108 protein-coding genes, 1 pseudogene and 1 riboswitch (2 of these 110 cut by a window edge) are annotated in these 113,609 nt (G+C 63.0%); of the genes and pseudogenes, 69 read left to right on the top strand and 40 right to left on the bottom strand.

Going from position 1 to position 113,609, the window contains the following annotated elements; all coding sequences use genetic code 11:
• A protein-coding gene (locus ACB033_RS17545) for a YhgN family NAAT transporter (protein ID WP_010635400.1) crosses the window boundary here: on the top strand, positions 1-411 show its 3' portion. 189 nt of this gene lie to the left of the window's left edge; the window shows 411 of its 600 coding nt (coding positions 190-600); its start codon lies beyond the left edge, outside the window; its stop codon occupies positions 409-411.
• 139 nt (positions 412-550) lie between these two features.
• On the opposite strand, the gene ACB033_RS17540 is transcribed toward ACB033_RS17545, so the two are convergent.
• Entirely contained in the window at positions 551-1,519 is a 969-nt protein-coding gene (locus tag ACB033_RS17540; RefSeq protein WP_017764704.1) for a LysR substrate-binding domain-containing protein, read from the bottom strand.
• A 273-nt stretch (positions 1,520-1,792) separates the two neighbouring features.
• Between ACB033_RS17540 and tatA the strand changes: the two genes are divergently transcribed.
• From tatA to ACB033_RS17525, 3 genes are all read left to right on the top strand, one after another.
• Positions 1,793-1,954: a twin-arginine translocase TatA/TatE family subunit gene (gene tatA, locus ACB033_RS17535; RefSeq protein WP_005308036.1), complete on the top strand. Its 162-nt coding sequence runs from the start codon at positions 1,793-1,795 to the stop codon at positions 1,952-1,954.
• 14 nt (positions 1,955-1,968) lie between these two features.
• Positions 1,969-2,271 carry a YfcZ/YiiS family protein gene (locus ACB033_RS17530; protein WP_026141206.1) on the top strand — a complete coding sequence of 101 codons (303 nt, stop codon included), beginning with the start codon at positions 1,969-1,971 and terminating at the stop codon, positions 2,269-2,271.
• Positions 2,272-2,484: 213 nt separating this feature from the next.
• On the top strand, positions 2,485-3,909 hold the full coding sequence (locus tag ACB033_RS17525; protein ID WP_054543904.1) for a lytic transglycosylase F: 1,425 nt from the start codon (positions 2,485-2,487) through the stop codon (positions 3,907-3,909).
• A 7-nt stretch (positions 3,910-3,916) separates the two neighbouring features.
• Here ACB033_RS17525 and ACB033_RS17520 read toward each other — a convergent pair whose 3' ends face one another.
• The gene (locus ACB033_RS17520) at positions 3,917-4,063 is read right to left on the bottom strand and encodes a hypothetical protein (protein ID WP_005308040.1); all 147 of its coding nucleotides are present in this window, start codon (positions 4,061-4,063) and stop codon (positions 3,917-3,919) included.
• 77 nt (positions 4,064-4,140) lie between these two features.
• Between ACB033_RS17520 and ACB033_RS17515 the strand changes: the two genes are divergently transcribed.
• Positions 4,141-5,394 (top strand): phospholipase D family protein, encoded by a 1,254-nt coding sequence (locus ACB033_RS17515; RefSeq protein WP_139726155.1) that lies wholly within the window; start codon positions 4,141-4,143, stop codon positions 5,392-5,394.
• A 477-nt stretch (positions 5,395-5,871) separates the two neighbouring features.
• Here ACB033_RS17515 and ACB033_RS17510 read toward each other — a convergent pair whose 3' ends face one another.
• Positions 5,872-6,990, bottom strand: coding sequence for a fatty acid desaturase (locus tag ACB033_RS17510; RefSeq protein WP_095591846.1), 1,119 nt, complete (start codon positions 6,988-6,990; stop codon positions 5,872-5,874).
• 149 nt (positions 6,991-7,139) lie between these two features.
• Between ACB033_RS17510 and fabR the strand changes: the two genes are divergently transcribed.
• A complete protein-coding gene (gene fabR, locus ACB033_RS17505) occupies positions 7,140-7,760 on the top strand; it encodes an HTH-type transcriptional repressor FabR (protein ID WP_005308043.1) in 621 nt (206 codons plus the stop codon).
• A gap of 20 nt (positions 7,761-7,780) precedes the next feature.
• Positions 7,781-8,146, top strand: coding sequence for a YijD family membrane protein (locus tag ACB033_RS17500; RefSeq protein WP_005308044.1), 366 nt, complete (start codon positions 7,781-7,783; stop codon positions 8,144-8,146).
• A 38-nt stretch (positions 8,147-8,184) separates the two neighbouring features.
• Here ACB033_RS17500 and ACB033_RS17495 read toward each other — a convergent pair whose 3' ends face one another.
• A complete protein-coding gene (locus ACB033_RS17495; protein ID WP_005308045.1) occupies positions 8,185-8,496 on the bottom strand; it encodes a DUF1145 domain-containing protein in 312 nt (103 codons plus the stop codon).
• 120 nt (positions 8,497-8,616) lie between these two features.
• A complete protein-coding gene (gene rsmD / locus ACB033_RS17490; protein WP_371140666.1) occupies positions 8,617-9,246 on the bottom strand; it encodes a 16S rRNA (guanine(966)-N(2))-methyltransferase RsmD in 630 nt (209 codons plus the stop codon).
• A 110-nt stretch (positions 9,247-9,356) separates the two neighbouring features.
• Between rsmD and ftsY the strand changes: the two genes are divergently transcribed.
• The 10 genes from ftsY (at position 9,357) to hutH (ending at position 21,502) form a co-directional block, all read left to right on the top strand.
• The gene (gene ftsY, locus ACB033_RS17485) at positions 9,357-11,294 is read left to right on the top strand and encodes a signal recognition particle-docking protein FtsY (protein WP_139726153.1); all 1,938 of its coding nucleotides are present in this window, start codon (positions 9,357-9,359) and stop codon (positions 11,292-11,294) included.
• A 90-nt stretch (positions 11,295-11,384) separates the two neighbouring features.
• The gene (gene ftsE / locus ACB033_RS17480; protein WP_005308049.1) at positions 11,385-12,053 is read left to right on the top strand and encodes a cell division ATP-binding protein FtsE; all 669 of its coding nucleotides are present in this window, start codon (positions 11,385-11,387) and stop codon (positions 12,051-12,053) included.
• Positions 12,053-13,009 carry a permease-like cell division protein FtsX gene (gene ftsX, locus ACB033_RS17475; protein WP_005308051.1) on the top strand — a complete coding sequence of 319 codons (957 nt, stop codon included), beginning with the start codon at positions 12,053-12,055 and terminating at the stop codon, positions 13,007-13,009. The genes ftsE and ftsX overlap by 1 nt, the downstream gene beginning before the upstream one ends.
• Positions 13,010-13,460: 451 nt before the next feature.
• Positions 13,461-14,315: an RNA polymerase sigma factor RpoH gene (gene rpoH, locus ACB033_RS17470; RefSeq protein ID WP_005308053.1), complete on the top strand. Its 855-nt coding sequence runs from the start codon at positions 13,461-13,463 to the stop codon at positions 14,313-14,315.
• A 197-nt stretch (positions 14,316-14,512) separates the two neighbouring features.
• A complete protein-coding gene (gene can, locus ACB033_RS17465; protein ID WP_005308055.1) occupies positions 14,513-15,172 on the top strand; it encodes a carbonate dehydratase in 660 nt (219 codons plus the stop codon).
• Between the two features lie 11 nt (positions 15,173-15,183).
• Positions 15,184-15,888 carry a histidine utilization repressor gene (gene hutC, locus ACB033_RS17460; protein ID WP_005308057.1) on the top strand — a complete coding sequence of 235 codons (705 nt, stop codon included), beginning with the start codon at positions 15,184-15,186 and terminating at the stop codon, positions 15,886-15,888.
• Positions 15,889-16,043: 155 nt separating this feature from the next.
• The gene (gene hutI / locus ACB033_RS17455; RefSeq protein WP_162519955.1) at positions 16,044-17,279 is read left to right on the top strand and encodes an imidazolonepropionase; all 1,236 of its coding nucleotides are present in this window, start codon (positions 16,044-16,046) and stop codon (positions 17,277-17,279) included.
• Positions 17,272-18,210, top strand: a complete 939-nt coding sequence (hutG, locus tag ACB033_RS17450; RefSeq protein WP_042049227.1) for a formimidoylglutamase — start codon at positions 17,272-17,274, stop codon at positions 18,208-18,210. The genes hutI and hutG overlap by 8 nt, the downstream gene beginning before the upstream one ends.
• Positions 18,211-18,255: 45 nt before the next feature.
• On the top strand, positions 18,256-19,965 hold the full coding sequence (gene hutU / locus ACB033_RS17445) for a urocanate hydratase (RefSeq protein WP_139726151.1): 1,710 nt from the start codon (positions 18,256-18,258) through the stop codon (positions 19,963-19,965).
• 4 nt (positions 19,966-19,969) lie between these two features.
• Complete coding sequence (gene hutH, locus ACB033_RS17440) at positions 19,970-21,502, top strand: histidine ammonia-lyase (protein ID WP_139726150.1); 1,533 nt, start codon at positions 19,970-19,972, stop codon at positions 21,500-21,502.
• A gap of 73 nt (positions 21,503-21,575) precedes the next feature.
• On the opposite strand, the gene ACB033_RS17435 is transcribed toward hutH, so the two are convergent.
• Both ACB033_RS17435 and ACB033_RS17430 read right to left on the bottom strand, forming a co-directional pair.
• Complete coding sequence (locus ACB033_RS17435; RefSeq protein WP_005308064.1) at positions 21,576-22,673, bottom strand: calcium:proton antiporter; 1,098 nt, start codon at positions 22,671-22,673, stop codon at positions 21,576-21,578.
• A 208-nt stretch (positions 22,674-22,881) separates the two neighbouring features.
• Positions 22,882-24,417, bottom strand: a complete 1,536-nt coding sequence (locus ACB033_RS17430) for an EAL domain-containing protein (RefSeq protein WP_162519954.1) — start codon at positions 24,415-24,417, stop codon at positions 22,882-22,884.
• Positions 24,418-24,964: 547 nt separating this feature from the next.
• Between ACB033_RS17430 and ACB033_RS17425 the strand changes: the two genes are divergently transcribed.
• A complete protein-coding gene (locus tag ACB033_RS17425; protein WP_005308066.1) occupies positions 24,965-26,893 on the top strand; it encodes an RNase E specificity factor CsrD in 1,929 nt (642 codons plus the stop codon).
• Between the two features lie 89 nt (positions 26,894-26,982).
• On the opposite strand, the gene ACB033_RS17420 is transcribed toward ACB033_RS17425, so the two are convergent.
• On the bottom strand, positions 26,983-27,930 hold the full coding sequence (locus tag ACB033_RS17420; RefSeq protein WP_026141112.1) for a 1-aminocyclopropane-1-carboxylate deaminase/D-cysteine desulfhydrase: 948 nt from the start codon (positions 27,928-27,930) through the stop codon (positions 26,983-26,985).
• Between the two features lie 69 nt (positions 27,931-27,999).
• Between ACB033_RS17420 and mshI the strand changes: the two genes are divergently transcribed.
• The 26 genes from mshI (at position 28,000) to tldD (ending at position 56,964) form a co-directional block, all read left to right on the top strand.
• Entirely contained in the window at positions 28,000-28,863 is an 864-nt protein-coding gene (mshI, locus tag ACB033_RS17415; protein ID WP_010635383.1) for an MSHA fimbrial biogenesis protein MshI, read from the top strand.
• A gap of 97 nt (positions 28,864-28,960) precedes the next feature.
• Entirely contained in the window at positions 28,961-29,554 is a 594-nt protein-coding gene (locus ACB033_RS17410) for a PilN domain-containing protein (RefSeq protein WP_017785708.1), read from the top strand.
• Positions 29,554-30,201: an MSHA biogenesis protein MshJ gene (locus ACB033_RS17405; RefSeq protein WP_371140665.1), complete on the top strand. Its 648-nt coding sequence runs from the start codon at positions 29,554-29,556 to the stop codon at positions 30,199-30,201. The genes ACB033_RS17410 and ACB033_RS17405 overlap by 1 nt, the downstream gene beginning before the upstream one ends.
• Positions 30,194-30,520: an MSHA biogenesis protein MshK gene (locus ACB033_RS17400; protein ID WP_005308073.1), complete on the top strand. Its 327-nt coding sequence runs from the start codon at positions 30,194-30,196 to the stop codon at positions 30,518-30,520. The genes ACB033_RS17405 and ACB033_RS17400 overlap by 8 nt, the downstream gene beginning before the upstream one ends.
• Before the next feature lie 70 nt (positions 30,521-30,590).
• Positions 30,591-32,321, top strand: coding sequence for a pilus (MSHA type) biogenesis protein MshL (mshL, locus tag ACB033_RS17395; protein WP_017785706.1), 1,731 nt, complete (start codon positions 30,591-30,593; stop codon positions 32,319-32,321).
• Positions 32,322-32,413: 92 nt separating this feature from the next.
• Positions 32,414-33,304 carry an MSHA fimbrial biogenesis protein MshM gene (gene mshM, locus ACB033_RS17390; RefSeq protein ID WP_371140664.1) on the top strand — a complete coding sequence of 297 codons (891 nt, stop codon included), beginning with the start codon at positions 32,414-32,416 and terminating at the stop codon, positions 33,302-33,304.
• A complete protein-coding gene (locus ACB033_RS17385) occupies positions 33,301-34,410 on the top strand; it encodes a tetratricopeptide repeat protein (protein ID WP_371140663.1) in 1,110 nt (369 codons plus the stop codon). The genes mshM and ACB033_RS17385 overlap by 4 nt, the downstream gene beginning before the upstream one ends.
• A 32-nt stretch (positions 34,411-34,442) precedes the next feature.
• The gene (gene mshE / locus ACB033_RS17380) at positions 34,443-36,152 is read left to right on the top strand and encodes an MSHA fimbrial ATPase MshE (protein WP_371140662.1); all 1,710 of its coding nucleotides are present in this window, start codon (positions 34,443-34,445) and stop codon (positions 36,150-36,152) included.
• Positions 36,153-36,205: 53 nt separating this feature from the next.
• Positions 36,206-37,426 carry an MSHA fimbrial biogenesis protein MshG gene (gene mshG, locus ACB033_RS17375; RefSeq protein ID WP_010635376.1) on the top strand — a complete coding sequence of 407 codons (1,221 nt, stop codon included), beginning with the start codon at positions 36,206-36,208 and terminating at the stop codon, positions 37,424-37,426.
• A gap of 119 nt (positions 37,427-37,545) precedes the next feature.
• The gene (locus tag ACB033_RS17370) at positions 37,546-38,034 is read left to right on the top strand and encodes a hypothetical protein (protein WP_371140661.1); all 489 of its coding nucleotides are present in this window, start codon (positions 37,546-37,548) and stop codon (positions 38,032-38,034) included.
• Between the two features lie 50 nt (positions 38,035-38,084).
• On the top strand, positions 38,085-38,756 hold the full coding sequence (gene mshB / locus ACB033_RS17365) for an MSHA fimbrial major subunit MshB (protein ID WP_005308090.1): 672 nt from the start codon (positions 38,085-38,087) through the stop codon (positions 38,754-38,756).
• Between the two features lie 14 nt (positions 38,757-38,770).
• Positions 38,771-39,238, top strand: coding sequence for a prepilin-type N-terminal cleavage/methylation domain-containing protein (locus tag ACB033_RS17360; RefSeq protein WP_005308091.1), 468 nt, complete (start codon positions 38,771-38,773; stop codon positions 39,236-39,238).
• Between the two features lie 76 nt (positions 39,239-39,314).
• Entirely contained in the window at positions 39,315-39,809 is a 495-nt protein-coding gene (locus ACB033_RS17355; RefSeq protein WP_139726146.1) for a type II secretion system protein, read from the top strand.
• Positions 39,796-40,359, top strand: coding sequence for a prepilin-type N-terminal cleavage/methylation domain-containing protein (locus ACB033_RS17350; RefSeq protein WP_139726145.1), 564 nt, complete (start codon positions 39,796-39,798; stop codon positions 40,357-40,359). The genes ACB033_RS17355 and ACB033_RS17350 overlap by 14 nt, the downstream gene beginning before the upstream one ends.
• Positions 40,359-41,189, top strand: a complete 831-nt coding sequence (locus tag ACB033_RS17345; RefSeq protein ID WP_139726144.1) for a PilW family protein — start codon at positions 40,359-40,361, stop codon at positions 41,187-41,189. The genes ACB033_RS17350 and ACB033_RS17345 overlap by 1 nt, the downstream gene beginning before the upstream one ends.
• On the top strand, positions 41,179-41,649 hold the full coding sequence (locus ACB033_RS17340; RefSeq protein WP_010635369.1) for a hypothetical protein: 471 nt from the start codon (positions 41,179-41,181) through the stop codon (positions 41,647-41,649). The genes ACB033_RS17345 and ACB033_RS17340 overlap by 11 nt, the downstream gene beginning before the upstream one ends.
• Positions 41,649-45,290, top strand: a complete 3,642-nt coding sequence (locus ACB033_RS17335; RefSeq protein WP_139726143.1) for a DUF6701 domain-containing protein — start codon at positions 41,649-41,651, stop codon at positions 45,288-45,290. The genes ACB033_RS17340 and ACB033_RS17335 overlap by 1 nt, the downstream gene beginning before the upstream one ends.
• A gap of 204 nt (positions 45,291-45,494) precedes the next feature.
• Positions 45,495-46,535: a rod shape-determining protein gene (locus ACB033_RS17330; protein ID WP_005308111.1), complete on the top strand. Its 1,041-nt coding sequence runs from the start codon at positions 45,495-45,497 to the stop codon at positions 46,533-46,535.
• Positions 46,536-46,577: 42 nt separating this feature from the next.
• On the top strand, positions 46,578-47,471 hold the full coding sequence (gene mreC / locus ACB033_RS17325) for a rod shape-determining protein MreC (RefSeq protein ID WP_024942712.1): 894 nt from the start codon (positions 46,578-46,580) through the stop codon (positions 47,469-47,471).
• Complete coding sequence (gene mreD, locus ACB033_RS17320) at positions 47,471-47,956, top strand: rod shape-determining protein MreD (RefSeq protein WP_005308115.1); 486 nt, start codon at positions 47,471-47,473, stop codon at positions 47,954-47,956. The genes mreC and mreD overlap by 1 nt, the downstream gene beginning before the upstream one ends.
• A gap of 51 nt (positions 47,957-48,007) precedes the next feature.
• Positions 48,008-48,595, top strand: a complete 588-nt coding sequence (locus tag ACB033_RS17315; protein WP_005308118.1) for a nucleoside triphosphate pyrophosphatase — start codon at positions 48,008-48,010, stop codon at positions 48,593-48,595.
• Between the two features lie 193 nt (positions 48,596-48,788).
• Positions 48,789-50,258 carry a ribonuclease G gene (gene rng / locus ACB033_RS17310; protein WP_005308119.1) on the top strand — a complete coding sequence of 490 codons (1,470 nt, stop codon included), beginning with the start codon at positions 48,789-48,791 and terminating at the stop codon, positions 50,256-50,258.
• Positions 50,259-54,161 (top strand): YhdP family protein, encoded by a 3,903-nt coding sequence (locus ACB033_RS17305; RefSeq protein WP_371140660.1) that lies wholly within the window; start codon positions 50,259-50,261, stop codon positions 54,159-54,161.
• A 34-nt stretch (positions 54,162-54,195) separates the two neighbouring features.
• A complete protein-coding gene (locus ACB033_RS17300; RefSeq protein WP_371140659.1) occupies positions 54,196-54,516 on the top strand; it encodes a Dabb family protein in 321 nt (106 codons plus the stop codon).
• Positions 54,517-54,544: 28 nt separating this feature from the next.
• Positions 54,545-55,366 carry a carbon-nitrogen hydrolase family protein gene (locus ACB033_RS17295; protein ID WP_371140658.1) on the top strand — a complete coding sequence of 274 codons (822 nt, stop codon included), beginning with the start codon at positions 54,545-54,547 and terminating at the stop codon, positions 55,364-55,366.
• Between the two features lie 149 nt (positions 55,367-55,515).
• Positions 55,516-56,964, top strand: coding sequence for a metalloprotease TldD (gene tldD / locus ACB033_RS17290; RefSeq protein WP_371140657.1), 1,449 nt, complete (start codon positions 55,516-55,518; stop codon positions 56,962-56,964).
• 121 nt (positions 56,965-57,085) lie between these two features.
• Here tldD and ACB033_RS17285 read toward each other — a convergent pair whose 3' ends face one another.
• From ACB033_RS17285 to ACB033_RS17275, 3 genes are all read right to left on the bottom strand, one after another.
• The gene (locus tag ACB033_RS17285) at positions 57,086-57,289 is read right to left on the bottom strand and encodes a hypothetical protein (protein ID WP_005308127.1); all 204 of its coding nucleotides are present in this window, start codon (positions 57,287-57,289) and stop codon (positions 57,086-57,088) included.
• Between the two features lie 160 nt (positions 57,290-57,449).
• A complete protein-coding gene (locus ACB033_RS17280; protein WP_043170668.1) occupies positions 57,450-58,166 on the bottom strand; it encodes a MarC family NAAT transporter in 717 nt (238 codons plus the stop codon).
• A 135-nt stretch (positions 58,167-58,301) separates the two neighbouring features.
• Complete coding sequence (locus tag ACB033_RS17275) at positions 58,302-59,618, bottom strand: MFS transporter (protein ID WP_010635359.1); 1,317 nt, start codon at positions 59,616-59,618, stop codon at positions 58,302-58,304.
• A gap of 232 nt (positions 59,619-59,850) precedes the next feature.
• Here ACB033_RS17275 and ACB033_RS17270 point away from each other — a divergent pair, with 232 nt between their 5' ends.
• Positions 59,851-60,525: an adenine nucleotide alpha hydrolase gene (locus tag ACB033_RS17270; RefSeq protein ID WP_279484977.1), complete on the top strand. Its 675-nt coding sequence runs from the start codon at positions 59,851-59,853 to the stop codon at positions 60,523-60,525.
• Here the strand turns inward: ACB033_RS17270 and ACB033_RS17265 are convergent.
• From ACB033_RS17265 to ACB033_RS17245, 5 genes are read right to left on the bottom strand one after another with little or no spacing between them, the layout of a single operon-like run.
• Positions 60,522-61,724, bottom strand: coding sequence for an HD-GYP domain-containing protein (locus tag ACB033_RS17265; protein WP_017764660.1), 1,203 nt, complete (start codon positions 61,722-61,724; stop codon positions 60,522-60,524). The two genes, ACB033_RS17270 and ACB033_RS17265, sit on opposite strands and share 4 nt — an antisense overlap.
• Positions 61,663-64,323 carry a response regulator gene (locus tag ACB033_RS17260; protein ID WP_371140656.1) on the bottom strand — a complete coding sequence of 887 codons (2,661 nt, stop codon included), beginning with the start codon at positions 64,321-64,323 and terminating at the stop codon, positions 61,663-61,665. The genes ACB033_RS17265 and ACB033_RS17260 overlap by 62 nt, the downstream gene beginning before the upstream one ends.
• Positions 64,324-65,394, bottom strand: coding sequence for a SpoIIE family protein phosphatase (locus tag ACB033_RS17255; protein ID WP_371140655.1), 1,071 nt, complete (start codon positions 65,392-65,394; stop codon positions 64,324-64,326). It abuts the gene before it with no gap.
• Between the two features lie 5 nt (positions 65,395-65,399).
• The gene (locus ACB033_RS17250; RefSeq protein WP_371140654.1) at positions 65,400-65,771 is read right to left on the bottom strand and encodes an anti-anti-sigma factor; all 372 of its coding nucleotides are present in this window, start codon (positions 65,769-65,771) and stop codon (positions 65,400-65,402) included.
• 11 nt (positions 65,772-65,782) lie between these two features.
• Positions 65,783-67,003 (bottom strand): PAS domain-containing protein, encoded by a 1,221-nt coding sequence (locus ACB033_RS17245; protein WP_010635353.1) that lies wholly within the window; start codon positions 67,001-67,003, stop codon positions 65,783-65,785.
• A gap of 139 nt (positions 67,004-67,142) precedes the next feature.
• Here ACB033_RS17245 and ACB033_RS17240 point away from each other — a divergent pair, with 139 nt between their 5' ends.
• A complete protein-coding gene (locus tag ACB033_RS17240) occupies positions 67,143-67,835 on the top strand; it encodes a helix-turn-helix domain-containing protein (protein ID WP_371140653.1) in 693 nt (230 codons plus the stop codon).
• Here the strand turns inward: ACB033_RS17240 and ACB033_RS17235 are convergent.
• Positions 67,801-68,220 carry a nuclear transport factor 2 family protein gene (locus ACB033_RS17235; RefSeq protein WP_371140652.1) on the bottom strand — a complete coding sequence of 140 codons (420 nt, stop codon included), beginning with the start codon at positions 68,218-68,220 and terminating at the stop codon, positions 67,801-67,803. The genes ACB033_RS17240 and ACB033_RS17235 overlap by 35 nt on opposite strands.
• A 215-nt stretch (positions 68,221-68,435) precedes the next feature.
• On the opposite strand from ACB033_RS17235, the gene aphA reads away from it, so the two are divergent.
• On the top strand, positions 68,436-69,146 hold the full coding sequence (gene aphA / locus ACB033_RS17230; RefSeq protein WP_371140651.1) for an acid phosphatase AphA: 711 nt from the start codon (positions 68,436-68,438) through the stop codon (positions 69,144-69,146).
• A 63-nt stretch (positions 69,147-69,209) separates the two neighbouring features.
• Here aphA and ACB033_RS17225 read toward each other — a convergent pair whose 3' ends face one another.
• Positions 69,210-70,055: a neutral zinc metallopeptidase gene (locus ACB033_RS17225; RefSeq protein ID WP_371140650.1), complete on the bottom strand. Its 846-nt coding sequence runs from the start codon at positions 70,053-70,055 to the stop codon at positions 69,210-69,212.
• Between the two features lie 107 nt (positions 70,056-70,162).
• Positions 70,163-70,426, bottom strand: a complete 264-nt coding sequence (locus ACB033_RS17220) for a hypothetical protein (protein ID WP_371140649.1) — start codon at positions 70,424-70,426, stop codon at positions 70,163-70,165.
• Positions 70,427-70,599: 173 nt separating this feature from the next.
• Between ACB033_RS17220 and ACB033_RS17215 the strand changes: the two genes are divergently transcribed.
• Entirely contained in the window at positions 70,600-71,421 is an 822-nt protein-coding gene (locus ACB033_RS17215; protein ID WP_371140648.1) for an HDOD domain-containing protein, read from the top strand.
• A gap of 117 nt (positions 71,422-71,538) precedes the next feature.
• Entirely contained in the window at positions 71,539-72,060 is a 522-nt protein-coding gene (locus ACB033_RS17210) for a GNAT family N-acetyltransferase (protein WP_371140647.1), read from the top strand.
• 110 nt (positions 72,061-72,170) lie between these two features.
• Here the strand turns inward: ACB033_RS17210 and ACB033_RS17205 are convergent, their stop codons facing one another.
• The gene (locus tag ACB033_RS17205; protein WP_005308161.1) at positions 72,171-72,347 is read right to left on the bottom strand and encodes a hypothetical protein; all 177 of its coding nucleotides are present in this window, start codon (positions 72,345-72,347) and stop codon (positions 72,171-72,173) included.
• Positions 72,348-72,818: 471 nt separating this feature from the next.
• Positions 72,819-74,096 (bottom strand): sodium:proton antiporter, encoded by a 1,278-nt coding sequence (locus ACB033_RS17200; protein WP_005308162.1) that lies wholly within the window; start codon positions 74,094-74,096, stop codon positions 72,819-72,821.
• Between the two features lie 203 nt (positions 74,097-74,299).
• Between ACB033_RS17200 and metH the strand changes: the two genes are divergently transcribed.
• Both metH and rimK read left to right on the top strand, forming a co-directional pair.
• On the top strand, positions 74,300-77,983 hold the full coding sequence (gene metH, locus ACB033_RS17195; RefSeq protein ID WP_139726131.1) for a methionine synthase: 3,684 nt from the start codon (positions 74,300-74,302) through the stop codon (positions 77,981-77,983).
• Between the two features lie 225 nt (positions 77,984-78,208).
• Positions 78,209-79,105 (top strand): 30S ribosomal protein S6--L-glutamate ligase, encoded by an 897-nt coding sequence (gene rimK / locus ACB033_RS17190; RefSeq protein WP_005308166.1) that lies wholly within the window; start codon positions 78,209-78,211, stop codon positions 79,103-79,105.
• Between the two features lie 141 nt (positions 79,106-79,246).
• On the opposite strand, the gene ACB033_RS17185 is transcribed toward rimK, so the two are convergent.
• Complete coding sequence (locus ACB033_RS17185) at positions 79,247-80,476, bottom strand: HAMP domain-containing sensor histidine kinase (RefSeq protein ID WP_139726130.1); 1,230 nt, start codon at positions 80,474-80,476, stop codon at positions 79,247-79,249.
• Positions 80,477-80,519: 43 nt separating this feature from the next.
• A complete protein-coding gene (locus ACB033_RS17180) occupies positions 80,520-81,188 on the bottom strand; it encodes a response regulator transcription factor (RefSeq protein WP_010635346.1) in 669 nt (222 codons plus the stop codon).
• A gap of 90 nt (positions 81,189-81,278) precedes the next feature.
• On the opposite strand from ACB033_RS17180, the gene ACB033_RS17175 reads away from it, so the two are divergent.
• The 9 genes from ACB033_RS17175 (at position 81,279) to thiH (ending at position 91,188) form a co-directional block, all read left to right on the top strand.
• Positions 81,279-81,695 (top strand): hypothetical protein, encoded by a 417-nt coding sequence (locus ACB033_RS17175; RefSeq protein ID WP_010635345.1) that lies wholly within the window; start codon positions 81,279-81,281, stop codon positions 81,693-81,695.
• An 85-nt stretch (positions 81,696-81,780) separates the two neighbouring features.
• Positions 81,781-82,260: a hypothetical protein gene (locus ACB033_RS17170; RefSeq protein ID WP_139726129.1), complete on the top strand. Its 480-nt coding sequence runs from the start codon at positions 81,781-81,783 to the stop codon at positions 82,258-82,260.
• 297 nt (positions 82,261-82,557) lie between these two features.
• Complete coding sequence (gene aerA, locus ACB033_RS17165; RefSeq protein ID WP_139433122.1) at positions 82,558-84,039, top strand: beta-barrel pore-forming toxin aerolysin; 1,482 nt, start codon at positions 82,558-82,560, stop codon at positions 84,037-84,039.
• Between the two features lie 105 nt (positions 84,040-84,144).
• Positions 84,145-84,258: riboswitch (TPP riboswitch) on the top strand.
• Positions 84,259-84,535: 277 nt separating this feature from the next.
• Entirely contained in the window at positions 84,536-86,527 is a 1,992-nt protein-coding gene (thiC, locus tag ACB033_RS17160; protein ID WP_139726128.1) for a phosphomethylpyrimidine synthase ThiC, read from the top strand.
• Positions 86,524-88,131: a thiamine phosphate synthase gene (thiE, locus tag ACB033_RS17155; protein WP_139726127.1), complete on the top strand. Its 1,608-nt coding sequence runs from the start codon at positions 86,524-86,526 to the stop codon at positions 88,129-88,131. The genes thiC and thiE overlap by 4 nt, the downstream gene beginning before the upstream one ends.
• Complete coding sequence (locus tag ACB033_RS17150) at positions 88,121-88,915, top strand: HesA/MoeB/ThiF family protein (protein WP_139726126.1); 795 nt, start codon at positions 88,121-88,123, stop codon at positions 88,913-88,915. Before thiE ends, ACB033_RS17150 begins: the two co-directional genes overlap by 11 nt.
• Positions 88,912-89,118, top strand: coding sequence for a sulfur carrier protein ThiS (gene thiS, locus ACB033_RS17145; protein WP_042009043.1), 207 nt, complete (start codon positions 88,912-88,914; stop codon positions 89,116-89,118). The genes ACB033_RS17150 and thiS overlap by 4 nt, the downstream gene beginning before the upstream one ends.
• 1 nt (position 89,119) lies before the next feature.
• Positions 89,120-89,887, top strand: coding sequence for a thiazole synthase (locus ACB033_RS17140; RefSeq protein WP_054543944.1), 768 nt, complete (start codon positions 89,120-89,122; stop codon positions 89,885-89,887).
• Positions 89,888-89,916: 29 nt separating this feature from the next.
• The gene (gene thiH / locus ACB033_RS17135) at positions 89,917-91,188 is read left to right on the top strand and encodes a 2-iminoacetate synthase ThiH (RefSeq protein WP_371140646.1); all 1,272 of its coding nucleotides are present in this window, start codon (positions 89,917-89,919) and stop codon (positions 91,186-91,188) included.
• A 1,153-nt stretch (positions 91,189-92,341) separates the two neighbouring features.
• Here the strand turns inward: thiH and ACB033_RS17130 are convergent.
• Positions 92,342-92,596, bottom strand: a complete 255-nt coding sequence (locus ACB033_RS17130; protein ID WP_371140645.1) for a hypothetical protein — start codon at positions 92,594-92,596, stop codon at positions 92,342-92,344.
• A 214-nt stretch (positions 92,597-92,810) separates the two neighbouring features.
• Here ACB033_RS17130 and ACB033_RS17125 point away from each other — a divergent pair, with 214 nt between their 5' ends.
• Positions 92,811-94,283, top strand: coding sequence for a hypothetical protein (locus tag ACB033_RS17125; RefSeq protein ID WP_139726124.1), 1,473 nt, complete (start codon positions 92,811-92,813; stop codon positions 94,281-94,283).
• A 150-nt stretch (positions 94,284-94,433) separates the two neighbouring features.
• Here ACB033_RS17125 and ACB033_RS17120 read toward each other — a convergent pair.
• The 3 genes and pseudogenes from ACB033_RS17120 to ACB033_RS17110 all read right to left on the bottom strand — a co-directional run.
• Positions 94,434-94,823, bottom strand: a pseudogene (locus tag ACB033_RS17120) (GNAT family N-acetyltransferase); the annotation flags it as partial.
• Positions 94,824-94,855: 32 nt separating this feature from the next.
• Positions 94,856-95,293, bottom strand: coding sequence for a GNAT family N-acetyltransferase (locus tag ACB033_RS17115; RefSeq protein ID WP_005308193.1), 438 nt, complete (start codon positions 95,291-95,293; stop codon positions 94,856-94,858).
• Between the two features lie 125 nt (positions 95,294-95,418).
• Entirely contained in the window at positions 95,419-96,051 is a 633-nt protein-coding gene (locus tag ACB033_RS17110) for a Vat family streptogramin A O-acetyltransferase (RefSeq protein ID WP_139726123.1), read from the bottom strand.
• Positions 96,052-96,273: 222 nt separating this feature from the next.
• Between ACB033_RS17110 and ACB033_RS17105 the strand changes: the two genes are divergently transcribed.
• Positions 96,274-96,855 carry a penicillin-binding protein activator LpoB gene (locus tag ACB033_RS17105; RefSeq protein ID WP_139726122.1) on the top strand — a complete coding sequence of 194 codons (582 nt, stop codon included), beginning with the start codon at positions 96,274-96,276 and terminating at the stop codon, positions 96,853-96,855.
• A 33-nt stretch (positions 96,856-96,888) separates the two neighbouring features.
• Here ACB033_RS17105 and ACB033_RS17100 read toward each other — a convergent pair whose 3' ends face one another.
• The 3 genes from ACB033_RS17100 to ACB033_RS17090 form a co-directional block, all read right to left on the bottom strand.
• A complete protein-coding gene (locus tag ACB033_RS17100; protein ID WP_371140644.1) occupies positions 96,889-97,398 on the bottom strand; it encodes a hypothetical protein in 510 nt (169 codons plus the stop codon).
• The gene (locus ACB033_RS17095) at positions 97,395-97,808 is read right to left on the bottom strand and encodes an N-acetyltransferase (protein ID WP_042051551.1); all 414 of its coding nucleotides are present in this window, start codon (positions 97,806-97,808) and stop codon (positions 97,395-97,397) included. The genes ACB033_RS17100 and ACB033_RS17095 overlap by 4 nt, the downstream gene beginning before the upstream one ends.
• Positions 97,809-97,904: 96 nt before the next feature.
• Positions 97,905-98,222 carry a hypothetical protein gene (locus tag ACB033_RS17090; protein ID WP_005308203.1) on the bottom strand — a complete coding sequence of 106 codons (318 nt, stop codon included), beginning with the start codon at positions 98,220-98,222 and terminating at the stop codon, positions 97,905-97,907.
• Positions 98,223-98,553: 331 nt separating this feature from the next.
• On the opposite strand from ACB033_RS17090, the gene ACB033_RS17085 reads away from it, so the two are divergent.
• Together ACB033_RS17085 and ACB033_RS17080 are read left to right on the top strand one after the other, a co-directional pair.
• Positions 98,554-99,483: a sensor domain-containing diguanylate cyclase gene (locus tag ACB033_RS17085; RefSeq protein WP_124250496.1), complete on the top strand. Its 930-nt coding sequence runs from the start codon at positions 98,554-98,556 to the stop codon at positions 99,481-99,483.
• Positions 99,484-99,919: 436 nt separating this feature from the next.
• On the top strand, positions 99,920-101,194 hold the full coding sequence (locus ACB033_RS17080; RefSeq protein WP_371140643.1) for an amino acid permease: 1,275 nt from the start codon (positions 99,920-99,922) through the stop codon (positions 101,192-101,194).
• Between the two features lie 63 nt (positions 101,195-101,257).
• Here ACB033_RS17080 and ACB033_RS17075 read toward each other — a convergent pair whose 3' ends face one another.
• Entirely contained in the window at positions 101,258-101,896 is a 639-nt protein-coding gene (locus tag ACB033_RS17075; protein ID WP_019841017.1) for an exopolysaccharide biosynthesis protein, read from the bottom strand.
• A gap of 213 nt (positions 101,897-102,109) precedes the next feature.
• Between ACB033_RS17075 and ACB033_RS17070 the strand changes: the two genes are divergently transcribed.
• Positions 102,110-102,730 (top strand): outer membrane beta-barrel protein, encoded by a 621-nt coding sequence (locus ACB033_RS17070; RefSeq protein WP_017779795.1) that lies wholly within the window; start codon positions 102,110-102,112, stop codon positions 102,728-102,730.
• 5 nt (positions 102,731-102,735) lie between these two features.
• Positions 102,736-103,281, top strand: coding sequence for a GNAT family N-acetyltransferase (locus ACB033_RS17065; RefSeq protein ID WP_017779794.1), 546 nt, complete (start codon positions 102,736-102,738; stop codon positions 103,279-103,281).
• Here ACB033_RS17065 and ACB033_RS17060 read toward each other — a convergent pair.
• The gene (locus ACB033_RS17060) at positions 103,262-103,567 is read right to left on the bottom strand and encodes a monooxygenase (RefSeq protein ID WP_017764631.1); all 306 of its coding nucleotides are present in this window, start codon (positions 103,565-103,567) and stop codon (positions 103,262-103,264) included. The genes ACB033_RS17065 and ACB033_RS17060 overlap by 20 nt on opposite strands.
• A gap of 121 nt (positions 103,568-103,688) precedes the next feature.
• On the opposite strand from ACB033_RS17060, the gene ACB033_RS17055 reads away from it, so the two are divergent.
• Complete coding sequence (locus ACB033_RS17055; RefSeq protein WP_371140642.1) at positions 103,689-104,054, top strand: winged helix-turn-helix transcriptional regulator; 366 nt, start codon at positions 103,689-103,691, stop codon at positions 104,052-104,054.
• Here the strand turns inward: ACB033_RS17055 and ACB033_RS17050 are convergent.
• The 7 genes from ACB033_RS17050 to ACB033_RS17020 all read right to left on the bottom strand — a co-directional run bounded on the left by ACB033_RS17050 (position 104,051) and on the right by ACB033_RS17020 (position 111,591).
• Positions 104,051-104,485, bottom strand: a complete 435-nt coding sequence (locus ACB033_RS17050) for an N-acetyltransferase (RefSeq protein ID WP_017783676.1) — start codon at positions 104,483-104,485, stop codon at positions 104,051-104,053. The two genes, ACB033_RS17055 and ACB033_RS17050, sit on opposite strands and share 4 nt — an antisense overlap.
• 125 nt (positions 104,486-104,610) lie before the next feature.
• The gene (locus tag ACB033_RS17045; protein WP_201899817.1) at positions 104,611-105,183 is read right to left on the bottom strand and encodes a hypothetical protein; all 573 of its coding nucleotides are present in this window, start codon (positions 105,181-105,183) and stop codon (positions 104,611-104,613) included.
• 128 nt (positions 105,184-105,311) lie between these two features.
• Positions 105,312-106,349, bottom strand: coding sequence for an acyltransferase (locus tag ACB033_RS17040; RefSeq protein ID WP_371140641.1), 1,038 nt, complete (start codon positions 106,347-106,349; stop codon positions 105,312-105,314).
• A 176-nt stretch (positions 106,350-106,525) separates the two neighbouring features.
• The gene (locus ACB033_RS17035) at positions 106,526-107,146 is read right to left on the bottom strand and encodes a PepSY-associated TM helix domain-containing protein (protein ID WP_162726138.1); all 621 of its coding nucleotides are present in this window, start codon (positions 107,144-107,146) and stop codon (positions 106,526-106,528) included.
• 65 nt (positions 107,147-107,211) lie between these two features.
• Positions 107,212-109,254 (bottom strand): TonB-dependent siderophore receptor, encoded by a 2,043-nt coding sequence (locus tag ACB033_RS17030; RefSeq protein ID WP_244365763.1) that lies wholly within the window; start codon positions 109,252-109,254, stop codon positions 107,212-107,214.
• A 243-nt stretch (positions 109,255-109,497) separates the two neighbouring features.
• A complete protein-coding gene (locus tag ACB033_RS17025) occupies positions 109,498-110,409 on the bottom strand; it encodes an ABC transporter substrate-binding protein (RefSeq protein WP_371140640.1) in 912 nt (303 codons plus the stop codon).
• Positions 110,410-110,526: 117 nt separating this feature from the next.
• The gene (locus ACB033_RS17020; RefSeq protein WP_010635316.1) at positions 110,527-111,591 is read right to left on the bottom strand and encodes a porin; all 1,065 of its coding nucleotides are present in this window, start codon (positions 111,589-111,591) and stop codon (positions 110,527-110,529) included.
• Between the two features lie 220 nt (positions 111,592-111,811).
• Between ACB033_RS17020 and glpX the strand changes: the two genes are divergently transcribed.
• On the top strand, positions 111,812-112,822 hold the full coding sequence (gene glpX / locus ACB033_RS17015; RefSeq protein WP_005308234.1) for a class II fructose-bisphosphatase: 1,011 nt from the start codon (positions 111,812-111,814) through the stop codon (positions 112,820-112,822).
• A gap of 273 nt (positions 112,823-113,095) precedes the next feature.
• Complete coding sequence (locus tag ACB033_RS17010) at positions 113,096-113,347, top strand: YkgJ family cysteine cluster protein (RefSeq protein ID WP_005308237.1); 252 nt, start codon at positions 113,096-113,098, stop codon at positions 113,345-113,347.
• A gap of 176 nt (positions 113,348-113,523) precedes the next feature.
• Here the strand turns inward: ACB033_RS17010 and ACB033_RS17005 are convergent, their stop codons facing one another.
• A protein-coding gene (locus ACB033_RS17005; protein WP_139726484.1) for a heme biosynthesis HemY N-terminal domain-containing protein crosses the window boundary here: on the bottom strand, positions 113,524-113,609 show its end. Its footprint extends 1,078 nt past the window's final position; only the last 86 of its 1,164 coding nucleotides appear in the window; its start codon lies off the right edge, out of view; it ends in the stop codon at positions 113,524-113,526.

Raw genomic sequence — 113,609 nt, 5'->3', positions numbered from 1 at the left:
CTCAACCTGCGGCAGGAGGCGGTCAGCATCGCCGGCGGCATAATCCTGTTCCTCATCGCCATCAAGATGATCTTCCCGAGTGAAGGGGGGGTGACCGGGCTGGCCGCGGGGGAGGAGCCTTTCCTGGTGCCCATGGCGATCCCCATGATTGCTGGCCCCTCGATCCTGGCCTCCTTGCTGCTGCTGGCCAACCAGGAGCCGACCCGGATGGCGGACTGGTCGCTGGCCCTGTTGATGGCCTGGGGCGCCAGCGCGGTGATCCTGATGTTCTACGAGGTATTCAACAAGCTGCTGGGTGAGCGAGGACTCACCGCGGTGGAGCGGCTGATGGGCATGCTGCTGGTGATGATCTCGGTGCAGATGCTGCTCGACGGGGTGCATCACTACCTGGCGGTGACCGGTCAGAACTGACTGGCTAACAAGAAAGACGCGGGGCTCGACGAGCCCCGTTTTTTTGTTTGTGATCCGGCGTTTTGGCTATCAGGTGCCTGCGGCTGCCGAAGGGGCCAGCTTGCTCATTCTGTCGGGTGCTCGCGGCCCAGCACCTGTATCAGGCCGGTTCGGCCGCTGTTGGTTCCAGCTTGCCCATGATCAGGGCCAGCAGGGTTTCCCGCAGCCAGCGGTGGCCAGGATCCTCCTCGTGGCGCTGATGCCAGATCAGCAGGTGGGAGATGCTGTCGAGGGCGATGGGCAGCGGCAGCGGTACCAGCGGGTAGACCTGAGTGGCATGGCGGGCGTAGAGCCGGGAGAGGGTCACTATCATGTCCGAGTGCATGCCCATCCGCAGCGCCGCCTCGAAGGAGGGGACGGTCGCCTCGATGCGGCGGTAGAGATCCTGCTCCGCCAGCTTGTGATCCAGCATCCAGCGGTCGCGCCCCTCGCAATAGGTCTGCACGTGGGGATAGGCCAGGTAGCGGGTGAGATCCCATTCGGGTTCGTGCAGGGCAGGGTGGTCGTGCTGCACCAGGCAGGTCAGATCGTCGATGGCGAGCAGCCGCTGGCAGATGGCGTTGGGCAGGGTGTCGAGCCGAAAGTCCGAGTTGATGCAGTTCTCCCGCACCGTGAAGGCGATGTCCACTTGGCCCTGGCTCATCTCGGTCAGGCTGTTCTCGGTCCACTCCTCGTAGCGCAGCCGGATGCCGGGTGCCTGCCGTTTCAGCTCGCTCAGGTAGAGCGGCGCGAACAGGGTAAAGGCGCTGTCCATGCTGGCGATGACGAACTCCCGCTCGGTGGTGGTCGGGTCAAAATCCGGCGGCTGGATCAGGTTGTCCAGCGACAGCAGGATCGGCTGCAGTTGCTGCTGCAGGCTGAGGGCGCGTGCTGTGGGTTCCAGCCCGTAGGCCGAGCGCACGAACAGGGGATCGTCGAAGGTTTCCCGCAGTCGGCCGAGGGCCTTGCTGACGGCAGACTGGCTCAGATGCAGGCGACGGGCCGCCCGGCTGCCGTTTCGTTCCTCCAGCAAAACTTGCAGGATTATCAATAGATTGAGGTCGATACGCCCCAGCTGTTCCAGCAACATGATATGAATCCTCTTCAATTCTTAGATGAATTTATACCATTTGTTTTCATATCTAGGCGAACTTATGCTCGAAACGTCTCTCGCCTTCAATGGCGGCTGGTACAGGATGTAGTGGTTGAGGGGACAAGTAGCATCAAGCAATACGGCGGCCTTTGGGTCGCCGTATTTTTTGGTGATTTATTTGCAAACTTGCGCCTGTCTTGATTTTGCCCAACAATCTTTGCGCCTTCTTTTGATACAAACGATCGGTATCTATCAGTCAGGAGTATCCCTATGGGACTCGGTGGAATTCATATCTGGCATTTGTTGATCCTGCTCGTCGTCGTGGTCGTGGTGTTTGGCAGCAAACGCCTGGCCGGCGCCGGGGAAGATCTGGGCACCGCCATCAGGGATTTTCGTAAAGCCTTGCGTGACGATGAATCACAGCCGAAATAAGTGGGAGTTGAATGATGTCCGTAGAAGAGAAAGTGGAATTGAACGAGACCTGTGACAGCTGCGGCTGCTTCGCCGAAATTGGCACCATCATCGGCGAGGGTGACGATGTGATGGAGCTGGTGATCGAGGCCGCCGAAGAGGCCGACGCCCGCGCCAAGCTGGCCACCTACGAGGCGCTGGCCAAGCAGGTCACCGCCGAAGCCAAGAGCAGCAGCGAACTGAGCCAGGGCGCCAACGGCGTGATCCTGAAAGCCCGCCTGCAATTCACCTGCACCGCCGAAAAACTCATTTTCGAGATGCGTGCCCGCTCTATCTGAGCCCCCTGAAAACACGGCAGGTTCGCCTGCCGTGCTGACCCTTCTGCTGTGGGTCTGCGTTCTATAGTTAGTTATCCCACAGACGGTTTTGCCCGACGCGAGTCGGCCAACAGAAGGCGATCTCATCATGGTTCAGCGCAGGCTCTTCGCCACCCCTCTCCACGTCGCTCATTACCTCTTTGACCTGCCCGGACAGCCACTGGCGGTGACGCCATGAGGCGGCGCTGGCTCTGGAGCCTGCTCATTCTGTGGGCGCTGCCGCTGCTGGCGGCGGATCTCAAACCGCAGCGGCTGCCCCAGCCAGGGGATCTCGCCAGCATATTGCAAAAGAAAGAGCTGAGGGCCCTGGTGGTCTATGAGCGGGGCTTTTTCTTCCTCGACAAGGGGACCCAGCACGGCATCCTGGTCAACCAGCTGCAGGGGTTCGAGCGCTGGCTGAACCAGACCTATCTGGCCAAGGAGAAGATCAAGCTCAAGATCATCTATATCCCGGTGCGCCAGGACAAGCTGCTGGATTACCTCGCCGAGGGGCGGGGCGATCTGGTGGCCGCCAACATGACGGTGACGCAGACCCGGCGCGAACAGGTGACCTTCTCCAACCCGGTGATCGCCCCCATCGAAGAGTGGGTGGTGAGCCAGCACAGCCTGCCGACCTTCAACCGCATTACCCAGCTCTCAGGCCGGCGGGTCTGGGTGCGGGCCAGCTCCAGCTATTACGAGAGCCTGCGCCAGCTCAACTGGCTGTTTCGCGAGCTGGGGCTGCCCCCCGTCTATATCGAAACCGTGCCTGAATACCTGCAGGACGGGGATCTGCTGGAGATGGTGGCGGCCGGCATCATACCGCTCACCGTGACCGACAGCTTCAAGGGGCGGATCTGGCTCGGCATGATCAGCGGGCTGCGAGCCCACAAATTGATCCCGCTGCGGGACAACGGGCGTAGCGCCTGGGCCCTGCGCAACAACAGCCCAGAGCTGCTCAAGGCGGTCAACGACTATCTGGCCGATGCCGGCAAGCGCACTCTTTACAGCGACATGGCCCTGCGCCGCCTGCTTGCTCGCAACGACCAGATGAGCAACATACTGGCGCCGGATCCGCTGGGCCGGTTGTCGACCATCCGCAAGGTGCTGGAGCAGCAGGCCGACAAGTACCGGCTGGACTGGCTGATGCTGGCGGCGCTGGCCTACAAGGAGTCTGGCCTCAATGCCAATATCCGTTCCGAACGGGGGGCGGTGGGGATCATGCAGCTGTTGCCGAGTACCGGCAGCGAAGTGGGCATTCGCGGCGCTCGCCTCGCCAGCCTGGAGGGTAACGTGGAGGCGGCCTGCCGCTACATGCGGTTGATCCTCGACACCTATTTCAACGATCCCAAGCTGGACGTGCTCAACCGCCACCTGTTTGCACTGGCGGCCTACAATGCCGGCCCGAACCGGGTGCAGGCGCTCAGGGCCAAGGCCGAGGCCGCCGGGCTGGATCCCGACGTCTGGTTCGGCAACGTAGAGCAGCTGGTGGCCAACGAGGTGGGGCAGGGTCCCATCAACTATGTCAGCACCATCTACAAGTACTATGTGGCCTACCGCTTCAGTCTACCCCAGCTGGAGGGCAAGGCGGCCGCCATCGAGGCGGTGGCCCAGCCCTGACGTCCTGCTAGTGCGATGGGGCGGGCGAGGTGAAAGGCTGCCAGGCCTGATCCCTGTGTTGCAGATACCAGGGGGTCAGCTGGCCGCTCGGCGAGGGATCCGGCTCACTGGCCTGCGGTCTGTGACTGATGGCGGGGCGATCCGTGAGTTCCATGGTAAATTCCTTCATCCTGTTGCTACGAGGCCCTTAGCCAGCGTTATGCCATTTCCTCATGACAGGCGGATGACGCCATGATCCCCGCTGAATTCGCCCTGATAGACCAGCCCGAGCTGGCGCTCAAGCTGCGCTGTCAGCTGATCCGCGGCGCCAGAAGCCGGATCCAGGCTCAGTACTACAGCTGGGAGGAGGACAGCAGCGGCAAGCTGCTGCTGGCGGAGCTGCTGCATGCCGCCAAACGCGGGGTGCGGGTGCAACTGCTCATCGATGACCTCTATGCCGGCGACAACCGCTTCTTGGAGATGGTGGCCCACCAGCCGGGCATCGAGGTGCGTCTGTTCAATCCCTTCTGGTTGCGCGGCTGGCGGCCACTGACCCTGCTGCTGGAAGGGCTGCTCAGCTTTCGCCGCATCAATCACCGCATGCACAACAAGCTGCTGCTGGTGGACGGCAGCCAGGCGGTGATCGGGGGTCGCAATATCGGGGATCGTTACTTCGGACTCGCCGGTGCCCCCCAGTTCGTCGATCTGGATCTCGCCTGCCGCGGCCCGCTCTGCCAGCGGGTCGAGCAGGGGTTTGATCAATTCTGGCGCAGCCGCTGGAGCCACCCGATCCGCCGTCTGTTGCGCCGCCCGCTGCAACGGGCCGAGGTGCAGGTGGTGAACGACTTCCTGCTGACCCTGAACGAGCCGCAGATCGCGGCCGTCTATGACCTGCCGGCCAGCCTGTTCGATCCCGAGCCCATCCCCCTGCGCTGGCATGCCGGGCGGGCCGAGGTGTGGTTTGACCGCCCCGGCAAGGGGCTGGTATCCCGGCCCACCACGGCGCGCCTGCTCTGGCGCAAACTGGCCGACAATCAGGGCACATTGCGCCTGGTCACCCCCTATCTCATCCTGACCCGGGGGCTGCGCCGCCGGCTCAGGCAGCAGCGTCAAGCGGGGGTGACCATCGACATCCTGACCAACTCCCTGGCCAGCACGGATGTGCCGCTGGTGTACGGCGCCTACCGCCGTCACCGCCCCTGGCTGATACGCCAGGGCATAGCGCTGTCGGAGCTGGAGGGGGCATCTCTCAGCCTGCACGCCAAGCTGATCCTGGTGGGGGAGGAGGAGGCGCTACTCGGCAGCTTCAATCTGGATCCGCGCTCCCTGCTGCTCAACACCGAGCTGGTACTGCATCTGGCCTGCCCCGCGCTGTGCGCGGAGTTGCAGCAGTGGCTGACGACCTGGCAGCAGCGTTCATCCCACTCGGTGGCTGCCCCGCCCTCGACCCTGCGCCGCCTGCTGGCCAGGGTCAGTGACTGGTTGCCGTTGCAGCGCTGGTTGTGAGTGGATCACGGCTTGTGCGAGATCTCGCAAAGCCTTGTGCGCCTTCGAGGATAACGTTTGCCATCCAATGGCGATGGGGTGATTTATCGTATTGTTTTTAATCAGATTGTTTTCTGGTTGAAGTTGGATGAGCGGCAGATGCTTGCATAGATGGCCAAATATATCGGTTTTTTATTTTATTTATCTGCGTAATATTTCAACTGCAAGGACAACACGGCGGCTTGCCGTCGTGCGGAAGAGGGTCGTGAAGGGAATCGGCCGACTGGATCGCTCCAGCCGGAGCCTGCTTCAGATGGGTAGCGGAAACTCAGGAAACAGGAGAGGAACCCGACGGGACCGGATTCCAATATGGAACATGCTATTTGCGAGGGGGTGACATGCGAGTGTCACCCCATTTTTTTATGGCCTGCTGGCTGGGCTGAACAAAAAGACCGCCGATTGGCGGTCTTTTTGTTTGTGTCGTCTGACGGTCTATGGTCAGGCGATGCCTGCCAACAGGCGGCTCCAGTTGCGTTTGGCCACGGTGAAGGCATCGTGCAGGCTGCGATACTCCAGCTGCAGTTTCAGCTGATCGTAACGGGCCAGCGCCTTGCGCTTGCGCTGCTCCAGCAGGCGTTTGCGGCTGGCGTAGTAGTGCTGCAGCTGCTGGCTCAGCTTGTCGTACTCCTCTTGCAGCAATGCCTGCCACAGCTCCCTGTCGTCCTGTCTGTGCAGCCTGGCCTGGGCCCGTTTCAGCTGCATCTCCAGCCTGGCCTGCTCGATCCGCTCTTCCGGGCAGGCGCGCAGATCCCGTGCCAGCCCGCACCAGGCGGCACTGCGGATCAGCCACTTGGTAGGATCGAACTGCCACCAGCGGATGCCGTTGCGATAGTCGTTCTCGAACAGGTGGTGGAAGTTGTGGTAGCCCTCGCCGAAGGTGAAGAAGGCCAGGATGCCGTTGTCCCGCGCGCTGTTGCGGTCGGTGAAGGGCTGACTGCCCCAGATGTGGGCCAGCGAGTTGATGAAGAAGGTGGTGTGATGGGTCATCACCATGCGCAGCACCCCGGCCAGCAGCAGCATGCCGAGCAGATCGCCGTGGACGAGCCCCAGCAGCAGCGGGATGCCGATGTTGGTGGCCAGGGTCAGCGCCAGATAGTGCTTGTGCTGGAAGGCGACCACGGGGTTGTTCTGCAGATCTCGCACGTTGCTGTAGTCGTGGTAGATGTCGCGCTGATATTCCCGCAGCATCCAGCCGATGTGGGAGAACCAGAAACCGCGGCCCGCACTGTAAGGATCCTTCTGGTTGTCATCCACGTGGCGGTGGTGGCGACGATGATCGGAAGACCAGTGCAGCGCCGAGTTTTGCAGGGCGAGGGCCCCGCCGATGGCGAAGATCCACTGCAGGAGCGGGTGCGCCTTGTAGGCCTTGTGCGACCAGAGCCGGTGGTAGCCGGCGGTGATGGAGATGCCGCAATAACAGAACAGCAGCAGGAAGCTGCCCCACTGCCAGAGGTCATAGCCATGGGTCATGCCGTACCAGGGCACGGCGATCAGGGCGGTCAGCCCGGAGAGGGCGAACAGCAGGGTGTTGGTCATGATGATCGGGGGGCGTTCCATCTCACTCGGTTCCTTTCAGCGAACAGCTGTGCGCTATTTTCCATGCAGCCGGAATTGGGGTCAATGGTAAAAAAGTAGGAGACAAACCTGATCCTGGCGCAGCCTTCGGGTTATCATTTGGCCTCGATAACCTGAAGGTGACTGTTTTCGTGGGTATTCGCGCGCAACAAAAAGAAAAAACCCGGCGTACTCTGATCGAGGCGGCGTTCAGCCAACTGTGCGCCAATCGCAGCTTTTCCAACCTCAGTCTGCGGGAAGTGGCGCGGGAGGCCGGCATTGCGCCCACCTCCTTCTATCGTCATTTTCGCGACATGGAGGAGCTGGGGCTGACCCTGGTGGATGAAGGCGGCCTGACCCTGCGCCAGTTGATGCGCCAGGCGCGTCAGCGCATCGCGGGTGGCGGCAGCGTCATCAGCACCTCGGTACAGACGTTCATGGAGTTCGTCGAGAACAACCCGAACATCTTCCGGCTGCTGCTGCGCGAGCGCTCCGGCACCTCTGCTGCATTTCGCCAGGCGGTGGCGCGGGAGATCCAGCACTTTATCGCCGAGCTGACCGACTACCTCGAAGCCACCACGGGGGCGCCGCGGGAAGAGGCCTACATCCAGGCCGAGGCCATGGTGACCATCGTCTTCAGTGCCGGTGCCGATGCCCTCGACATGACCAGCGAGGAGTGCCGGGCCCTGTCCGATCGCACCATCCGTCAGCTGCGCATGATCGCCATGGGCGCCGAGGTCCAGAACCAGAAGCGCCGTGAACCTCTCTCTTAAGTCAAAGGATGGACAGCTCCATGCATGACCAGAACACGATTCCGAAGAAACCCCTGCTGCTGGCCCTGCTCATCGGCATCTGTGGTGATGCGTCCCTGACGGTCTTGTCAGAGTCTGCGGTGCCCTTCTCCTTCTTCCCGATGATCGCCTTCGTGCTGGCCGCCTATCAGCTCTACCAGCACTACCGTCATGTCTCGCTGGAGGGCAACACCCCGGTCTGCATGCTGCTCAGCTTCTTCATCGGCGTGTTCGGTCATTCGGCGCTGGTCAAGGTGCAGTACCCAGAACTTGGCAGCAACTTCTTCTCGCTGATCATGATGTTGCTGCTGCTGGCCGTGCTCTCCATCAAGCTCGGTATCAGCGTGGGGAAAAAAGAGAAGGAGTGACCAGCACTCCTTCCATCAACACCATGACAGAGCCGGGATTACCCGGCTTTGTTGTCTTCGCCGCGCCGCTTGGCATCGACGATGGCCTGCAGCCTGGCGCGGATCTCAACCATGCCGAATACCCCGAACACCAGCACCTGGGTAAACTCGAGCCGGCTCACCGCGAAGTAGGGCTTGCAGGCAGCCTTGACCATGCTGGCCTGCACCCAGTGCATCAGGATCACGATCACGCCGCACACCGGCAGGAAGCCGTTGAGCTTGCCCGGCAGCGGGGCGATCAGGCTGACCAGCACGCCGAACCAGAAGAACAGGATCAGACCCATCGCCAACAGATTAAACACCCGCTTCATCGTTTACCTCCCGCACATAGCATTGATAGCAGACCTGATTTGATCGGTCTGTTTGTCCTTGAGTCGTTGTCCAGATTGACGGGGAGGGGCTCGTGCCTATCTTCCCCAGCCACCCGGCTGTTAAACCTCGGCGTCATTGTTGATGTCCCGCAGATAAAGCTGGTAGCAGACCTGACCCGCTTGCTTGTCCTTGAGCAGTTGCCAGCTGGCCGGCAGCGGCAGATCGGCCATCTCCTTCTCCCGCTCCAGATAGATGAGGGCATCCGGTGCCAGCCAGCCGCGATGCTCCAGCAGCTCGCACACCTGAGGCAGCAGTTCGCGGCGAAAGGGGGGATCGAGAAACACCAGATCGAACGGCGTGGCCGGCCCCTGCAGCCAGCTGACGGCATCGGACTGGATCACCTGGCCCTGGCTGCTGCCGAGGGTGGTCAGGTTCTTCTTGATCTGGTCGGCGGCGCCCTTGTCCATTTCGATCAGGGTGACCTGCTCGGCATAGCGCGACAGCGCCTCCAGCCCCAGGCCGCCACTGCCGGCGAACAGATCCAGACAGCGGGTGCCACGGACATGCGGAGCCAGCCAGTTGAAGATGGTCTCTTTGACGCGATCCGTGGTGGGTCTGAGTCCCTCCACATCCCTGACCGGCAGTTTGCGGCCTCGCCACTGACCGCTGATGATTCTTACAAAGCCCGATTTCCCTTGCGGGGCTGGGCTCTTGCTCGGGCCGTTACGGCTGGATTTCATTCTGGGCATCGCGTTTCGTCGTCAGAAAATAAAGTGATAGTATAAGGCGGTTCATTTTTATGCCGACCCGCCGAGGGACGGCTATCTTAGCAGTCAGCCTTTGATGTGAGTATTTTTAGATGGCAAAAGGTTTGTTTTCCTGGCTGGGTTTCGGCCGCAAGAAAGAAGAGGCTGAGGCTGTCCAACCACAGACACCGCAAGCCACCCCGATTACCGCTGAGCCCGAGGTCGCTGCTGCCCCAGCTCCCGTTTCCGATCCTACGCCAGCCGTGGCGGCTGAAGTGCCCGCCAGCGCACAGAATTCCGTTTTGCACGATGATTGCTGCCCACCTGCCGAGCTGGACGACCATGGTCCGCTGGTGGTGGAGGAGTGTGCCTCCGATCTGGAGCCGGTGATCGTCAATGAAGCCCTGATCGCGGAAGAGGAGCGCGCAGCTGCCGAGGCGCAAGCTGCCGAAGCTGCCCGGGTTGCGGCCGATCTCAAGGCAGCGGAAGAGGCCCGTCTTGCCGCCGAAGCCCGCGCCGCGGAAGAGGCCCTTATTGCCGCCGAAGCCCGCGCAGCAGAAGAGGCTCGTATTGCTGCCGAAGCCCGCGCGGCGGAAGAGGCTCGTATTGCTGCCGAAGCCCGTGCCGCAGAAGAGGCTCGCCTTGCTGCCGAAGCCTGCGCCGCGGAAGAGGCTCGTATTGCCGCCGAGGCCCGCGCCGCAGAAGAGGCCCGTATTGCTGCCGAGGCCCGTGCCGCAGAAGAGGCCCGTATTGCTGCCGAAGCCCGAGCCGCAGAAGAAGCCCGCATTGCTGCCGAAGCCCGTGCGGCAGAAGAGGCCCGCATTGCCGCCGAAGCTCGCGCAGCGGAAGAGGCCCGTATTGCCGCCGAGGCCCGTGCCGCAGAAGAAGCTCGCCTTGCCGCCGAAGCCCGGGCCGCAGAAGAGGCTCGTATTGCCGCTGAAGCTCGCGCCGCAGAAGAGGCCCGTATCGCTGCCGAAGCTCAAGCAGCCGAGGAAGCCCGGATCGCCAAAGAGGCCCAGCGGGCGGAAGATCTGCGCCTAGTGGCCGAGATGGAGGCTGAGGCCGCCGCGCTGGCCTCATTGCCACTGGCAGCCAAGGTGGACGACGACACCCAGGACAAGCCGCAGCGGGAGGGTTTCTTCGCCCGTCTCAAGCGCAGCCTGGTGCGCACCAAGGAGAATATCGGTTCCGGCTTCTTCGGCCTGTTCCGTGGCAAGAAAATCGACGATGAGCTGTTTGAGGAGCTGGAGACCCAGCTGCTGACTGCGGATCTCGGCGTCGACACCACCACCCGTATCATCGAGGGGCTGGTGCAGCACGCGGATCGCAAGCAGCTCAAGGATGCCGAGGCGCTCTACGGCCTGCTCAAGCAGGACATGGGCGAGATGCTGGCCAAGGTCGAGCAGCCGCTGGTGATCGACACCGGCAAGAAGCCTTACGTGATCCTGATGGTGGGCGTGAACGGGGTCGGCAAGACCACTACCATCGGCAAGCTGGCCAAGCAGTTCCAGGCCGAGGGCAAGAGCGTGATGCTGGCCGCTGGCGATACCTTCCGTGCCGCCGCCGTCGAGCAGTTGCAGGTGTGGGGCCAGCGCAACAACATTCCGGTGATTGCCCAGCACACCGGCGCCGACTCCGCCTCCGTCATCTATGATGCCATCGAGGCTGCCCGCTCGCGCGGGGCCGATGTGCTGATCGCCGATACCGCCGGTCGCCTGCAGAACAAGAGCAACCTGATGGAAGAGCTCAAGAAGGTGGTGCGGGTGATGAAGAAGCTGGACGATGCGGCACCCCACGAGATCATGCTGACCCTGGACGCGGGTACCGGCCAGAACGCCCTGAGCCAGGCCAAGCTGTTCAGCGAGGCGGTTGGCCTGACCGGTATCACCCTCACCAAGCTGGATGGCACCGCCAAGGGTGGCGTCATCTTCGCGGTAGCCGACAAGTTCCAGATCCCGATCCGCTACATCGGGGTGGGCGAGGGGATCGACGATCTGCGTCCGTTCGTGGCCAACGACTTCATCGAGGCGCTTTTCAGTCGCGAGGAGTGAGTGTCTTCGCGATGAGCAAGCTCGGGTGCCGTGAGTTGAGCGCCCCCTGCCCCGACCCAGGTCGGGGCTTGTCACTGTCAGGGAACCGTTATGATCCGTTTTGACAAGGTCAGCAAGGTTTACAGCGGCGGCCATCAGGCGCTGCAGAAGGTCAGTTTTCATCTGCGCAAGGGGGAGATGGCCTTTCTGACCGGGCACTCGGGCGCAGGCAAGAGTACCCTCCTCAAGCTCATCAGCGTAATGGAACGGCCGACCGACGGCCGCGTCTTCTTTCATGGCGATGACGTCAGCCATATCAAGCGGGGGGAGATCCCCTACGTGCGCCGCCAGATCGGCATGATCTTCCAGGATCACCGCCTGCTGATGGACAGAACCGTGTTCGACAACGTGGCGCTGCCGCTGGTGATCGACGGCTACAGCCATGGGGACATCAACAAGCGGGTGGCCGCGGCGCTCGACAAGGTGGGGCTGCTCGGCAAGGAGCGCTACCAGCCGCGTATGCTCTCCGGCGGTGAACAGCAGCGGGTAGGCATCGCCCGCGCCATCGTCAACAAGCCACCGCTGCTGCTGGCGGATGAGCCGACCGGCAACCTGGATCCCCAGCTCTCCATGGACATCATGCGGCTGTTCGAGGAGTTCAACCGCTTCGGCGTCTCCGTGCTGATTGCCACCCACGATCTGGGGCTGATCGCCCGTATGCGCTATCGCACCCTGACCCTTAAGGCGGGTCGCATGTATTCGTCCGGGGAGGAGCTCTGATGGCCATTCGTGCGCGTCACAAACAGCCGCCGCTGCGGCGTTTCATGATGTACTGGGTCGACCACGCCCGCCAGGCCTTTGCCAGTCTGGGGGAGCTGTGGCGCAATCCGCTCGCCTCGCTGATGACGCTGGCGGTGCTGGGGGTGAGCCTGGCGCTGCCCTCCTGCTTCCACGTGCTGCTGAAAAATGCCGAGGTGGTGGAGGGGAGCTGGCAGACCAGTTCCCAGATCTCCCTCTACCTGCGCAAGGATCTGCCCGAGCAGAACATCCTCGACATGAAGCAGCGGATCCTGCTCTACCCGGAGGTGGAGTCGGTCACCTATATGAGCCGGGATGAGGCGCTCAAGGAGTTTCGCGAGATCTCCGGCTTTGGCGATGCGCTCGACTACCTCGACAGCAACCCGCTGCCGCCGGTGCTGAGCGTGATCCCGGATCCGCGCTGGCAGAACCCGGAAGGGGCGGCCGAGCTGCTCAACAAATTGAGCAATGAAGACGGGGTCGAGCAGGGCAAGCTGGATCTGCAGTGGCTGACCCGGCTGCAGGGGATCATGAACCTGCTGCGCCACACCATCACCGGCATCGCCGTGTTGCTGCTCTCCGCGGTATTGCTGATCGTCGGCAACACCCTGCGCCTGAATATCCTCAACCAGCGCTCCGAGATCGAAGTGCTCAAGCTGGTGGGGGCGACCGATGCGTTTATCCATCGTCCCTTCCTTTATACCGGCATCTGGTTCGGGGTCATTGGCGGCATGCTGGCCTGGTGGCTGACCGAGGTGATGGTGATCTGGAGCGAAGGGGTGGTGAAGGAGCTGGCGGGTCTCTACAACAGCAACTTCCGGCTGGTGGGCATGGGAGCGGTGGACGGGATCAACCTGATCCTGCTGGGGGCCCTGCTGGGTCTGATCGCCTCCTGGTTTTCGGTCCATCGCCACATTCGCGACATCGAACCGTCCTGATTAATTTATCAGCGTTTCAAAGCGCTGGATTTTGCGACCTGGATCAAGTAAAAGAGTGGCCGTTTCTGGCACGGCCACCGTTCTGGGAGTAATCTGGATAGCACCAGTCTTCAGGATCTTCTCTGGATCCTGTGAACCTTCTGATTTATAAGCAGTCTACAATTGCGAAGAATTTATACGGGTGTGGCCCCTATGCCTTGCTCGTCTGACTTGGCAAGCATGTGAAGGTTGCGAGCTCCGCAACAATGGACTTAGCATGCTACTTTTCGGGGGTCCTTCATTGTGACCCCCTTTTTTTGACTGTTCATTCATGATTCATCCTGCCGGCCTAAGATAATTCCGGTTCAGACATGCCCGCCATGTTTGATGCAGGCCGCAGAATGGCGTCCGGTCAGTAGACAGGCCCTCTCAGGGTGTTAGACTGATTCGATTGAAAAGTAAGAGGTAGAACATGGGAACTTCATTGCAGCGCACTATGGCTCTGATTCCGCAAGGTAGTCTGGAAGGCTATATCCAGGCAGTAAACTCGATTCCGGTGCTGAGCGCAGAGGAAGAGCGTGAGCTGGCTGAGCGTTTGCAGCAGGAAGGCGATCTCGAGGCTGCCCGTCAGCTGGTTATGTCGCACCTGCGTTTTGTCGTTCACGTCGCCAAGAGTTATGCCGGTTACGGTCTGCCCCAGGCCGATCTGGTGCAGGAAGGCAACATAGGCCTGATGAAGGCGGTCAAGCGCTTTGACCCGAGCGTCGGCGTGCGCTTGGTCTCCTTCGCGGTGCACTGGATCAAGGCCGAAATCCACGAATACGTGCTGCGCAACTGGCGCATGGTCAAGGTGGCGACCACCAAGGCCCAGCGCAAGCTCTTCTTCAACCTGCGCAAATCCAAGAAACGTCTCGGCTGGCTGAACCACGAAGAGGTGCAGGCCGTGGCTGCCGACCTCGGCGTCTCCGCCGCCGACGTCACCGAGATGGAAGCGCGCATGAGCAACTACGATCAGGCGTTCGATCTGGTCGGTGATGAGGACGAAGAGGGCGGTTTCGCGCCGGTCCACTATCTGGAGGACAAATCCTCCGATCTGGCCGCCACCATCGAGAATGACAACTGGGACGATCATGCGACCCGTCGTCTGAGCTCGGCCCTGGCCACCCTGGATGAGCGCAGCCAGCACATCATCCGTGCCCGCTGGCTCGACGACGACAGCAAGACCACCCTGCAGGAGCTGGCCGATACCTACGGCGTCTCCGCCGAGCGGGTACGTCAGCTTGAGAAGAATGCCCTCAAGAAGCTGAAGGATGCGATGGAAGCATAATCCTGTGCGCCGGGCGGGTTCGTCAGCTTGAGCAGCACGCACCCAAGCAGCTGAAAGATACGAGGGAGGCCTGAGCCTCCTGATGAAAACAGGGCCTGATGGCCCTGTTTTTGCTTGCCGGGGATCTGGTCGGCCTTGCCTTGGTTACCCTTGTGTATGGTATGTTGCCGCCACTGCCACAGTAGGGAGAGCAGATAGTGAAACTCTTGAACGACTTGTTTACCAACAACCGCGAGTGGGCGGAACGGATCAAGGCCGAGGATCCCGAATTCTTTGCTACCCTCTCCGCCCAGCAAGCCCCCGAATACCTCTGGATCGGCTGCTCCGACAGCCGGGTACCCGCCAACCAGCTGATGGGGCTGCTGCCGGGGGACGTGTTCGTCCACCGCAACGTCGCCAACCTGGTGGTACACACCGACTTCAACTGCCTCTCGGTGCTGCAATACGCGGTCGAGGTGCTCAAGGTGAAGCACATCATCGTCTGCGGCCATTACGGCTGCGGCGGCGTCAAGGCGGCGATGCAGAACCAGGAGCTGGGGCTCATCGACAACTGGCTGCGCAACATCAAGGATGTCTACTTCAAGTATCGCGAGCAGCTGGATGCCATCGAGGATGAGCACGAGCGCTTCGACTACCTGTGCGAGCTGAACGTGGCCGAGCAGGTGGCCAACGTCTGCCACACCACCATCATCCAGAACGCCTGGCGCAAGGGGCAGGAGCTGGCGGTGCACGGCTGGATCTACGGCATCAAGGACGGTCTGCTGCACGATCTCGATCTCTGCATCAGCGGGCCCGAGCAGATCCCGGACGTCTATCGCGCCTGGCCGGACATGCGTCCGCCCCACCGCCGTCGCTGAGGAGCATTCCGTTGGCACCGGCCCTCTATCTGCAGATCAAGCAGCACATCCTGGACGGGATCCGCGAACGCCACTATCAGGCGGGCGACCGGATCCCGACCGAGGCCGCCCTGTGCGAGCAGTTCACCGTGAGCCGGATGACGGTCAACAAGGCGCTGCGCGAACTGGTGGCCGAGGGCTGGCTGGTGCGCACCGCCGGCTCCGGCAGCTTCGTGGCGGACCGGCGCACCGAGTCGCCGCTGCTGGCCATTCGCAACATCGCCGACGAGATCGCCGAGCGGGGCAGCGAGTACAGCGGCCGGGTGATCCGGCTGCAGCGCCAGGCCGCCGACGAGAAGGTGGCGGTGCAGCTGGGGCTGCGGGTCGGGGCGCCCATCTTTCACAGCCTCATCGTCCATCAGGCCGACGGTGAGCCGCTGCAGCTGGAGGAGCGCTTCGTCGATGCGGAGCGGCTGCCGGAGTATGGCGAGCAGGATTTTGCCAGCCAGACCCCCAACCGTTATCTGATGGAGGTCTGCCCTCTCTCCGAGATGGAGCACGTGGTGGAGGCGGTGCTGCCGAGCGCCGGCGAGGCCGGCTTGCTGCAGGTACGGGTCGACACCCCCTGCCTGCTGCTGCATCGGCGTACCTGGTCCGACGGTTATCTGGTCTCCTATGCCCGCCTGCTCTCGCCAGGCTCCCGCTACAAGTTGAGCTCCAAGACCAGCCTCAGCTAATTGTATATACATATCATTTTTGACAAAGCCCGCCTCTGGCGGGCTTTTTTGTGTTTAAGCTCTAATGAACACGCTGTTATCAAGATGTGAACTTGATCCTTTCTTTCCCGTCAGAGATCGGATATAAGTTAATGTATATACATTTAGAGGTCGGTATGAACAAGGAACTGTTGAACTGCGAGCGGGTCTGGCTCAACGTGACACCCGCCACCCTGCGCTCCGATCTGGCCGACTACGGTCTGCTGGAGCCCCATGCTCTCGGCGTTCATGAGGGGAGGATCCACGCCCTGGTGCCCATGCAGGATCTCAAGGGCCCCTATCCCGCCCATTGGCAGGACATGAAGGGCAAGCTGGTTACCCCCGGCCTCATCGATTGCCACACCCACCTCATCTTCGCCGGCAGCCGTGCCGAAGAGTTCGAGCTGCGCCAGAAGGGTGTGCCCTATGCCGAGATCGCCCGCAAAGGCGGCGGCATCATCAGCACGGTGCGTGCCACCCGTGCCGCCAGCGAGGATCAGCTGTTTGATCTGGCGCTGCCGAGGGTGAAATCCCTGATCCGCGAAGGGGTCACCACGGTGGAGATCAAGTCCGGCTACGGCCTCACCCTGACGGACGAGCTCAAGATGCTGCGGGTCGCCCGCCGACTGGGGGAGGCGCTGCCGATCCGGGTCAAGACCACCCTGCTGGCAGCCCATGCGGTGCCACCGGAGTATCGCGACGATCCCGACTCCTGGGTCGAGACCATCTGTCAGGAGATCATCCCGGCCGCCGCCGAGGCGGGCCTGGCCGATGCGGTGGACGTCTTCTGCGAACACATCGGCTTCTCGCTGGCCCAGACCGAGCAGGTCTATCTGGCGGCGGATCAATATGGCCTGGCGGTGAAGGGGCACATGGATCAGCTCTCCAACCTGGGCGGCAGCACGCTGGCTGCCAACTTCGGGGCCCTCTCGGTGGATCATCTGGAGTATCTGGATCCGGAAGGGGTCCAGGCGCTGGCTCACCGCGGCGTGGTCGCGACTCTGCTGCCCACCGCCTTCTATTTCCTCAAGGAGACCAAGCTGCCGCCGGTCGCCGCACTGCGCAAGGCGGGAGTGCCGATGGCGGTCTCCTCCGACATCAACCCGGGCACGGCCCCCATCGTCTCCCTGCGGATGGCCATGAACATGGCCTGCACCCTGTTCGGCCTGACCCCGGTGGAGGCCATGGCCGGGGTGACCCGCCACGCCGCCCGGGCGCTTGGCGAGCAGGAGCAGCTGGGGCAGCTCAGGGTCGGCATGCTGGCGGATTTCCTGGTCTGGAACTGCGGCCATCCGGCCGAACTCTGCTACCTCATCGGCGTCGATCAGCTGGTGAGCCGGGTGGTCAACGGGGAGGAGACTCTGCATGGATAAGTTCAACGGGATCGACATGTCGGTCTGGCAGGGACGTCAGGATCCGGAAGACGGTGAACTGGCCCTGCGCTGGCATGACAGGGTGCTGCCCTGGCTGGGACGCGGTGAACCCGGCGTGGTACTGCTCGGCTTCGCCTGTGACGAAGGGGTGCGCCGCAACAAGGGGCGCGTCGGCGCCGCCGGTGCGCCGCTGGCGGTGCGCAAGCTGCTCGCCAACACGGCCTGGCATCTGGGCCAGCCCGTCTACGACGGCGGCGATGTGCACTGCGAGGATGGCGATCTCGACGCCGCCCACGAGCGGCTGGCCGAGCGGGTCGCCACAGCCCTGGAGCAGGGCCAGTTTCCGCTGGTGCTGGGGGGCGGTCACGAGGTGGCGTTTGGCAGCTGGAGCGGCCTCAACCGTCATCTGGGCGGCCGTGGCAGGGTAGGCATCATCAACTTCGACGCTCACTTCGACCTGCGCATGAAGCTGGAGCAGGCGAGTTCCGGCACCCCCTTCTTCCAGATTGCCGAGCAGTGCGTCGCCCAGGGCTCGCCCTTTACCTACGCCTGCCTCGGGGTGGCCGAGACCGCCAACACGGCGGCCCTGTTTGCCCGCGCCGAGGCGCTGGGGGTGTGGCACGAGCTGGACGAGGCGATGACGCCGACCGAGTTGCCAGCCTTGCTCAACGGGCTGGATGCCTTTATCGCCCGCTGTGACCACCTCTATCTGACCATCGATCTCGACGTGCTGCCTGCCGCCGTGATGCCGGGGGTAAGTGCCCCTGCCGCCCGCGGCGTGGAGCTGGCGGTCATTGAACCGCTGATCGCCCATATCCGGGCCAGCGGCAAGCTCAGGCTTGCCGATCTGGCCGAGTACAACCCGAACCTGGATCAGGACAACCGCAGCGCCCGCGTGGCCGCGCGCCTGGTTCACCAGTTGACCAAGTAGCGGCGCACCGCGCCGCCTGACCGTATCGCTAAACAAGGAGTGTCTATGTCTGTACAACACCAGGATCCCCGCCACGATCCGAGCCGGATCATCCGTGCTCCCCACGGTACCCAGCTGACTGCCAAGAGCTGGCTCACCGAGGCCCCACTGCGGATGCTGATGAACAACCTGGATCCGGAAGTGGCCGAGCATCCCCAGTCCCTGGTGGTGTACGGCGGCATCGGTCGCGCTGCCCGCAACTGGGCCTGCTACGACAAGATCGTCGAGGTGCTGACCCGCCTCGAGGAGAACGAGACCCTGCTGGTGCAATCCGGCAAGCCGGTCGGCGTGTTCCAGACCCACAAGGACGCACCGCGGGTGCTGATCGCCAACTCCAACCTGGTGCCGCACTGGGCCAACTGGGAGCACTTCAACGAGCTCGACAAGAAGGGCTTGATGATGTACGGCCAGATGACCGCCGGCTCCTGGATCTACATCGGCACTCAGGGCATCGTGCAGGGCACCTACGAGACCTTCTTCGCGGTGGCCAACCAGCACTTCAACGGCGAACCCAAGGGGCGCTGGATCCTGACCGGGGGCCTGGGTGGCATGGGCGGTGCCCAGCCCCTGGCCGCCACCATGGCCGGCTTCTCCATGATCGCCGTGGAGTGCGACGAGACCCGCATCGATTTTCGCCTCAAGACCCGCTACGTCGACAAGAAGGCCCATAGCCTGGATGAGGCGCTGGCCATGGTCGAGGCAGCCAAACAGAGCGGCACTGCCGTCTCCGTCGGCCTGCTCGGCAATGCCGCCGACGTCTTTGCCGAGTTGGTGGCCCGCGGCATCACGCCGGACGTGGTGACCGACCAGACCTCAGCCCACGACCCGATCCACGGCTACCTGCCCCAGGGCTGGAGCGTGGCCCAGTGGCGCGACCTGCAGAAGAGCGCGCCGCAAGAGGTCAATGTGGCCGCCCGCCGCTCCATGGCTCGCCAGGTGGAGGCCATGCTGACCCTGCAGGCCCGCGGCGCCGCCACGCTCGATTATGGGAATAACATCCGCCAGATGGCGCTGGAAGAGGGGGTCAAGAATGCCTTCGACTTCCCGGGCTTCGTGCCGGCCTACATCCGCCCGCTGTTCTGCGAGGGCATTGGCCCGTTCCGCTGGGTGGCCCTCTCCGGCGATCCGGAAGACATCTACAAGACCGATCAGAAGGTGAAGGAGCTGATCCCGGACGATCCCCACCTGCACAACTGGCTCGACATGGCCCGCGAGCGCATCGCCTTCCAGGGCCTGCCGGCGCGGATCTGCTGGGTCGGGGTCAAGGATCGGGTGCGCCTGGGCCTGGCCTTCAACGAGATGGTGAAGAACGGCGAGCTGAAAGCCCCCGTCGTCATCGGCCGCGACCACCTGGACTCCGGCTCGGTGGCGAGCCCTAACCGCGAGACCGAATCCATGATGGACGGCTCCGATGCCGTCTCCGACTGGCCGCTGCTCAACGCCCTGCTCAACACAGCCGGCGGGGCGACCTGGGTCTCCCTGCACCACGGTGGTGGGGTCGGCATGGGCTTCTCCCAGCACTCCGGCGTGGTGATCGTCTGTGACGGCACCGACGACGCCGCCAAGCGGGTCGGCCGCGTGCTGCGCAACGACCCGGCCACCGGGGTAATGCGTCACGCCGACGCAGGCTACGAAATTGCCATCAACTGTGCCGTTGATGAGAAACTGGATCTGCCGATGATTGACGGCGCCAACGGTGTCAAAGGAAAGGTGTAACACCATGTTTGAATTGACTATTACCCCGGGCGAGCTGGATCTCGCCACCCTGCGCCGCGTCAGCCGCGAGCCGGTACACGTTTCGCTGGATCCGGCCGCCCTGGCGGGGATCCACGCCTCCGCCGCCGTGGTCACCAAGGTGATCGAGCAAAACCGGGTGGTGTATGGCATCAACACCGGCTTCGGCCTGCTGGCCAACACCCGCATTCCGGTGGAACAGCTGGACGAGCTGCAGCGCTCCATCGTGCTCTCCCATGCCGCCGGTATCGGCGAGTACATGGATGACGCCACCGTGCGGCTGATGATGGTGCTCAAACTCAACTCCCTGGCCCGTGGTTTCTCCGGCATCCGGCTGGTGGTGCTGGAGGCCCTGATGCGCCTCATCAACGCCGAGGTGTATCCGGTGGTGCCGAAGAAGGGCTCCGTCGGCGCCTCCGGCGACCTGGCGCCGCTGGCCCACATGAGCTGCCTGCTGATCGGTGAAGGCAAGGCGCGCCACAAGGGCGAGCTGATCGACGCCTCCACGGCCCTCAAGATTGCAGGCCTGGAGTCCATCGCGCTGGCACCGAAAGAGGGACTGGCCCTGCTCAACGGCACCCAGGCGAGCACCGCCTTTGCGCTGGAAGGGCTGTTCCACGCCGAGGATCTCTACGCCGGCGCCATCACCATAGGGGCCATGAGCGTGGAGGCAGCCCTCGGCAGCCGCCGTCCGTTCGATGCCCGCATCCACGCGGTGCGCGGCCAGCGCGGCCAGATCGACGCGGCTGCCTGCTACCGCCACCTGCTGGTGGATGGCAGCGAGATCGGCATGTCCCACCACAACTGCGAGAAGGTGCAGGATCCTTACTCATTGCGCTGCCAGCCCCAGGTGATGGGTGCCTGCCTGACCCAGATCCGTCAGGCCGCCGAGGTGCTGGTGTGCGAGGCCAACGCGGTTTCCGACAACCCGCTGGTGTTTGCCGAGGATGAGGACATTCTCTCTGGCGGCAACTTCCACGCAGAACCCGTGGCCTTCGCCGCCGACAACCTGGCGCTGGCCATCGCCGAGATAGGCTCGCTCTCAGAGCGTCGCATGGCGCTGCTGATCGACTCGCGGATGTCAGGTCTGCCGGCCTTCCTGGTCAACAACGGCGGCGTGAACTCGGGCTTCATGATCGCCCAGGTCACCTCGGCGGCGCTCGCCTCCGAAAACAAGACCCTGGCCCACCCGGCCTCGGTGGACAGCCTGCCCACCTCCGCCAACCAGGAGGATCATGTCTCCATGGCCACCTTCGCCGGTCGCCGGCTGGCGGACATGGCCGAGAACACCCGCGGCATCCTGGCGGTGGAACTGCTGGCGGCAGCGCAAGGGTTGGATTTCCGCGCACCGCTGCGTTCCACCGAGCTGGTGGAGCTGGCCAAGGGCCGCCTGCGCGAAGAAGTCAGCTTCTACGACAAGGACAGGTACTTCGCGCCGGACATCGAGGCAGCCGCCGCCCTGCTGGGCCGTGCCAGCTATAACGACCTGATCCCGGCCGGCGTGCTGCCGAGCCTCTAAGCGGCCACCCAGCCCATGACAAAAGACCGCCCATCGGGCGGTCTTTTCGTTGCTGGGGTTGCTGATCCAGCGGTTATTCGTGCTCGAACATCAGGAACAGGTAGACCACGAACAACACCAGGTGGGTAGCCCCGTGCAGCGCATTGGTGCGGCCGCTGCTGAAGGTCACCTTGCACACCATGAGGGTGGTGATAAGCAGCACCATGTCGGCGGCGGAGAGGCCCAGACGCACCTCCTGCCCCAGCATGGCGCCGATGAACAGCACGGCGGGCACTGTGAGGGCGATGGTGGCCAGCACAGAGCCGAAGTAGAGGTTCATGGCCCGCTGCAGCTGGTTGTTGAAGGCCGCCTTGATGGCGCCGACCGCCTCGGGGGCCAGCACGATACAGGCGACGATGAAGCCCCCCAGCGCCGGCGGCGCCGCCAGCACCTTGACCCCGTGGTTGATGGGAATGGCGAGGGTCTTGGCCAGCAGGATCACCACCACCAGATAGGCGAGCAGCAACAGGGTGTGGTAGACGTTGCTCTGCAGCGGGCCGTGGTGCTCTTCGTAATCCTCGTGATCGCTGTCGATGAAGAAGTGGCTGTGACTGCGGGTCTGGATCAGCAGGAAGACGCCGTAGAGCAGCACAGAGATGATGATCAGCATCCAAGACATGGCGCTCGACATGCTGCCGATGTTGCCCCCCTCGGTGAAATTGGGCAGTACCAGGCAGAGCAGCGCCAGCGGAATGATGGCCACCAGATAGGATTTGACCCCGTCCAGATTGAAGCTCTGGGTGTGGTAGCGCCAGCCGCCAAACAGCAGGGTGAAGCCCACCAGGCCGTTGGTCACCAGCATCACCACCGCAAACATGGTGTCGCGGGCCATCACCGGATTGGGTTCGCCGGTCAGCATGACCGAGGAGATCATCACCACCTCCAGCGAGATGACCGACAGGGTCAGGATCAGGGTGCCGAAGGGTTCGCCCAGCTTGATGGCGAGGGCATCGGAGTGGCGCACCACCGAGAAGATTGCCCAGGTGACGATGGCAAGCAGCACAGCCGACACCGGAAGATAGATCCCGAGCGGAGTTGTCTCTGTCAGCAGGTCGCTACCTAGCGTCTTGAAGAAGAGCAGGGTGAGCAGGCCGACGGGCAGGGCAATCTCTTGCCGGATAAATGACTTCATAGGCAGTGGTTCTCATCTCGGGGCGGCGTGAGCCGACGGGTATGGAGCAGGATGGCACGTCACCGCAGTGACGGCCCTGCCAATGATAAAGGCTGTTGTCCGCGCAAGGAAAAAACATTTTGTTGCAAGATATGAGGGGGGCCGCATCCTCACCCGCTGCCAGCACAGAGTGGTGCTCGCCTGTGCGGTCGAGAGGGCAGAGGCTGGCTCAGCGCTCGCCCCCGTGGTTCTGGTACCAGGACAGCAGCCAGATCTTCAGCTTGGTCAGGGCCATGGGCGGGGCATAGACGTAACCCTGGATCAGGTGCACGCCGTGCTGGTCCAGATATTCCACCTGATCCTGGCGTTCGACCCCCTCGGCGATCATTTCCATGCCCGACTCGCGGCCAAAGGCGATGGTGGCATCCAGCACGCTGCGTTTGAGATCGTCTGTGCCTATGGTGTCGACGAACATCTTGTCGATCTTGATCTGGCGGATGCCGAGTCGCTGCAGGTAGGCGAAGCCGCCGTAACCGGTGCCGAAGTCATCCAGCTTGAAGTGGTAGCCCCGCTGCTGCAGGGCGCCGATCTCGGCGCTCGCCGTTTCGATGTCGGTGATGGGCTTGCGCTCGGTCAGCTCGAAGGTGAGCTGGGCGGGAGAGGGCCAGCCGTGCTGCAGCAGCAGGTTGCGCAGGTGCGGTTGCTCCAGATGGGAGGCCACTATGTTGACGCTGACCCACTGGCCGGGGATGAGCTTGGGCAGGTCGGCGATGACCTTTTCCAACAGCTGGCTGGTCATGGGCAGGATCAGCTCCTGCTCTTCTGCATAGTCGATGAAGGCCCCTGGCGGGATCAGGCCGCCGCCTCGCTGCCAGCGCAGCAGCGCCTCGAACCCCACCACCTGCTGGCTGCGGCTGTCTACCACGGGTTGGTAGAAGGGGACGAACTCCCGCCGCGCCAGCCCGGCCTGCAACAATCCCTTGAGAGAGCGCCGGTAGTTGCGCAGCCCCCAGTAGGCAGCGACCAGCAGGGCCCCGATGGCGGCGCCGCACCAGAGCCCGTAGTAGCGGGCCTGCTGCAAGGCGTACTGCTCGAGCGCCCGGCCCGCCCACAGGGTCTGCCGGATCTGCTCGTGGGGATCGAGAAAACTGAGGCTGAGGCTTTGACTGCCCGCCTCCTCCTTGATGGCGCTGTCGCCGCGGGGGAAGGTCGGGCTGGAGCCCCCCGGTTGCAGCTGGCTGAATTCGAGGTAGAAGCAGTTGGCGCAGGGATATTGCAGCAGGGCGTGGCTCCAGCTGTTGCTCAGCACCCAGTAGACTATGTTGCCGCCGCTGCGGTAGTAGGCGACTATCTCCTGTTCGGTGTTGAAGCGGGCCTGGGTGGCCGCGATCCCGAAAGCATCCTGATTGGGGTAGGGGGGCAGCTCGGCCAGGGTGAAGGGCAGATCCATCCCCAGGCTGGAACAGCCGCCACCGGAGGCGAGCAGCAGCCCCTGAATGCGGATGTGTTCGTTGTAAAAACGGGGGGCCCGCAGCAATGCCATGTCCTGCTCGCCGCAGTCAAAATGGAACTGCACCAGCTGGTTGCGGATGCTCTCGTCCAGTACCTGATGGCGCTCCACCAGGGCGGCATTGATCTCCTCTTTCTTCTTCTGCAGCAGCTGGTGGGCCAGGGTGCCGCCGAGCAGCTGGCTGAGGGGCAGACTGGCCAGCAGCGGCAGGCAGAACAGCAACAGAGTGAGCCAGAGTGGGGAGATGGTTCGCAAGGGGCACCTGCCTGATGGGCGAATAGGATGCATATGAGTGGCATCATCATAGTGCATTAGCTGCATCGATTTGAGCGGAGGCGATCACACTTGTGTCGTAGATTTATAATCTGCTGATAAATAATGGTTTTATAAAATCGGCTGCTGAAGATTCAATCGCTGACCTGTCATAAATGACAATTGTCCAGCTTATCTGAAGTGGCTAGAGTAGCCGTGCGGTTTGACTCACCGTGTGTTCAATACTCCTGTATCTGTTTTTTTGTCAGTAGCACAGAGTGTTAGTTTTGATATGAGTGTTTCTTTTGGTCCCCTCTGCGGGACCATTTTTCTGCCTGTCATTCGGCCATGGCCCTGAGCCCAGCCTCCCTTTCTCTTCCTTGATCCTCCTTTTTTGGCCGCCACCCTGTCCGGGGCTTGGTGTTCTCGCACCTGTTTGGGTATGCTCGCCCGCTTAATTCCAGAAGCGGGATCTTCGTCCATAGGCGCGCTTCAAGGTTGGCTGATACGATGAAGCCACATGGAAGTTGTCGGGCATACGGAAAGGTACATGAAACTGACCACCCAGCTTGTCTCGTTTATTACCCTGTGCGTCATCGCGGCCATGGCCATGGTGCTGCTTGGCGGGGTGTTCAGCTTTCGCGAGCTGGGCATGGAGCTGCAGCAGAAGAAGGTCAACTCCCTGGTGGAGATCATCGACAAGCAGCTGGAGATCGCCGACGATCATCAGGATCTCACCCGCTGGCTGCCGACCCTGCTGCGCTCGGCCCACGTGGTTGAGCTGGAGATCCGCCAGAACAAGCAGCGGATCTACTGGTTTCGCGACGTGCAGCAGCCGACCGACGAGAGCCTGCTGATCCCCTATCACCAGGCCATTCCCCATCAACCCGACATGCAGGCCGACTTCAAGCTGGAGCGGCCGTTCAAGGAGTTCGAGTACTCCATCAAGGCCATGTCCGGCATCTCCCTCGGCATCTTCATCGTGGTGTTCGGTCTCTGGTACTCCATCCGCTGGCTGCGTTTGCAACTGCGCGGGGCCGAGCTGCTGGCGGAGCGGGCCCAGCTGATCCTGGACGGCAAACTGACCAAGCTGGCCCACGATCCGGCCGACGAGTGGCCGCAGTCAGCCAGCCAGGCCCTCGACTATCTGCTGGCCGAGCTGGCGGATGCCCGCAAGGAGCGCAGCCGCTTCGACAACTTCATCCGCAGCAACGCCTTCGTCGACAAGCTGACCGGCATTGGCAACCGGCTGTTCTTCGACAACCGGCTGGAGAGCGCCATCATGGAGGCGAGCGTGATGAGTGGCGGCGTGCTGCTGATCGAGCTGGCCGGGCTGGAGGAGCTGGATCCCGAGCTGAACGGCCGCCAGAGTCAGGATCTGCTGATGGAGGCGAGCGCCTCCATTGCCGCCTTCGTGCGCAAGCACAGCGGTGCCCTGCAGGCGCGCTATGCCGGCCAGGTGTTTGCGGTGCTGCTGCCCAACATGTCGGAGAGCGAGATGGTGGATGCCGCCGGCCAGCTGCACAAGAGTCTGCAGCGGCTGCACTGGCCCGAGGCGGTCAATGCCGACACCGCCGTCTATCTGGGGGCGGTCTGCTATCAGGCCGAGGACTCCCTGCTCAAGGTGCAGGAGGAGGCGGAGCTGGCGCTCAAGAGCGCGCAGCTGCAGGGCCACACCGGCTGGTTCCTCTACGAGAAGCAGCTGGACGAGGAGCAGAGCAGCAAGGGTACGGTGCGCTGGCGCACCCTGATCGGCCGGCGCATCGAGGAGCACGGCATCGACTTCTACGTGCAGCCGGTGCAGCAGGAGCGGGATCAGGTGGTGCTGCAGCAGGATCTGCTGATCCGGATCCACGACGAGCAGGGGCGGGAGCTGCAGGCCGGCGTCTTCATGCCGATGGCGGAGAAGGCGGGGCTGCTGCTGCCGCTGGATCGGCTGGTGGCACAGCAGACTCTCACCCTGTTGCGTCAGCGCTCCGAGCAGAGCTGTCCCATCAGCCTGACTCTCTGTGCCCAGAGCCTGCTGCACCGGGAGTTCCAGCGCTGGCTGTTCTTCGATCTGTTCCAGCTGCCGCGCAGCACCAATGAGCGGTTGATCCTGCAACTCTCCGAGGCCCAGGTGACCCGCCACTACGAGGCGCTCAAGCGGCCGCTGCGGGCGCTGCGCATGCTGGGCTGCCAGCTGGCCATCGATCATGCCGGCCAGGACGTGGTGAGCACCCAGTACATCAAGGAGTTCGAGATCAACTTCCTCAAGCTGCACCCCAGCCTGGTGCGCGAGATCCACACCCGCCAGGTCAACCAGATGGCGGTGCGCAGCCTGGTGGGGGGCTGTGCCAATACCCGCACCCGGGTCATCGCCGTGGGGGTGGAGAGCGGCGACGAGTGGAAGATGCTGCGCCACCTCGGGGTGCACGCCGGGCAGGGCCCCTGGTTCGCCGAGCCACAGCGGCTGGTGCTGGAACCGGCCGGCGCCTGATGGAGACAAGAGAGGGTCGCCCGGGCGACCCTCTCTTTTTTTGTGGTCAAGAGCGGTGGTTCAACGCCTGCACCGCGCCCGGCAGCCCGTCACAGGCGCCCCTGCTCTCTCAGTCCCGCCAGCCCCTGCATGCCGCCGGTGTGGATGAAGACGATCTTGCTGCCGCGCGGGATGCGACCGGCCGCCAGTTCGCGAAACAGCCCCCACATCGCCTTGCCGCTGTAGATGGGCTCAAGTGGCAGACCGGTCTCGGCGCTGAAGGCCTGCACCCACTGCCAGAGCGCCGGAGTGAATTTGGCATAGCCGCCGTCGTGGTGATCCAGCGCGATCCGCCAGCCGGGCGTGTCGGCGGCGGCCGGGTGGAGGCGGCGCACCTCGTCGGCGATGAAGCTCCCCCCCTTGAGCACGGCGATGGCGAGGATCTGTTCCGGATCCCGCTTGCCGGCGATGAGCCCGGCCAGGGTGCCGCCGCTGGCACAAGGCAATACCCAGAGATCCGGCGAGAAGGGCACCTCGTCGACCAGCTCGGCCACTCCGGGGATGGCCAGCGGGCTGCTGCCCCCCTCCGGCACTATCAGGGTCTCTTCATCCTGGAATTGGTCCAGCCAGGCGGGATCCTGCCGTCGCCGGTAGCTCTGGCGGTCGACAAAAATGAGATCCATGCCCCAGCCTTTCGCCGCGCTCAGGGTGGCGTTGCTGACGGCCTCCGGTTCCCCGCGTATGATGCCGGTAGTACGCAGGCCAGATTGGCACCCGGCCGCCGCCAGGGCATGGATATGATTGGAGTAGGCGCCGCCAAACGAGAGCAGATGGCGCTTGCCTTGCTCCTCGGCATACCGCAGGTGGTACTTGAGCTTGCGCCACTTGTTGCCCGAGATGGCGGGGTGGATCAGATCGTCCCGTTTGCACCAGAGCTGGACATCATGGGCGTTCAACAGCGGGTGCGAGACAGCGTGCAGCGGCGAGGGCAGCAGGGCCGGTTGCAACGGCAACGACAAGCCAGATTGGGGCTGGGGTGGCAATGAGTAATCCGTCATTTATCTGGAGGCTAATGCTCTGTTTATGCTAAGGTTTAATCCATTTTGGGCGGCCAGGTGCGGGTTTCAATGAAACAACTTTTCAGACGTTCGGCCCCGGGCGGACAGGTGGGACTCCTGCTGGCCGGCGATCGGATCATGCTGGCTTCGCTCGGCAACCCACCCATCTTCGCCACCCGCGCCATCAACGGCCCGCAAGAGTGGTCCCAGGCCATGGGCGAGCTGTTCAGCCGCCACGGCCTCGCCAAGTCTAAGGTGCGAGTCGCCCTCGCGGCCAGCCTTTATCAACAGGTCCAGATCGACAAGCCGGCGGTGCCCGATGCCGAAATGGCCGGTGCCCTGCCTTGGGCGGTCAAGGATTACGTCAACGAGCCCGTGCTGCAGCTCGCCATGGATTATGTGGACCTGCCCACCCCGCCCGCCGGCCGGCCGCGCATCAACGTGATCTGCGTGCCCAAGGCCCGGGTGCAGCAGCTGGCGGATGCGGTCAATCAGGTGGCGACCCTGGAGGCCATCGTCAGCGATGAACTGGCGATGACCGCCCTCTACGAGCCGGATCAGACGGTACGCATGCTGCTGTGGCAGCCGAAGGGGCAGGACCTGCAGTTGTTGGTGTTCCATCAGGGGGGGCTCTGCTTCTCCCGTCAGCTGCGTGGTTTCACGGCCCTCGCCGGCGAGCACGAGCCGGACGCCATGCTGCTCGACTCGCTGGCGCTGGAGATCCAGCGCTCCCTCGATTACCTGGCGGGCCAGCTCAAGCTGCCGGAACTCGGCCAGATGCAGCTCGCCATCGCCTCGCCCTTCATCGGCACCCTGGTGCGCCACATGGAGCAGACCTTCGGCTTTGCCGTCTCCGCCATGGCCAACAAGGCGATCCTGTCTGGAGTCGAATATCTCTCGGCCTATGCTGCCGCCCTGGGAGGTGAGCAATGAGCGCGCTTGCCATGTCGGCTGCCATGGCCAACAAGGTGATCCTTGCCGGCGTGGAATATCTCTCGGCCTATGCAGCGGCTCTGGGGGAGGATGCCTGATGAAGCGTCAGATCAACCTCTATGGCGCCGAGTTTCGGCCCAGACGGCAGTGGGCCAGCCTCAACCAGATGGCGCTGGTGTGGGGCGCTTGCGTGCTGGTGCTGCTGTGCGCCGCCGCCGTCATCGGCTGGCAGCAGCACGGGGTCGAGCGCGAGCTGGCCCAGCTGCGGGCTGAACTGGAGGTCAAACGCGGCGAGGCGCAGCGGCTGGATGCCGAGCTGGCCCGCCACCAGGCCGATGGCCTGCTGCAGCAACAGCTTGTCACCAGGCAGGAGGAGCTGACCGCCAAGCAGGGCCTGATCAGGCAACTGGGCAGCCTGGCGCTGCAAAAATCCAGGGGCTATGCCGGGCTGATGGCCGATCTCTCCCGCATCCGGGATCCGCAGCTCTCCTTGCAGCGGATCGAGATCGCCGACGGGCGTGTCAACCTGTCCGGTTTCGCCGGCCGCAGCCAGGACGTGCCGGCCTGGGTCAACCGTTTCAAGCAGACCCCCAGTCTGGCGGGCAAGCAGTTTGGTGAATTGACCTTGAGCCGTGACAAGGAGGGTCGGCTGGCCTTCCAGCTCAGCGGCATCGAACGGGAGAAGCCCTGATGAGCCTGAAAGCGCAGTGGCAGGCCTGGGCGGACAAGCTGGGCGCCCTCAGCCAGCGTGAGCGGGTGCTGATCATGCTGACCGGTGTGGTGCTGGTCGGTGCCATCGCTACCTATGGCTGGCTGGATGCCGCCGTCGTGCGGCTGGAGCAGGATCGGCTGGCGCTGAGCTCTGCCCAGCGGGATCTGGAGATCATGGATCTCGAGAACCAGGGCAAGCAGGCCAGGCTGGCGCGGGATCCGGATCAAAACGTGCGCACCCAGCTGGCTGGCGTGGATGAGGAGATCGGCAAGCTGGATGCGGCGCTCAAGGCCCAGACGGTGGATCTGATCCAGGCCCACGAGATGCCGGAGGTGCTGGAGGCGCTGCTGTCGCGCTCCGCCAATCTGCACATGGTGGCGCTCACTTCGCTGGCGCCCGAGCCGCTGATGGCGGGCGAGCAGCGCATCAACCTGTTCAAGCACGGCATCCGCCTCAAGCTGGAGGGTGGCTATTTCGACGTCTACCAGTACCTCAAGGCGCTGGAGGCGCTGCCGCGCCACTTCTACTGGAAGCAGTTTGACTATCAGGTGCAGGAGCACCCCAGGGCCGTGGTGGAGATGGAGATCTACACCCTCAGCACCAGCAAGGAGTTCATTCGTGGCTAGATGGTTTCCCCTGTGGGCGTGTCTGTTCACCCTGCTGGCCCAGGCACAGACCGAGGTGTTGCAGGATCCCACCGCTCCCTTGAGCGGCGTCACCAGTGGCGCCAGTGCGACCGGTTCCCGCGAGGCCGGTCTACCCAGGCTGCAGAGCATCATGCTGGGCAACGGCCCGGCGCTGGCGGTGCTCAACGGCAGCAGCTATCGGGTCGGCCAGCAGGTCGAGGGCTATCGCGTGGTGGCCATCAGTGCAGATGCCGTGGTGCTGGAGAAGGGGGGCAAGCGCCAGTCGCTGACCCTGTTTGCCAGCAAGATCCGCATCTGAACGCGCTCCGTCCGGGATGGGCGGGGCCAGGTTTGTCGAGTTTAATTGCAAGTCAGGGCGCACTAATTACATGAAAAAACATCATCTCTGCCTGATTTCCGTGGCCGTGCTGACGGCAGGCTGTACCAGCTACCGCCACCCAGAACCCGTGCAGGCCAAGGACGCGCTTCGGCATGCCATGACCGAGCAGAGCAAGGCCGGCGCATTGACCAGTGTACCCAAGTCGGTACAGAGCGAACTGCTGCAACTGAACCGCCCGCCCCAGGCCATCAGCATGCCGGAGCCCAGGCTGCGCATCGCCGCGCACGACGTGGATGCGGTGGAATTTTTCGGCTCTCTGTTCAAGGGCTCCCGCTACAGCGTGGCGGTGCACCCCGGGGTGGCCGGCCAGATCTCGGTCGAGCTCAAGGACGTGACCCTGACCGAGGTGCTGGCGGTGGTGGGTGACATGTACGGCTTCGATGTGCAGCGCAAGGGCAACGTGTTTCACGTCTACCCGGCCGGGTTGCGTACCGAGACCATTCCGGTCAACTACCTGATGATGTCCCGGCGCGGCCTCTCCCGCACCTCGGTCAGCACCGGCGGGGTGGCCTCTAACGACAGCAACAGCAGCAATAACAACAACTTCGATAACGCCAACGGCAGTACCAACAACAACACCAGCAACCGCTCCTCCAATGGCGGCTCGGGCAGTGACGGCAACGGCACCCGCATCGAGACCGACACCAACAGCGACTACTGGACCGATCTGCGCGATACCCTGCAGACCCTGGTCGGCAGCGGTGACGGTCGCGCCGTCATTACCAGCCCGCAGGCGGGTCTGGTCACCGTCCGGGCCTATCCGAAGGAGCTCAAGGCGGTGCGCGAGTTCCTCAACCAGTCCGAGAGCCACCTCAAGCGCCAGGTGGTGCTTGAGGCGCGGATCCTGGAGGTGGCCCTCAGCGAAGGCTACGAGCAGGGGGTGGACTGGAGCGGATTGACGGCCAGCTGGGATGGCAACAAGGGTATTCCGACGGTGGCTCAGCCCATCCTGACTGCTCCGGGCAGCGACCCTGCGTACAAGCTGTTGAACGGTGCCGGTTCGCTGGGAACCAGCCTGGTGGGCGCAACAAACCCGATTTTCAAGGCAATTGGTGGCGGTGCCGGTTTTACCATCACGGATGGCAACTTCAACGTGGCGGTCAACCTGCTCAAGACCCAGGGGGATGTGAATACCCTCTCCAGCCCGCGGGTGACGGCGACCAACAACCAGAAGGCGGTGATCAAGGTGGGGACCGACGAGTATTTCGTCACCAACGCCTCCACCACGACCACCACCTCAGGGACATCGGCACCGATAGTCACGCCCAATGTAGAGCTGACCCCCTTCTTCTCCGGCATCGCGCTGGATGTGACGCCGCAGATCGACGAAGAGGGCAAGGTGCTGCTGCATATCCACCCCTCCGTCATCGACACCGAAGAGCAGAAGAAAACCATCGATGTCGGCACGGCGGATCCCTTGGTCCTGCCGCTGGCCAGGAGCTCGATCCGCGAGTCCGATACCGTGGTGCAGGCCAACAACGGCGACATCATCGTCATCGGTGGCCTGATGAAGACCGACAAGCAGGAGATCGTCAGCAAGGTGCCGCTGCTGGGGGACATTCCCTGGGTCGGCGAGGCCTTCACCAATCGGCGCGAAAGCACCAAGAAGGTGGAGCTGGTGATCCTGCTCAAACCGACCGTGGTGGAGAAGGACACCTGGCAGAACGAACTGCAGCGCTCCTCCGAACTGCTCGACAAATGGTATCCCCCCAAGGGGTGATGGCATGAACGCGTATCAGGCTCTGTCCCCTGGTCTGGTGCTGACGGGTGGTCTGTTGCAGACCGCCCGGCCCTGGCGTGGGAGCTGACGACATGTACCTGAACCACTTCGGGCTGCAGGAGGCCCCCTTCGGCCTCACCCCCAACACCGGTTTCTATTACGGGCTGCCCCCGCACGAGGAGGCGATGCAGGTGCTCAACTGGGCGCTGGCACAGGGGGAGGGCTTCATCAAGGTGACCGGCGAGGTCGGCACCGGCAAGACCCTGCTCTGCCGCAAGCTGCTGAGCGAACTGGGCTCGGAGGAGCGGCCGGTGCGTCTGGCCTGGCTGCCCAATCCCCATCTCAGCCCGGCCGAGTTGCGCATCGCCCTGGCGCTGGAGCTGGGGTTGCCGGTGCGGGATCAGAGCGAGCTGGATCTGACCGATCGCATCCATCGCCACCTCATCAGTCTGCATCGGCAGGGGAGCCGGGTGGTGGTGCTGATCGACGAGGCGCAGGCGCTGCCGGACGAGACGCTGGAGGCGATCCGGCTGTTCGGCAACCTGGAGACCGAATCGAGCAAGCTGCTGCAGATAGTGCTGTTTGGCCAGCCCGAGCTGGACGCCAGGCTGGCCAAGCCCCATCTGCGCCAGCTGCGCCAGCGGATCGGCTTCTCCTACTGCCTGCGGCCGCTGCGTTTCGATGAAACCCGGGCTTATCTGGAGCACAGATTGCACATCTCCGGTTATCGCGGGGCCCCGCTGTTTGGCGGGGCGGCCCTGCGCCAGCTGTGGCGCGCCTCGCGCGGCATCCCGCGGCTCATCAACATACTGGCGCAGAAGTGCCTGATGCTGGCCTACGGTCAGGGGGCGCGCCAGATCGACGGCCGGCTGGTGCGACTGGCCGTGCGCGATACCGATGACGCTCGCCGCTTCGTGTCGCGGCGCTGGTGGCCGCTGCTGTTGCTGCTGGGCTGCGCCCTCGCCTATGGAGTCTGGCAATGAGCGTGATCAATCAGATGCTCAAGGATCTGGAACAGCGTCAGCAGGGGGGCGAGGGGGCCGTCTATGTGCCTCCCGTCCGCCAGCAGGGCTGGTGGATGTTGCTGCTGACCCTGATCTGCGGGCTGGCCCTCGGCATTCTGGGCTGGCGTACCTGGATCTACTGGCAGCAGAGCCAGCGGGTCGCTGAAGTTCGTCAGTTGCAGGCGGCTGGCGAGCCCACACCGGACGCCGTTGCCCACGCCGTGCCCGCCCTTGTGCCGGCCAGTGCAGAACAGGAGCCGGTGGATCAGGTGGTGGCGCTGCCGACCCCGCGCCAGCTTGCCCCATCGCCGGCCGCCGAACCGAGACAGGCGCCGGCTGCGCAGGAAGAGGCTGTCGCCGACGAGGCAGACGTAGCGGCCGTCGATGAGGAGGGGCCGAGCGACGAGGAGCTGCAACCCGACCTCTATGCCGAACTGGCGGCGGAGCAGGAGGCCCCTGCGGCCGCGCCGCGCAAGCCCGGCATCCTCAAGATAGAGACGGTCAACCTCTCCGAGGCCGAGCTGGCCACCCTGGCCGAGCGCAAGGCCACCACCGCCATGGCCAAGGGGCAGCTGCGCGATGCCCAGGACAACTACTATCAGGTGCTGGCCCACGACCCGCACAATCAGGGGGCGCGCGAACAGCTGGCGGGTCTGCTCTACGGCGAGGGGCGGCTGAGCGAGGCGAGCCAGTTGCTGGAGGAGGGGCTCAGGCTCGATCCGGGGCAGGCGGATTTTCGGCTGCTGCTGGCGCGGCTCGCCATCAGTGGCGGTGATCAGCGCAAGGCGCTGGATTGGCTGACCGGCTACCGGCCCGATCTCGCCAGCAATCTGGACTATTACGCCACCTGGGCCGGGCTCAGCCAGGAGCTGGGCCAGCACACCGAGGCGGCGGATCTCTACGTGAAATTGTTGCGCCAGCAGCCGGATCAGGGCCGCTGGTGGCTCGGGCTCGGCGTGGCCGAAGATGGCCAGGGCCACAGCCAGCGGGCGCTGGACGCCTATCGCAATGCCCAGTTGCACGGCAACCTGGGCGAGGCCTCGACCAGCTGGCTTGAACAGCGTATTGCCCAGCTCGCCCCCTGACGGGCGGCCGGGATCACTTTTTTGGAGTTTGCATGGCACAACCCAGACTGAAAATGCGCCTCGGCGACCTGCTGGTACAAGAGCAGATCATCTCGGATGATCAGCTGCAGCTTGCCCTGCAGCAGCAGCGTCAGACCGGCCGCAAGCTGGGCACCACCCTGATCGATCTCGGCTTCATCAGTGAGGTGCAGCTGCTGCAGTTCCTCGCTCGCCAGCTGGACGTGCCCTTCTTCGATCTCAACAACCTCACCATAGATGCGTCGGCAGTGCCGCTGCTGCCGGAAGTGCAGGCGCGCCGCTACCGGGCGCTGGCGGTCAACCTCACCGACAACAGGGTGACGGTGGCCATGTCGGATCCGGCGGACCTGAGCGCCCTTGACGCCATCGCCGCCCTGCTCAGTCCCCGCGAGATGGTGCTGGCGGTGGCCCGGGAAGGGCAGCTGCTGGAGTATTTCGACCGCCTCTATCGCCGCACCCGCGAAATAGAGAGCTTCGCCGAGCAGCTGCACGAGGAGTATCAGGACGCCGGCTTCGAGCTCGGCTCCAGCAACCTGGGGGCCGGTGACGAGGGGGAGGCGACGGTGGCCAAGCTGCTGCGCTCCCTGTTCGAGGATGCGGTGCAGGTGGGGGCCTCCGACATTCACATCGAGCCGGACGAGAAGGTGCTGCGCATTCGCCAGCGTATCGACGGCGTGCTGCACGAGAACATATTGAGCGAGGTGCGCATCGCCCAGGCGCTGGTGCTGCGCCTCAAGCTGGTGGCCGGCCTCGACATATCCGAGAAGCGGTTGCCGCAGGATGGCCGCTTCAACATGAAGGTACGCGGCCGCGACGTGGATGTGCGGATGTCGACCATGCCGGTGCAGTACGGCGAGTCCGTGGTGATGCGGCTGCTGGACCAATCCTCCGGCATCCTGTCGCTGACCGAGACCGGCATGCCGCCGGAGATTCTGACCCGCTTCCGGCGCCAGCTCAAGCGGCCCCACGGCATGATCCTGGTGACGGGCCCCACCGGCAGCGGCAAGACCACCACCCTCTACGGCGCCCTCTCCGAGCTCAACCAGGCCAGCCAGAAGATCATCACGGTGGAAGATCCGGTGGAATACCGGCTGCCGAGGGTCAATCAGGTGCAGGTCAATCCCAAGATCGGGCTCACCTTCTCCCACGTGCTGCGCTCCACCCTGCGCCAGGATCCGGACATATTGCTGGTGGGCGAGATGCGGGACAACGAAACCGTGGAGATCGGCCTACGCGGCGCCATCACCGGCCACCTGGTGCTGACCACGTTGCACACCAACGACGCCGTCACCAGCGCCCTGCGCCTCATCGACATGGGGGCGCCCGGCTATCTGGTGGCGAGCGCGCTACGGGCGGTGGTGGCTCAGCGGCTGGTGCGGCGGGTGTGCGAGCACTGCGTGGAGGAGAAGGCGCCGGACGAGGGCCAGGCCACCTGGCTGACCGTGCTCTCCGGCGAAACGCCGGGCCAGCACGTCTACCACAAGGGGCGCGGCTGCCAGAGCTGCAACTTCACCGGCTATGCCGGCCGGATCGGGGTGTATGAGTTGCTGGAGTTGGATCAGCCCATGATGGATGCCCTGCGCCGCAACGACGCCGAAGGGTTTGCCAGGGCGGCGCGGGAGCACGAGCACTACCGACCCCTGGCCCTGACGGCGCTCGATTATGCCCGCCAAGGGATCACCTCGGTGGACGAGGTGCTGAGACTGGCCGAGGATCTGGGGTAAGTGATGACCAACTTCATCGGCAGTGAACGGGGCCGGCTGGCGCGAGGCACACCATGAGCAGCTTTGCCTACAAGGGGCGCGACAGCCAGGGCAATGCCGTCAGCGGCGTGGTGGACGCGGCCAACGAGATGGCCGCGGCCGAGCAACTGATGCGTCGCGGCGTGATGCCGACCGAGTTGAAACCCGGCAAGGCGAAGGCGGCCGCCCTCGACTGGTCCCTGTTGCTGGAGCGGGGCGTGCGGCTGGACGAGCTGGTGGTGTTCAGCCGCCAGATGTATGCCCTGACCCGGGCCGGCATCCCCATCCTGCGCGCCATCGCCGGGCTGGAGGAGAGCGCCCACAGCAAGCCGCTCAAGCGGGCGCTGCACGCGCTGGGGGAGGATCTGGGCAACGGCCGGCCGCTGTCGAGTTCGATGCAGGCACACCCCAGGGTGTTCAGCAGCCTGTTCGTGGCCATCATCCACGTGGGGGAGAACACGGGTCAGCTGGAAGAGGCGTTCTTGCAACTGGCCAACTATTTCGAGCTGGAGCTGGAAACCCGCAAGCGGATCAAGACCGCCATGCGCTACCCCAGCTTCGTGCTGATTGCCATCGGCATCGCCATGGTGATCCTCAACATCATGGTGATCCCGGTCTTTGCCGGCATGTTCGCCAAATTTGGCGTCGAGCTGCCGCTGGCGACCCGGATCCTGCTCGCCACCTCCCACTTCTTCGTGCACTACTGGTGGGTGATGCTCGGCGTGCTGCTGGCCATGGTGTTTGGCTGGCGACACTGGGTCAGCACGGTCAAGGGCAAGCTGACCTGGCACAGATGGCAGCTCAAGTTGCCGATCGTCGGCACCATCATAGAGCGCTCCCTGCTGGCCCGCTTCGCCCGCAGCTTCTCCATGATGCTCAAGGCCGGGGTGCCGCTCAACACGGCACTGAGCCTGGTGGCCGACGCGGTGGACAACGCGCACATGGCGGGGCGGATCCGCGACATGCGGGCCGGCATCGAGCGGGGCGAGAGCCTGCTGCGTACCGCCGGGGCCAGCGGCCTGTTTACCCCGCTGGTGATGCAGATGATCGCGGTGGGGGAAGAGACCGGCCAGGTCGATGATCTGCTGCACGAGGCGGCCGAGTATTACGAACGGGAGGTGGATTATGACCTCAAGAGCCTCACCGCCCGGATCGAGCCGATCCTGATCGGGATCGTGGCGGTCATGGTATTGATCCTGGCGCTGGGTATCTTTACGCCGATGTGGGACATGATGCGGGCCGTACGCGGCAAATAGCCGGTATCTTTACCGTCACTGCGGGGCATGGTGTGCGCCGTACGTGGCAAATAACCGGTCAACGAGGCGGGATATGATGCGGGCGGTGTGGATAAGCGGCAGAGCGTGGAGCGAGACGGGTGAGTCGACAGTCACAACAGAATGAGCACTGGCTGGGAGGCTATCGGCGACTGGCTGCGGTGATCCTGTTGCTGATCATAGTGGCGACCCTGGCCCGGAGCTATCTTGTCCATCGGGAGGAGGCGCTGGCCGTCAGCCTGACCCTGCTGGGGGAGCAGTTTGCCGAGCGAGCCCAACGCCTGCACGGGCTCTGGCTCGAGCAGCGACGTCCGGCCCTGTTGCACGTCGACGGGGTGGCCTGGCAGTTTGATGCGCGGGGCTGGCCGCTGGGTAGCGGTGACCCGCTGACGCCCTCCGAGCATTGCCGCTGGCTGTGGGATCGGCTCATCGGCGCTACGGCCTCAACTCAGCCGCCGGTGCAGGCCCTAGCGAGCCAGGATGGCACCGGATGTGAGTTCGGCTTGGAACCTAATTGGCTGATTTATCACTTTTCTGACGGCAGAGTGCTGGGAAAGCCCCGAATGAGGCTTTTTTTGCGACCCAGCTAAATGATTTTTTTGTATCTACATGAAATAATGTGGGTTATTACGGAGGGTTCATGACAACAACGCGACTGGTTCCAAAATATGCCGGTGTGGCGAGCCCCCATCGGGCAGCGGGTTTCTCGTTGATCGAACTGGTGATCGTCATCGTCATCCTGGGGATCCTGGCGGTGACGGCCTTGCCCCGTTTTCTCGATGTGACCGACGAAGCCAAGAAAGCCAGCGTGGAGGGGGTCTCCGGCGGGTTTGCTACTGGCGTATCGCTGGTACGGGCTCAATGGGAGGCCGAAGGGCGCGCCAAGCAGGACAGCCTCAATACCGTACTCTATGACGGCTCCCGCTTCTACCTGACCACCCCGACCGATACCCAGGTCAGCAATGGCGAGCTGTCGCCCGGCTACCCCATGGATACCTCGGCGGGCGGTGGCATCGACGTGGATCCGGCCAACCTGACGGCCCCGCGCTGTCTCAAGATTTGGGAGGGTCTGCTGCAGAATCCGCCCAAGGCTACCACCAGCTTCAGCGAGGTGCGTGGTAGTGGCAATGACCTGAAATACTATGTCAGTGTGACCAATAACGGCCTGGACTCGGTCTGCCGCTACTATCTGGTCAATAGTTTGAGTAAGGGTAGTGATGGCAAGTATCAGGATCCGCAAGGCAGTACTGATGCATTCATGAGTTTCAGTTACCGTCCGGCTTCCGGTCAGGTGACCACCAATATTAATTGACAGAGGAAAACAAGATGAAAAAACAGGCGGGTTTTACCCTGATCGAACTGGTCATCGTGATCATCATTCTGGGTATCCTGGCAGTGACCGCTGCACCCAAGTTCCTGAATCTGCAGGATGATGCCAGAACGTCCACCTTGAAAGGTGTTGCTGGTTCCTTGAACTCTGCTGGTGCCATGGTTTACAGCAAGTCAGTTCTCAAAGGAAAAGACAAAGAAAGCACTGCTTACGACCTGGATCTGGGCAATGGAAAAACAGTTTCTACGCTGTTTGGCTACCCGGTTGCGACCTCTGCTGCGCTGTCAACTGTTGTTGAGTTGAATAGTACTGAATGGGCGTTTTCCGCACCGACTGGTTCCAGTCCTGCCGCCATCAAAATTTTCCCGAATGGCGTATCTACCACTTCTACCACTTGCTTCGTGACTTACACCGAGGCAACGTCGACTTCAGTACCGACAGCGGTGACCACTGACTGCAATTAATACAATGTTCGGATGAGCAGAGAGAGGTTCTCTCTGCTCATTTTTGATGGGTAAAAATGGTATGCGATCTATTTCAATGAGCAGACTTGGCTTTACCCTGATTGAACTGGTGATTGTGATCCTGTTGCTCGGGATTCTGGCCGCCTTTGCCGTGCCCAAATGGCTGGGCAAAGGCGGCGTTGAAACCCAAACCCTGCGTGATGAGCTGCTGACCCGGCTGCGGTTGGTGCAGACCATCAACATGCATGAACCTGCCGACCGCTGTACCCAGCTGGTGGTAGAGGCTTCCCGTTTTGCCCATATCACGCTGGCGGCGACCGGTGCTGGCTGTCCAGTCCCCGGCCCCATGGTCGGCTGGAGCGACAATCAGCGCACCCGTGGCCGCCTGGTCACCCCTTCCACCGGTATGAGCATCTCCCTCAATAACGCCAGCAGTTTCGTGATCCGTTTTGATCAGATGGGCAGGCCACTCGGCAGCTGTGTCACGGGTTGTACCCTGCTGGTGAGCTATGGCCAGGAGACGGGTGGCATCAAGATAGAGTCGGAGGGCTTCATTCATGAGAGCCCCTGATCGCGGTTTTACCCTGATTGAGCTCATCGTCGGCATAGTGCTGCTGGCGGTGGCCTTGACCGGCATCCTGGGTCTGCTCGTCAACCAGGCCCCCAGCGCGGTGGATCCGGTGCAGCAGGTGCGGGCGGCTCAGCTGGCCCAGCGGCTGGCCGGCGAGATCCAGCAAAAGTCGTTCGACGAGCAATCGGATCACAACGGCGGTCGTTATCGCTGTGGTGAAGTGGTGACTGGTGTCACCATCCCGGCCTGCTCGACCCGCTACGGTCCGGACGGCGAACCCACCCCCTATGCGTTCAACGACGTGGACGATTTCGATACCGCCGGCAACTGGCAGGATGCCAGCTTCTACACTCAGAGCGGCGGCATCATCGCCAGCGACGAGTATCGCAACTATCAGGTCAGGATTGCGGTGAGTCCGGTCGACTTCAGCGATGGCACCTTCAACAACACCTGTCTGGCCCCTTGTTCGGTGGGCAAGCGCATCGATCTGCAGATCAAGCTGCCGGATGAGAGCGTGCTCGACTTCTCCTTCTATCGGGGCAACTACTGATGCGGACGGCGGGCGGTTTTACCCTGATCGAACTGGTGATGGTGATCCTGCTGCTGGGGATCATGGCCACCTTCGCCAGCCAGTTCATCGGCATTGGCAGCCAGATCTACGGGGATGCCAGCAGCCGCGAGCAGCTGATGAGCGATGCCCGCTTTGCCATGGAGCGGCTCAACCGCGAGGTACGCAATGCGTTGCCGGGTTCGGAGCGCATCGAGACGCTGGACGGCAGCTGGAGCGACAGCGGCCCCTGCCTGCGCTTCTGGCCCATCAGCACCTCCAGCCGTTACATCGCCCTGAACCGGAATGTGTCCGGCAGCACAACCACCCTCGAATTGGTGATGGCCACCCCTGCCTCGGCCGTCGATCCCTTAAGCACGGATGCCAGTGCAGTCGCGGTGGGGGATCTGCTGGCCATTTTCCCGCTGCCCGATGCCAACCAGCCTTCGCTCAGCAATGGTTGCGAGTACGGGCGCTGCGTCGCCAGGGTCACCGAAGTGCTGGCTCCGGTTTCGGGGGCTCAGACCCTGCGCTACGCAGCGACCGAGAGTCTGGCCGGTCTCTCCCCTGGTAGCCGGGTCTACTTTGCCCGCGAACAGGTACGCTATTGTGTGCAGGCGGGATCCATGTACCGCGCCAGCATGGCGCTGAATGGTACAAGCGCGGCCATGCCGCTGGGGATCCTGATGGCCGACGCCCTGCGGGCCGGCTCTTTCTACCGGGAGGCCACGGCCTTCAACAGCGAAGGGGAGTTCGGCGTGCGGCTGGTGTTCGAGCGCAAGGGGGAAGCGGTCACCTTCAACCACAAGCTGGGGGTGTTCAATGTTCCCTGAGCGGCGCCAGAGCAAGAAGATGGGGGGCAGTGCCCTGCTGATCGCCCTGTTCGTGATCGTGGTGATGGCCATGCTGGCGGCGGTCATGGGGCGTTTTCTGCTCGACAGCAGCGAGAAGAACACGGTGGAGGTGCGCAGCGTGCGCGCCCTGCTGGCGGCCCAGAGCGGGCTGGAGCTGGCGCTCTATCGACTGTTCCCCAACCGGACGGCGGCCCAGCCCCAGCCACCGGCACAGTGCGAGCCCAGCAGGACGATCAGTTTCGCCGGCAACCCCGGGCTGGTCGACTGTCAGGCGGTGGTGCAGTGCCGCACCCTGGCGACCAGCTACAACAACGTGACGAGCACCGGCTATCGGCTCGAGAGTGTCGGCACCTGCGGTTTGCGCAATGACCTGACCAGTGCCAGTCCAGACTTCAGGGTGAGCCGTACCCTGATGGTCGAAGCGTATGACGGAGGCTGATGATGAAATGGTTGTGGGCGCTGGCCCTCTTCACTGGCCAGGTCTGGGCCTTCGATCCCATCGATACCGGCACCTTCTTCCCGGCCGTGGTGCAGGGTCATCATGATGACAACAACGATGTCTGCCATCAGATCAGCGGCTATCAGCTGAGCCAGCTCAACAACGCCAAGATCAACGGTACCGGCGGGTTGCCGCTCAACTTCTGCTCCATCCAGCCGGATCAGAACAATACTCCCCGTTGCGATAACGGAGCGGGAGGCTACAAGGTCTGCGCCATCACCGGCAGCGATATCCGCGGCCTTGCGCTGACAGGCAACAACAAGTTCCCTTCCATCACCTCGGTCATGCCGCTGTTGTGTCAACAGGGCCAGCAGACCGCTCTCTTCTCGGACTATGGTACCGCCACGGTCGAGGGCTGTACCGTGACTTTCCCCAGCCGCAACGCCTACCAGATCAAGTCGTTGAGCGTGCGCAACAATGGCGTGCTGGTTCTGGGGGACGGCGATTATTTCATCGATGCACTGGTACTCGACAATGCCACCATCCGCCTCTCCGGCAGCGGCACCACCCGCATCTTTGTCAACAAGGATGTCAAGCTGGTCAACACGGTCAACATCAATGCGACCAATCAGGGCAGCCTTGTCTGGGTCAGCTATGGCGACATGACCATCGACAACAACACCAGGTTTTATGGCTATCTCTACACCGACGGCCGCTTGACCATGAACAACAATGCCACCGTCTATGGCAGGGTGACGGCCCGCTACCTGAGTATGGATACCCAGTCCAGCATCAACGACTACGCGGTGCCGCCGCCGTTGACCTGCTTTACCGACGGTTTCGACAGCGGCCAGATCAACCCGGACAGCTGGGTGGTGGCCCAGCGCAACAACAGTACCCTGCCATCGGTACAAAATGGCCGCCTGCGACTCACCCAGAACGTCACCGATCAGGCCACCTCGGCGACCTTCCAGCGCCTCTTTCCGGGGGCCGGCAACCTGGTGACGATCGAATTCGATCAATACGCCTACAAGACCTCTGGCACGAGCGGGGCAGACGGCATGGCGGTTGTGCTCTCCGATTCGACCCTGACGCCGCAGCCGGGGGCCTTCGGCGGCCCGCTGGGCTATGGCTACAAACCCGGTATCAGCGGCTTTGCTGGCGGCTGGCTCGGGGTCGGGCTCGATGAGTACGGCAACTACGCCAACGAGGGGGGCAATTATAATCCGGGGTCACGGCCGCAGGCGGTCTCCATCCGCGGCTCCGGGTCTGGCACCGCAGGCTACAACTATCTCGCCGGTACCGGCAGCTACCTGAACCCGACCGTCGACAGCGGCACCAACGGCAATCGGCCCCATCGCTATCGCATCACGGTCGACTCCCGGGTGGCTGGCAGCTCGCTGGCCACGGTGGAGCGGGATACCGGGGCTGGCTACAGCTCCCTGATCGGCCCCCTCAACATGGCGAGCCAGGCCGGTCAGGCGGCGGTGCCGGCCAATTTCCTGCTGTCGCTGACCGGATCCACCGGCTCGGTCACCAACTACCACGAGATAGACAACGTGCGGATCTGCGCCCTGCGATCCAGCCCGGTAGGTACCCAGATCGATCACTTCGAGTTCGATCACAGCGGCAATGCGCTGACCTGCAACCCGGAAACCCTCACCATCCGGGCCTGTGCCAACCCGGATTGCAGCGTGCTGATCACCGATCCGGTCAGCGCGACCCTGCTCCCCACCACGACGACCAGCGGCGGCTGGGTCGGGGGCAACGTAGTCAACTTCAGCGGCGGCAGCACAACATTGCAGCTCAGAAACACGACGGCAGGCGCGGTCACCGTGGGGGTCAGTGGTTCGACGCCCTCGACCAAGCCGCTCAGCACCACCCTCTGCCGCTCGGGTGGCGGGGCGCTGAGCAGCGCCGCCTGCACCCTCACCTTTGCCGACAGCGGCTTCATCTTCGATGTGCCCGACACCTACTCGAACCAGCCGCAGACGGTGGCCATCAAGGCGGTCAAGAAGAGCGACGTGACCAAGCAGTGCGTACCGGGGTTTGCCAACCAGAGCAAGAGCATCAAGTTCTGGAGCAGCTATGTCTCGCCCGCCAGCAACATCTACAACAGCAGAATGAGCGTCAACAACAGCGTGATCGGCACCAGCCAGGGCAATGCCACTGCGCTCTCCCTCAACTTCGATGCCCAGGGGCAGTCGAGCATGACGGTCACCTATCCGGATGCCGGCAAGGTTCAGCTGGATGCCCGCTACGACGGCACCGGCAGTGAAGCTGGCCTGATGATGCTGGGCTCGGATGCGTTTGTGGCGCGGCCGGTGGGGCTCTGCATCACGACCGCAGCGGCAGCATGTACGGGCAACTATGCCAGCTGCCCGATCTTCAAGAAGGCGGGGGAATCATTTCAGGTCGACATCAAGGCGGTGGCCTGGGAGTCAGCCAACGACGGCGACATCTGCACCGGCAATCTCGCGACCCCCAATTTCTCGCTCAGCGGCATCGCCCTGAGCAATACCCTGGTGGCACCGACGCCGGGCAGTACCGCCAGCCTGGGTAAAACCAGTTATGACCATGGTGCCGCGGCCAACGGGACGACCAGCATGGAACAGAGCGTCAGCGAGGTGGGAGTGTTCAGGCTGACGGCGACCCCGCCGACCAACGGCTACTTCAATACCACGGTCCCGCCGAGCCAGAGCCAGCCGGTGGGCCGCTTCATCCCGGCCGACTTCGAGCTGGTGAGCGGCGACATAGTGCCGGCCTGCAATGTCTTCTCTTATATGGGGCAGCCCTTCGGGGTTGCGCTGGATGTGCGCGCCCGCAACCTGGCCGGTGCCCAGACGGCAAATTACACGGGGGATTTCGCCAAGGGCAGTGCGTTTATCACTGTGGCCAACGACAAGGATGGCAAGACCTTGTCGAGCCGCCTGCGCAGCCTGCAGCCGCTGCCGTGGCTCGATGGACGCGCCGCCTTTACCGGCAGCAGCGAGTTTGTTCGCGTGTCTGACGTCCAGCCGGATGGCCCCTACAAGTCGCTGCTGTTTGGCCTCTACATGCGGGATAACGATGGCGACAGAAGCCTGATCGCCATGCCCAATTTCAACGACGGGGTGGTGGGTGACTGCAGTGGTGGCAGTTGCAACGCCCGCCTGATCGACACAGTGCCGATGCAGGTCTATTTCGGCCGGCTGCTGGCGAAGACCGAGACCGGGGTGGCATCGGCCGCCTTGGCCGTGGCGCAGCAGATGCAGTATTACGAGGCCGGTGGCTGGCAGCAAAACAGGCTGGATCAATGCACCCTGCTGTCGCTGGCCAATCAGGGCTTCAGCTTCTCGGGCGCAGGCCAGAGCCTCGATACTGCCAGCAGCGAGCTCAACATAGGGGGCAATCGCAAGATAAAGCTGGGGCTGGGCAGCTCGCCACCGGGCGGCATGGCGGCGGTGGCCAAAGATGGCGAGATCCTGCTGCAGTTTGGCAAACCCGAGATGGCGGTGCGCATTCCGTACCGGGTGGAGCTAGCGAAACAGCCGACACAACCACTCTGGCTGTCGGATCCCCAGACCCTGCAGGGGGAGGCCATTTTCGGCTCAAGTCGCGGTAATGACAGAATTATTTATCGGCGCGAAGTGATGCATTGAGCGGGGCTGCGGGGGCGCTGGCTGGCCGCCGACCCCCTATCCCCTTGTTTATTAGCGTTTGCCGGCTTGTGCGGGTGAGTGATGACTCGCATTTTTGTCGCGCCCGATGGGCTGGCGACAGTTTGAGCGCTTGCCGATTGGGGTGGGCATTGGTAAAGTTAGCCGGTTTTCTGCACCTCCAAATTCTTAGGATTTCCCGTAGCCATGTTCAAAAAGCTCAGAGGCGTCTTTTCCAACGATCTGTCGATCGACTTGGGAACTGCCAACACCCTGATCTATGTAAAAGATCAAGGGATCGTCCTTAACGAACCCTCAGTTGTCGCCATTCGCCAAGAGCGCGGGAACGCCAAATCGGTCGCTGCTGTCGGTCATGCCGCCAAGCAGATGCTGGGTCGTACCCCGGGTAACATCTCCGCCATTCGCCCGATGAAAGACGGCGTGATCGCCGACTTCTACGTGACCGAGAAGATGCTGCAGCACTTCATCAAACAGGTTCACGACAACAACTATTTCCGCCCCAGCCCGCGTGTGCTGGTGTGCGTACCGTGCGGCTCCACCCAGGTGGAACGTCGCGCCATCAAGGAATCCGCTCTGGGCGCCGGCGCCCGCGAGGTTTACCTGATCGATGAACCCATGGCTGCCGCCATCGGTGCCGGCCTGCCGGTCTCCGAAGCGACCGGCTCCATGGTGGTGGACATCGGTGGTGGTACCACCGAAGTGGCCATCATCTCCCTGAACGGTGTGGTTTACTCCCAGTCCGTCCGCATCGGCGGCGACAAGTTCGACGAAGCCATCATCAGCTACGTGCGCCGCAACTACGGCAGCCTGATCGGGGAAGCTACCGCCGAGCGCATCAAGCACGAGATCGGCTCCGCCTATCCTGGCGAAGAGGTGCGCGAGATCGAAGTGCGTGGTCGCAACCTGGCCGAAGGTGTGCCGCGCAGCTTCACCCTGAATTCCAACGAGATTCTGGAAGCGCTGCAAGAGCCGCTGTCCGGCATCGTCTCCGCCGTGATGGTGGCGCTGGAGCAGTCTCCGCCCGAGCTGGCCTCCGACATCTCCGAGCGCGGCATGGTGCTGACCGGTGGTGGTGCCCTGCTCAAAGATATCGACCGTCTGCTGATGGAAGAGACCGGCATCCCTGTGGTGGTGGCCGAAGATCCGCTGACTTGCGTGGCCCGTGGCGGCGGCAAGGCGCTGGAGCTGATCGATATGCACGGTGGCGATCTGTTCCACTACGAATAAGACCCAAAGCCGGCCAGCGTGCCGGCTCTTTTTTGACGACCCATGAAACCCATTTTTGGTAGAGGCCCTTCGCTTCAGTTACGGTTGTTTCTCGCCGTCATCATCTCCATTGCTGCCATCGTCGCGGACTCCCGCTTCGGTGTGTTCAGCCACGTCCGCGTCTACCTCAGCTCACTCGTCAGCCCGCTGCAATACATGGCCAATGCGCCAGGCACCCTGCTTGACACCATGTCGACCCAGGTGCAGACCCGGGCCGGCCTCATCGAGCAGACCAAGCAGCAGGAACAACAGCTGTTCACCCTGCGCTCGCGCCTGCTCAAGATGGATCATCTGGAGCACGAGAACCAGCGCCTACGCGAGCTGCTCGGTTCGCCGGTGCACAAGGAGTCCCGCAAGATGGTGGCCGAGCTGCTGTCGGTGGATTCCGACCCCTTCAGCCATCAGGTGCTGATCAACAAGGGGGCGCTGGACGGTGTCTACAACGGCCAGCCGGTGATCAACGATCAGGGGGTGATAGGTCAGGTGCTGCACGTGGGCTCCACCACCAGCCGCGTCCTGCTCATCACCGACTCCAGCCACGGCATCCCGGTGCGGGTGCTGCGCAACGACTTGCGTGCCATTGCCTCCGGCAGCGGCGAGCTCGACAAGCTGGAGCTGCGCAACCTGCCGCGCAATACCGACGTGCAGGTCGGCGATCTGCTGGTCACCTCGGGCCTCGGCGGCCGTTTCCCGGAGGGGTATCCGGTAGCGACCGTGACCCGCTCCGACTACGTGGAGGGCAAGCCCTTCGCCCAGGTCGAGGCCAAGCCGCTGGTGGCGCTGGACCGCCTGCGTTACCTGCTGCTGCTGTGGACCGACAAGAAACCGGAAGTGCATGACGATGAAGAGGCCCCGGCTACCACGCCGGCGCCTTCTGCTGCGGGAGCGACGCGCTGATGTTACAACCCGCCAGCGGCAGGATCTGGATCTGGATCTCGATCCTGCTGGCCTTGAGCCTGTCGATCCTGCCGCTTCCTTTCCAACTCGAACCCTTCCGGCCTGACTGGCTCGCCATGGTGCTCATCTACTGGGCGCTGGCGTTGCCGCACCGGACCAACGTCGGTACCGCCTGGGTGGCGGGCCTGCTGCTGGACGTGCTGCTCGGCAGCACCCTCGGCGTGCGGGCCATGGCGATGGCCATCACCACCTATCTGGCGGCGTTCCAGTTCCAGAAGATCCGCAACTTCTCCCTCTGGCAACAGGCGCTGATCATCGGCTGCCTCTCGCTGGTGGGCAAGGTGACCATCTTCTGGGCCGAGCACCTGTTCAGCCGGGCCAGCCTCAATTTCGCCTACTTCTGGTCGACCCTGAGCACCATGCTAATATGGCCCTGGGTTTTCCTGGTCTTGCGCAAGGTGCGCCGGCGCTTCAATATCAAGTGAATGTGAGTAAAAACAACTAATTGTAACCGAACCTCATCTCATCAAGCGATTATGAACAAGCACAACGAACTGCAACTCTATCTCGCCTCGGGCTCACCCCGCCGCCACGAACTGTTGACCCAGCTGGGTTACCGTTTCGAAGTCCTCAAGCTGGATGTGCCGGAACAGCGGGAAGAGGGTGAAAAGCCCCAGGATTACGTGTGCCGGCTGGCCCGCGACAAGGCGATGGCCGGCGTGGCCGCCGCGCCCACGGCGCTGCCGGTACTGGGGGCCGACACCATAGTGGTGCTGGGTGACCGGGTGCTGGAGAAGCCCTCCGATCTGCTCGATGCCAAGGACATGCTGGAGGCGCTCTCCGGCAAGGTGCATCAGGTAATGACGGCGGTGGCGCTGGCCACTCCGGAGCGCTGCGACGTGCGGCTGGTCACCACCAACGTGGCCTTTCGCAAGCTGGACGAGGCCGAGATCGAGGCTTACTGGCGTACCGGCGAGCCGTGCGACAAGGCCGGCGCCTATGCTATCCAGGGCATCGCCGGCAAGTTCGTCAGCCGCATCGAGGGGAGCTACAGCGCCGTGGTCGGCCTGCCCCTGCTGGAAACGGATCTGCTGATCAAGCATCATCTGGAACAGATCCGCTAATCCCGTCGCCGCCGTGGTCAGCGCCGCCCGCCTCGCTGGCCGGCATGGCATTCGAACAGGGCGGCCAGAATTTGAAGCCATCACAGGCAAGGCATAGGTCGGTGACAACCGCCGGCTGTTTCTTACTGCGTTACTCACCGGTTGCGCGCCGGTTTGGCTGCCAGAATTTAAAACTAGAAAGGCAAGGTAACTTATGTCGGTAGAACTGCTGGTAAACGTCACCCCCTCCGAAACCCGGGTCGCCCTGGTCGAAAACGGTCTGCTGCAGGAAGTGCACGTGGAGCGTCAGGCCAAGCGCGGCATCGTCGGCAACATCTACAAGGGCAAGATCAGCCGGGTGCTGCCCGGCATGCAGGCGGCCTTCGTCGACATCGGCATGGACAAGGCCGCCTTCCTGCACGCCTCCGACATAGTGCCGCACACCGAGTGCGTGGCGGTGAAGGAGAAGGAGCAGTTCCAGGCCGGCAACATCGCCGAGCTGGTGCGCCAGGGGCAGGACATCATGGTGCAGGTGGTGAAAGATCCGCTAGGCACCAAGGGGGCCCGCCTCACCACCGACATCACCTTGCCGTCCCGCTATCTGGTGTTCATGCCGGGCAGCGCCCACGTCGGCGTTTCCCAGCGCATCGAATCCGAGGCGGAGCGCGAGCGCCTCAAGCGCACCGTGGCCGGCTATGTGGACGAGCTGGGTGGCTACATCATCCGCACCGCCGCCGAAGGGGTGGGCGAGCAGGAGCTGGAGCAGGATGCCGCCTTCTTGAAGCGCCTGTGGCGCAAGATCCTGGAGCGCAAGCAGAAGTACCCCCCCTGCAAGATCCTCTACGAGGATCCCAGCCTGGCCTTTCGGGTGGTGCGCGACTTCGTCGGCGCCGAGCTCGACAAGATCCGGGTCGACTCGCGCCAGAGCTTCGATCAGCTCAAGCGCTTCACCGAGGAGTACGTGCCTGAGCTGGCCGGCAAGCTGGAGTACTACTCCGGCGAATCCCCCATCTTCGATCTCTACGACGTGGAGAACGAGATCCAGCGTGCGCTGGAGCGCAAGGTTGAGCTCAAATCCGGCGGCTACCTCATCATCGACCAGACCGAAGCCATGACCACGGTGGACATCAACACCGGGGCCTTCGTCGGCCATCGCAATCTGGAAGAGACCATCTTCAACACCAACGTCGAGGCGACGGCGGCCATCGCCCGCCACCTGCGGCTGCGCAACCTCGGCGGCATCATCATCATCGACTTCATCGACATGCAGTCCGAGGATCATCGCCGGCGGGTGCTGCACAGCCTGGAGCAGGCGCTGTCGAAGGACCGCGCCAAGACCAACGTCAACGGCTTCTCCCAGCTCGGCCTGGTGGAGATGACCCGCAAGCGTACCCGCGAGAGCCTGGAGCACGTGCTCTGCTCCGAGTGCCCCGAGTGCAAGGGGCGCGGCCGGGTCAAGACGGTGGAGTCGGTCTGCTTCGAGATCCTGCGGGAGATCATCCGGGTCAACCGGGCTTACGACGCGGATCAGTTCACCGTCTACGCCGCTCCGGCGGTGGCCGACTATCTGCGGGGCGAGGAGTCTCACAGCCTGGCGGAGCTGGAAGTGTTCATCGGCAAGCAGGTCAGGGTGGTAAGCGAGCCCCTCTGTGGGCAGGAGCAGTTCGACGTGGTGATGATGTAATTGGTCTATCGCTGGCTGAGTCGGGGCTGGTTGGCCCTCGGGGTCTTCTTCGTGCTGCTGGCCATCCTGGTCAGTCTGGTGCGTGTTGGCGGCCCCCTGCTCAATCAGCACAGGCAGGCGCTGCTCGATACCCTGCTGGCCGACAGCAAGCTGGAGGCCAGCGTCGATCGCATCGGGCTGGACTGGACCCAGCGTGGCCCGGCCCTCGAGCTGCAGCAGCTGGTGATCGCGCCGAATTCGGGTCGCTTCGCCCTGCGCCTTGGCAAGGTGTGGGCCCACCTCGACTTCTGGCGCTCCCTCAACGAACTCAAGCCGGTATTCGGTCAGCTGATCCTGAGTGATGGCGACATAGCGCTGGATCTGGGCCAGCCCGCGGAGCCGGAAAGCGGCGACGGCAGCGACCAGCAGCAGGCCCTGCTGCGTTTTCTGCTGACCCAGCTCTCCACCTTCGATATTCACGACACCCGCCTCAGCCTCACCACGGCGCTGGGGGAGGTGCGGGCCCTCGACATCGCCCAGCTGCGCTGGCAGAACCGCGGCAAGCGCCACCAGGGGGTCGGCAAGGCCTATCTCATCAACGGGGTGGGCGAGAGTACCCTCGACCTCATCGTCGACGTGGATGCCCCCCAGGTGCGGCTCGACCGGCTCAAGGGCCAGCTCTATCTGGGGGCCCGTCAGCTAGATATCAGCCCCATGCTGGCGCGCACCCATGCAGGGGAGCCCAAGGTGAGCGGCCAGCTCGACTTCCAGCTCTGGAGCGAGTTCAAGGCCGGTCAGCTGGGGGACTCGCTGCTGGCGTTTGGCGACAACTACCTCATCTGGCAGGATGAAAAAAAACAGGGTGACCTGCACCGGCTCGGGCTGCAGGGGGGCAAGATCCAGCTGCGCCGGGACGGCAAGGAGTGGCAGTTTGCCAGCCACGATGTCACCTTCAAGCTCGACGGCAAGCCCTGGCTGCACAGCCGGTTGCAGCTCGAGCGAGTCGGCGATCGCATCCAGGGCTATGTGCCGGCCATCGATCTGGACCAGATCGCCAACCTGAGCCAGCTGGTATCGGGGATCTATCCCGAACTGACCGAGACCCTCAAACGCACCCGCCCGACCGGCAAGATTGAGGATCTGATCCTGCAGGCGGATGCCGGCTGGCAGGGGCTCTCCGTCAGCGGCCAGCTCTCCCACATCAGGGTCAACGCCTGGCGCGACGTGCCCGGCGTGCGCGACCTCAACGGTGAGTTCTGGCTCACTCCGACCGGCGGCAGCGCCAGGCTGCAACTGGCAAACGATGCCATAGACCCGGCCCGCCACTTCAAGGAGCCGATCCCCGTTGACCGCTTCTCGGCGCGGCTCGACTGGTGGCAGGTACCGCAGGGCTGGGTGCTTTATGGCCAGGATCTGGTGCTGGACAACCCGGACTTGAGCCTCGCCAGCCGCTTTCGGCTCGAGCTGTTCGAACACCCCTTCCTCGCCCTGACCGGCCGCATCGACGTCAAGAATGCGGCCAACGCCGACCGTTACTATCCGCTGCAGGTGATGGACAAGAGCCTGGTGGACTACCTGAGCGGGGCCATCAAGGGGGGCAAGGCCAAGGGGGCTGACCTGCTCTGGTATGGCGAGTTCCGCGACTTCCCCTACAGCAAGGGCGAGGGCATCTTCCAGGTGGCGGTGCCGCTCAAGCAGGCCTCCTACGAATTTTTCCCCGGTTGGCAACCGCTCACCGACCTGCAGATCGATCTGCTGTTCCAGAACGCCAGCCTCGACATGAACAGCCGCGCTACCCGGCTCGGCAAGGCCAGCTCCGACTCGGTGCACGCCTGGATCCCGGATCTCTACCCGGGGGCCCACCTCTACGTGGATGCCAAGGTTGAGGGCGAGGGCAAGGCCATCAGCGACTATCTGCAGGACTCGCCGCTCGGCGGCTCGGTCGGTCAGGCGCTGCGGGAGGTGGAGATCCGCGGCCCCATGAAGGGCTCGGTCAAGCTGGATATTCCGCTGGATGGCGAGAGTGAGGTCAAGGCCAGCGGCGACGCCCTGTTCAGCAACAACAAGGTGCGGATCACCAGCCTGGATCTGCCGCTGGAGCAGGTGCAGGGGCGGCTCGAGTATGACAACGAGCAGACCCGCTTCAGCAACCTCAAGGCGAGCCTGTGGAACCAGCCGCTCACCCTCGACTATCAGGGCCGCCAACAGCCCAATCGCTATCAGGTCGATCTCAAGTTCAAGGGGCAGTGGGACAGCCGCCGCCAGCGCCAGGACATCCCGGCGCTGGCCATCCTCAAGGGGCGCAGCAACTGGGCCGGCAGCCTGGGGCTGACCCTGCCAAACGATCAGCCGTTCAGCTTCCAGCTGGCGCTCGACTCCAACCTGCAGGGCATGGGACTGGATCTGCCTGCACCGCTCGCCAAGGCGGCCGACAGCCGGCTGCCGCTCAAGGTGACCGCCCGCGGCCGCGACGGCAGTGCCGACATTCGCGCCGTGCTGGGGGCCGACGTCGACATGCAGAGCCGGCTGGTGTACGGCGACGGCGTGCCCTACCTCAGCCGGGTGCGGGTGGACGTGGGTCAGCCCGGTGCCCGGGTGCTGCGCGACCGGCCCATGCTGCTCGCCATCAACCAGCAGCAGGCCGACGTGGCCGGCTGGCTGGCCCGCCTCAAGCAGTGGCTGCCAGCCGGCACGGCGCCGAGCGGCAATGCGGTGGTGGGTCCCTCTTTCTTGCCGCAGGAGTGGTGGGTAGACGGCCAGCTGGCCCGCGCCGACATCGGCAGCGCCAACCTCAAGGCGGTGCACTTCACCGTGGGGCCGGTCAATCAGGCCACCGAGGTGATGATCGACAGCCCGGACGTGATGGGGGTGGTGCGCCTGCCGGTGTCCGAGCGTCAGCCCATCGATGCCAAGTTCGCCCGTATCTACTGGTCCGGCAAGAGTTCGGATCTGAGCCCGGATCCCGATGCGAGACAGGACAAGGCCATCATGGATGCCATCCCCTGGCTCACCTTCAGCTGTGTGGATTGCCGCTTCGGTGAATTGCCGCTGGGGGAGGTGAAAGGGGAGCTGATCCCGGGGGCCGACAAGCTGAGCCTCAAGGGGCTGGAGATGCGGCTGGCGGGCAGCCAGCTGAACGGCAGCGCCGAGTGGCTGGCCGGAGCGGACGGCATGCAGACCCGCGCCCGCGCCCACATCAGCAGCAACAACAGCGAGCTGCTGCTCAAGCGGCTCGGCTACACCTCGCCCATCGGCGATGCGCCCGGCAAGATGGCGCTGGACTTGAGCTGGCGCGACGTGCCCTACCGGCCGAACCTGCCGACCCTGGCCGGCAAGGTCGACTACCAGCTGGAAGGGGGCACCCTGCGCGAGGTCAACGACAAGGGGGCGCGACTGCTCTCCCTGCTCAGCCTCGACTCATTGTTGCGCAAGCTGCGCCTCGATTTTCGCGACGTGTTCGACAAGGGCTTCTACTTCGAGTCCATGTCGGCCTCCGCCAGGATCAAGCAGGGGGTGGTGGAGAACGACGACTTCTACATGAAGGGGGCGGCCGGCAACCTGCGCGGCGAGGGCATCGCCGATCTGGTGCGCTGGCGGCTCGACTATGAGCTGAGCTTCTCCCCCAACCTGGGCGGCACCCTGCCGGTGGTGGCGGCCTTCTCGCTGACCCCCATCACCGGGCTCTACGTGCTGGCGCTCTCCAAGCTGCTGGAGCCGGTGGTGGATGTGGTCACCCGCATCGATTTTCGGGTCTCAGGCCCGCTCGACGATCCCAAACTGATCGAGGCGGGGCGCAACCGGGCCCGCATCAAGCTCAACCAGCAGCAGAAGGAGGCGGTCGACGCCGTGGCCCCCAACCTGCCGGCGCAGGAAGTAACCCCCTTCCTGCTCAGCCCCAAGCACGCCGGCCCCGCCCAGCGCTGAGCGGGCGGCCCGGCACCATCACAAGGAGTGAGCCATGATCCGACATATCCTGCTGATCGCCTTCAAGCCGGGCACCCAGCCTGAACAGATAGACGCGGTGCGCGCCGCCTTTCTCGCCATTCCTCATCAGGTCAGCGGCGTGCTGGCGGTGGAGTGGGGGCGGGATGACAGCCCGGAGGGGCGAGCCGAGGGCTTCACCCACAGCGTGCTGATGACCTTTGCCGATGAGGCTGCCCGCCAGCGTTATCTGCCCCACCCGGATCACGATGCCCTCAAGGCCATCTTCCGCCCGGTGCTGGAACGCATCATAGTGCTGGATTACATCCTGCAGGCCGACGATGCGGTCAGCATCTGACACTAGCAACAACGACAAGGAGCACGTCATGTGGTTAGCCGCAATACAGCTGGTATCAGGCCGTCGCTGGCAGGATAACCGGGAGCAGATCGCCGCCGAGCTGGCCCTGTTGCCCAAGGAGCGGCCGCTGCTGGTGCTGTTGCCGGAGAACTTCGCCCTGTTTGGCGAGCGGCAGGGTTATCTGGACGGTGCCGAGTCGATCGGCCCCGCTCTGAGCGGAGCCGCGCCGATCCAGCAGCAGCTGGCCGAATGGGCCCGTGACTACGGCATCTGGCTGGTGGCCGGGGCCATGCCGACCAGCATCACCGGTTCCGATCATATCCACACCAGCTCGCTGGTGTTTGATCCCAGCGGTGAGCTCAGGGGCCACTACCACAAGATCCACCTGTTCGATGTGGATGTGGCGGATAATCACGGTCGCTACCGAGAGTCGGAGACCTTCAGCCCGGGAGATGCGCCTGTGCTGGTGGACTCCCCGTTTGGTCCCCTCGGCCTCTCTATCTGTTATGATCTGCGCTTTCCCGAGCTGTACCGCCGGCTGGCCCGCGCCGGCGCCCGCGTGCTGCTGGTGCCTGCCGCCTTCACCGCCGTGACCGGCGAGGCGCACTGGGAGCCGCTACTGAGGGCCCGCGCCATCGAGAACCAGTGCTACGTGGTGGCCGCCAATCAGGGCGGCACCCACGAGACGGGACGCCAGACTTGGGGCCACAGCATGGTGATCGACCCCTGGGGTCGGGTGCTGGCCAGCCTGGACAGCGGGCGCGGCACCGTGCTGGCACCGCTGGATCAAGGTCTTATGGACGAACTGCAACGCACCATGCCGGTGCTGGGCCATGCCCGTCTGCTATGAACATGTGCAGGTTCGATTCGCCCTGTGGCAGGGGATCGGACGCTTGCAAACCCGATGGTGGGTTGGACGTCCGCTGACGTTTCACCAAGCGAACCCAGGGTCGGGGATTTAACCGTTACGACATCTCGCATCGAGAGTGGAGAGAAAGATTGAGTCTATTGAGCCAGGTTAGTGCCTCCCTGTTGGCCCCGAACGATCTCGACGAAGGGCGCCTGCAGCAACTGCTCGGCAGCCTGATGAGCCATCAGGTGGAGTTCGGCGACCTCTATTTCCAGCGCAGCTGGCACGAGTCCTGGATGCTGGAAGACGGCATCGTCAAGGATGGCAGCTATAACATCGATCAGGGGGTCGGGGTGCGCGCCGTCAGCGGCGAGAAGACCGGTTTCGCCTACTCGGACGAGCTGAGCCTGCTGGCACTGCAACAGTCGGTGACCGCCGCCCGTGGCATCGCGGCTGCCGGTGCGCAGGGCAAGGTGAAGGCGTGGGCCAGAACCTCGGCAAACCTGCTCTACCCGGCGCTGGATCCGCTGCAGACCCTCGACAAGCAGCAGAAGATCGCCCTGCTGGAGCAGATGGACAAGTTCGCCAGAAGCCTGGATCCCGCCATCAATCAGGTGATGGTCTCCATCAGCGGTGTCTATGAAGAGGTGCTGGTGGCCGCCACCGATGGCACCCTGGCCGCCGACGTGCGCCCCCTAGTGCGCCTCTCGGTGACCGTCATCGCCGAAAAGGGCGAGCGTCGCGAACGCGGCAGTGCCGGTGGCGGTGGCCGCTTCGGCTACGACTATTTCCTCGAGCTGGACGGGTTGGAGAGCCGGGCGTTTGGCTATGTGCGCGAGGCGGTGCGCCAGGCGCTGGTGAACCTCGACGCCATCGATGCCCCGGCCGGCACCATGCCGGTGGTGCTCGGTGCCGGCTGGCCCGGCGTGCTACTGCACGAGGCGGTGGGCCACGGTCTGGAGGGGGATTTCAACCGCAAGGGCTCTTCCGCGTTTGCCGGTCGCATCGGTGAGCAGGTGGCCTCCAAGCACTGCACCATCGTCGATGACGGCACCCTGCCGGGTCGGCGCGGCTCCGTCTCCATCGACGACGAGGGGACACCGGGCGGCTACAACGTGCTGATCGAGAACGGCATTCTCAAGGGCTATCTGCAGGACAAGCAGAACGCCCGTCTGATGGGCGTGCCGCTCACCGGCAATGGCCGCCGCGAATCCTACGCCGCCCTGCCGATGCCGCGCATGACCAACACCTACATGCTGGCGGGTCAGTACGACCCGGCCGAGATCATCGCCTCGGTGAAGAAGGGCATTTACGCTCCCAACTTCGGCGGCGGTCAGGTGGACATCACCTCCGGCAAGTTCGTCTTCTCCGCCTCCGAGGCCTACCTCATCGAGGATGGCAAGATCACCGCGCCCATCAAGGGGGCGACCCTGATCGGCAACGGCCCCGAGGCGATGAGCCAGGTCTCCATGGTGGGCAAGGATCTCGCGCTGGATCGCGGGGTCGGGGTCTGCGGCAAGGAGGGGCAGAGCGTGCCGGTCGGTGTCGGCCAGCCCACCCTCAAGCTGGATCAGCTCACCGTGGGCGGCACCCAGTAAGGGCAGTGAACGGTACTCCCGTGATCGCCAAACCCCCGGCCAGGTGCCGGGGTTTTGCTATCCGGGATCATGGGAAACAAAAAGCCCCGGCAAGGGCCGGGGCTGCAGATACGGGGCTCGGTCAGTTGACTGAAATGGCGCGGGCGTCGATGAAGAAGCGCGCATTGCCTTGTTGGTCGACCCTGATCTGGGCAACCAGACGATCGCTCTGTTTGTACTCCCACCGGCTCTTGATCCGGGTCAGAGCGGGGCTGGCGGCACCGACCACGTTCAGATATTCATGAAACAGGCTGTAGCTTCCAATCTCGGTCAGCATCTTTTCCATTTGCACATCTCCTGAAGTGAGTGGGTGTCCATCCACAAACCTACCAAGCACACTCTGAATCGAATCTGTATAAAAAACAAACTAACTCATTTGTGTGTCAGCAACATGATCAGGCGCAAGATCAGCGCCGATTTTTGCGCATTTATGACACCGTTTTCAGTCAGGGCTGGCGCGGATCCTGCAGTTGATCAAGGGTGCCGGATACGTGTGGCAACGCGGGTGCCATTTGTACCGTCGGCGCACTGTGGAACACCGGATCCTGGGCCACCTCCTTGATGCCGTTGATGCAGAACTGCATACCCATGCAGACCAGCAAGAAGCCCATGATCCGGGTCATGGCGTCGATGCCGGTGGCGCCCAGGATCTTGCAGACCGGATCCGCCAGCTTGAGCACGCCCCAGCTGAGCAGGCTCATCAGGGCGAAGGCGGTGACCATGGCGGCATAGATGGTGAAGCGGTTGTATTCGTCCGGCAGTTCGGCGATCTGGGCCGCGCCGCTGATCACCAGCGCCATGGTACCCGGCCCGCACATGCTGGGCATGGTGAGCGGCACGAAGGCGATGCTCTGGTTGATGTCGACCCCGTCCGCCTGGCTGGGGGCCGGGAACAGCATGCGAAAGCCGATGAAGGCGATGATGAGACCGCCGGCCAGGCGCAGGCCAGGAATGGAGATCCCGAACAGATCCAGGATGGAGGAGCCGATGAAGAAGCTGACGCAGAGGGTGCAGAACAGATAGATGGCGGCCAGGTTGATCTGGCGGCGCACGTGTTCGCGCGACATCCCCTTGCTCAGCCCCAGCAGCAGGGTGGCCGTGGTGGGTGGGTTGACCATGGGCAGCAGCGCCAGCAAGGCGAGAAATACGACCTGAAAGAACATCATGAACCTCGAATGACTGGGGGGCGGAGTAGTCCCGGGCCGTCGAGGGGCCCGAGAGGGAGGCTATCTTATGTCGGCCGACCTGAACACAGGCGGTATGAAAAAAGCTCCGCTCTGGGCGGGGCTCGGGAGGGTTCAGGCGGCCTGCGGCGCGCTCTGGCGCTGACTGCGCTGCTGCAGCCAGAGCCACAGGCCGATGGCAAAGCCCAGCACCGACAGGCTTACCACATAGTGGGAGGGGGCTAGCATGTCGCTCTTCATCCACAGGGTCACCAGCATGGGGGTGAGGCCGCCGAAGATGGCGTAGGCCACGTTGTAGGAGAACGACAGCCCGGAAAAGCGCACCACCGCCGGGAAGGCGTTGACCATGACGTAGGGCACGGCGCCGACGATCCCTACTGCAAAACCGGCCAGGACATAGAGCGGCACCAGCTGGCTGGTGTCACTCGCCAGCCCGTGATAGAAGGCGTAGCTGGCGCCGGCCAGCAGCAATGAACCCAGCATGAAGGTGGGGCCGCTGCCGAGGGCATCGATGAGCCGGCCGTAGACGATGCAACCCAGCGTCAGGGCCAGAATGGCCAGCGAGTTGGCGGTCAGTGCATCGGCCGGGCTGATGCCGTGCACCTTCTGCAGGTAGGTGGGGGTCATCAGGATCACCACCACTATGCCGGCAGAGAGCAGCCAGGTGAGCAGCATGGAGATCACTACGCTGCCCTTGTGGCTGCGCAGCACCGTCTTGAGCGGCAGCTCTTCCGCCAGCGCCTTGTTGGCCTGCATCTCGGCAAAGACCGGGGTCTCGTGCAGCCAGCGGCGCAGGTACATGGCGACGATGCCGAACACCCCGCCGAGCACGAAGGCCAGACGCCAGCCCCAGTCGCTCACCTCGCTCGGGCTCATGCCGCGGTTGATGGCGGTGGCCACCAGGGAGCCGAGCAGGATGCCGGCCGTCAATCCCGCGGTGAGGGTGCCGCAGGCGACCCCGATCCGGCGGGCGGGTACGTGCTCCGCGACGAACACCCAGGCGCCGGGCACTTCACCCCCGATGGCGGCCCCTTGCAGGATCCGCAGCAGCAGCAACAGCAGGGGGGCGGCGATGCCGAGCACGGCGTAGGTGGGCAGCAGGCCGATCAGCAGGGTGGGCAGCGCCATCATGATGATGCTCAGGGTGAACATCCGCTTGCGGCCGATAAGATCGCCAAAGTGAGCCATGATGATGCCACCCAGCGGACGGGCCAGATAGCCGGCGGCGAAGATGCCGAAGGTCTGGAACTGGCGCAGCCACTCGGGAATGTCGGCGGGGAAGAAGAGCTCGCCGATCACCACGGCGAAGAAGACGAAGATGATGAAGTCGTAAAATTCGAGGGCACCGCCCAGCGCCGCTAGGCTCAGGGTCTTGTAGTCCTGTCGGTTGAGGGGACGGCTGTGGTCGTAAGCTTGCGTGACTGTCGTCATATCCTTATGTTTCCCATCGTCTTTTTAGTTATTGTTCCCCATCCTTGCAGGGGACACGCTCACTACCGAGGGTATGCTTTTGCATCCCGACCTGTAAATCGCACAATTCGCAACACTGTCTTGCAGCTTTTTGGTGCAGCAAGGCGAGGGCGGGCACCGCGCCCGGGGCGAATGACAACCAAGGTGCGCCGGCTGGCCGCCAGTGCCCGGCCACCGGATTGCTGGAGATATCATGACGAAGACCAAGGTGCTGCTCTCCTGGAGCAGCGGCAAGGACAGCGCCTGGGCGCTGCACACATTGCGGCAGGATCCGGCCATCGAGGTGGTGGGGCTGTTCACCACCCTCAACCAGGCGTTCGAGCGGGTGGCCATGCACGGGGTGCGCAAGCAGTTGCTGCTGGCGCAGGCCGAATGCGTGGGATTGCCGCTGACCACCATCGACCTGCCCTGGCCCTGCAGCAATGAAGATTACGCCCGCATCATGACCGACTTCATCGCCGACGTGGTGACACAGGGGATCCGCCACATGGCGTTTGGCGATCTCTTTCTCGAGGACGTGCGCGCCTATCGGGAGCGGCAGCTGGCGGGGACGGGGATCACGCCGCTGTTTCCGCTGTGGGGCAGCAAGACAGACGAGCTGGCGCACCAGATGATGGCGGCAGGGCTCAGGGCCAGGATCAGCACCCTGGATCCGCGCAAGCTGCCTGCCACCCTCGGCGGGTATGAGTTTGATGCGGCCTTGCTGGCAGCGCTGCCCGCCGGGGTGGACCCGTGCGGTGAGAACGGCGAGTTTCATACCCTGGCCTGGGATGGCCCCATGTTCCGCCAACCGCTGGCCATCCGGACCGGCGAGACGGTGGAGCGGGACGGCTTCGTCTTCACTGATCTGCTGCCCGCCACCTCCTAGTCGCGGTTGGCCTCCCGCTCGCCCTTGTCGTCGTTGTAGCGCAGGGCGATCTCGTGGAACTGCTGGTGGATGGAGGCAAAGGCGTCCGTGATGTCGGGGTCGAAGTGGTTGCCCCGCCCCGCCAGTATGATGGGCACCACCTCCTGGTGGGACATGGCGGCCTTGTAGCAGCGCTTGCTGATGAGGGCGTCGTATACGTCGGCCAGCGCCATCAGCCGGGCCGAGAGGGGGATCTCGTCGCCGATCAGGCCGTAGGGATAACCGGTGCCGTCCCACTTCTCGTGGTGGTAGCAGGCGATCTCCTTGGCCAGCCGCAGGAACTCGACCTCCACCCCGAGCGCCTCCTCGGCATGGACGATGGCCTCCTTGCCGAGGATGGAGTGGTGTTTCATCTGGGCAAACTCCTCTTCATCCAGCTTGCCGGGTTTGAGCAGGATGCGGTCCGGTACGCCGACCTTGCCGATGTCGTGCAGGGGGGCCGACTTGAACAGCAGATCTATGGTCTTGGGGGTCAGCTCGGCATGGAAGCGGGGGTGATCGCAGAGGGTCTCCGCCAGCAGCCGCACATAGTGCTGGGTACGCAATATGTGGTTGCCGGTCTCGTTGTCGCGGGTTTCGGCCAGCGAGGCGAGTGAGTGGATGGTGATGTTCTGGATCAGCTCGTTCTCCCGGGTGCGCCGCTCCACCTCCTGCTCCAGATAGGCGTTCTGATCGTGCAGCAGATCCCGCGCCGCCTTCAGCTCCAGGTGATTTCTGACCCTGGCCAGCACGATGGCGGGGGAGATCGGCTTGTGGATGTAGTCGACGGCCCCCAGTGCCAACCCGTGCGCCTCCGCGCTCTCCTCCACCTGGGCGGTCAGAAAGATCACCGGGATCTCCCGCGCCTGCGGCATCTCCTGCAGCGCCTGCATCACCTGGTAGCCATCCATCTGGGGCATCACCACGTCGAGCAGGATCAAGTCCACCCGGGGGCCGGTCGAGAGGATCTCCAGCGCCCGCTGGCCGCTGATGGCTATCTTGACCCGATAGTGGGGGCTGAGCAGGGCGCTGAGCAGGGAGAGGTTCTCCGGCGTGTCGTCGACCACCAGCAGGGTGGGTTTGGTATCTGGATCCAGCAAGTTGAGCATGATGGTGCCCTCACTCTTGGTTGAACAGATCGGGTCTGAGGGCCCGGACTTGTTGCAGATGAGCCAGTGCATCGTCGAAACGAAAACGGCTCATGGCCTCACCGATGGCTGGCGCCCTCTCCCCCAGCAGGGGGGCGAGCCGGGCCTGATGGCGCTGAAACAGGGTGAAGGCTTCGGCATCATCCTCCAGCAGCAGCCCGGTGAGCCGGTTCAGCAGGGGTGCGGTATCGATCTTCTCCTGTTCGGGCTGCTCGGGTACTTCGTCTGGCAGCAACTGCAGCAGCCCCTGCGCCAGTTGTGCTTGCAGTTGCAGCCCCTGCTCGGCCAGTGGCAGCAGAGCGGCAGCCTCGTCGCCCCGGGTGATGGCGTTTTCCAGTGTGGCCGCGATCTCCTGCAATGATTCGGCGCCCAGGGTGGCCGCTATTCCCTTGAGGGTATGGGCATGCCGGTGTGCCTCTTCCCGTTCGTCTGCTTGCAAAGCGGTCAGCAGGCTTGCCATGGGTTGCGTACCCTGCTGGGCGAAGCGCAGCAGCAGATCCTGATACCAGCCCCAGTTGTTCATCAGCCGCTGCAAGGCCCGCTCGGCATTGAGCCCGAGCTCGCACAGCTGTGGCAGCAACGACGATGCCGGGGGCGGTTGCGATGTCTTGAATCTGGCCCCGACCTCGCGACTGAAGGAGGTTGCCCAGCGTTGCAGGGCGTCATAGAGCTTGTCGGGATCGATGGGCTTAGCGATGTGATCGTCCATGCCGGCGGCGAGGCAGCGCTCGCGATCACCGGCCATGACGTTGGCGGTCATCGCCAGGATCGGAATGTGCTGCCCGGTTCCCTCTTGCTGGCGTAGTTGCCGGGTGGCGGCCAGCCCATCCATCACCGGCATCTGCATGTCCATCAGGATCAGGTCGTAGGGGGCCTTGGTCGCCATATCCAGTGCGATGGCGCCATTGCTGGCCACGCTCACTTTGGCGCCTACCGCCTGCAGCAGCTCCAGCGCCACCTGTTGATTGAGCTCGTTGTCTTCCGCCAGCAGGATCTGCAGGCCGTCGAAGCGATAGTGATGGGTCGCCTGATGCTTGAAGGAGAGGGTCGCTGCCTGTTGCCCGAACAGGCCGATGACGGTATCGAACAGCACGGAGGCGCAGACCGGCTTGACCAGTACCCGATCAAAACCGGCAGCATCGGCCTCGCGAAAGATCTCCTCGCGTCCGTAGCCGGTCACCATGACCCGGTAAGGGCGCCGGCCCGCACCTCGGGCGATGAGACGACGCCCCGTCTCGATGCCGTCCAGTCCCGGCATGCGCCAGTCCAGCAGCACCACCTCATAGGGGGTTCCCTGCTGCTCGGCATCCGCGATCATCTGCAGGGCCTGTTGGCCGGACTCTGCCGTGTCCACCACAAAGCTCATGCCGCGCAGCAGGGCGGCCAGTATGGTGCGGGCACTGGCGCTGTCATCGGCCACCAGCATGCGGCGGCCGCGCAGATCCAGGCTCGGCAGATAGCGGGATCTGCGCCTGCCTCGGCCGAGCCTAGCGGTGAACCAGAAGGTGCTGCCCTGGCCCGGCTCGCTCTGCACGCCCACCTCGCCCCCCATCAGGCCCGCCAGCTTGCGGCAAATGGCAAGGCCAAGCCCGGTGCCGCCGTACTTGCGGGTGGTGGAGCTATCCGCCTGCTGGAAGGACTGGAACAGCCGCTGCTGCTGCTCCTGGCTCATGCCGATCCCGGTATCCTGCACCGAGCAGTGCAGCAGTACCTCCTGCGGCAGCTTCTCCAGACAGCGGACCTTGACCAGGATCTCTCCCTGCTCGGTGAATTTGACCGCGTTGTTGGCGTAGTTGATGAGGATCTGGCCGAGACGCAGGGGATCGCCATAGAGCAGGGTGTCGAGCTGGTGGTCGACCTCGAACAACAGCTCTATGCCCTTGGCTTCCGCCTTTTCACCCACCAGGGTGGCGAGGTTTTCCAGCACGTGGTCGAGATCGAACTCGATCCGTTCCAGATCCAGCTTGCCCGCCTCGATCTTCGAGAAATCCAGGATGTCGTTGATGATACCGAGCAGGTGCTGCGCGGCACGCTGGATCTTGCTGACATAGTCGAGCTGCTGCGGATCGAGCCGGGTCTGCAGGGCGAGGTGGGACATGCCGAGGATGGCGTTCATGGGGGTGCGGATCTCGTGGCTCATGTTGGCGAGAAATTCGCTTTTGGCCCGGGTCGCGCTCTCCGCCAGTTCATAGGCTTGCTCCAGCTCCTGGTTCTTGGCCTGCATCACTGCAAACAGCTCTTCCCGGGTCGGTTCGGCGAATTGCTGCTGCATCTGTTGCTGTCGCCCGGCATCTGGCCAGTGCGGCAACCGGCAGACCAGGGCGAGGAGATTGTCGGCGTGCACCTCCAGCCGGATGCTGCCCGGATGCATGTCGGCAGGGGCGGGGGAGAGCGGGACATCGGCCGTGAGGGTGAGCCACAGCTCCTGCGCCTCTGGTTCCAGCCACAGCTGCAGTTGCAGTGGATCCGAGGTCGCCATCAGCTGGCGCACCAGCTCTGAGGTTGCCCCTGCCAGCGGGGCCACGAAGGTCGGCGATTTATCGAGGCAGGTGAGCACCTGGATCACCTTGCGCCGGGCGGTGAGGGCCGCCGCAGGGCCGGACAACAGGGTTTCACCGATCAGTTGCCGCATCTACTTCTCCTCTGCCGGCAGCACGCGCAACACGATGCAGCTGGCATCGTCGGTGCTGCGGCCGCTGTGGGCGATGACCTGGTGGGCCAGCGTGGCGGGTTCGGCGGCGAGATCCAGTGCGCCGTCGCGCAGATTGAGGGATTCGCTGATGCCGTCCGAGTAGAGCATCACCACGTCCCCGGCGACGAGGGGCTGGCGCTGCAGCAGGGGGGTGGGGAAACGCTCCCCCAGCACCCCGTCGCGGGAGATGCCGCGCCAGGGGGCGTGACCGCGCAGACAGATGCGGGTATTGCCGATGCCGGCATAGCTCAGTTCACCCCGCTCGCCGTTGACCAGCGCCACGCCGGCGGCGGCGCCCCGGGTACCGATGCAGCGCTGGTGCAGCAGTTGCAGCAGACGGGCGGGTTCCTGTTCACGGGTCTGCTGCAACGTCGCCTCCAATATCTGTACCAGCTGGTTGGCAGAGGCGCCGTGACCGCTCACGTCGATCAGGACCAGCGACACTCCCTCGGGCCCCGGCCGGATGAACGCCAGATCGCCGGAGAGCCGCTCCGGGTAGCAGGGGCGGTTCTCGCTGGCCCATGCCAGGCCAAGGCCGGCATGCTGCTGCCCCGTGCACGAGAGGGGAGAAACCGGCCTTGGCTCCACGGGGGCCGCACCCAGCCACTTGCGGGCCTGTACCAGGGTACCCCCCTCCGGCGGGGTGCTGATGGTGAGTTCAGACATCATGCGCTGCACGCCGGGCAGACCCAGCCCCAGGGTACCCGAGGTGCTGTAGTGCTCTTGCATGGCTTGATGTATGTCGGGGATGCCGGGGCCCTGATCGCGGGCGATGATGTCGATGCAGGGGCGCCCTCTGGGATGGTGGAGGGTGAGGGTGATCTCCCCCCGTTCGGCATACTTCAGGATGTTGCTGCCAAGCTCGGAGACCACGGTGGAGAGCATGGTGCGATCCACCTCGGAGAGGTCGGCGATGAAGGGGAGGCGACGCACCGCCATCACCGTCAGGTGCAGATCGATGTCGTGACGCAATGGGTAGCGGGCCTGCTGGGTGCTCAGCTCCTGCTCCATGGTGCCTACTCCTCGCCCTTGAGGGTACGGGCATGGGCGAAGGCGTCGTCCATGTCGAGAAAGCAGCGCAGCGGCCCCGGCTCGGCGTCGGCCAGCGCCAGGAAGGCGGCGATCCCCGCATTCAGCCCCACCAGCAGGCAGACGGCACCCAGCAGGCGGCACACCTGGGCCAGTTTGCGAACCTGCCGAAACTCGTGGTGATCGAGCAGCATGACCCCGGAGAAGTCGAGCAGCACCGCGTGCTGGCGCCCCTGCACCAGCCGCAGGGAGAGTGCCTGCATCAGTTGCTGCATGCCTTCGTCACCGAGGTCTGGCCGCATGCTGACGACGATGCAGTCGGCCACGTCGGCGATGCCCAGATCGTTGTTGAGCAACATGATCGGTGCTCCTAGAGGGTGGAGCCGACCCGCTTGAGGGCGATCTCGAACGCATCCCGCAGGGTCGCCGTGGTACGGATGTCACCGACCGAGACCCCCAGCTCCACCATGGTACGGGCGATGGCCGGCGAGACGCCGGAGATGATGGCCTCGCACCCCATGAACTGGGTGGCCTTGGTGATCTTGATCAGCTGATTGGCGACCCCGGTGTCCACGGTGGCGACCCCGGCGATGTCCAGCACGAAGACCCGGGCCCGGGTCTCGGCTATCTTGGTCAGCGACTTGTTCATCACGTCGGCGGTGCGCATGGAGTCGATGATACCCACCAGCGGCAGCAGCAGGATCCCGTCCCAGATGGGAGTCACCGGGGTCGACATCTCCTGCAGCGACTTGTGCAGCTCCTCGCGCACCCTGGCGGCCTCTTCGGCCTCCTCCATGGCGCGCTTGAGCTGATGATGCTGCTCCACCTGAGCCGTGATGTCGGTGGCAAACTTGACGATCTTGCTGGGTTTGCCGGTCAGATCCAGCACCGGGTTGTAGGATCCCTGGATCCAGACCTCCTGCCCCTGCTTGCCGATCCGGCAGAACTCCCCCGCCAGGTATTCGCCGCGGCGCAGGGTCTCCCAAAAGGCGCCATAATCGGCCGACTGGGCATAATCAGGGTCAACCAGCAGCCTGTGGTGTTTGCCTTTCAACTCATCCAGCTGATAACCCACGATCTCGAGAAAGCGCGGGTTGGCATCGAGAATGGTGCCATCCAGCGAGAACTCCACCTTGCCCATGACCCGGCTCAGGGCGTTGAGCTGCCCCTCGAAGTTGGCGTTGAGCTGTTTCTGCTCGGTCAGATCCATGCTGTATTCGATGATCCGGCTCAGCGCGCCCTGCTCGTCCAGCAGGGGGCTGCAACTGCCCCGCAGCCAGATGTCCCGGCCGTGCCGATCCAGCCGGTGAAACTCTCCCTCCTGCTCCCTGCCCGCCTTCAACGCCTCCCAGTGGGCGGCATGAGCAGGCGAGTCGAGCACGTCGTGGGGCAACAGCATGGCGTAATGCTGGCCCTTGAGCTCGCTTAGCTGATAGCCCATGATGGCGAGAAAACGCGGGTTGGCGTCCAGGATCTGTCCATCGGGAGAGAGTTCGAGTCTGGCCATCAGCTGGTCGATGGCATCGAGCCTGGCCTGGGGTGAAGAGGGAGTCGCTGTGTTCGGGTGGGCAACGGCGGTGTGCACGTCCATGGCATCTCCAATAAGGCGCAATTGACTTGAATGTCACTAGAAAGCGTACAGCAGTTATAGCCCACCGGGGCGAGAGCGTGGGACAAGAAGTGCCGAAAGAACCTGTCTGCGGGTGGGCCTTGGGCCTGGGGGCTTCGTCATGAACCTCCTGTATCGCGACTACCCCCAGGGTGCACTCACGTCCCTCCACTGTCACGGCGGCCCGCAGTTTTGCTACCTGCATCGGGGCGGTGGCGTGATCAGCAGTCAGGCGACAGGCGTGCTGCTGGTGGCGGGTCAGCTCTGTCTGATCCCGGCCGGGCTGGCCCATGAGTTCAGGGTGCTGCGCCACTCCCAACTTAGTCTGGTCTATCTGGATGACCTGGATGGAGTGGGCGAGTTGATGACCCGCCAGGTGAGCCCGCTGTTGGTCGGCCTGTTCGAGCGGCTGGCAGACATGGCGGAGCCGGGCCTCAGGGATTCCTATTTGACGGTACTGGCAGCCGAACTGAGACAAACGCCGGCGGCGACCGGATTCATGTTGAGCGCGGGGCTGGATGTGCGGCTGCTGCGGGTGCTGGAGCAGGTCTGCAGGCGCCCTTCCATCGAATACGGGCTGGCGGAACTGGCTGCCGGTTCAGGGGCCTCGGTGCGCACCCTCAACCGGCTGTTCAGCCAGCAACTGGGCTGCAGCTTTCGACAATGGCGGCAACAGGTGGTGATGGGTCGGGCCCGCCAGTTGCAGCAACAGGGCCAGCCGCTGTCGCGGATAGCCCTTGAGCTGGGATACGGGGATTTCAGCGCCTTTTCTCACGCCTTCAATCGCTGCTTGCGGGAACCGACGGGGCCGTGAGGCGGGAGCCGAGATCCCGGTCGGTTGGCTCCCCTGCCAGCAGGCAGGTCAGCTCATCGGTGTGGCTCAGGCGCTCGCCCTGAAAGGTAAACAGGGCGCTCACCTTGCACTCGAGCCGTGCGCCGTCGTGACGCCAGGCCCGCACCCGATGTAGGGAGTGCACCCGGTTTCCCTCTGCCAGCAGCGAAACAAAACGGATCTCGCAGCGGGCCAGGCTCTGACGCAGGGCCAGCAGGTGTTGTTCGAAGGCGGCGCGATCCAGCCGCTGGTCATCCACCAGCTGGACATAGTCCGGGCAGAACCAGTGATCGAGTTCGGCCGGGCTGAAATCGGGGTCGCAGATGACCCGGTTGAGGCAGGCTTGCAGCCGTTGCTTGTAATCCATGATGGGCTCCTGAGTGGATGGGAGCGGCCAGTATGGGGCCTGTGGTCTGCTCCGACCTTGGCGTCTACGCCATCCTGTTTGGCGATTGCGCCAAGATGGGGGCTTGCGGTAGAGATGCGTGCCACCTGGCCCTGTTTTGTGGCGGGTTTCACGGTTTCCTGTGCCGGCATGGGGCAGGATCGGCCCCCTGTTTCCTTCATGTGACGAGTCGTATCATGTCCGCATTGCCCCGTTTTGCCCTGCTTGCCTCCCTGGTTGCCGCCAGCCTGACCCTGCCTGCCGTGGCCGTCGAAGCTCCGGCCAGCCCTGCCGGTGTCACTGCGGTGACCCTGTCCCAGCAGGCGCCCATTCACTGGGTGTCGGTGGCGCAGATTGCCAGGAGCCTGGATGGGTTGCCGCCGATGGCGGTCGGTTTTGACATCGACGACACCCTGCTCTTCTCCAGCCCGGGGTTTTATCGCGGCAAGCAGGAGTTCTCCCCCAACGACGAGAGCTACCTGAAGAACCCCGCCTTCTGGGAGAAGATGAACAACGGTTGGGACGCCTTCAGCGTGCCGAAAGAGGTGGGCAAGGCGCTCATCGCCATGCACCTCCAGCGCGGCGATCACATCTATTTCGTGACCGGCCGTTCGGCCACCAAGACCGAGACCGTCAGCCAGACCCTGCAGCAGACCATGGGGATCCCCGACGATCGACTGAATCCGGTGATCTTCGCCGGTGACCAGCCGGGCCAGAACACCAAGGTGCAGTGGCTCAAGGAGAAGCAGATGAAGGTCTTCTACGGCGATGCCGATGGCGACATCAAGGCGGCGCAGGAGCTCGGCATTCGTGGCATCCGGCTGCTGCGCGCGGCCAACTCCACCTACCGACCGCTGCCGCTGGCTGGCGCGTTGGGGGAGGAGGTGATCGTCAACTCCCAGTACTGATGTTCATCCCTGCATGAGATAAGGGGCCGGATCCTGTCAGGATCCGGCCCCTTTTTTGGGCGTCTAGCGGGCGGCGAAGGTGTTGCAGCTGGCGGGCTTGCCGCTGTCGAAGCCGCGCTTGAACCAGGCGTAGCGCTGGGCCGAGCTGCCGTGGGTGAAGCTGTCCGGGATCACCCGGCCCTGGCTCTGCTGCTGCAGACGATCGTCGCCGATGGCCTGGGCGGCGTTGAGCGCCTCTTCCAGATCGCCGGTTTCCAGCACCTGTTCCCGCTCCATGTAGTGGCCCCAGACGCCGGCAAAACAGTCGGCCTGCAACTCGAGTTTGACCGACAGCTTGTTCTGCTCGGCCCGGCTCAGCCCCTGCTGCTGTTCACGCATCTTGCGCTCGATGCCGAGCAGGTTCTGCACGTGGTGGCCCACCTCGTGCGCCACCACGTAGCCCTGGGCGAAGTCGCCGTCTGCTCCCAGCTTGTCGCGCATCTCCTGATAGAAGGAGAGATCGATGTAGACGGTGCGATCGGCCGGGCAGTAGAAGGGCCCCATCACCGACTGGCCCTGGCCGCAGCCGGTACGGGTTGCGCCGCGATAGAGCACCAGTTTGGGTGGCTGATAACGGCTGCCGCTCTGCTGGAAGATCTCGCCCCAGGCATCCTCGGTGGAGGCGAGCATCACCGAAGTGAACCTGGCGAGGGGATCCTTGGCCGGCTGAGACATCTCCTGACGCTGGGGCGGGGTCTGGGATGCCGGCTCGTTGAGCAGGGGGGAGAGATCCACCCCGTAATAGCCGGCCACCATGACCACCACCAGCAGGATCAGACGCCCCTTGCCGCCGATGGGGAGCCCGCCACCGCCCCCCTGCTGGCGCCTGTCTTCCACATTGTTGCTCTCGCGGCGATCTTGCCAGCGCATATGCTTGCCCCCCTGCTGTCCGGTGGCAGTAATGATAATGGCTGGCGGGGTGGCTTGCCTAACGGGAGCAAATCGGCGGCCGGGTTGCCGCCGGCGGGCACGAAGGTTTATTCGGCCCAGGGCATCTCGGGCAGGGAGTCCAGAAACCGGCCGTAGCGCTCGAGGTTGAAGGGGCCCTGATCCGCTTCCATCGCCATCAGCTCGGCCCCCAGGGCGCAGGCGATATATTGCAGCGCCTCCTCGCGCGGGGTGCCCTTCATCACCAGCCGCATCAGGGTCGCCTTGACCTGCAGCGGGTGGCCGTCGCTGAGCTGGTTGTCGACCATCTCCAGCAGGGTTTGCTCGTCGAAGAACTCGGTGGGTTCGCTCATGTGCTGTGTCTCGTCATGTCATAAGGGATGCCAGTATAGCGATATAGCTATTAACACATTGAAATATTTCGATAAAAACATTTCGGTATGGGCAGTTTTTGTTACTCATAATTAATGTGGGTTTGCGGTCTGCAAACGACAACCATCATGAAATCGCATGGACGGATACCAATATGCCCACCATAGACTCGCTGTTATCCAAGCCCCAGAACCTGCCCAACGTGCCCGAAGTCATGCGCGAACTGGTGCAGACCTTCAATGAGAAAGAACCGGATATCCTGTTGATTGCCAAGAAGATCAACAAGGATCCGGTGATCTCCGCCAAGCTGCTGCGGCTGGCCAACTCCGCCAAGTTTGGTGGCAGTCGCCAGGTCGCCACCGTCAACGAGGCCGTGGTGCGGCTCGGGGTCGACGTGGTGCGCAACATGGTGTTCGCCTGCGGCCTGACCGGCTCCATCGGTGCCGTGCCCGGCATCGAGCTCAAGCATTTCTGGGGCAAGGTGTTCGACGTGGCCGAACTGGCCAGGCGGCTGGCCAAGCTCAAGGGCATGAAGGGGGAGGAGGTGTTCACCTGCGCCCTGCTCTACGACATGGGGCGGCTCATCATGCACGTGGGGCTGCCGGAGAACATGGTGAACCACATCAAGGATCTGGAGCCCAGCAAGGGACGCGCCAAGGCCGAGGAGCTGGTGGTCGGCTTCAACTATGCCCAGACCGGGGCCGAGATGGCCAGGCGCTGGCAATTCCCCCTGAGCATCTGCCATGCGGTGGAGTACCACTACAACCCCTTGCTGGCCAAGGAGTTCTCTGCCGAGGCTGCGCTCATTCATCTGGCCATAGCACTGGCGGCGCAGTCGGATGTGGGGGAAGCGGCACCGCCCGAGTGGCCAACCCAGGTGGCCGAGCGACTCGGCCTCGCCTGGTCCGATTGCGCCGCCGTGTTCGTGGCGCTGCGCGAGCAGGGCAACGGTTATGCCGGCTTGCTGGCGGCCTGACGCCACCCATCTCATCGACCAGGGCCGCACCGCGGCCCTTTTTCATGGTGACGGCCTTGCCAATGAGCGGTTGCGGGGGCAGTCTTGGGGCCTGTCTCTTCTAAGCGAGCCCTTGTCATGATCCTCTCCGAGCGCCTGGAACTGCGTGAACTGGCGGTTGCCGATGCCCCCTTCATTTTCGAACTGCTCAACGATCCCGACTTTCACCGCTACATCGGCGATCGGGGCATCCGCACCCTGCAGGATGCTGAAAACTACATCCAGCAGGGGCCGGCGGTCAGCTATGCCCGTCACGGTCACGGTCTCTACCTGGTGGCAAGGCGCAGCGACGGCGCCAAGCTCGGCATCTGCGGCCTGATCAAGCGCGATACCCTGCCTTGTGAAGACATCGGCTACGCCTTCCTGCCCGCCTGGCGCGGTCAGGGTTATGGCATCGAAGCGGCGCAGGCGGCGCTGCAGGATGGTCGGGAGCGGCTCGGCATCGAGCGAGTGGTTGCCATCGTCACCCCGGGCAACGCGCGTTCGGTGGCGCTGCTGGCCAAGCTGGGGCTGGTGCAGAGCCGGTTGGTCAAACTGGCCGAGGATGCGGATGAGTGTCTGTTGCTGGAGGCTGAAGGGGTAGAGGCTTGCCCGATCTGAGGGGCTGCGGCATGGCTGGCAGGATATCAGCAGGGCCGGGGGAGTGAGGCAAAGAGGCCGCCGTGAGTTGCGGCCTGTCTGCATCGGGCGCTGCCGGTGGGCAGGCAGGATCAGTTGAGCTCTTCGATGGAGAACTCGCCGGCAATGCCGTCACAGGAGACGGCGAAGCCGCCGCTGAAACGGGTGCTGAACTGGATCAGAAACGCATCATAGTCGTGCTCTTGCACGGGCAGGTTGATGGGTTTGCTGCGACGCAGGGGTTTGCGAGTTTGTACGCTTTTCATCATGGTATTTCTCTATATAAATTAAGTGTTTGCTCCTTGTATTGGCAAATGTCAGGTCGATGGGCGCGGCCAGCCGTAGGCTGACGGGCGCGCAGGAATACCCAGCCCGGTTCAGGGGCGTCTGCACTTTCAAGGAATGCGCCAAGGACCACGCGGATGCATGATGCTACTTGGGAGTGGGCAGAGCGGGTCTGCACCGTGAGAGCCGGGCAACGCAGGCAGACAGCCTGAACGGTTCTCAGGGCGAGTAAATCAGAAGAAGGTTATGCGGGTACTGACAGGATTCATCGTGAGGTGAAGCATTGCAGGGCAAACATAAACAGGGCTGATTAACTAGCCGGCGCGCATTCTCTCCTCGATATGCGTAAAAAGCAAACAGTTATTTGCAGTTTTTCCTTCAAGGCCGTCTGGCGGCCACAAAAAGGGCTCCCTAAGGAGCCCTTTTTTCATCATCCGTTGATCTCAACCGACGGCTCAGTAGTCGCCGCAGGCCTTCTTGGCTGCGGTGATCATCGGGGTGATGGTCATGCCCTGTACCACGATGGAGAACATCACCACCGAGTAGGTCATCACCAGGATGACCTGGCGCAGGTCGACGCCGTGCTCCGGCAGCATCATGACGCCGGAGGGGAGCGCCAGCGCCATGGCCATGGCCAGACCGCCGCGCAGACCGCCCCAGGTGAGGATCCGCACCGAGAACTTGTTGTAGCTGCGGAACTTGCGGAAGGCCACATAGGGCAGCGACACGCTGATAAAGCGGGCGGCCAGGCAGAGCGGCACCGCGATGACCAGCAGGATCCAGTCTTGCCAGGCCAGATCCAGCAGCACCAGCGCCAGACCGATCAGCAGGAACAGCAGGGCGTTGAGGAACTGGTCCATCAACTCCCAGAAGTGATCCAGGTGATGGCTGCTCTGTTCGGAGAAGCCGCTGTGACGGGTCCAGTTACCGATCATGATGCCGGTCACCACCATGGCCAGAGCGCCGGAGACGCCGATCATGTTGGCGAAGGCGAAACCGGCGGTCGGGATGCAGAGGGTCAGCAGCAGTTCCAGTGAACCGTCATCGGTGGCGCTGATCATCACGTGAGCGATGAGACCCAGCACGGCACCGAACAGGATGCCGCCGAGGGCCTCATGCAGGAACAGGCCGGCCACGCTGCCGAAGGTGGGCTCGACGCCGCCAAATGCCACGGCAAACACGGTGGCGAAGATCACCAGCCCGACACCGTCGTTGAACAGCGACTCCCCCTCGATCTGGATGGCGATCTGGGGTGGTGCCTTCATCTTCTTGACGATGGCCAGTACGGCGATGGGGTCGGTGGGGGAGATCAGGGCACCGAACAACATGCAGTAGACCAGCGGTACGTCCCAACCCAGCAGCTTGGCGATGAACCAGAAGCCATAGCCGATGAGGAAGGTGGAGAGCAGGGTCGCCAATATGGCCAGAATGGTGATTTCCCACTTCTGGCTGCGCAGGGCTTTCAGGTTGATCCCGAGACCACCGGCGAACAGCAGGAAGCCCAGGATCCCCTTCAGCAGGAAATTCTGGAAGTCGATGCTCTCCATGGTCTTGACGGCCAGGGGTTCCAGATTGAACCAGCCCAGCTTACCGAACAGCACCATCAGCGCGGAGATCAGCATGGAGCCCGCAGTGATGGCGATGGTGGTCTGGATCTTCACAACATACTGATTGGCAAAGGCGATAAAGATCGCCAACGCTGCCAGGAAGCAGAGTGTGTAGTAGACGCTCATAGTTATTTTTCTCTTTAGTAAACAGCAAGCACGTATCCCTATTGAGGACGGGCATAGGGTACTCTTGGGTCACATGTTACTCATTACCCATTTGTGAGTATATAGAGCGCCAATATAGACAGATAGACGGCTAGATTTCCATTTGATTTGTTTGCTGTTAGGATGCTGGTTACGCAGTTGCATGGATGTAAGAGGAACGAGCGGTGTCGAACAAAAAGTCGGATGTGACAAACAAGCTGGAAGCCTGTCTCAAGGAGCGGATCCTGATCATCGACGGGGCCATGGGCACCATGATCCAGGGCTACAAGCTCGGTGAGGCGGACTACCGGGGGGAGCGGTTTGCCGACTGGCATACCGACATCAAGGGCAACAACGATCTGCTGGTGCTGAGTCGCCCCTCTGTCATTCGCGAGATCCACGAACAGTACTGTGCCGCCGGCGCCGACATCCTCGAGACCAACACCTTCAACGCCACCCGCATCGCCATGGCCGACTACGAGATGGAAGATCTCTCGGCCGAGATCAACCGCGAGGCGGCCCGCCTGGCCCGCGCCGTGGCTGACGAGTGGACCGCGAAAGAGCCCCACAAGCCGCGCTTCGTGGCCGGGGTGCTGGGGCCCACCAACCGCACCGCCTCCATCTCGCCGGACGTGAACGATCCCGGCAAGCGCAACGTCACCTATGACCAGCTGGTGGCCGCCTACACCGAATCGACCCATGCCCTGATCGAGGGCGGCGCCGATATCATCCTGATCGAGACCATCTTCGATACCCTCAATGCCAAGGCGGCCGCCTTCGCGGTGGACCTGGTGTTCGAGGAGCTGGGCTACAGCCTGCCGGTGATGATCTCCGGCACCATCACGGATGCCTCCGGCCGCACTCTCTCGGGCCAGACTACCGAGGCCTTCTACCATTCGCTGCGCCACGTCAAACCCGTCTCCTTCGGTCTCAACTGCGCGCTGGGGCCCGACGAGCTGCGCCAGTACGTGGAGGAGCTGTCTCGCATCAGCGAAACCTTCGTGAGCGCCCACCCCAACGCCGGCCTGCCGAACGCCTTCGGCGAGTACGACCTCGATGCCGCCGAGATGGCGGAGCATATCCGCGAGTGGGCCCAAAGCGGCTTTCTCAACCTGGTGGGCGGCTGCTGCGGGACCACCCCGGCCCACATCCGCACCATGGCGGACGCCGTGGCGGGCATCAAGCCGCGCGCCTTGCCGGATCTGCCGGTGGCCTGCCGGTTGTCGGGCCTGGAGCCCCTCATCATCACCCCTGAATCCATGTTCGTGAACGTGGGGGAGCGCACCAACGTCACCGGCTCGGCCAAGTTCAAGCGGCTCATCAAGGAGGGGCTCTACGACGAGGCCCTGGACGTGGCCAAGCAGCAGGTGGAGAACGGCGCCCAGATCATCGACATCAACATGGACGAGGGGATGCTGGACGCCGAGGCGGCCATGGTGCGCTTCTTGAACCTCATCGCCGGCGAGCCGGACATCGCCCGGGTGCCCGTGATGATCGACTCCTCCAAGTGGGAAGTGCTGGAGGCCGGTCTCAAGTGCGTGCAGGGCAAGCCGGTGGTCAACTCCATCTCCATGAAGGAGGGGGTGGACAAGTTCATCGAGCAGGCGAAACTGCTGCGCCGCTACGGCGCCGCCGTCATCGTGATGGCGTTCGACGAGGTGGGGCAGGCGGATACCCGCGCCCGCAAGTTCGAGATCTGCCAGCGTGCCTACCGCATCCTGGTGGATCAGGTGGGCTTCCCGCCGGAAGACATCATCTTCGACCCCAACATCTTCGCGGTGGCGACCGGCATCGACGAGCACAACAACTACGCGGTGGACTTCATCGACGCGGTGAAGGACATCAAGGAGAACCTGCCCCACGCCATGATCTCCGGCGGCGTTTCCAACGTCTCCTTCTCGTTTAGGGGCAACGAGCCGGTGCGCGAGGCGATCCACGCCGTCTTCCTCTACCACGCCATCAAGAACGGCATGGACATGGGGATCGTCAACGCCGGCCAGCTCGCCATCTATGAAGACATCCCGGCCGAGCTCAAAGAGAAGGTCGAGGCGGTGGTGCTCAACCTCAATGACAACGCCACCGAAGCGCTGCTGGCCATCGCCGAGAAGTACCGCGGTGCCGGCGCCCAGGCCGAGGATCCGAGGGAGCAGGAGTGGCGCAGCTGGCCGGTGGGCAAGCGGCTCGAACACGCCCTGGTCAAGGGCATCACCGACTTCATCGAGGAGGACACCGAAGAGGCGCGCGCCCAGGCCGAGCGGCCGCTGCACGTCATCGAGGGGCCGCTGATGGACGGCATGAACGTGGTGGGCGATCTGTTCGGCGCCGGCAAGATGTTCCTGCCCCAGGTGGTGAAGTCGGCCCGGGTGATGAAGCGGGCGGTGGCCTATCTGCAGCCCTATATCGAGGCTGAAAAATCGGGCGGCTCCAGCAACGGCAAAATCGTGTTGGCCACCGTCAAGGGCGACGTGCACGACATCGGCAAGAACATCGTCGGCGTGGTGCTGCAGTGCAACAACTTCGAGATCATCGACCTTGGGGTCATGGTGCCTTGCGAGACCATCCTCAAGACGGCGCGGGAGGTGGGGGCTGACATTATAGGCCTGTCGGGCCTCATCACCCCGTCGCTGGACGAGATGGTGCACGTGGCCAAAGAGATGGAGCGCCAGGGCTTCAAGTTGCCGCTGCTCATCGGCGGCGCCACCACCTCCAAGGCTCACACCGCGGTGAAGATAGAGCAGAACTACTCCGAGCCCGTGGTCTATGTCTCCAACGCCTCCCGCGCCGTGGGGGTGGCCCAGAGCCTGCTGAGCGAGGATCTCAAGGAGGCGTTTGTCGCCCGCATCGACAAGGAGTACGAGATTGCCCGGGAGCAGCACGCCCGCAAGCAGCCGCGCTCGCGCCCCATCACGCTGGCGGAGGCCCGCGCCAACCGCCATCAGCTGGACTGGGTGGGGTATGAGCCGCCGGCGCCCCGGGAGCCTGGTGTGCAGAAGTTCGAAAACGTGCCCATTTCGGTGCTGCGCCCCTACATCGACTGGACGCCGTTCTTCCTCAGCTGGGAGCTGGCGGGCAAGTTCCCCCGCATTCTGGAAGATGAAGTGGTGGGGGAGGAGGCGACGCGCCTCTTTGCCGACGCCAACGCCATGCTGGATCAGCTGGAGAAAGATGAGAGCGTGCGCTGTGCCGGCATCATAGGCCTGTTCCCCGCCAACGCTGTGGGGGACAGCATCGAGGTCTACACCGACGAGTCGCGCACTGAAGTGAAAAAAGTGCTGCACCACCTGCGTCAGCAGAGCGAGAAGCAGGGCTTCCCCAACTACTGTCTGGCGGACTATGTGGCGCCGAAAGAGAGCGGCAAGCCCGACTGGATCGGCGCCTTCGCGGTGACCGGCGGCATCGGTGAAGAAGCCATCGCCAAAGCCTACAAGGCCGAGCACGACGACTACAACGCCATCCTCATCCAGGCGGTGTGCGACCGTCTCGCCGAGGCGTTTGCCGAGTACCTGCACGAGCAGGTGCGCAAAGTGCACTGGGGCTATGCCCCGGACGAGGCGCTCTCCAACGAGGAGCTGATCCGCGAAAACTACCGTGGCATCCGCCCGGCGCCCGGTTACCCGGCCTGCCCGGAGCACACCGAGAAGGGGAGCATCTGGGAGCTGCTGGACGTGGAACAGGCCATCGGCATGCAGCTCACCGAGTCCTACGCCATGTGGCCGGGAGCGGCGGTGTCCGGCTGGTACTTCTCCCACCCCGACAGCAAGTACTTCGCGGTGGCCCAGATCCAGCGGGATCAGGTGGAGGACTACGCCGTACGCAAAGGGATGACCCTGGCAGAGGCCGAACGCTGGCTGGGGCCGAACCTGCACTGAGGCGTCGGCCCGATTGATCCTCGCTGAAGGAGGCGGCATCCAGACCCGGGAGACAGACCAGTCTGGTGCCGTCGTTTGACAAGCGGGTGACAGCGGGATGGCAGCGCACGTTTCTGTGTGGTTTGTCTTGTTGTCAGGAGAAACAATTGGCGTTGTCTTGGCGCTGTGGCACTTTATACTCTCCCGCCCCATCCTGCCCAGGCACTGCCTCCTAGCGGAATTGTCATGAAGATCGCCATTTTATCCCGTGAGCCGAAAAACTACTCCACCCGCCGTCTGGTCGAGGTGGCGCAGGCGCGCGGTCATCAGGTCGAGGTGCTCGACACCCTGCGCTGTTACATGAACATCGCCTCCCACAACCCCTCCATCCATTACGAAGGACGGGAGCTGGAGAGCTATGATGCGGTGATCCCGCGCATCGGGGCCAGCATCACCTTCTACGGCACCGCCGTGCTGCGCCAGTTCGAGATGATGAACACCATGGCGCTCAACAGCTCGGTGGCCATCTCCCGCTCCCGCGACAAGCTGCGGGCCATGCAACTGCTCTCCCGCCACGGTATCGGCCTGCCGGTGACCGGCTATGCCCACAGCACCCACGACGTGCCCGACCTCATCACCATGGTGGGCGGTGCGCCGCTGGTAGTGAAGCTGCTGGAGGGAACCCAGGGGATCGGTGTGGTGCTGTGCGAAACCCAGAAGGCCGCCGAGAGCGTGATCGAGGCCTTCATCCAGACCAACAACAACATCCTGGTGCAGGAGTACATCCGCGAGGCCAACGGCGCCGACATCCGCTGTCTGGTGGTCAACGGCAAGGTGGTGGCGGCCATGCGTCGCCAGGCCCAGCCGGGGGAGTTTCGCTCCAACCTGCATCGGGGCGGCACCGCCGAGGCGATCAAGATAAGCCCGGAAGAGCGGGCCACTGCGGTGCAGGCCGCCAAGATCATGGGGCTGGACGTGGCCGGGGTGGATATCCTGCGCAGTGCCCGCGGCCCGCTGGTGCTGGAGGTCAACTCCTCCCCCGGCCTGCAAGGGGTGGAGGCTGCCTCCGGCAAGGACGTGGCCGGCAAGATCATCGAGTTTCTCGAGCTCAAGGCGAGTCGCAAGCACAAGCCGGCGGAGTGACGCCGGGCTTGCCGCCAACGCATTGCAAACAGGGCGCCTTTGGGCGCCCTGTTGTTATCCGGCTGGTGGGCTGCGGTCTTGCCGAGGAGTGTCTGTTGTCTCCCTTCTCCCCTTGCGGGAGAAGGGCCGGGGATGAGGGGGTTACGCCTTTGTGGGGTCGCTGGGGGTCATCATCAGCCTGGCGCTGAAGATGCCCTCTTCCAGCCGGGTCTCTATCTGCCAGCCCAGCTTCTCGCAGATGCGCTGGATGATGGTGAGGCCGCAGCCGTAACCGAGGATCTGATCCGGCGCGGCGGCGGTGGGGTTGCTGATGGTGAGCAGGGGGCCGGCCAGCTCGATGTCGATGTGCCCCTCGGCGTAGCTAAGGGCATTCTTCAGCAGGTTGCCGAGCGCAATGGCGAGCAGGGAGAGGGGGGCCAGCGCCTCGCTCTCATCGTCCAGCTGCAGCCGGATATCCAGCGCCTCCCGCTGCAGCAGCGGGGCGAGGCGGGCCAGCTCCCGGCGAATAAGCGGTGCCACCTGCTGGGGCGGGCGCTCGACCTCTTCCTTGCGGCCCAGCAGCAGAAAGGTCTCGGTGAGCAGCGCCATCTCGTCGGCGGCGGCGCGAATGCGGGTGGTGGCGCGGGCGGCGGGGGCCGGCAGATCGCTCACCTTGCCGAGCAGGGCGGCCGAGCCCTGGATCACCATGTTGGGGGTGCGCAGCTCGTGACTGGCGAAGCGGCTGAACTCCTGCTCGCGGGCAAATACCGCGGCCACCTCCTGCTTGCCGGCCAGCAGCGCCAGCTCTATGTCCCTGAGCTCCTGCCAGGGGGCGTCGGGCACGAAGTCCGCCTGATCCGGGGTGAGGTGAGCAACCCGCTGCTGCAGCCGCTGCAGCGGCCGGGTGATGTGGCGCACCAGCCAGATGCCGAAGCCGATGCAGCCGAGCAGCAGGGCCAGCCCGATCAGCCGGGTCGCCAGGTGCAGCTGATCCTCGTAGGGATCCAGGTAGTCGTCGGCGTCGTCGTTGAACACCAGATAGAGCAGCCCCTTACCGGACGGATGGGGCCGCACCAGGAAGTGTTTGTCCTCGTCCCCCAGCACGTGTTCGTAGAAGCCCGGGCTCTGGTAGGGCTTGAGCCAGACCGGCAGGCGGCCGGCCTCGGTCCAGTAGCTGGAGAACTGGCGCGGGCTGGGGGCGGGGGCCGCCATGCCGAGCCGCAACCAGTCGTCGCTGTAGCGGGTCACCTCCGCCTCCAGCCAGTGGCGCAGGCTGAGCTCCTCCATCTTGTCCTCGGCCACCACCATCAGCAGGCTGATGATGATCAGCAGCAGCAGGCCGGCACCGCTCAGGGTGAGGATCAGGCGACGGCGCAGGCTGGGCAGGCTCATGACTGCCTCCCTGCGGGCAGGTTCAGGCAGCGCTGGCGGCCCATCATGGGGTCACCAGTCGATAGCCCTGGCCGTGCAGGGTTTCCAGCATGGGAGCAGGGAAGGGCTTGTCGAGGGCATTGCGCAGGGCATAGATGTGGCTGCGCAGGGCGTCGGAGTCGGGCTCCTCGTCGCCCCAGACGGTGTCGAGCACCTCCTGGCGGGTGACCAGGGCGGGGGCCCGGCGGGCCAGCAGGGTGAGGATCTGGAACGGGATCTTGCCGAGCTTGAGCTCGACCCCGGCCCGGGTGGCACGGCCGCTGGCGGGATCCAGGGTCAGCTCGCCCACGCACAGGGCCCCCATGTCGCTGCGGGGGCCACGCAGGGCCAGCGCCTGCAGCCGCACCTCCAGCTCCTCCATGGCGAACGGTTTGACCAGGTAGTCGTCGCCGCCAGCCTTGAAGCCCGCCAGCTTGTCATCCAGGCTGTCGCGGGCGGTGAGAAACAGCACCGGGGTCGGGATCCCCTGCTCCCGCAGGCGGGCCACCGTGCTGAGGCCGTCGAGGCGCGGCATCATGACGTCCATGATGATGACGTCGAAGCGCTGCTCGGCCAGCAACTGTAGGGCCGCCTGGCCGTGATAGGCGCAGTCCAGCCGGTGGCCCGCCAGCTCCAGATAATCCATGATGGTTTCCGCGACCTGGGGATTGTCTTCCACCACCAGTATTTTCATGCTTTGATCTCCTGGTCCTGACCGCCATTTCACGGTCATCTCACACCGGATGAGGCATCCTGTGTGGCAGTGTAACCCCGAGGATCCCCGATGAAGAAGTCTCTCTGCACTCTCCTGCTGCTGATCTTGTTGCCATTCGGCGCTGCGCAGTCGGCGGAGTTCAAATTGACCGGCCGCACCACCTGGCAGTTGGGCCAGCTGATGGTCAACGGCATTCCCTTTGTGCTCGACGAGCAGACCCGTTTCAAGGACGGGCTGAGAGAGGACGATCTCGGCGGCACCTGGGTCGACCTGGAAGGGGTGGTCGAGGGTGAACTGCGGCTTATTCGGGAGGTCGAGAAGCTGGAAGAGGATGACGAGATGGATCTGGAAGGGCCGGTGGAACAGGGGCGGATCTGGGGTTATGTCACCTCGGACGACAGCCTGGCCCCGTTCGAAGGACGCTGGCTGGAGCTGGAATGCAAGTTTGACGGCATGCGCCTGAGCCGCTGCCGCGAGGATGATTGACGCACGGCAAGACGAACCGGGCGGAAAAAACCACTCAGCGGGCCCATAGTTAAACCTCGCACGGTTTCATTATGGGCCTTCTGCTATGACACGCACCTCCCTCCTGCTGCTGGCACTGCCGCTCTGCGCTTTGGCCGCCGATGGTGAACTCTGGCTGGTGGAGCTGGAACACAACGATGGCCTGCGCCTGCAGTTTCAGGGGGCCGAACTCGAGCTCGGCAATGCCGCGCTGAGCGGGGTGGCAGGCAACGATGAACTCAGACCCGGTATGCATCTGGCCATCCTCAGCCGTGACGGAGTCGCCGAGCGCATTGGCATGGCCGACGCCATCGCCGGATTCTTGCCGACCAGCCAGTGGCGCCGGGCCGAAGCCTCCCTGCTGGCCGTCACGGGCCGCGCCCTGCGGCTACAGGGGCTTGGCGTGCTCTCCTTCGATGACGATACTCGCTGGCTGAATGGCAGCCCGACCGACCTGCAACCGGGCCGCAAACTGGTGCTCAGTCGTAACCTGCAGGGCCGCCTGACCGAGATCCTGATAGCCAATCCGGAAGATGAACCAGAATAAGAGCCATGTCATCCCGCTACTTAATATATATATTGCTAAATTAGAAATATCTATTTGTCTATATTTTGAAGTATGATTAAGTGATGAATAAAATAATAAAGTGAATGCTCTGATATTATTTTTGTTAATATCAAAAAGCCTTCAATTAATTACTTTATTAATGTTATACATGCATCAAAACGTGGTCTGGATCGCATATTGAAGCCAATATGACTGATATTGTCGTACTCACATGTCACCTGCGGATATATAAGCGTTGGTGAATGTATGTCAATGTTTCAATATATTGGGGTTGCTATGCAAAAACTAAAAATAACTGGCTTGTCATTGATCATATCCGGCCTGCTGATGGCCCAGGCTCACGCGGCAGAGCCCGTCTATCCAGACCAGTTGCGCCTGTTCTCACTGGGTCAGGAGGTCTGTGGCGACAAGTATCGCCCTATTACTCGAGAAGAAGCGCAGAGCGTTAAAAGTAATATTGTCAATATGATGGGCCAGTGGCAAATAAGCGGTCTGGCCAACGGCTGGGTAATAATGGGACCGGGTTATAATGGTGAAATAAAACCTGGCTCGGCGTCCAATACCTGGTGTTACCCTGTCAATCCTGTTACCGGAGAAATACCCACCTTGTCAGCCCTGGATATTCCAGATGGTGATGAGGTGGATGTGCAGTGGCGACTGGTACACGACAGCGCGAATTTCATCAAGCCAACCAGCTATCTGGCGCATTATCTCGGTTATGCCTGGGTGGGCGGCAATCACAGCCAATATGTCGGTGAAGACATGGATGTGACCCGCGATGGCGATGGCTGGGTGATCCGTGGCAACAATGACGGCGGTTGCGAGGGTTATCGTTGTGGCGAGAAGACGTCCATCAAGGTCAGCAATTTTGCGTACAATTTGGACCCCGACAGCTTCAAACATGGTGACGTGACCCAGTCTGATCGCCAACTGGTCAAGACGGTGGTGGGCTGGGCGATCAACGACAGTGACACCCCGCAATCCGGGTATGACGTCACCCTGCGTTACGATACCGCCACCAACTGGTCCAAGACCAATACCTATGGCCTGAGCGAGAAGGTGACTACCAAGAACAAGTTCAAGTGGCCACTGGTAGGGGAAACCGAACTCTCCATCGAGATTGCGGCCAACCAGTCATGGGCATCCCAGAACGGGGGTTCTACCACCACCTCCCTGTCGCAATCCGTGCGGCCGACGGTGCCGGCCCGCTCCAAGATCCCGGTGAAGATCGAGCTCTACAAGGCTGATATCTCCTATCCCTATGAGTTCAAGGCCGATGTCAGTTATGACCTGACCCTGAGTGGCTTCCTGCGTTGGGGTGGCAATGCCTGGTATACCCATCCGGACAATCGCCCGAACTGGAACCACACCTTCGTCATCGGGCCGTACAAGGACAAGGCGAGCAGCATTCGCTACCAGTGGGACAAGCGTTACATCCCGGGTGAAGTGAAGTGGTGGGACTGGAACTGGACCATCCAGCAGAACGGCCTGTCTACCATGCAGAACAACCTGGCCAGAGTGCTGCGCCCGGTGCGGGCGGGGATCACCGGCGATTTCAGCGCCGAGAGCCAGTTTGCTGGCAATATCGAAATCGGTGCGCCCGTGCCCCTCGCGGCGGATGGCAAGGCTCCTCGAGCTCTCAGTGCGAGAGGGGGAGAACAGGGCCTGCGACTGGAGATCCCGCTCGATGCGCAAGAGCTCTCCGGGCTTGGCTTCAGCAACGTCAGCCTGAGCGTGACGCCAGCAGCAAATCAATAACGGCAGTGCGTTGTAGTGATGGAACCGGGCCTCTGGCCCGGTTTTCGTTTGCACTGGTCGGGCTTGTTAAAGGCTTGTGCTTTCCATTTCCCCACTTATACTGGCGCCATCTTGTCGGAGTGCTGACCGTCGAACGACGCTAAGCTGAGACCGTTAATTCGGGATCCGTGGAACCTGATCAGGTTAAGACCTGCGAAGGGAAACAAGGGTAACTTGCGGGTTACCGCGCCGGGGCAAACTCTCGCTCATCAGGAGCAGGGCCCCACCCATCAAGGGTTCCGCCCGCGATGGTTCAGGCGCACAGAGGGGGAGGCCGTCCCGTCCGGTTGTCCATAGAGCGCCGGGTTTCCAGAGCAAGGGAAACACGGGACGGCAGAGCTGGGAAGATCCATGCCCGACTCACTCCCCCCAGCACACCCCGCCGCAAGTTCATCTTCTCCTCGAACTCCAGACAAGCAAACACCCATAACTTCAACCAGTTAATGTGAGTTTTGCTATGTCTACCAATGTTGCTGATACCACCAAATCCAGCCGCCGCGAGCAGCGCTCCAGCGCCCAGACTTTTATCGACAACCTCAAGGGGATGGCTCACCCCAACTCCCGCCGCATCTTTATCCAAGGTTCTCGCCCCGACATCCGGGTGCCTTTGCGGGAGATCCAGCTGGCCGACACCTTCGTCGGCGGCACCAAGGAAGTCCCCCAGTTCGAGCCCAACGAGCCGGTACCGGTCTACGACACCTCGGGTCCCTACGGGGAAGAGGCCGCCCCCATCGACGTGCGCCGCGGCCTGCCGCGCCTGCGCGAGGAGTGGGTGCTGGAGCGCTCTGACACCGAAGCGCTGGAAGGGCTGAGCTCCACTTTCACTCAGGAGCGCCTGGCCGACGAGGGGCTGGATCACCTGCGCTTCGAACACCTGCCGAGCGCTCGCCGCGCCAAGCCGGGCCGCCGGGTCACCCAGCTGCACTACGCCCGCGCCGGCATCGTGACCCCCGAGATGGAATTTATCGCCCTGCGCGAGAACATGGGCCGCGAGCGGGTGCGTTCCGAGCTCTTGCGCACCCAGCATCCGGGTCAGGGCTTTGGCGCCAGACTGCCCCAGAACATCACCCCTGAGTTCGTGCGCGATGAAGTGGCCGCCGGCCGCGCCATCATCCCCAGCAACATCAACCACCCGGAAGCGGAGCCCATGATCATCGGCCGCAACTTCCTGGTGAAGATCAACGCCAACATCGGCAACTCGGCGGTCACCTCCAGCATCGAAGAGGAAGTGGAGAAGCTGGTCTGGTCCACCCGCTGGGGCGCCGACACAGTGATGGATCTCTCCACCGGCCGCTACATCCACGAGACCCGCGAGTGGATCCTGCGCAACAGCCCGGTGCCCATCGGTACCGTGCCCATCTATCAGGCGCTGGAGAAGACCAACGGCATCGCCGAAGACCTCACCTGGGCGCTGTTCCGCGACACCCTGCTGGAGCAGGCCGAGCAGGGGGTGGACTACTTCACCATCCACGCCGGCGTCTTGCTGCGCTTCGTGCCCATGACCGCCAAGCGCCTTACCGGCATCGTCTCCCGTGGCGGCAGCATCATGGCCAAGTGGTGCCTCTCCCACCACAAGGAGAACTTCCTCTACGAGCATTTCCGCGAGATCTGCGAGATCTGCGCCGCCTACGATGTGAGCTTGTCGCTCGGTGACGGCCTGCGCCCGGGCTCCGTCTACGACGCCAACGACGAGGCCCAGTTCGCCGAGCTGCGCACCCTGGGCGAGCTCACCAAGATCGCCTGGGAATACGACGTGCAGGTGATGATCGAGGGCCCCGGCCACGTGCCCATGCACATGATCGAGCGCAACATGACCGAGCAGCTTGAGCACTGCCATGAGGCACCCTTCTATACCCTGGGCCCGCTCACCACCGACATCGCGCCGGGTTACGATCACTTCACCTCCGGCATCGGCGCGGCGCTCATCGGCTGGTACGGCTGCGCCATGCTCTGCTACGTGACCCCCAAGGAGCACCTGGGCCTGCCCAACAAGGAGGACGTGAAGCAGGGGCTGATCACCTACAAGATCGCCGCCCACGCCGCTGACCTTGCCAAGGGCCACCCGGGCGCCCAGATCCGCGACAATGCTATGTCCAAGGCGCGCTTCGAGTTCCGCTGGGAGGATCAGTTCAACCTGGCGCTGGATCCCGACACCGCCCGTGCCTACCACGACGAGACCCTGCCCCAGGAGTCCGGCAAGGTGGCCCACTTCTGCTCCATGTGCGGGCCCAAGTTCTGCTCCATGAAGATCACCCAGGACGTGCGCGACTACGCCGCCAAGCTGGAAGCCGTAGAGATCAAGATGGTCGGCATGGATGGCCAGCAGGAGCGGGTGGTGGCCGAGGTGGAGAGCGGCATGGCGCGGATGGCGGAAACCTTCAAGGAGACCGGCGGCGAGATCTACCACCAGGCGGCGACCCTGAAGCAGGCCGCAGGGGAGGAGGCGTGAGCAGCGAGCGCGGGGCTGTCAGCCCCGCCGACCTGTCCGCGGTGACGCAGGCCCGCCCCGTGGTCTGGACCATAGCTGGTTCAGACTCCGGCGGCGGGGCCGGCATTCAGGCCGATCTGCACACGATGCACGACCTTGGCGTGCACGGCTGCTCCGTCATCTCCGCCATCACAGCCCAGAACTCGGTGGCGGTGAAGATGGTCGACCCCGTGCTGATGCAGACCTTCACCGCCCAGATCGACGCCTTGGGACTGGATCTGCCGCCCGCCGCCATCAAAATCGGCCTGCTGCCGACCCGGCTGCACGTGGAGGTGCTGGCCCGCCGGCTGGCGGCCACCCCGGCCCCCTTCGTGGTCTACGACCCGGTGGCCATTGCCAGCACCGGCACCCCCATGGCCGAGCCCGGCATGCTGGCGGCGGTGCGTGAGCACCTGCTGCCGCGCCTCTCCTTGATTACCCCCAACGGCCCCGAGCTGGAAGCCCTGACCGGCCTGCCCGCCACCAGCCCCGAGCTGGTGCGCCTCGCCGCACGGCGGCTGCGCGAACTCGGCGCCCGCGCCGTGCTGGTGAAGGGGGGCCACCTTGCGTGGGGCGGGGATCTCTGCCTCGACTACTACCAGGACGAGACCCGCGAATTCTGGCTTGCCGCGCCGCGCCTCGATACGCGCCATGGGCACGGCACCGGTTGCTGCTACGCCAGCGCCATCGCCGCCGTGGTGGCACAGGACTACCCGGTGGAAGACGCCATCACCCTGGCGCGCGCCTACCTGCAACAGGGCTTGGCGGCGGCACAGGGGGTGGGGGCAGGTCCGGGGCCCATCGCCCATCTGGGCTGGCCAGCCGATCTTGCCCACTTCCCCCGTGCCGTGCTGGCAGATTCAAAGCTCGATCGCCGCTTCGGCCTGTATGAAGCAAGCAGCGCCCGCTTGCCGGATGGCCCCTTCGCGCCGACCGAACAGAGCCTCGGCCTCTATCCGGTGGTCGATTCGGTCAAGTGGCTCAAGCGTCTGCTGGGGGCTGGGGTCAAGACCATCCAGCTGCGCATCAAGGACCTGCCCGCCGCCCAGGTGGTGCCGGCCATTGCCGAAGCAGTGGCGCTCGGTCGCCGTCATGGGGCACGGCTCTTTATCAACGACTACTGGCAGCAAGCCATCGAGGCGGGCGCCTGGGGCGTGCACCTGGGGCAGGAGGACATGGAGACCGCCGATCTCGCCGCCATTCAGGCCGCCGGGCTTCGCCTTGGCATCTCCACCCACGGCTACTTCGAGCTGATGCGCGCCCGTGAGCTGGCCCCCTCTTATATCGCACTCGGCCATATCTTCCCGACCAACACCAAGGCGATGCCCTCGCGCCCCCAGGGGTTGGAGCGGCTGCACCGTTACCGCGCCCTGATGTGCGACTGGCCGACGGTCGCCATCGGCGGCATCAGCGAGGAGCGGGTCGCGGCGGTCAAGGGGAGCGGGGTCGGCAGCATCGCGCTGGTCTCGGCCATCACGGCGAGCGACGACTGGCAGGGAGCGACCGAGCGGCTGCTCGCCGCCGTAGGCGCGGGGGACGAGCCACGCTCGGCCACTGACATAAGAGAGGTGGAACATGCGCTCTGATGCCGCTTCTCTCAGTGACCAAGAGTATTTGCGATACGGCCGCCAGCTGATGCTGGCGGAAGTGGGCGAGGAAGGGCAGGCGCGGCTGAAAGGCAAATCCGTGCTGATCGTGGGCCTCGGCGGGCTCGGCTCGCCGCTCGCCCTCTATCTGGCGGGGGCCGGGGTGGGCACCTTGTGGCTCGCCGATGGCGATACGGTGGACTCCAGCAACCTGCCGCGCCAGATCCTGTTCGATAGCGAGGCGGTCAACCACTCCAAGGCGGAGCTGGCCCGCGAGCGCTTGGCCGCCCACAACCCGCTGGTGGAGCTGATCGCCATCAACCAGCGGCTCGATGCCGCCAGCCTGCCCGGCTTTGTGGAAGAGGTGGATCTGGTTGTCGACTGCTGCGACAACCTGGCCACCCGCCAGGCCATCAACGCCGCCTGCGTGGCTCAGGGCAAGCCCTGGATCTCCGCCGCCGCGGTGGGTTGGCAGGGGCAGCTGATGGCGCGCACCAGCAGTGAGCACGCCTGCTACGCCTGCCTCTATCCGCAGGATACCAAGATCAAGGAGAGCTGCGAGACCAGCGGCGTCACCGGCCCGCTGGTCGGGGTGATGGGCTCTTTGCAAGCACTGGAGGCACTGAAACTGATGCTCGGGATGCCGAGCCCGGTCGCTGGCACATTGCGCCGCTTCGATGCGCTGGCCCATCAGTGGCAGACCCTCACTCTGGCCCCCGATCCCGATTGCCCGGTTTGCGGGCAGCGCCGATGCCCGACACACGATAAGGAAATCACCCCATGACCTTGACCATTCGACTCAACGATAAAGCCCAGCCGCTGGCGGCAGGGCAGAGCGTGGCCGACCTGCTGGCCGCCCAGGACGTCCATCCCCAGGGGGTGGCGGTGGCCCTTAACGGCGCCGTGCTGCCCCGTGGCCGCTGGGCTGAGACCCGTCTCAATGACGGGGACGAACTTCACCTCTTTACCGCCATTGCGGGAGGCTGACATGCTGACAATTGCCGATCACACCTTCTCATCGCGCCTCTTTACCGGCACCGGCAAGTTTGCCCGCCCGGATCTGATGGCCGCCGCCATCGAGGCGAGCGGCTCCCAACTGGTCACCATGGCCATCAAGCGGCTCGAACCGGGCAAGGCCCACGACGACATCCTGAGCCCCTTGCTGCAACTCGGGGTCAAGCTGCTGCCCAACACCTCCGGCGCCAAGACCGCCGCCGAGGCGGTGTTTGCCGCCCACCTGGCCCGCGAGGCGCTGGGGACGAACTGGCTCAAGCTCGAGATCCACCCCGATCCGCGCTATCTGCTGCCCGATCCCATCGAGACGCTCAAGGCCGCCGAACAGCTGGTGAAAGAGGGCTTTGTGGTGCTGCCTTACTGCGGTGCCGACCCCGTACTCTGCAAACGGCTCGAAGAGGTAGGCTGCGCCGCCGTGATGCCGCTCGGTGCGCCCATCGGCTCCAATCAGGGGCTGGTGACCCGGGAGTTTCTCTCCATCATCGTCGAGCAGGCCAATGTGCCTGTGGTGGTGGATGCGGGGATCGGTGCGCCGAGCCACGCGGCTGCCGCCTTTGAGCTGGGTGCCGACGCCGTGCTGGTCAACACCGCCATCGCGGTGAGTGGCGACCCGGTCGCCATGGGCCGCGCCTTCGCGTTGGCCTGTGAGGCAGGACGTAGCGCCTATAAGGCGGGTCTCGGCGCGCGCGCCCTGCAGGCGCAAGCCTCCAGCCCGCTCACCGATTTTCTGGGGGCGTTATGAGTCATGATGCTGGCTCAGGGCGAGAGCCAATGGCAATGTCCTCTTTCGCCGCGTCCCCCGATTCTGCCGCACTGCGCCCCCCTCTCCCTCTGGGAGAGGGGGTGAGGGCAGAGGCTGATTCGGTGCTTGAAGGGGGCGAGTTCTGCGCTCCTCCCTCTCCCAAGGGGGAGGCCGGGAGGGGGGGGGATTTTGCCAATCGCTGGCAGGAGCTGGAGTGGGACGATATCGGCATGCAGATCCGCGCCAAGACGGCCGCCGATGTGGCGCGGGCCCTGAGCGCACCCCGCCGTACCCTGGCGGACTTTATGGCGCTGATCTCCCCGGCCGCCGAGGCGTACCTGCCGCAGATGGCGGCCGAGGCCGAGCGGCTGACCCGCCAGCGCTTTGGCAACACCATCGGCTTCTATGTGCCGCTCTATCTGTCGAACCTGTGCGCCAACGACTGCACCTACTGCGGCTTCTCCATGAGCAACCGCCTCAAGCGCAAGACCTTGAATAGCGAGGAGATTGAGCGCGAGTGCCTGGCCATCAAGGCGCGCGGCTTTGACAGCGTGCTGCTGGTGACCGGCGAGCACGAGCACAAGGTGGGGCTCGCCTATTTTCGCGAGGTGATGCCCATCATTCGCCGCCACTTCAGCACGGTGGCGATGGAGGTACAGCCCCTCTCGCAAGACGAATACGCCGAGCTCAAGACCCTTGGCCTCGATTCGGTCATGGTCTATCAGGAGACCTACCACGCTCCCACCTACGCCCGCCACCACCTGCGCGGCAACAAGCGGGACATCGCATGGCGGCTCGCCACGCCGGATCGGCTCGGCCGCGCCGGTATCGACAAGATAGGGCTGGGGGCGCTCATCGGTCTCTCCTCGGACTGGCGTGCCGACAGCTACTTTGTCGCCGAGCACCTCGCCTGGCTTGAGCGCCACCACTGGCAGAGCCGCTATTCGCTTTCGTTCCCGCGCCTGCGCCCCTGCACCGGGGGGTTGGAGCCGGAGGTCATCATGTCGGATCGCCAGCTGGCGCAGCTTGTCTGCGCCTGGCGCCTCTTCTCGCCGACCCTGGACTTGTCCCTCTCGACCCGGGAATCGCCGGCGTTTCGCAACGGCGCGGTGCGTCTTGGCATCACCCAGATGTCGGCCGAGTCGCGCACCCAGCCGGGTGGCTATGCCGAGGGGGATAAAGAGGAGCTGGAGCAGTTCGCCATCCACGACGACAGGCCGGTGGGGGAAGTGGCTGCCGCCGTGCGGCAGGCGGGGTTGCAGCCGGTGTTTAAAGACTGGGAACCCTTCCTGGGCCGATAGGGGCGGCCAGGCCCCTTTGCCGGTGGCACTTGGGCGTTCGGCCAGACTCCGTGCCTGTGGCGAGCAGGCACGGCTGCGCCGTGCAATCGTAGGGTCGATTAGCCGTCAGGCGTAATCGTCCGCTTTGTGGTGTGTCTGATGGATGGCACGGCTGCGCCGAGCAGGACGCGAGGCTGTTGGCCTCGACGGGGTTTCGCCCGCCCTTCGGGCTTGGGCGAGTAACTTTTCTTTGCGTGGCCAAAGAAAAGTCACCAAAAGAAAGGCCACCCCCGCCAATCCGACCGCTGCGCGGTTGCCCTCGGGTCAGGAGCAAGGTCGGACGGACCGCCGCAGACGGCACTTTGGCCTTCGCCATCCATGGCTTCGGCCAACGTCCGCCTCGAACATCCCTGTTCTCGCGCCAAATCGGGTCGAGCTGTGCTCGCCCTCTCCCGATTTGGCCCCTGTGCCGGCTGCGTCTGCGCCATCATCTGATGGCGCCCCTGACCTCGCCCCTTCCCCTCGGCGGATTCGAGAGGGAACCAAGACCGAACTCACTCGAACTTGATGGGGAAACGCTATCGAACTTCCGGCAGCTCGGTTGCACTCAAAATGATGGATGTTCCAATTTTTCGGTCCCACTACAGAGAGTGGTGCAGAACACAGGAATAGGCTCTTGGACTGTTCCATCAGTTAGGCTAGGATTCATCTCGACTGAGCCGCCAAACTTTCGGATGAGTCAAGTTTTTTACTAATTTTAATTAATGTGATTTCACCTTAAATACTCATCTTTAGGTCACGAACTCACGAAAAACTAATATTCATGAGATTATGGATAATGAGTTTGTTATCATGGTTTTTTAATTGTCTTGAACAACACCTTGATGGTTGAACTTATTCGATTTGTTATTAATTGTTGTTTTTTAGGGGGGCAGGCATCATGGTGTCTTTCTTAACTAAGAAAGTGGGTGGATAACTATTTCCCATAAACCGGTTTGATTTATGTGAATTTAAGATGGGGTGAGATTCCTTTACCATATTATTGACTTGAGAGGATGGTGGGTAGCCTCTACCCACCTCCCCCAGTTAATTACATTCAAGCAAGATTACTTTTTGATATAGTGCCATGACAAAGTTGGTGTGAAATTATGACCTTTCAACTCTTCACGTTGATTTAACTATAATCTTCGTCTTCGTCTTCGTCTTCGTCTTCGTCTTCGTCTTCGTCTTCGTCTTCGTCTTCGTAGATCTCGCCACTGCCGCCACACTTAAAGCAGGTTTGAGTTGCTTCACCTTCACCGTAGCAAGTATGACACTGAGCAAATGCATTATCTTCTGTCGGGTCGTAGCCAGAACCATCACATGCTTGGCATGTATAGTTACATTCACCTTCCCCACGGCAAACGGGACATTGTATTGATTCGCCCACCTCTATCTCCTCAATAATATAAATTACAGGCTAGTTAGCTGAAACGGACTCTTTCAATCGGTGCTTATTGATAAGTGCGCATTTCGAAAGCCAGTATACCTATGAAGAAATGAAATTGTAGGTAGGAAAATGATCAGAAAATGATACCTGTTATTTTGTTTTTGCTCATGTATACTACGCGTTTAATTCAACTATCGAAGCAGACAGAGGCATCATGGGCCTAAAACTTGATTCATTAAGTGCGGAGCAAGAGTCTTGCAATGCCTTGTCAGAGATCACAAATTTTATCGCACAAGAAATTTATAAACTTGCACTACTCAGGCAATATCCTAATGAATGCCGTTGGATTTTTACCCTGGCGTGGTCTATTACAAATAGTCTAGAGCACCTATTTGGACAAGGTTTCGATTATGAGTTAGAAGAGCTTAGAGATACTTTGGTAGACTTAATTGCAAGCAAAGCAAATGAATCTGAGTTTGAAAAATATGTTAATAGAGCCTTGTATATTAACAATATTGATATACCTAAGTCTGAAAATACCATAGATAGTTTAGATGTAAACGACAATTCAAATGCATCATTCAATGTTGAACAACATGAACTTGAAATAAAGACGGCTGCTCTGAATGTAGCCCGCAAATTGTTCTTAAATAATATTAACAATGGTGTTTATATACAACATAAATTTCCACCAAGAGTTTTATGTTACCAATATGATTATTTTGAGGCGCTTGCATATTTTCATGGGTTATATTACCGGGCACAAGTAAAAGGAAATACTATCTCAATTCATCAAGCACCATATAAGTCATTTCTTCCTTACGAAGATAGAGTGATAGAAAACATAAAATATGTAGAGTCTAAACTTAATGTCCCAGAGACAGCTTTATCTAAAAGAAATTCGTTTAATTTTAGTTGTGATGATGCGATACAGGCTTTTTTTTCAATGCGTTTTCATCGAGGTGAACAACCAAGAGAGTCAGTTATAAAAACAGATGAGATCTGCTTTAATATCGATCTATCGGAACCTCTAACGGATAAAATTTTAGATCGAACATTAGCTAACTGGAGAGGAATTATATCTTCTAGGCAATTCTTAAATTCGGCTTCAAGCATGATACTCGCTGAAAGTGAGGCTGATTTAATTCAGGCCTATAATACCCCATATTTAAAGCGTATGGAGAATACAGAATTCAAACGATTATACAAAGTAACATTGCCTGAGCTGAACTCACCATCCCAAGCTAAAGCATATCTTTGTGGTCTAATTGTGCTCTATAGACATTTTGTTCGTGTCGATATGTCATCTACTCCTATGACATTCTCGTGGGGTAAAAATGAAGATGGTCTTTCGACATTATTACGTTTTACTGAAATCTCAGCAGAATTGAGCAAGATACATGGTAAAGAAGGTTTTTCCGCAGGTTCAATCGAGAAAGGGTATAAGTTAGTTAAAGCGGTCTTCAATCATTACATTGCTGATTTTCAACGAGGAAGAGTTCAGTTCAATGTTTACCTAAATGAAAAGCAAAGAGATGCATTGAAAAAGGTTGATCCTGTACGGCTTGAACAACTTCATCCAGAAGATGTAGAGAAAGTTAAAGAAGAAATAGAGCGGCTCAGGAGAAAAGGAAAAGAAGCCTCAGTGAAAGCTAAACTTAATGGAAGCTTCGTTATTACATGGTAAGCCAAAGCAATCTCATATCTTTTACCATAAAAGGCCATTCTGAAAGCATTTTTCTTTCTATGAAATAGAAATGCTTGGCATCATCTGCACGATAGGCGTTCTTACAGATGTAATAATGATGTATAGATCTAGTTATCACCCAACTCCAGCCCAAAGAGATATAACTTCAAAACCAAACTCACGTTGCAGAGCGACCGCCTGCCGGGCGATGCCGCAGCCTTGGCGGGACTGGCGCACCCAATAACCGATATTGCCGTAGCGATGATGGGGCGACAGCTGGTTGATGCCGGTGCCACCCAAGAGCTGGCCGGTGGTGGCGCAGAAAATGCCCATATCAAAGGCGCGTCCCGCCGCACGATCCTGATCGCAGGTGGCAAACCAGGCCAGCGCCTGCTCCCGGTTGAACGAGGGAGTGCACCAGCTCATCCAGCGGCCGACCGTGTCGATGGATTCGTGGGCCGCGCGGACAAACTCATCGGCATCGCCCGCTTCGAAGGGGCGGATCACGAGATTGGCGTTGGCAAGGTGCTGGAATATCATTGGCTGTCCTGCTTTTTCATCTGGATGATTGGTCAGGACTTTACGACGGCAACCCGCTTAAGCCCCATACCAACACTGGCAGGAGCCGTGAGCGAGAAACCGAATTGTTGATAGAGTCGGTAAGCCTCCCCATCTGCCAGCAAGCTGACATAGCCTGACTCCGGTACTTCGCGGGCGATATAGTCCGCGATCTCCGCCATGATCTTTTTGCCTACCCCCTGACCCTGATATTCAGGCAGTACTGCAATATCAACGACTTGATAAAAAGTCCCGCCATCTCCGATGATGCGACCCATGCCGATGGCGGTCTGACCGCAAAATACCTGGACGGCAAACAGCGTATTGGGCAGACCAAGCTCTGCGGCTTCAAGCGTCTTTGGGCTAAGTCCGGCAGCGGTTCGAAGATAGCGATAGGTTTCGACGGGCGGCGTTGAGTGGACGACAGTGAAAACGGGTGTTGGTGCGGTCATTCGGGTAACTCCATGTAGGGCCTGATTGTTTTAAATACCCATGTAACGCACTGATCTGGTGATGGATCCGTGCTCTCCAGGGTTGCATGGGGAGGTTCTTATCAATGTCTCCAGGTGGGCAGCTATCACCCCACCCTCTCCAACTCGCCAATTTCCCCGCCGCTTATCAGCGGCAGATGGCGGCTAATTTGCTCCACCGGCCAGTCCCACCAGGTGAGGGCGTTGAGGCGCGCTATGGTGTCGTCATCGAAGCGGTAGCGGATCACTTTAGCCGGGTTGCCACCGACCACGGCGTAGTCGGGCACATCAGTGGTGACCACGGAGCGGGCGGCGATAATGGCGCCGTTACCGACCTTGACCCCCGGCATTATCAGTGCCTCATAGCCAATCCAGACATCGTTGCCGATGACGGTATCCCCCTTGTAGGGGAGGCTGCCCGGGGCGGGGGCTGCGCTCTCCCAGCCGTTGCCGAAGATAAAGAAGGGGTAGGTAGAGAAACCGGAGGTCTGGTGATTGGCGCCGTTCATGATGAACTTCACCCCGCGGGCGATGGCGCAGAACTTGCCGATGATGAGCTTGTCGCCGACGAAGGGGAAGTGGTAGAGGACGTTGCGCTCAAAGCCCGCCGAATCCTCTGGGTCGTCGTAATAGGTGTAATCACCCACCTCGATATTGGGCCCCTTGATGGTGTTCTTGATAAAGCACACCTGGGGGAAGCCGTTCATGGGGTGGGGATTGGCGGGATCGGGTCCGTGCATGGGGTGCTCCTCTGGCGTTTGGGCTCAGGCTACCCTAACGGAATCGGGTGGAGCCTTGCCACCCTTTTGTGTCCTCCGCTTCGCCAGTCTCTGTCGCCCGGTGGTGGTGGGCGCATCGACCCCGCCGGGGTTTGTCTCTAGCATAAGGAGGATGCGGGGCAGGGGCTCCGCCATGCGGGCGGTGGTTGATGCCCGTATACGGACTTCTGGCGGAGAGAAAAGATGAAGCTGCGTTCCTTGTTGATGGTGGGTGCCCTGCTGCTGGGCGGTTGTGCGGTCAATCCCTATGGTGGCACTCAGGCCCCGGTGAGCGAGCCGGATGCCCCCGTGGTGCAGCCGGACAAACCGGTAACCAAGCCGGATGCCGGGGCGCCGCTGCCCAAGTCGGTGGCGCCGACCGGGCTGGCGCTGGCCATGGCCGACGCGTTTGTGCAGGCACCCGAGGTGCGGGAGCTGGCGCAAACGGGCCAGCCGGTGCTGCTGCTCACCCCGCCCCAGAATGGCACCGGCGAGCCGGTGGACACCCGCGCCATGGCGGCGGCCATGAGCAAGCGCATCCAGAGCAAGAGCGGTTTTCGCTTTGTCGACCCGGGTCAGGTGGCGGCCATCACCGGCCAGCTGGAGTATCAGCAGGGCAGGATGAACCCGGCCTCCCTGGTGCGGCTCGGTCGCCAGACCGGCGCCGGTTACATGCTGTATGGGGATCTGGTGGCCGAGGGCAGCCGCTATCGGTTGTCGATGACTCTGATGGAGCTGCGCAGCGGCGAGCTGCTCTGGAGCGGCAGTCGCTCCGCCAGCCACTGAGGATGCCGAAGGGCTGACAAGTTTGTCAGCCCTTCACGCTTTGGACGGTGCCAGCAGGTTGAGGTAATCGAGCAGCGAGAAAGGGTACGCAAAGCCCGTCAGCTTGGCCAGTCTGTCCAGCTCTGTCTGTCCAACTTGCTGTAACTGTGCCTGCTGAGCCGGCGTGAGCGTCGTGTATCTTGCCTTGATCAGGGCATCGAGCAAGGCGCGGTCTCCGGCGACTGCCTGATGGAACGCCTTGATCGCCAGTGCCTCTACCTCTGCTGCTGTGCAGCGTTCCATGCTCTTCTCATGCAGGTAGACAAGCACCGTCACCTGCTGCTCTCTTTCCAGCAACCAGAAGCGATCCTCTTTGGGAGGCAACGCGGGTTTGTGGCGGGCCTTGCTTGCCTCACAACGCGCAAACGCCGGATCCAGATCGTGCAACGACAGGGCCATGGCGCTCTGGCTTGTGGTCAGTAACAGACACAGTGCACCTAAGGCCGGGCTGAGAAGCTTGGGTTTGGCCTTGCCCTTGGTGGTGAATGGCGATAGCTGCCTCATACCTGCTTTTTCAGAAAGTAGGTGATGTGCCCCGGCGGCATGTCCGGCAGTTCGCCAAAGACCTGATAACCCTGCTTCTGGTAGAAGGGCAGCGCTTGGAAGCTGGTGGTTTCCAGATGAAAGTTGCTGATGCCCTTGCTTTTGGCGTACTGCTCCATGGTGGCGAGCAGACGGCCGCCCCAGCCATCCTGGCGGATGCGCTCGTCAATCCAGAGCCAGTCCACGTGCAGCCAACCCCACTTGAGGTCGGCGGTGATGCCGCCGTGCACCTTGCCCGCTTCATCCTTGATAAAACTGGCGATGTGCTCGCGCAGGTGGGTGCCAGCCTGGCTGATGTTGTAGCCAGACAGGCCGATGCGCAGCGCGTCGACATCCTGCTCGGCAGGGGGTTGGGGCGGGGTCAGGTGCATGGTCTCTCCAGAGCCGGGTAAAGGGCCTCTATCAATAACCGTTCAGACTCAATCTGGTCAAGCTATTGCCCCTTCCCGGCTGCCGCCGGCCCGGCGTCACAACTGCGGGAAGTAGCAGGCGGCCATGTCGACCGGGTGATCTGGGCTGCCGGGCAGGTAGAAGTGCCAGCCCGCATCGGTGAAGGCGCGCAGCTCGCTCTCCACGAACTTGAGGGCGAGGCTGAGGGCCTGCAGGGCATCGACGCCATAGATGAAGGTCTTGTTGCCAAGGCCGTCCAGCTTCACCTTGCAGCGCCAGTCGCCGCCGGCGGACTTGGGATCCGGCTCGGGGGCTCCGATGGCTATCTTCACGGTCAGCTGTTCTCCCTCGATGCTGATGGCATCGAAGCGCGCTTTCACTATGGCTCTCTTCATCTGGACGATCCTTTTCCGGGGCCAGGCGTCTGCCTGGCCGGGCTGATGGGGGGTGAGTCGGCCGGGAGGGCAGACTCAGGAAGGCCAGCCTAATGGATGCGGGCGCCACAGACAACGGGCGCAGCGGCGCCTTGTGAGGTGGCTTGAAGATCCATGATTGCTGCTCTTTTGATCAACGGGTGGCGGGGCAAGCGCTATTTTCCCGTATTGCTTGATGCGCATCCATGAATGGCCGGATTCGCTGCTGGTTCGGCGCCGCACCCGGCACGATAATTGGGGCAGGCGGCCAGCCCGGCGTGCGCCTCTCGTTCCCCGGATCCAAGGAAACCGCATGGCACTTTCGGTCGAGCAATTATATGAAGTGATGGCCCAGCTGCCCGATCCCGTCTTCATCCTGAGCGAAGACGGCTACTACATCGAATACATCGGCGGGGTGGAGCAGCAATCCTATCAGGATGGCAACCCGCTGGCGGGCAAGCGACTGGCCGATGTGCTGCCCGCCGACATGACCCGCTGGGTGATGGATCAGGTGACCCTGGCGCTGGATTCGGGCCAGGTGCAGGTGGTGGAGTACGAGCTGGCGGCGGTGGAGGTGGAGGGGATCGACGCCTCGGTCGGGCCGCAGGGGATGCAGCGCTTCGAGGGCAAGATTGCCCCGCTGCCCTCCCGCTACGACGGCAAGCGGGCGGTGGCCTGGGTGACCCGCAACATTACCGGCCAGCACGAGCTGCAGCAGCGGCTCAAGCTGCAGAGCGAAACCGACCAGCTGACCGGCCTCTACAACCGCCGCTATTTCTTCGAGCACTGCCGGCAGCGGCGGGAGAGAGAGGCTCCCTGCAGTCTGGTGATGCTGGACATAGACCACTTCAAGCAGATCAACGATCGCTTCGGCCATCAGCAGGGCGACCGGGCGCTGCAGCGCTTCTGCGACTGCGTGGCCGCCCAGCTGCGGGCGGACGATCTGTTCGTGCGCAGCGGCGGCGAGGAATTTCTGATCCTGCTGCCCGGCATGAGCGAGCCGGATCTGCAGGCGCTGGCGGAGCGGATCCGGGCCGCCGTGGCGGCACTGCCGGCGGATCCGGTGGCCTTTACCGTCAGTCTGGGCACCACCCTGGTGCAGCCGGGGGAGGAGATCAACCAGGCGCTGGCCCGCGCCGACGAGTGGCTCTATCGGGCCAAGCGGGCGGGTCGCAACCGGGTCGCTCACTGCCCTGCGGGTGGCCAGCGCAAGGGGGCAAAACAGGGGAAGCCAACCCCCTGATATATGGCGGCAGGACCGGCACCAATATATCGGCGGCGGCCTGGGCCATTCATTGCATAATTGGCTGATATTGCCGGGCTGATGCTGTTAATATTAACGGGCCACTCTCTGGCCTTATTCAAGTTGTTGAGCAACTCATCGAGGTTTTGTCGTTATGTTATCAGACGGAGCTGAATTGATTATCTTGAGGCCAAAATGACACATCTTATTTCCTTTTGAAACAAGCTGATTCAAACAGTCATGAATTATTAACCTTGACCTTTATGGCGATTTCAACGATGGTAGCGTGGCATCCCCGTTTCCTCTTGGTGATCATGTTGATCGCAGGCGGGCTTGTTTTTTCTACGATCCGGTCGATATGCCGCGGCATGTCGCCACGCCTAATTACACGGGCCAATAAAATATAAGATGACAGATTAATAAGGTGTATATCGCAATGAGTGTTGCTATTGCTGAGAAGAGTAATTCCGCATCAAAGTTGAAATGGGAGAAAAGTGATTCGGTATGGACCATGGGATTATATGCCACTGCAGTCGGTGCCGGTACACTGTTTCTCCCAATTACCGTTGGCAGTAATTCGCCGGTTATTTTGCTGTTTATATTATTGATGGCATTTCCGCTTTCTTATTATTCCCATCGGGCATTGAGTCGTTTTGTATTATCCAGCTCCCACCGGGAAGGGGATATTACCCACGTGGTGGAAGAGCACTTCGGGGCGCGGGCAGGCAAGCTGCTGATGCTGGTCTACCTGATGGCCTTTTACCCCATCATTCTGGTCTACAGCATCTCCATCACCAACGCGATCCAGAGCTTTGTGGTGCACCAGCTGGGCAATGCCGAGATCCCGCGCGGCATGCTGGTGTTGGGGGTGATGCTGGGGCTGCACCTGGTGCTGCTGGCGGGCAAGCAGATCGTGGTGTCGGCCATCAGCGTGCTGGCCCTGCCCATGGTCGCCTTCCTCATCGGCCTCTCCATCTATCTGCTGCCCCAGTGGAGCCTCTCCTACTTCAGCGAGAGTCAGGGGGTGGACTGGCGCGACCCGGCGTTCTGGAAATCCCTCTGGCTGATCGTGCCGGTGATGGTGTTCTCCTTCAGCCACGCCCCCATCATCTCCTCTTTCAGTGCGGCGCAGAAGAAGCGCTGTCAGGCGAGCGCCGACCAGCGCGCCAAGCGGATCATCAAGTGCAGCAGCCTGCTGATTTGCGGCAGCGTGCTGTTCTTCGTGGTGAGCTGTGTGATGAGCCTGAGTCAGGCCGAGATGGCGCAGGCCCGCATCGACAATATTTCGGTGCTGTCGGCGCTGGCGAACAAGTTCTCCAATCCGCTGATCGCCTACGTGGGGCCGCTCATCGCCATTCTGGCCATGTCCAAATCCTTCCTCGGCACCTCCATGGGGGTGAGCGAGGGGACGGTGAGCATGGTGAACGGTGCCTGTCAGGGGCTGGGGTTGTCGCTGCGTGAAGCGACCATAGCGCGGGTCTCGTCGGTCATTCTGTTCGTGGTGACCGGGGTGATTACCTACCTCAACCCGAACGTGCTGGAGATTATCGAGAAGGTGAGCGGGCCGCTCATCGCGGTGATCCTGTTCCTGCTGCCGGCCTGCTCCATCTATCGTCTGCCTGCCCTCAAGCGTTATCGCGGGGCGAGCACCCTCTTCGTGCTGGTGATCGGGCTGCTGGCCATCTCGGCCCTTATCTACGATCTGCTGTAACGGCGGATCCCGCACAAGTCAAAAAGGGCGACCCATGGGTCGCCCTTTTTCTTGGTGTTGCCGTTAGCCAAGCAGGGTGGAGACGCTCTGGCCGGCCATCAGCAGGCCGATGGCCAGGGCGCTGAACCAGACCAGGGTGGCGCTCACCAGCAGGTAGCCGCTGGCGACGAACAGGCCGTCGCGCTGCAGCATGCCGATGGCCAGCAGCAGGATGGCCCAGGCCGGCATGGCGTTGGTGAAGGGGATGGCGCCCAGCGGCAGCATCAGCAGCAGGGCCGCCAGCATGATCAGCAGGCCGTTGCAGCGGTTGATGGTGCTGCTGCCGGTCAGCAGCAGCAGGCGCGGGCGGATGAAGCGGTCGATGCGGGCCAGCAGATCCGCCCCCTTGTGCAGGGTCGGCTTGAGCTGATCGGCGGCGAAGCGGCGCTCCATCAGGATGGCTGGCAGCCAGGGCACCCGGTTGAGGGTGATGCCGATGCCGATAAACAGGATCAACAGGCCAAAGGGGGTGCTGACGCCGGGGATGGAGACCGGCAGCAGGAAGGGCACGGTGAGCAGCACGCAAAACAGCAGCATGCCCTGCTCGCCGACCAGGGCCAGCATCTGGCGCAGGCTGATATGGCTATCCTCGATGGCGTGAGCGGTGGCCCGCAGGGTGTCGGAGAGCTTGTTCTGGGGGTCGTTGAGTTGCGCGGCAACCATTCCCTGTGTCCTTCTGGTGAGTGGCACCGGCCCACCATGAGCCGGCTGCCGGCCAGCATACGGGGCAGAGGTTAATCGGGGATGAATAACGGGCGGGACGGCCGAGTGTGATCCTTGCGGCGAAAACGGCGCGATACAGGTTGGGTTTAGGATAGGGGCCAGGGGGCTCTGATATGCTTGACGGGCACTGGTGCAGCGCACGGAGGAGCCGTGATGAAACGAGCAGGGATCATGATGATGGGGCTGTTGTTGCCGCTGGGGCAGGCCTGGAGCGCCGAGGGGGAGGCCGCCCCCGGCTGGCAGGTGACGCCGTTCTTCGGCTACAGCTCGGCCATCGACTTCGAGGCCAATGACGACCCCCAACCGACGCCCGTCGCCACCCGGCTGGAGTCCTTGCAGGGGGAGCGCTCCGGCAGTTGGGGCCTGTTCATCAGCAGGGAGGTGGACGACCCCGGCATGATAGAGCTGCTCTACAGCCACCAGTCCACCCACCTCTCCCCCGATCAGCTGGAACGGTTGACGGTGGATACTCTCCACTTCGCCGGGGCGCTCACCCTGTCGGACAACCTGATGGCCCCCTACATCGGCGCCGGGATCGGCGCGACCCGCTTTGCCGCCTACGACAGCGAGGTGGCCCCCTCCATGTCGCTGGCGCTCGGGGCGCAGCCGCGCCTGACCGAGCATCTGGCGCTGCGGGCCGAGGTGCGCGGCTACGGCTCGCTGGTTAACGACAACAGCCAGTTTCTCTGCAACCCGGATCAGTGCGTGTTCAAGGTGCGTGGCGAGTTGGTGACCCAGTGGCAGGCCAATATCGGCCTGACCCTGCGCTTTTGAGCCCCTTGCATGGCGGCGCCGTGCCGCCCCTGCCTCATGCACTGCCTTCGCTGTCGACCCCGCGGCTGCTGCTGCGGGCGCTTGATGCCGGGGACTGCGCCGATCTGTTCGCCATCTACGGGGATCCCCTGGTGATGCGTTTCGTCGGCGAGCCGCCGTTTCCCTCCCTCGCCACCGTGGCGCAGATGCTGGCAAGCGTCGCGCGGTTGCTGGCCGCTGGCGAGTCGCTGGAGTGGGGGCTGGTGGCGCGCGACAGCGATCGCCTGATCGGCACCTGCGGCCTGCACAGCTTTGCAAACGAGGCCGGTCTGCGCCAGGCGGAGGTGGGCTGCATGCTGGCTCGCCGACATTGGGGAGAGGGATGGATGGCAGAGGCGCTGACGGCCCTGATCGCCTATGCCCGCCGGCTCGGCCTTGCCACGCTGCTGGCGGATATCGAGCCGGACAATCTGCCCAGCCAGCGGCTGTTTCGGCGGCTGGGCTTTGTCTGGCAGCAGGATGGCTGCTACCGCCTGGCGCTGAGAGAGGGGATCACAGCAGACCGCGGGTGAGGCGGCTGAGGGGCTCGTTGACGTCGAACAGCTTGAACTGCACCGCGCTGGCGCCCATGGCGAGCACCCGTTGCTCGTGCATGGTGGCGTAGGCGAGGGCGCTCGCCTCATCCTCGAACAGATAGATGCCACCCGCCTCGCCGGTGCGCGGGTTTTCGGTCCAGATCTTGGAGATGAAGCCCGGCTCCCTGGTGATGGACTCGGCCAGCGGCATGGCCGCGCTCGTGAGGGCCGGCCCCATCAGCTCGGCGGGGAAGTTGAAATGGATCTGCAGCAGGCTGGGCATGGTGCACCTCTGGTGGGTGTTGATTGACGGAGTCCGCATCATAGGAAGCCGGCATCTTGGCTGCAAGAAGGCACATTTTCGTGGCATAGTTACCGCAAAGTAACCACTCGCGAGCCATCCCTTGTCCTCACTGCCCTGTCCCGCCTACCGGGTGCTGCGCCTGCTGGCCGGCAAATGGAAACCGGCCATCCTGTTTCATCTGCGCGAGCAGACCCTGCGCTTTGGCGACCTGCGTCGCAGCCTGCCCGAGGTGAGCCAGAAGGTGCTCACCGCCCAGCTCAAGGAGCTGGAGAGCGACGGCGTCATCATCCGCACCCTCTACCCGGACGTGCCGCCCCGGGTGGAGTACAGCCTGATCCCGCTCGGGGTCGCCCTGATCCCCCTGCTCCAGCAGATGCACGACTTCGCGCTGAGCCACGGCGATCTGCTGGCGCTGAGTGAAGCGGAGGCGGCCCGCGCCGCCCCCCATCTCGGCGAGCCCAGTTAATCCTGCGCCGGCCAGACCATTACCCACTCGGCGCAGCCGGTGTGGGGATCCACGGCGTCGGCCGCCACCTGGAATCCTTGCGAGCGATAGAAGTCGCACGCGGTCCGGTTCTGCTGATAAACCTGCAGCCGCAGGGTCGGCAACTGCCCCTTGGCGTGCTCGAGCAGGGCCTTGCCCAGCCCTTTCCCTTGCTGCGCGGGGGCCACGAAGAGGGCGGCCAGGGAGCCCTCGTGCAGGGAGTAGAAGCCAAGCAGCTGGTCACCCAGGCAGAGCACCTGACTGTCGGCGGCGGGCAGATAGATCTCCCGCATCGGCGCTAGGTTGGCGTGCCAGTAAGCGGGCTCGATGAAGTGGTGGGCCTGCAGGGAGGCTTCCAGCCAGATGGCGAGGACGGCCTCGGTGTCGGCCGGGGTGAAGGGGCGTATCTGCATGAGTGTCTCGTCTGGATTCGTCAAAAGAGGGGCATGGTAGCAGCACTGGCTCTGCCGTCACCCGCCAGCGGGCAAAAGTGGAGCCCTCGTAACAAAAAAGGCGACCCGCAGGTCGCCTGTTGCCGTTAGCCGGCGTAGGGGAGGGAGGAGTGGTGCAGCACGATGCGTACCTTGCCGTCGTCCCCCTTCTTGAAGCCCCAGGTCTTGTCGACCGTGGTCTGCTTGTTGTCCCGGTCGGTCAGGTGCACCTTGCCCATGGTGAGGGCCATGTCGCCGTTGATGTAGACGGCGGCATTGCTGTAGTCGTAGCTCTGCCAGTTCTTGAGGGCGAAGCCGCTGTCGGCGGGATAGGCCTTGTTGTTGCCGACGAAGTAGGCCAGCGCCCCCTCCTGGTTGATGCGAAAGGTCTGCTCGCCGCCGGCCAGGGTCGGCTTGAACAGTACCGGCCCCTGAGCGTAGCCGTAGGCGCTGTCGAGCACGGCGCCGGCGGTGGCCCTGGCCTTGTCGATGCCGCCGCTGCGGTAGTCGTCGCTGATCTGGATCAGGGCCTTGCCCCAGGCATCCTGGGCGGCCTTGATCTCGGCTTCGGTGATGTTGTTGTTGGCGATTTCGGCGGCGCTGAGGGAGCCGCTGGCGGCGAGCAGAACGAGGACAAGGCCGGCTTGCTTGGTAAACAGGGTCTTGGTGAACAACGTCATGGGATGATGACTCCTGGGTTCGCGTTTAAGGAGTCCCGGAGTTTATCTATCCGCGATGAATAAAAATTGAACCCATCATTCAGCCTCGAGTGGGGAGGGATCTGCCTCCCTCCCATCCTCTATTCCCCTCAGCGGGCCCGCAGCAGCCGGCGACTGACCGCCCCCAGCGCCAGCAGCCGGTAGCCGAGCAGGGTGAGCGCCAGCAGCGCCGGCACCTTCAGCAGCTCCCACCACAGCTGCTTGCCCTGCGGGCCGAAGATCATCAGCCACACCACCAGCATCATGTGCAGGCAGTAGAGGCCCAGCACCTTGGGGGCCTGGCGCTCGAGCCAGCTGCCCCGGCCCCAGCCGGGGTTGGCCAGCAGCAGGCCGAACAGTCCCAGCGCCCAGGGAAGCGAACCCAGCAGGAAGTCGTGGCGGTTGAGGGGCACGGTGGCAAAGTGGAGCAGGCACCAAGCCTCCAGGGCGTAGAGCCCCATCCCCGCCGCCATCAGCAGGGCGCAGCGCCTGGCATCCGGCTGCCAGGCGCGCAGGCGCAGCTCGGCGCCGAGAGCCACGAACAGTAGCGAAAAGAAGGGGCCGTTGCGGGTCAGCAGGGCCCACTCGCCCCCCAGCAGCGGCGGACCATAGGAGCCGCCGAGCAGGGCCAGCCCGTAGAGCAGGACGCCCAGCAGCAGGGCCAGCCGGGGCAGGCGGGCCTGCTGGCAGAGCGCCAGGATCAGCACTGCCAGCATCAGAGCGGGCAGGAACCAGAGGTGGATCATGCCGCCCACCCACCAGACGTTGAGCGGATCCCCCAGCTGCATCTGCCACTGGCCTGCCATGGCTGGCAGGTAGCCCTCGCTCACCGCCGCGAGGGGGTTGAAGGGGATCAGCAGATAGAGCAGGCTCCACGCCAGCCAGAGCCCCAGCAGCGGGCGGCAGTAGCGCAGCGCCACCGTCAGGGGGTGGCCTGCGGCGAGGGCGGGTTGCAGAAAGTAGCCGGCACAGAGGAAGAACAGCGGCACCGCGAAGCGGCAGAGCTGGTTGATGATGGCCCCGAGCAGGGGGTAGGGCGTGCCGTCCCACAGGGTGGGATCGAAGGGATTGCTGAAGGGGGAGAGGTGAATGGTCATCACCGCCAGGATGGCCACCACTCGTCCGCATTCGATGCTGGAGATGCGCATGCTGCCTCTTGCCGCAGGGATTGAGGGCGCACCCTAGCAGCCGCAGGTGCTCCCTATCCAGCCGCCAGGACGGCAACTGTGAGCCCCATCGACGGCCGGTTACCCTTTGTTACCCGAGGTGCAGGCAAGGTTACCGCCGCCGAGAGGCCGATCCCGTTTTGGTGTCGGTAAAAGGGCTAGAGCAGGGCCACCAGCACGGTGACCAGGGCGCCCAGCAGCAGCAGGGCGATGCCGCGCGCGGCCGGGCCGTGCAGCTTGTTCCACATCAGCAGGCTGGTGAGGGCCAGCAGCAGCATGGCCAGCGCCGCCAGATCCCCCACCAGCTGCCACGGCAGGCCGGTGCCCATGCCACGGTGCAGCCGGTTGAGGCTGGCGGCGAAGTTGGCCTGCTGCAGTTCGGTGCGCACCAGCAGGGTGCCTTCCACATAGCTGGCGGCCACGCTTTCGCTCAGGGTGACGCCGCGCATCTCCCAGCGGGCCGGCAGGGTGAGCGGGCCGTCGGGGGTGGGCAGGGTCTGGGGCGGGGTGAGCTGGACGCGCCCCTCCTCGAACCCTGCTGCATAGCGTTGTTGCAGCAGGCTTTTCAGCTCATCCGGGCTGGTCAGCGGCGCGCTCAGCACTATCTCTTCGCTGGATTTATCGGTGTGGGGGCCGGGCAGCGGCAGCACGGCCCTGTGTTGCAGCCAGAGGCCGGTGAGGCCGTAGAGCAGCATCAGGGTGAGGGTGGCAAAGCCGGCCCAGGCGTGGATGCGGCGCACCCACTTGTTGTTGTGCAGGGGGAGTTTTCTGCGTCTCATTGCTCGGTGCTTCATAAAAATCTGGCCAGCAGGAGCTGGCCAGAGGGATCGGGAAAAGGGAGGGATCAGAAGCGGTAGGCGGCGCTCAGATGCAGCTGACGGGGTGTGCCCGGCATGATCTGGGAGGCGCTGGTGGCACTGACGAAGTAGTCGTGATCGGTCAGGTTCTCCACGCTCAGCTGGGTTTCCCACTGCTGCCAGCGGTAGCCGGCACGGGCGTCGAAGCGGGCGTAACCGGGCAGGGTGGTGGTGTTGGCGTTGTCGGCGAAGCGATCGCCCACCGCGGTCACCCCGGTCTCGCCGAACCAGCCCTGCTTGCCGCTCTGATAGCCGGCGAACAGCTCGCCGTTCTGGCGAGAGACGTTCATCGGCCGCTTGCCTTGCAGATCGGCGTCCGCTTTGACCTGCTCGGCATCCTGGATGGCGATGCCGCCGCGCAGGTAGAGCTCGTCGGTCAGCTGGGCGCGGGCACTCAGCTCGATCCCCTCGGTGCGCTGCAGACCGGTGAGGATCACCTTGGTGGGATCCAGCGGATCCTTGCTGCGCTTGTTGTACATCTCCAGCCGGTAGAGGGAGAGGGTGGTCGCCAGGCGGCCATCCAGCCAGTCGCTCTTCACGCCGCCCTCGTACAGCCGGGTGTGCTGGGGATCCAGGTTGTTGTTCTTGTCGCCCGGGGTGATGCCGATAAGCTCCCCACCCACCGGGGTGAAGGTCTTGCTGTAGGAGGCGTAGAAGGAGTGCTCCTCGATCGGGTTCCACACCAGGCCCAGGCGCGGGCTCAGGCTGCTGACCGAGACGGTCTCCTCCTTGTTGAGGTCGTTGCGGCGGCTGGTGACGGTGAAGTCGTCGCGGCGCAGACCCGCCAGCAGGTGCCAGTCGCCCAGGCTGAGCTGATCCTGCACATAGAGGCCGTAGCCGCGCACCTTGTGGTTGGCGTCGCTGGAGAGCTTCATGGCGCCGTCGTAGGTGGGCAGGGAGCCCGGATCATAGAGGTTGCCGGCCGGGATCGCGGTGGCGTTCTGGTAGAGCTTGGGGGTGCGCTCCTGCCAGTTCTGCTCGAAGCCCACCAGCAGACGGTGCTCGACGGGGCCGGTCTGCAGCTGGCCTTCGACCTCGGTGTTGCTGATCAGGCTGTTGGCCTTGAGATCCTGTTGCCAGCGGGCGCGGGTCACCTTGTCACCCTTGACGCTGGTGACATAGGTGTTGTCGAACTGGCTGTCGAGGCTGGTGTAGCCCAGCTGTTGGCGCAGTTGCCACTGATCGTTGATGTCCCAGCTGAGGCGCGAACGGGTGGACTGGGCCACATCGTCGATGAAGTCGCGGCGGGTATCGCTGTAGACATACTCCTTCGGCACGTCGGCCGGGCGGCCGTTGACGCCGGGGATGCCGCGATCCGGGGTACGGTCGTGCTCGTTGCGCTCGTACTGCAGCAGCCAGTTCAGCTTGTCGTTGATCTCCCAGTTGACGGAGGGGGCCAGCAGGGTGCGTTTGCTGGTCACGCCGTTGCGAAAGCTGTCCTTGTCTTCCTGGGCCAGGTTGAGGCGCACCTGCACCTGCTCACCCGCTTCACCGTTGAGATCGGCGGCCAGCCGACGGCTGTCGAAGCTGCCGACCTGGGCGCTGACGCTGGACTCCAGCCCCTTCTGCGGTTTCTTGCTGACCCGGTTGACGATGCCGCCGGTGCTGCCACGGCCATAGAGCACCGCCGCCGGCCCCTTGAGCACTTCGACCCGCTCGGTGTTGCCAAGGTCGCGGGTGTACTGCATGTCGTCGCGAAAACCGTCCAGATAGAAGTCGTTGCTGGCGCTGAAGCCGCGGATGTTGACCCCGTCGAAGCGGGTGTCACCGCTGGCGTTGACGCCGGGGATGCCGGTCAGCGCCTCACTCAGGGTGGGCTGGCCGAAGGCGGTCAGCTCGCTGGCCTTGACGCTGTCGATGGCCTGCGGCACCAGCTTGGCCGGGGTGTTGGTACGGGTCGCGGTGGCGACCTCTTCATGTTGGCTGCGTTTGCCGACCACTGTCATGGTCTCGTCTTCGGCGTGCGCGCCGGCGCTCAGGGCCAGCAAGGCGACACTCAGCAGAGTGCGCGGGTGGTGAGGTGTGTGCATGTTGCGTGTTGACTCTTGAAGAAGCGACCTGATGGTCTGAACTTGTTGATTTATTTGTAATTATTTTGTTCTCTCTCATTTGAGAGGATGCTAATGATATTGATTTTCATTAGCTGTGCAATAGAAACATGTTTTGATGATGGGGCTGGGTATCGGATGGCTCGCCCTGCCGGCAGGGGGCCCTGCCGGCAGGGGGCCCTGTCGGCAAGGTGACGGGAGGAGAGAAGAAGGGGGATGAGGGGCTCAGTGGTCGGCGGCGGCGGGGGCGATCCCGGCCAGCTGCTTGCCCAGCACCAGCCGCGGCGCCGGGTCGGTCTGCAGCGGGATATCCTGCAGCGGGGTGCCCTGCAGGTTGCGGTGGATGATGTTGGCCGCCATCCGACCGAGGGCCTGATAGCTGCTGATGGTGCCGATGGTGCAGCCGTGCTCCACATAGAGCTCGGCGCTGCAGATGGTGGGGATGCCTGCCTCGTTGAGGGCGGCCAGTAGCTCGGGGGCGATGGAGAGCAGGTAGCTGTCGGCGGCGAGAAACACGATGCTCTCTTTGGCGTCGCGCTGCAGCCGCTTGAGCTCGTTGGCCAGTCGCCGCTTGTCCGGTGCGATGCGCCAGGTGGTGAGTTCCCACTGGTAGCGCCGGGCCTCGCGCAGCAGCATCTCGCCGGTCAGCAGGGTGTTCTGCTCGCGTGGGTTGAACGGCAGCAGCAGCCCCTTGCTGGCGGGCAGATAGCGGCGGGCGTTGGCGAGCTGCAGCGCCATCGGCACCATGTTGCTGGTGCCGGCCACCATCCGGTTTTCCGTCTTGTCGTCGGACAGGAAGCCGGCCCCGACGGGGTCGGACACTATGCTGAAAATCAGCGGCTTGCGGTTGCCCACCAGGCTCTTGACCATGGCCGTGGCGGTGGTGCCGAAGCAGTAGATGTAGTCGTAGTCGGCGAGGGAGGGCAGCAGTTGCTGGCGCAGCAGGGTGGCCAGCGCGGTTCTGTCCTGATTGGCGTTGAAGGTGACGAAGGTAGGGTGATGACCGAGCCGGTTGAGCGCGTCGCGAAAGCCGCGCTCGGCGTCCGTTTCGCCGCGCCACAGCACCATGGCGATGGTCAGCGCCTGAACGGGCAGGGCGCAGAGCAGGCAGCAGCAGATGAGCAGGCGTAGCGGCATGTTGATCTCCTCGTCTTGGCTCTGTTGAGCCTAGATCATGGAGGGCCGGGCGCGTCGGGGCGGACAAAAAAGAGCGCGCCGGCATCAGCCGGCGCGCGCAGAGCAGAGGGGCCCGACTTAGAAGTCGTAGCGGGCCGCCAGCTGGAAGTCATCCTTGACGTTGAGCTTGCCGCTCTCTTTGCTGTCGAGGTTGTTGATGCGGTACTCGCCGATGACACGCAGGTTCTTGTTGAACTTGTACTGGGCGCCCAGGGTGTAGTAGTCGATGGAGTCGTAGTCAGCCTTGCCGGACTGCTCCACCTTCTGCTTGTTCCACAGCGCCATCAGGCCGAAGCCGTTCTCGAAGTTGTAGCCCAGCGCCCCTTCCCAGCCGGTGTGATCCTTGCCGGTGGCCAGGAAGTCACTGCCGTCCGCATAGCTCAGGGCGGCATAGACTGCCTTGTTGTCGTACTTGGCGGAGAGCAGCCACAGCTTGGCATCCTCTTCCCCGTTCTTGTCGCGGATACCCACGTTGTAGGCGGTACCCAGTGCCAGATTGAACGGGAAGGTGTAGGCCACGGCGGCGCCGTAGGCAGCATCGCTGTCCTTGCTGGTGGTCTCTTCGGTGTCACCGCCGTCGAACTTGTAGCTGGTATCGATCTGGAAGCCGTTGAACAGACCAGAGTACTTCAGCACGGAACCGGCGCGGTTGGTGGCGAAGGTGTCGGTCTTGGCGCCGAGGGCCTCGTTGCCGTAGCCGTCGGAGAGGGAGACGTCAGTCCAGTCGGCCAGGAAGCCAGGGGCCCCCTTCTGGCGACCAAAGGTGATGTTGCCCCAGTCGGCGCCGACACCAGCGAACGCCAGACGGGTGCGCAGGTTGTCGGAGTTCTCGCTGATGGTCTTCTCGCTGTCGTTGATGTACATCTGCACTTCGTACTGGGCCAGCGCCTTCAGTTGGCTGTTGATCTGGCTGTCGACCTTGGCGCCGAAGCGGACGAACTGGTTGGCGCCCTGCTTGTCGCTGTACTCCTGGGTTCCGTTCGGATGGGTGCTGTCGACCCCTTCCTTCTTGTCACCGAAGAACTGGCCGGCGTAGATGCGGCCGTACAGATCCAGGGTGGTGGTGTCATTCTTGTAAACTTCAACGGCTTGAGCCTGGAAGGCCGCGGTGAGAGCCAGTGCCACTACAGTCAGCTTTTTCATCTTAATCCCTTGTGTTGCAAGCTTTGTTGTAAAAGACGGGGGCCATGCTAGGCAGGGGGGATGACAGCGGGGTGACACTCTCGTGAAGTGTCGGTGGCGGTTTGATGTCAAATTGGTGAAAGGGCCGTGTTTTGTGTGACGAACCGCCACTTTTGCGCGCAAAGGTTTGCCCTTGTGGTAGAATGCCGCCCGTTTTCGAGCTCCAAAGGTTGGATATGCGATGAGACGTGAACTGGCAATCGAGTTTTCCCGAGTGACGGAAGCGGCTGCACTGGCTGGCTACAAGTGGCTCGGACGTGGTGACAAGAATATCGCCGATGGGGCGGCCGTTGCGGCCATGCGCCATATCCTCAATCAGATCCAGATCGATGGTGAGATTGTGATCGGCGAGGGTGAAATTGACGAAGCTCCCATGCTCTACATCGGCGAGAAGGTGGGCACCGGCATGGGCGACGCGGTGGACATCGCGGTCGATCCCATCGAGGGTACCCGCATGACCGCCATGGGTCAGGCCAATGCCCTGGCCGTGCTGGCCGTCGGCGACAAGGGCTCCTTCCTCAAGGCCCCCGACATGTACATGGAGAAGCTGATCGTGGGTCCCAAGGCCAAGGGTGCCATCGACCTCGATCAGGCCCTCGAGCTGAACCTCAAGGCCGTGGCCAAGGCGCTCGGCAAGCCGCTCTCCCGCCTGACCGTGATCACTCTGGCCAAGCCGCGTCACGACAAGGCGATCAAGGAGATGCAGGGGCTGGGCGTGCGGGTGTTCGCCATTCCCGACGGCGACGTGGCCGCCTCCATCCTCACCTGTCTGCCGGACAGCGAAGTGGACATGCTGTACGGCATCGGCGGCGCACCGGAAGGGGTGATCTCGGCGGCGGTGATCCGTGCGCTGGACGGTGACATGCAGGCCCGCCTGGTGCCCCGTCATCAGGTCAAGGGCGACAGCCCGGAAGTGCGTGCGCTGGGCGAGCAGGAAATTGCCCGCTGCGAGGCGCTCGGCATCGACGTGAGCAAGGTGCTCAAGCTGGAAGACCTGGCCAAGAATGACAACGTCATCTTCTCGGCCACCGGCATCACCAAGGGTGATCTGCTGGACGGCATCACCAGCGACGGCGTCATGGCGACCACCGAGACCCTGCTGATCCGTGGCAAGTCGCGGACCATCCGTCGCATCAAGTCGATCCACTTCCTGGACCGCAAAGACAGCGTGGTACGCGACATCATCCTCTAATCAGGAAGATGGCTGTGGTGGCAAGTCACGTATTCTCATGCCATCGCATCAAGTCGATCCACTTCCTGGACCGCAAAGACAGCGTGGTGCGGGACATCATCCTGTAAGCTGGATGCGCGCGGGGTAACCCCCATGGTACCGCCTGAAAAGCCCGACGCTGTCGGGCTTTTTGTTGCCGGTCGGCAAGGGTTATTTCATGGTGTGGCCGGGATAACAGTGAGGAATATCCCCGCCCTTTGCTACACTGGCGCACCCTGCCGAGGAAAGCATTACATGGAATGTCGTCAAGGTTGCGGTGCCTGCTGCATCGCCCCCAGTATCAGCAGCGCCATTCCCGGCATGCCCGACGGCAAACCGGCCGGCGTGCCCTGTGTGCAGCTCGATGCGCGGCTGGGTTGCAAGATCTTCGGCCAGCCCGAGCGGCCGGCGGTGTGCAGCGGTTTTCGTCCCATGCAGGACGTGTGCGGCTACCACCGGGAAGAGGCCATCTGGCTTATCGGTGAGCTGGAGCGCATGACGGCCTGAGGCTGACCCTCTCCCTCAGGGAGAGGGTAGGGTGAGGGTGGTAACTGGTTCCCCCCTCATCCCCGACCCTTCTCCCGCGAGGGGAGAAGGGAGATCTGCCATCCGGAGCAATCCCAATAATCCCAATAGAAAGAGGCCGCAAATGCGGCCTCTTTTTTATTTCGCGACGAACTGCGTCAAACATCTGCCAGCTGCAATGCCTGGCGGTAGTACTCGTTGGCCTTGTTGGTGAGGCGGCGCTTGTCCATCACCTGACCGAGAG

Source organism: Aeromonas sp. S15(2024) (genome assembly GCF_041402265.1).
Lineage (GTDB): Bacteria > Pseudomonadota > Gammaproteobacteria > Enterobacterales > Aeromonadaceae > Aeromonas > Aeromonas dhakensis.
Note: the sequence above shows the minus strand (reverse complement) of the source record. Positions and strands in the feature narration are given on the sequence as shown.

Coding starts and splice junctions, on each gene's coding strand:
- ACB033_RS17125 (WP_139726124.1), top strand. CDS start 92,811: ATGGGCCTAAAACTTGATTCATTAAGTGCGGAGCAAGAGTCTTGCAAT.
- thiC (WP_139726128.1), top strand. CDS start 84,536: ATGTCTACCAATGTTGCTGATACCACCAAATCCAGCCGCCGCGAGCAG.
- ACB033_RS17110 (WP_139726123.1), bottom strand. CDS start 96,051: ATGCACGGACCCGATCCCGCCAATCCCCACCCCATGAACGGCTTCCCC.
- ACB033_RS17035 (WP_162726138.1), bottom strand. CDS start 107,146: ATGAGACGCAGAAAACTCCCCCTGCACAACAACAAGTGGGTGCGCCGC.
- hutI (WP_162519955.1), top strand. CDS start 16,044: ATGAACAAGGAACTGTTGAACTGCGAGCGGGTCTGGCTCAACGTGACA.
- ACB033_RS17500 (WP_005308044.1), top strand. CDS start 7,781: ATGCATGACCAGAACACGATTCCGAAGAAACCCCTGCTGCTGGCCCTG.
- ACB033_RS17255 (WP_371140655.1), bottom strand. CDS start 65,394: ATGGAGCAGGAGCTGAGCACCCAGCAGGCCCGCTACCCATTGCGTCAC.
- ACB033_RS17150 (WP_139726126.1), top strand. CDS start 88,121: ATGCGCTCTGATGCCGCTTCTCTCAGTGACCAAGAGTATTTGCGATAC.
- mshG (WP_010635376.1), top strand. CDS start 36,206: ATGAGCAGCTTTGCCTACAAGGGGCGCGACAGCCAGGGCAATGCCGTC.
- ACB033_RS17265 (WP_017764660.1), bottom strand. CDS start 61,724: ATGCACTGGCTCATCTGCAACAAGTCCGGGCCCTCAGACCCGATCTGT.
- glpX (WP_005308234.1), top strand. CDS start 111,812: ATGAGACGTGAACTGGCAATCGAGTTTTCCCGAGTGACGGAAGCGGCT.
- aphA (WP_371140651.1), top strand. CDS start 68,436: ATGTCCGCATTGCCCCGTTTTGCCCTGCTTGCCTCCCTGGTTGCCGCC.
- ACB033_RS17040 (WP_371140641.1), bottom strand. CDS start 106,349: ATGCGCATCTCCAGCATCGAATGCGGACGAGTGGTGGCCATCCTGGCG.
- ACB033_RS17225 (WP_371140650.1), bottom strand. CDS start 70,055: ATGCGCTGGCAAGATCGCCGCGAGAGCAACAATGTGGAAGACAGGCGC.
- ACB033_RS17030 (WP_244365763.1), bottom strand. CDS start 109,254: ATGCACACACCTCACCACCCGCGCACTCTGCTGAGTGTCGCCTTGCTG.
- ACB033_RS17025 (WP_371140640.1), bottom strand. CDS start 110,409: ATGCCGCTACGCCTGCTCATCTGCTGCTGCCTGCTCTGCGCCCTGCCC.
- ACB033_RS17410 (WP_017785708.1), top strand. CDS start 28,961: ATGAAGCGTCAGATCAACCTCTATGGCGCCGAGTTTCGGCCCAGACGG.
- ACB033_RS17295 (WP_371140658.1), top strand. CDS start 54,545: ATGTGGTTAGCCGCAATACAGCTGGTATCAGGCCGTCGCTGGCAGGAT.
- ACB033_RS17090 (WP_005308203.1), bottom strand. CDS start 98,222: ATGAAGAGAGCCATAGTGAAAGCGCGCTTCGATGCCATCAGCATCGAG.
- ACB033_RS17515 (WP_139726155.1), top strand. CDS start 4,141: ATGATCCCCGCTGAATTCGCCCTGATAGACCAGCCCGAGCTGGCGCTC.
- mreC (WP_024942712.1), top strand. CDS start 46,578: ATGAAACCCATTTTTGGTAGAGGCCCTTCGCTTCAGTTACGGTTGTTT.
- ACB033_RS17530 (WP_026141206.1), top strand. CDS start 1,969: ATGTCCGTAGAAGAGAAAGTGGAATTGAACGAGACCTGTGACAGCTGC.
- ACB033_RS17095 (WP_042051551.1), bottom strand. CDS start 97,808: ATGCACCTGACCCCGCCCCAACCCCCTGCCGAGCAGGATGTCGACGCG.
- ACB033_RS17075 (WP_019841017.1), bottom strand. CDS start 101,896: ATGGTTGCCGCGCAACTCAACGACCCCCAGAACAAGCTCTCCGACACC.
- ACB033_RS17285 (WP_005308127.1), bottom strand. CDS start 57,289: ATGGAAAAGATGCTGACCGAGATTGGAAGCTACAGCCTGTTTCATGAA.
- ACB033_RS17540 (WP_017764704.1), bottom strand. CDS start 1,519: ATGTTGCTGGAACAGCTGGGGCGTATCGACCTCAATCTATTGATAATC.
- ACB033_RS17175 (WP_010635345.1), top strand. CDS start 81,279: ATGAAGAAGTCTCTCTGCACTCTCCTGCTGCTGATCTTGTTGCCATTC.
- ACB033_RS17350 (WP_139726145.1), top strand. CDS start 39,796: ATGAGAGCCCCTGATCGCGGTTTTACCCTGATTGAGCTCATCGTCGGC.
- ACB033_RS17105 (WP_139726122.1), top strand. CDS start 96,274: ATGAAGCTGCGTTCCTTGTTGATGGTGGGTGCCCTGCTGCTGGGCGGT.
- ACB033_RS17420 (WP_026141112.1), bottom strand. CDS start 27,930: ATGACGGATTACTCATTGCCACCCCAGCCCCAATCTGGCTTGTCGTTG.
- ACB033_RS17170 (WP_139726129.1), top strand. CDS start 81,781: ATGACACGCACCTCCCTCCTGCTGCTGGCACTGCCGCTCTGCGCTTTG.
- ACB033_RS17315 (WP_005308118.1), top strand. CDS start 48,008: ATGAACAAGCACAACGAACTGCAACTCTATCTCGCCTCGGGCTCACCC.
- ACB033_RS17355 (WP_139726146.1), top strand. CDS start 39,315: ATGAGCAGACTTGGCTTTACCCTGATTGAACTGGTGATTGTGATCCTG.
- ACB033_RS17080 (WP_371140643.1), top strand. CDS start 99,920: ATGAGTGTTGCTATTGCTGAGAAGAGTAATTCCGCATCAAAGTTGAAA.
- ACB033_RS17335 (WP_139726143.1), top strand. CDS start 41,649: ATGATGAAATGGTTGTGGGCGCTGGCCCTCTTCACTGGCCAGGTCTGG.
- rimK (WP_005308166.1), top strand. CDS start 78,209: ATGAAGATCGCCATTTTATCCCGTGAGCCGAAAAACTACTCCACCCGC.
- thiH (WP_371140646.1), top strand. CDS start 89,917: ATGGCAATGTCCTCTTTCGCCGCGTCCCCCGATTCTGCCGCACTGCGC.
- ACB033_RS17300 (WP_371140659.1), top strand. CDS start 54,196: ATGATCCGACATATCCTGCTGATCGCCTTCAAGCCGGGCACCCAGCCT.
- hutG (WP_042049227.1), top strand. CDS start 17,272: ATGGATAAGTTCAACGGGATCGACATGTCGGTCTGGCAGGGACGTCAG.
- ACB033_RS17425 (WP_005308066.1), top strand. CDS start 24,965: ATGAAACTGACCACCCAGCTTGTCTCGTTTATTACCCTGTGCGTCATC.
- mshL (WP_017785706.1), top strand. CDS start 30,591: ATGAAAAAACATCATCTCTGCCTGATTTCCGTGGCCGTGCTGACGGCA.
- ACB033_RS17115 (WP_005308193.1), bottom strand. CDS start 95,293: ATGACCGCACCAACACCCGTTTTCACTGTCGTCCACTCAACGCCGCCC.
- ACB033_RS17250 (WP_371140654.1), bottom strand. CDS start 65,771: ATGTTGCTCAACAACGATCTGGGCATCGCCGACGTGGCCGACTGCATC.
- ACB033_RS17280 (WP_043170668.1), bottom strand. CDS start 58,166: ATGTTCTTTCAGGTCGTATTTCTCGCCTTGCTGGCGCTGCTGCCCATG.
- ACB033_RS17520 (WP_005308040.1), bottom strand. CDS start 4,063: ATGGAACTCACGGATCGCCCCGCCATCAGTCACAGACCGCAGGCCAGT.
- rng (WP_005308119.1), top strand. CDS start 48,789: ATGTCGGTAGAACTGCTGGTAAACGTCACCCCCTCCGAAACCCGGGTC.
- ftsX (WP_005308051.1), top strand. CDS start 12,053: ATGGCCATTCGTGCGCGTCACAAACAGCCGCCGCTGCGGCGTTTCATG.
- ACB033_RS17140 (WP_054543944.1), top strand. CDS start 89,120: ATGCTGACAATTGCCGATCACACCTTCTCATCGCGCCTCTTTACCGGC.
- ACB033_RS17200 (WP_005308162.1), bottom strand. CDS start 74,096: ATGAGCGTCTACTACACACTCTGCTTCCTGGCAGCGTTGGCGATCTTT.
- ACB033_RS17210 (WP_371140647.1), top strand. CDS start 71,539: ATGATCCTCTCCGAGCGCCTGGAACTGCGTGAACTGGCGGTTGCCGAT.
- ACB033_RS17435 (WP_005308064.1), bottom strand. CDS start 22,673: ATGAAGTCATTTATCCGGCAAGAGATTGCCCTGCCCGTCGGCCTGCTC.
- ACB033_RS17205 (WP_005308161.1), bottom strand. CDS start 72,347: ATGATGAAAAGCGTACAAACTCGCAAACCCCTGCGTCGCAGCAAACCC.
- rsmD (WP_371140666.1), bottom strand. CDS start 9,246: ATGCCCAGAATGAAATCCAGCCGTAACGGCCCGAGCAAGAGCCCAGCC.
- ACB033_RS17245 (WP_010635353.1), bottom strand. CDS start 67,003: ATGGACGTGCACACCGCCGTTGCCCACCCGAACACAGCGACTCCCTCT.
- ftsE (WP_005308049.1), top strand. CDS start 11,385: ATGATCCGTTTTGACAAGGTCAGCAAGGTTTACAGCGGCGGCCATCAG.
- ACB033_RS17185 (WP_139726130.1), bottom strand. CDS start 80,476: ATGAGCCTGCCCAGCCTGCGCCGTCGCCTGATCCTCACCCTGAGCGGT.
- mshM (WP_371140664.1), top strand. CDS start 32,414: ATGTACCTGAACCACTTCGGGCTGCAGGAGGCCCCCTTCGGCCTCACC.
- ACB033_RS17100 (WP_371140644.1), bottom strand. CDS start 97,398: ATGAGGCAGCTATCGCCATTCACCACCAAGGGCAAGGCCAAACCCAAG.
- ftsY (WP_139726153.1), top strand. CDS start 9,357: ATGGCAAAAGGTTTGTTTTCCTGGCTGGGTTTCGGCCGCAAGAAAGAA.
- ACB033_RS17060 (WP_017764631.1), bottom strand. CDS start 103,567: ATGCCCAGCCTGCTGCAGATCCATTTCAACTTCCCCGCCGAGCTGATG.
- ACB033_RS17510 (WP_095591846.1), bottom strand. CDS start 6,990: ATGGAACGCCCCCCGATCATCATGACCAACACCCTGCTGTTCGCCCTC.
- tatA (WP_005308036.1), top strand. CDS start 1,793: ATGGGACTCGGTGGAATTCATATCTGGCATTTGTTGATCCTGCTCGTC.
- ACB033_RS17340 (WP_010635369.1), top strand. CDS start 41,179: ATGTTCCCTGAGCGGCGCCAGAGCAAGAAGATGGGGGGCAGTGCCCTG.
- mshE (WP_371140662.1), top strand. CDS start 34,443: ATGGCACAACCCAGACTGAAAATGCGCCTCGGCGACCTGCTGGTACAA.
- ACB033_RS17050 (WP_017783676.1), bottom strand. CDS start 104,485: ATGCAGATACGCCCCTTCACCCCGGCCGACACCGAGGCCGTCCTCGCC.
- ACB033_RS17085 (WP_124250496.1), top strand. CDS start 98,554: ATGGCACTTTCGGTCGAGCAATTATATGAAGTGATGGCCCAGCTGCCC.
- thiS (WP_042009043.1), top strand. CDS start 88,912: ATGACCTTGACCATTCGACTCAACGATAAAGCCCAGCCGCTGGCGGCA.
- ACB033_RS17045 (WP_201899817.1), bottom strand. CDS start 105,183: ATGACGTTGTTCACCAAGACCCTGTTTACCAAGCAAGCCGGCCTTGTC.
- ACB033_RS17220 (WP_371140649.1), bottom strand. CDS start 70,426: ATGAGCGAACCCACCGAGTTCTTCGACGAGCAAACCCTGCTGGAGATG.
- ACB033_RS17240 (WP_371140653.1), top strand. CDS start 67,143: ATGAACCTCCTGTATCGCGACTACCCCCAGGGTGCACTCACGTCCCTC.
- ACB033_RS17270 (WP_279484977.1), top strand. CDS start 59,851: ATGACGAAGACCAAGGTGCTGCTCTCCTGGAGCAGCGGCAAGGACAGC.
- mreD (WP_005308115.1), top strand. CDS start 47,471: ATGTTACAACCCGCCAGCGGCAGGATCTGGATCTGGATCTCGATCCTG.
- ACB033_RS17010 (WP_005308237.1), top strand. CDS start 113,096: ATGGAATGTCGTCAAGGTTGCGGTGCCTGCTGCATCGCCCCCAGTATC.
- hutH (WP_139726150.1), top strand. CDS start 19,970: ATGTTTGAATTGACTATTACCCCGGGCGAGCTGGATCTCGCCACCCTG.
- ACB033_RS17180 (WP_010635346.1), bottom strand. CDS start 81,188: ATGAAAATACTGGTGGTGGAAGACAATCCCCAGGTCGCGGAAACCATC.
- aerA (WP_139433122.1), top strand. CDS start 82,558: ATGCAAAAACTAAAAATAACTGGCTTGTCATTGATCATATCCGGCCTG.
- ACB033_RS17235 (WP_371140652.1), bottom strand. CDS start 68,220: ATGGATTACAAGCAACGGCTGCAAGCCTGCCTCAACCGGGTCATCTGC.
- rpoH (WP_005308053.1), top strand. CDS start 13,461: ATGGGAACTTCATTGCAGCGCACTATGGCTCTGATTCCGCAAGGTAGT.
- ACB033_RS17215 (WP_371140648.1), top strand. CDS start 70,600: ATGCCCACCATAGACTCGCTGTTATCCAAGCCCCAGAACCTGCCCAAC.
- hutU (WP_139726151.1), top strand. CDS start 18,256: ATGTCTGTACAACACCAGGATCCCCGCCACGATCCGAGCCGGATCATC.
- mshI (WP_010635383.1), top strand. CDS start 28,000: ATGAAACAACTTTTCAGACGTTCGGCCCCGGGCGGACAGGTGGGACTC.
- ACB033_RS17385 (WP_371140663.1), top strand. CDS start 33,301: ATGAGCGTGATCAATCAGATGCTCAAGGATCTGGAACAGCGTCAGCAG.
- ACB033_RS17525 (WP_054543904.1), top strand. CDS start 2,485: ATGAGGCGGCGCTGGCTCTGGAGCCTGCTCATTCTGTGGGCGCTGCCG.
- ACB033_RS17275 (WP_010635359.1), bottom strand. CDS start 59,618: ATGACGACAGTCACGCAAGCTTACGACCACAGCCGTCCCCTCAACCGA.
- mshB (WP_005308090.1), top strand. CDS start 38,085: ATGACAACAACGCGACTGGTTCCAAAATATGCCGGTGTGGCGAGCCCC.
- ACB033_RS17345 (WP_139726144.1), top strand. CDS start 40,359: ATGCGGACGGCGGGCGGTTTTACCCTGATCGAACTGGTGATGGTGATC.
- ACB033_RS17405 (WP_371140665.1), top strand. CDS start 29,554: ATGAGCCTGAAAGCGCAGTGGCAGGCCTGGGCGGACAAGCTGGGCGCC.
- ACB033_RS17495 (WP_005308045.1), bottom strand. CDS start 8,496: ATGAAGCGGGTGTTTAATCTGTTGGCGATGGGTCTGATCCTGTTCTTC.
- ACB033_RS17070 (WP_017779795.1), top strand. CDS start 102,110: ATGAAACGAGCAGGGATCATGATGATGGGGCTGTTGTTGCCGCTGGGG.
- ACB033_RS17020 (WP_010635316.1), bottom strand. CDS start 111,591: ATGAAAAAGCTGACTGTAGTGGCACTGGCTCTCACCGCGGCCTTCCAG.
- ACB033_RS17260 (WP_371140656.1), bottom strand. CDS start 64,323: ATGCGGCAACTGATCGGTGAAACCCTGTTGTCCGGCCCTGCGGCGGCC.
- ACB033_RS17330 (WP_005308111.1), top strand. CDS start 45,495: ATGTTCAAAAAGCTCAGAGGCGTCTTTTCCAACGATCTGTCGATCGAC.
- ACB033_RS17360 (WP_005308091.1), top strand. CDS start 38,771: ATGAAAAAACAGGCGGGTTTTACCCTGATCGAACTGGTCATCGTGATC.